Annotated in this window: 115 protein-coding genes, 2 tRNA genes and 1 other RNA gene (2 of these 118 cut by a window edge); 34 read left to right on the top strand and 84 right to left on the bottom strand. The window is 61.0% G+C overall.

What is annotated here, in order from left to right:
* Both ACP15O_RS11290 and ACP15O_RS11285 read right to left on the bottom strand, forming a co-directional pair.
* On the bottom strand, positions 1-64 hold the beginning of the coding sequence (locus ACP15O_RS11290; RefSeq protein WP_425096198.1) for a sensor N-terminal transmembrane domain-containing protein. It extends 1655 nt beyond the left edge of the window; the window shows 64 of its 1719 coding nt (coding positions 1-64); its start codon is at positions 62-64; the stop codon falls past the left edge of the window.
* A complete protein-coding gene (locus tag ACP15O_RS11285; RefSeq protein WP_425096197.1) occupies positions 64-765 on the bottom strand; it encodes a response regulator transcription factor in 702 nt (233 codons plus the stop codon). The genes ACP15O_RS11290 and ACP15O_RS11285 overlap by 1 nt, the downstream gene beginning before the upstream one ends.
* A gap of 363 nt (positions 766-1128) precedes the next feature.
* On the opposite strand from ACP15O_RS11285, the gene ACP15O_RS11280 reads away from it, so the two are divergent.
* The gene (locus ACP15O_RS11280; protein ID WP_425096195.1) at positions 1129-2727 is read left to right on the top strand and encodes a phosphoenolpyruvate carboxykinase; all 1599 of its coding nucleotides are present in this window, start codon (positions 1129-1131) and stop codon (positions 2725-2727) included.
* 96 nt (positions 2728-2823) lie between these two features.
* Here the strand turns inward: ACP15O_RS11280 and ACP15O_RS11275 are convergent, their stop codons facing one another.
* On the bottom strand, positions 2824-3537 hold the full coding sequence (locus ACP15O_RS11275) for a hypothetical protein (RefSeq protein ID WP_425096194.1): 714 nt from the start codon (positions 3535-3537) through the stop codon (positions 2824-2826).
* Positions 3538-3604: 67 nt separating this feature from the next.
* Positions 3605-4495 carry a LysR family transcriptional regulator gene (locus tag ACP15O_RS11270; protein ID WP_425096193.1) on the bottom strand — a complete coding sequence of 297 codons (891 nt, stop codon included), beginning with the start codon at positions 4493-4495 and terminating at the stop codon, positions 3605-3607.
* Positions 4496-4726: 231 nt separating this feature from the next.
* On the opposite strand from ACP15O_RS11270, the gene ACP15O_RS11265 reads away from it, so the two are divergent.
* Positions 4727-5086, top strand: coding sequence for a helix-turn-helix domain-containing protein (locus ACP15O_RS11265; protein WP_425096192.1), 360 nt, complete (start codon positions 4727-4729; stop codon positions 5084-5086).
* A 16-nt stretch (positions 5087-5102) separates the two neighbouring features.
* Here ACP15O_RS11265 and ACP15O_RS11260 read toward each other — a convergent pair whose 3' ends face one another.
* Positions 5103-5867 carry a sulfite exporter TauE/SafE family protein gene (locus tag ACP15O_RS11260; RefSeq protein WP_425096294.1) on the bottom strand — a complete coding sequence of 255 codons (765 nt, stop codon included), beginning with the start codon at positions 5865-5867 and terminating at the stop codon, positions 5103-5105.
* Positions 5868-6046: 179 nt separating this feature from the next.
* Between ACP15O_RS11260 and ACP15O_RS11255 the strand changes: the two genes are divergently transcribed.
* From ACP15O_RS11255 to ACP15O_RS11245, 3 genes are all read left to right on the top strand, one after another.
* Complete coding sequence (locus ACP15O_RS11255; RefSeq protein ID WP_425096191.1) at positions 6047-7708, top strand: acyl-CoA dehydrogenase family protein; 1662 nt, start codon at positions 6047-6049, stop codon at positions 7706-7708.
* Between the two features lie 139 nt (positions 7709-7847).
* Positions 7848-8678, top strand: coding sequence for a 3-oxoadipate:acetyl-CoA acetyltransferase (locus ACP15O_RS11250; protein WP_425096190.1), 831 nt, complete (start codon positions 7848-7850; stop codon positions 8676-8678).
* A 90-nt stretch (positions 8679-8768) separates the two neighbouring features.
* On the top strand, positions 8769-9626 hold the full coding sequence (locus ACP15O_RS11245; protein ID WP_425096189.1) for a DMT family transporter: 858 nt from the start codon (positions 8769-8771) through the stop codon (positions 9624-9626).
* Between the two features lie 65 nt (positions 9627-9691).
* Here the strand turns inward: ACP15O_RS11245 and ACP15O_RS11240 are convergent, their stop codons facing one another.
* The 11 genes from ACP15O_RS11240 to maiA form a co-directional block, all read right to left on the bottom strand.
* Positions 9692-10129 (bottom strand): DsrE family protein, encoded by a 438-nt coding sequence (locus ACP15O_RS11240; RefSeq protein WP_425096188.1) that lies wholly within the window; start codon positions 10127-10129, stop codon positions 9692-9694.
* Positions 10130-10153: 24 nt separating this feature from the next.
* Positions 10154-11128: an SLAC1 anion channel family protein gene (locus ACP15O_RS11235; protein ID WP_425096187.1), complete on the bottom strand. Its 975-nt coding sequence runs from the start codon at positions 11126-11128 to the stop codon at positions 10154-10156.
* Positions 11129-11307: 179 nt separating this feature from the next.
* Complete coding sequence (locus ACP15O_RS11230; protein WP_425096186.1) at positions 11308-12867, bottom strand: acyl-CoA dehydrogenase family protein; 1560 nt, start codon at positions 12865-12867, stop codon at positions 11308-11310.
* A gap of 93 nt (positions 12868-12960) precedes the next feature.
* On the bottom strand, positions 12961-13836 hold the full coding sequence (locus ACP15O_RS11225; protein ID WP_425096185.1) for an amidohydrolase family protein: 876 nt from the start codon (positions 13834-13836) through the stop codon (positions 12961-12963).
* A gap of 79 nt (positions 13837-13915) precedes the next feature.
* A complete protein-coding gene (locus ACP15O_RS11220; RefSeq protein ID WP_425096184.1) occupies positions 13916-15709 on the bottom strand; it encodes a feruloyl-CoA synthase in 1794 nt (597 codons plus the stop codon).
* A 14-nt stretch (positions 15710-15723) separates the two neighbouring features.
* Positions 15724-16203 carry a MarR family winged helix-turn-helix transcriptional regulator gene (locus tag ACP15O_RS11215; RefSeq protein WP_425096183.1) on the bottom strand — a complete coding sequence of 160 codons (480 nt, stop codon included), beginning with the start codon at positions 16201-16203 and terminating at the stop codon, positions 15724-15726.
* 4 nt (positions 16204-16207) lie between these two features.
* The gene (locus tag ACP15O_RS11210) at positions 16208-16978 is read right to left on the bottom strand and encodes a crotonase/enoyl-CoA hydratase family protein (RefSeq protein WP_425096182.1); all 771 of its coding nucleotides are present in this window, start codon (positions 16976-16978) and stop codon (positions 16208-16210) included.
* A gap of 151 nt (positions 16979-17129) precedes the next feature.
* Positions 17130-18452: a TRAP transporter large permease gene (locus tag ACP15O_RS11205; protein WP_425096293.1), complete on the bottom strand. Its 1323-nt coding sequence runs from the start codon at positions 18450-18452 to the stop codon at positions 17130-17132.
* 5 nt (positions 18453-18457) lie between these two features.
* On the bottom strand, positions 18458-19039 hold the full coding sequence (locus tag ACP15O_RS11200) for a TRAP transporter small permease (RefSeq protein WP_425096181.1): 582 nt from the start codon (positions 19037-19039) through the stop codon (positions 18458-18460).
* Positions 19040-19126: 87 nt separating this feature from the next.
* A complete protein-coding gene (locus ACP15O_RS11195; protein ID WP_425096180.1) occupies positions 19127-20161 on the bottom strand; it encodes a TRAP transporter substrate-binding protein in 1035 nt (344 codons plus the stop codon).
* A gap of 93 nt (positions 20162-20254) precedes the next feature.
* Positions 20255-20896, bottom strand: a complete 642-nt coding sequence (gene maiA, locus ACP15O_RS11190) for a maleylacetoacetate isomerase (RefSeq protein WP_425096179.1) — start codon at positions 20894-20896, stop codon at positions 20255-20257.
* 287 nt (positions 20897-21183) lie between these two features.
* On the opposite strand from maiA, the gene ACP15O_RS11185 reads away from it, so the two are divergent.
* Positions 21184-21615 carry a MarR family winged helix-turn-helix transcriptional regulator gene (locus ACP15O_RS11185; protein WP_425096178.1) on the top strand — a complete coding sequence of 144 codons (432 nt, stop codon included), beginning with the start codon at positions 21184-21186 and terminating at the stop codon, positions 21613-21615.
* A 53-nt stretch (positions 21616-21668) separates the two neighbouring features.
* Here the strand turns inward: ACP15O_RS11185 and ACP15O_RS11180 are convergent, their stop codons facing one another.
* The 7 genes from ACP15O_RS11180 to ACP15O_RS11150 form a co-directional block, all read right to left on the bottom strand.
* The gene (locus tag ACP15O_RS11180; RefSeq protein WP_446033514.1) at positions 21669-22649 is read right to left on the bottom strand and encodes an ABC transporter substrate-binding protein; all 981 of its coding nucleotides are present in this window, start codon (positions 22647-22649) and stop codon (positions 21669-21671) included.
* Positions 22650-22697: 48 nt separating this feature from the next.
* Entirely contained in the window at positions 22698-23537 is an 840-nt protein-coding gene (locus tag ACP15O_RS11175) for an ABC transporter permease (protein WP_425096176.1), read from the bottom strand.
* Positions 23537-24400, bottom strand: coding sequence for an ABC transporter permease (locus ACP15O_RS11170; protein WP_425096175.1), 864 nt, complete (start codon positions 24398-24400; stop codon positions 23537-23539). The genes ACP15O_RS11175 and ACP15O_RS11170 overlap by 1 nt, the downstream gene beginning before the upstream one ends.
* A 246-nt stretch (positions 24401-24646) precedes the next feature.
* Positions 24647-25429 carry an ABC transporter ATP-binding protein gene (locus ACP15O_RS11165; RefSeq protein WP_425096174.1) on the bottom strand — a complete coding sequence of 261 codons (783 nt, stop codon included), beginning with the start codon at positions 25427-25429 and terminating at the stop codon, positions 24647-24649.
* Positions 25430-25519: 90 nt separating this feature from the next.
* On the bottom strand, positions 25520-26980 hold the full coding sequence (gene hydA, locus ACP15O_RS11160; protein ID WP_420569351.1) for a dihydropyrimidinase: 1461 nt from the start codon (positions 26978-26980) through the stop codon (positions 25520-25522).
* A 36-nt stretch (positions 26981-27016) separates the two neighbouring features.
* Positions 27017-27319: a hypothetical protein gene (locus ACP15O_RS11155; protein ID WP_425096173.1), complete on the bottom strand. Its 303-nt coding sequence runs from the start codon at positions 27317-27319 to the stop codon at positions 27017-27019.
* A gap of 21 nt (positions 27320-27340) precedes the next feature.
* Positions 27341-28591 carry a Zn-dependent hydrolase gene (locus ACP15O_RS11150; RefSeq protein ID WP_425096172.1) on the bottom strand — a complete coding sequence of 417 codons (1251 nt, stop codon included), beginning with the start codon at positions 28589-28591 and terminating at the stop codon, positions 27341-27343.
* 208 nt (positions 28592-28799) lie between these two features.
* Between ACP15O_RS11150 and ACP15O_RS11145 the strand changes: the two genes are divergently transcribed.
* Positions 28800-29432: a TetR family transcriptional regulator C-terminal domain-containing protein gene (locus ACP15O_RS11145; RefSeq protein WP_425096171.1), complete on the top strand. Its 633-nt coding sequence runs from the start codon at positions 28800-28802 to the stop codon at positions 29430-29432.
* Positions 29433-29531: 99 nt separating this feature from the next.
* On the opposite strand, the gene preA is transcribed toward ACP15O_RS11145, so the two are convergent.
* Both preA and ACP15O_RS11135 read right to left on the bottom strand, forming a co-directional pair.
* Positions 29532-30839 carry an NAD-dependent dihydropyrimidine dehydrogenase subunit PreA gene (gene preA, locus ACP15O_RS11140; RefSeq protein ID WP_425096170.1) on the bottom strand — a complete coding sequence of 436 codons (1308 nt, stop codon included), beginning with the start codon at positions 30837-30839 and terminating at the stop codon, positions 29532-29534.
* Positions 30840-30857: 18 nt separating this feature from the next.
* Positions 30858-32180 carry an NAD(P)-dependent oxidoreductase gene (locus ACP15O_RS11135; RefSeq protein ID WP_425096169.1) on the bottom strand — a complete coding sequence of 441 codons (1323 nt, stop codon included), beginning with the start codon at positions 32178-32180 and terminating at the stop codon, positions 30858-30860.
* Between the two features lie 289 nt (positions 32181-32469).
* On the opposite strand from ACP15O_RS11135, the gene ACP15O_RS11130 reads away from it, so the two are divergent.
* The gene (locus tag ACP15O_RS11130; protein WP_425096168.1) at positions 32470-33024 is read left to right on the top strand and encodes a TetR/AcrR family transcriptional regulator; all 555 of its coding nucleotides are present in this window, start codon (positions 32470-32472) and stop codon (positions 33022-33024) included.
* Here ACP15O_RS11130 and recO read toward each other — a convergent pair.
* The 7 genes from recO to ACP15O_RS11095 all read right to left on the bottom strand — a co-directional run bounded on the left by recO (position 32992) and on the right by ACP15O_RS11095 (position 40523).
* The gene (gene recO, locus ACP15O_RS11125) at positions 32992-33744 is read right to left on the bottom strand and encodes a DNA repair protein RecO (RefSeq protein ID WP_425096167.1); all 753 of its coding nucleotides are present in this window, start codon (positions 33742-33744) and stop codon (positions 32992-32994) included. The genes ACP15O_RS11130 and recO overlap by 33 nt on opposite strands.
* 26 nt (positions 33745-33770) lie before the next feature.
* Positions 33771-34103, bottom strand: a complete 333-nt coding sequence (locus tag ACP15O_RS11120) for a DUF1491 family protein (protein ID WP_425096166.1) — start codon at positions 34101-34103, stop codon at positions 33771-33773.
* Positions 34100-35683, bottom strand: a complete 1584-nt coding sequence (locus ACP15O_RS11115; RefSeq protein ID WP_425096165.1) for an ABC transporter ATP-binding protein — start codon at positions 35681-35683, stop codon at positions 34100-34102. The genes ACP15O_RS11120 and ACP15O_RS11115 overlap by 4 nt, the downstream gene beginning before the upstream one ends.
* Positions 35680-36777 (bottom strand): ABC transporter permease, encoded by a 1098-nt coding sequence (locus ACP15O_RS11110; RefSeq protein WP_425096164.1) that lies wholly within the window; start codon positions 36775-36777, stop codon positions 35680-35682. Before ACP15O_RS11110 ends, ACP15O_RS11115 begins: the two co-directional genes overlap by 4 nt.
* Positions 36777-37859 carry a microcin C ABC transporter permease YejB gene (locus ACP15O_RS11105; protein WP_425096163.1) on the bottom strand — a complete coding sequence of 361 codons (1083 nt, stop codon included), beginning with the start codon at positions 37857-37859 and terminating at the stop codon, positions 36777-36779. Before ACP15O_RS11105 ends, ACP15O_RS11110 begins: the two co-directional genes overlap by 1 nt.
* 7 nt (positions 37860-37866) lie before the next feature.
* Entirely contained in the window at positions 37867-39732 is a 1866-nt protein-coding gene (locus ACP15O_RS11100; protein ID WP_425096292.1) for an extracellular solute-binding protein, read from the bottom strand.
* Positions 39733-40001: 269 nt separating this feature from the next.
* On the bottom strand, positions 40002-40523 hold the full coding sequence (locus ACP15O_RS11095; protein ID WP_425096162.1) for a c-type cytochrome: 522 nt from the start codon (positions 40521-40523) through the stop codon (positions 40002-40004).
* Positions 40524-40644: 121 nt separating this feature from the next.
* Here ACP15O_RS11095 and ACP15O_RS11090 point away from each other — a divergent pair, with 121 nt between their 5' ends.
* A complete protein-coding gene (locus ACP15O_RS11090) occupies positions 40645-41478 on the top strand; it encodes a prephenate dehydratase (RefSeq protein ID WP_425096161.1) in 834 nt (277 codons plus the stop codon).
* Positions 41479-41484: 6 nt separating this feature from the next.
* Here the strand turns inward: ACP15O_RS11090 and ACP15O_RS11085 are convergent, their stop codons facing one another.
* Entirely contained in the window at positions 41485-41955 is a 471-nt protein-coding gene (locus ACP15O_RS11085) for an SRPBCC family protein (RefSeq protein WP_425096160.1), read from the bottom strand.
* 56 nt (positions 41956-42011) lie between these two features.
* Positions 42012-42986, bottom strand: coding sequence for an NAD(+) diphosphatase (nudC, locus tag ACP15O_RS11080; RefSeq protein ID WP_425096159.1), 975 nt, complete (start codon positions 42984-42986; stop codon positions 42012-42014).
* A gap of 198 nt (positions 42987-43184) precedes the next feature.
* Here nudC and ACP15O_RS11075 point away from each other — a divergent pair, with 198 nt between their 5' ends.
* From ACP15O_RS11075 to rsgA, 3 genes are all read left to right on the top strand, one after another.
* On the top strand, positions 43185-45065 hold the full coding sequence (locus ACP15O_RS11075) for a bifunctional 2',3'-cyclic-nucleotide 2'-phosphodiesterase/3'-nucleotidase (RefSeq protein WP_425096158.1): 1881 nt from the start codon (positions 43185-43187) through the stop codon (positions 45063-45065).
* Positions 45066-45142: 77 nt separating this feature from the next.
* Positions 45143-45241: signal recognition particle sRNA small type (gene ffs, locus ACP15O_RS11070), an RNA gene on the top strand.
* A 165-nt stretch (positions 45242-45406) separates the two neighbouring features.
* On the top strand, positions 45407-46453 hold the full coding sequence (rsgA, locus tag ACP15O_RS11065; RefSeq protein ID WP_425096157.1) for a ribosome small subunit-dependent GTPase A: 1047 nt from the start codon (positions 45407-45409) through the stop codon (positions 46451-46453).
* On the opposite strand, the gene ACP15O_RS11060 is transcribed toward rsgA, so the two are convergent.
* Positions 46450-46938 carry a protein-tyrosine phosphatase family protein gene (locus tag ACP15O_RS11060; RefSeq protein WP_425096156.1) on the bottom strand — a complete coding sequence of 163 codons (489 nt, stop codon included), beginning with the start codon at positions 46936-46938 and terminating at the stop codon, positions 46450-46452. The two genes, rsgA and ACP15O_RS11060, sit on opposite strands and share 4 nt — an antisense overlap.
* Before the next feature lie 220 nt (positions 46939-47158).
* A complete protein-coding gene (ypfJ, locus tag ACP15O_RS11055; protein ID WP_425096155.1) occupies positions 47159-48001 on the bottom strand; it encodes a KPN_02809 family neutral zinc metallopeptidase in 843 nt (280 codons plus the stop codon).
* A 211-nt stretch (positions 48002-48212) separates the two neighbouring features.
* On the opposite strand from ypfJ, the gene ACP15O_RS11050 reads away from it, so the two are divergent.
* Complete coding sequence (locus ACP15O_RS11050; protein ID WP_425096291.1) at positions 48213-49976, top strand: DNA polymerase III subunit gamma/tau; 1764 nt, start codon at positions 48213-48215, stop codon at positions 49974-49976.
* 13 nt (positions 49977-49989) lie between these two features.
* Here ACP15O_RS11050 and ACP15O_RS11045 read toward each other — a convergent pair whose 3' ends face one another.
* A complete protein-coding gene (locus ACP15O_RS11045) occupies positions 49990-50292 on the bottom strand; it encodes a hypothetical protein (RefSeq protein WP_425096154.1) in 303 nt (100 codons plus the stop codon).
* A gap of 162 nt (positions 50293-50454) precedes the next feature.
* Here ACP15O_RS11045 and ACP15O_RS11040 point away from each other — a divergent pair, with 162 nt between their 5' ends.
* The gene (locus ACP15O_RS11040) at positions 50455-50799 is read left to right on the top strand and encodes a YbaB/EbfC family nucleoid-associated protein (protein ID WP_425096153.1); all 345 of its coding nucleotides are present in this window, start codon (positions 50455-50457) and stop codon (positions 50797-50799) included.
* A gap of 93 nt (positions 50800-50892) precedes the next feature.
* Positions 50893-51486, top strand: a complete 594-nt coding sequence (gene recR / locus ACP15O_RS11035; protein WP_425096152.1) for a recombination mediator RecR — start codon at positions 50893-50895, stop codon at positions 51484-51486.
* On the opposite strand, the gene ACP15O_RS11030 is transcribed toward recR, so the two are convergent.
* Together ACP15O_RS11030 and ACP15O_RS11025 are read right to left on the bottom strand one after the other, a co-directional pair.
* Complete coding sequence (locus tag ACP15O_RS11030; protein ID WP_425096151.1) at positions 51483-52649, bottom strand: type III PLP-dependent enzyme; 1167 nt, start codon at positions 52647-52649, stop codon at positions 51483-51485. The two genes, recR and ACP15O_RS11030, sit on opposite strands and share 4 nt — an antisense overlap.
* A 457-nt stretch (positions 52650-53106) precedes the next feature.
* Positions 53107-53844: a DUF1013 domain-containing protein gene (locus tag ACP15O_RS11025; RefSeq protein ID WP_425096149.1), complete on the bottom strand. Its 738-nt coding sequence runs from the start codon at positions 53842-53844 to the stop codon at positions 53107-53109.
* Between the two features lie 125 nt (positions 53845-53969).
* Between ACP15O_RS11025 and ACP15O_RS11020 the strand changes: the two genes are divergently transcribed.
* Positions 53970-54611 carry a ribonuclease T2 family protein gene (locus ACP15O_RS11020; RefSeq protein ID WP_425096148.1) on the top strand — a complete coding sequence of 214 codons (642 nt, stop codon included), beginning with the start codon at positions 53970-53972 and terminating at the stop codon, positions 54609-54611.
* Here ACP15O_RS11020 and ACP15O_RS11015 read toward each other — a convergent pair.
* The 3 genes from ACP15O_RS11015 to ACP15O_RS11005 form a co-directional block, all read right to left on the bottom strand.
* On the bottom strand, positions 54604-54942 hold the full coding sequence (locus ACP15O_RS11015) for an H-NS histone family protein (protein ID WP_425096147.1): 339 nt from the start codon (positions 54940-54942) through the stop codon (positions 54604-54606). The genes ACP15O_RS11020 and ACP15O_RS11015 overlap by 8 nt on opposite strands.
* A gap of 202 nt (positions 54943-55144) precedes the next feature.
* Positions 55145-56134: an NAD(P)H-quinone oxidoreductase gene (locus ACP15O_RS11010; RefSeq protein ID WP_425096146.1), complete on the bottom strand. Its 990-nt coding sequence runs from the start codon at positions 56132-56134 to the stop codon at positions 55145-55147.
* 10 nt (positions 56135-56144) lie between these two features.
* Complete coding sequence (locus ACP15O_RS11005) at positions 56145-56831, bottom strand: COQ9 family protein (RefSeq protein WP_425096145.1); 687 nt, start codon at positions 56829-56831, stop codon at positions 56145-56147.
* Positions 56832-56943: 112 nt separating this feature from the next.
* Between ACP15O_RS11005 and rpsU the strand changes: the two genes are divergently transcribed.
* Positions 56944-57150 (top strand): 30S ribosomal protein S21, encoded by a 207-nt coding sequence (gene rpsU / locus ACP15O_RS11000; RefSeq protein ID WP_009806335.1) that lies wholly within the window; start codon positions 56944-56946, stop codon positions 57148-57150.
* Between the two features lie 267 nt (positions 57151-57417).
* Here the strand turns inward: rpsU and adh are convergent, their stop codons facing one another.
* The 5 genes from adh to ACP15O_RS10975 all read right to left on the bottom strand — a co-directional run bounded on the left by adh (position 57418) and on the right by ACP15O_RS10975 (position 62793).
* Positions 57418-58941, bottom strand: coding sequence for an aldehyde dehydrogenase (gene adh, locus ACP15O_RS10995; protein WP_425096144.1), 1524 nt, complete (start codon positions 58939-58941; stop codon positions 57418-57420).
* Positions 58942-59086: 145 nt separating this feature from the next.
* On the bottom strand, positions 59087-60037 hold the full coding sequence (locus ACP15O_RS10990) for a GAF domain-containing protein (RefSeq protein WP_425096143.1): 951 nt from the start codon (positions 60035-60037) through the stop codon (positions 59087-59089).
* Positions 60038-60106: 69 nt separating this feature from the next.
* The gene (locus ACP15O_RS10985; protein ID WP_425096142.1) at positions 60107-60697 is read right to left on the bottom strand and encodes a flavodoxin family protein; all 591 of its coding nucleotides are present in this window, start codon (positions 60695-60697) and stop codon (positions 60107-60109) included.
* Positions 60681-62267 (bottom strand): GMC family oxidoreductase, encoded by a 1587-nt coding sequence (locus ACP15O_RS10980; protein ID WP_425096141.1) that lies wholly within the window; start codon positions 62265-62267, stop codon positions 60681-60683. Before ACP15O_RS10980 ends, ACP15O_RS10985 begins: the two co-directional genes overlap by 17 nt.
* A gap of 67 nt (positions 62268-62334) precedes the next feature.
* Positions 62335-62793 (bottom strand): Lrp/AsnC family transcriptional regulator, encoded by a 459-nt coding sequence (locus ACP15O_RS10975; RefSeq protein ID WP_425096140.1) that lies wholly within the window; start codon positions 62791-62793, stop codon positions 62335-62337.
* A gap of 135 nt (positions 62794-62928) precedes the next feature.
* Here ACP15O_RS10975 and ald point away from each other — a divergent pair, with 135 nt between their 5' ends.
* The gene (gene ald, locus ACP15O_RS10970) at positions 62929-64047 is read left to right on the top strand and encodes an alanine dehydrogenase (protein WP_425096139.1); all 1119 of its coding nucleotides are present in this window, start codon (positions 62929-62931) and stop codon (positions 64045-64047) included.
* A 186-nt stretch (positions 64048-64233) separates the two neighbouring features.
* On the opposite strand, the gene mscL is transcribed toward ald, so the two are convergent.
* A complete protein-coding gene (mscL, locus tag ACP15O_RS10965; protein WP_425096290.1) occupies positions 64234-64668 on the bottom strand; it encodes a large conductance mechanosensitive channel protein MscL in 435 nt (144 codons plus the stop codon).
* A gap of 148 nt (positions 64669-64816) precedes the next feature.
* Here mscL and ACP15O_RS10960 point away from each other — a divergent pair, with 148 nt between their 5' ends.
* A complete protein-coding gene (locus ACP15O_RS10960) occupies positions 64817-65518 on the top strand; it encodes a glutathione S-transferase family protein (RefSeq protein ID WP_425096138.1) in 702 nt (233 codons plus the stop codon).
* A gap of 24 nt (positions 65519-65542) precedes the next feature.
* On the opposite strand, the gene ACP15O_RS10955 is transcribed toward ACP15O_RS10960, so the two are convergent.
* The 7 genes from ACP15O_RS10955 to pyk all read right to left on the bottom strand — a co-directional run bounded on the left by ACP15O_RS10955 (position 65543) and on the right by pyk (position 72205).
* Positions 65543-65998 carry a YtoQ family protein gene (locus ACP15O_RS10955; RefSeq protein ID WP_425096137.1) on the bottom strand — a complete coding sequence of 152 codons (456 nt, stop codon included), beginning with the start codon at positions 65996-65998 and terminating at the stop codon, positions 65543-65545.
* 72 nt (positions 65999-66070) lie between these two features.
* Positions 66071-68470 (bottom strand): phenylalanine--tRNA ligase subunit beta, encoded by a 2400-nt coding sequence (gene pheT / locus ACP15O_RS10950; RefSeq protein WP_425096136.1) that lies wholly within the window; start codon positions 68468-68470, stop codon positions 66071-66073.
* A gap of 154 nt (positions 68471-68624) precedes the next feature.
* Positions 68625-69695, bottom strand: coding sequence for a phenylalanine--tRNA ligase subunit alpha (gene pheS / locus ACP15O_RS10945; protein WP_425096135.1), 1071 nt, complete (start codon positions 69693-69695; stop codon positions 68625-68627).
* A 111-nt stretch (positions 69696-69806) separates the two neighbouring features.
* On the bottom strand, positions 69807-70169 hold the full coding sequence (gene rplT / locus ACP15O_RS10940; RefSeq protein ID WP_425096134.1) for a 50S ribosomal protein L20: 363 nt from the start codon (positions 70167-70169) through the stop codon (positions 69807-69809).
* A gap of 15 nt (positions 70170-70184) precedes the next feature.
* Positions 70185-70385, bottom strand: a complete 201-nt coding sequence (gene rpmI, locus ACP15O_RS10935) for a 50S ribosomal protein L35 (protein ID WP_010443552.1) — start codon at positions 70383-70385, stop codon at positions 70185-70187.
* A gap of 123 nt (positions 70386-70508) precedes the next feature.
* Positions 70509-70730 carry a hypothetical protein gene (locus ACP15O_RS10930; protein ID WP_425096133.1) on the bottom strand — a complete coding sequence of 74 codons (222 nt, stop codon included), beginning with the start codon at positions 70728-70730 and terminating at the stop codon, positions 70509-70511.
* A 29-nt stretch (positions 70731-70759) separates the two neighbouring features.
* Positions 70760-72205, bottom strand: coding sequence for a pyruvate kinase (gene pyk / locus ACP15O_RS10925; protein WP_425096132.1), 1446 nt, complete (start codon positions 72203-72205; stop codon positions 70760-70762).
* Between the two features lie 137 nt (positions 72206-72342).
* Here pyk and ACP15O_RS10920 point away from each other — a divergent pair, with 137 nt between their 5' ends.
* Both ACP15O_RS10920 and ACP15O_RS10915 read left to right on the top strand, forming a co-directional pair.
* Complete coding sequence (locus ACP15O_RS10920) at positions 72343-73083, top strand: N-formylglutamate amidohydrolase (protein WP_425096131.1); 741 nt, start codon at positions 72343-72345, stop codon at positions 73081-73083.
* Between the two features lie 42 nt (positions 73084-73125).
* The gene (locus ACP15O_RS10915) at positions 73126-73440 is read left to right on the top strand and encodes a DUF1244 domain-containing protein (RefSeq protein WP_425096289.1); all 315 of its coding nucleotides are present in this window, start codon (positions 73126-73128) and stop codon (positions 73438-73440) included.
* 122 nt (positions 73441-73562) lie between these two features.
* On the opposite strand, the gene ACP15O_RS10910 is transcribed toward ACP15O_RS10915, so the two are convergent.
* From ACP15O_RS10910 to dgcN, 4 genes are all read right to left on the bottom strand, one after another.
* Positions 73563-74627 carry an NAD-dependent epimerase/dehydratase family protein gene (locus ACP15O_RS10910; protein ID WP_425096130.1) on the bottom strand — a complete coding sequence of 355 codons (1065 nt, stop codon included), beginning with the start codon at positions 74625-74627 and terminating at the stop codon, positions 73563-73565.
* Positions 74628-74690: 63 nt separating this feature from the next.
* Positions 74691-75554 (bottom strand): D-amino-acid transaminase, encoded by an 864-nt coding sequence (locus ACP15O_RS10905; protein WP_425096129.1) that lies wholly within the window; start codon positions 75552-75554, stop codon positions 74691-74693.
* Between the two features lie 153 nt (positions 75555-75707).
* Positions 75708-76673 carry an N-acetyl-D-Glu racemase DgcA gene (gene dgcA / locus ACP15O_RS10900; protein WP_425096128.1) on the bottom strand — a complete coding sequence of 322 codons (966 nt, stop codon included), beginning with the start codon at positions 76671-76673 and terminating at the stop codon, positions 75708-75710.
* Between the two features lie 78 nt (positions 76674-76751).
* Positions 76752-77753, bottom strand: coding sequence for an N-acetyltransferase DgcN (dgcN, locus tag ACP15O_RS10895; RefSeq protein WP_425096127.1), 1002 nt, complete (start codon positions 77751-77753; stop codon positions 76752-76754).
* 279 nt (positions 77754-78032) lie between these two features.
* Here dgcN and ACP15O_RS10890 point away from each other — a divergent pair, with 279 nt between their 5' ends.
* Positions 78033-78992, top strand: a complete 960-nt coding sequence (locus tag ACP15O_RS10890; RefSeq protein WP_425096126.1) for an L-malyl-CoA/beta-methylmalyl-CoA lyase — start codon at positions 78033-78035, stop codon at positions 78990-78992.
* Positions 78993-79096: 104 nt separating this feature from the next.
* Here the strand turns inward: ACP15O_RS10890 and ACP15O_RS10885 are convergent, their stop codons facing one another.
* Positions 79097-79549: an Lrp/AsnC family transcriptional regulator gene (locus ACP15O_RS10885; RefSeq protein ID WP_425096124.1), complete on the bottom strand. Its 453-nt coding sequence runs from the start codon at positions 79547-79549 to the stop codon at positions 79097-79099.
* Positions 79550-79621: 72 nt separating this feature from the next.
* Between ACP15O_RS10885 and ACP15O_RS10880 the strand changes: the two genes are divergently transcribed.
* The 3 genes from ACP15O_RS10880 to ACP15O_RS10870 all read left to right on the top strand — a co-directional run bounded on the left by ACP15O_RS10880 (position 79622) and on the right by ACP15O_RS10870 (position 81901).
* On the top strand, positions 79622-80209 hold the full coding sequence (locus ACP15O_RS10880; protein ID WP_425096123.1) for a LysE family translocator: 588 nt from the start codon (positions 79622-79624) through the stop codon (positions 80207-80209).
* Between the two features lie 9 nt (positions 80210-80218).
* Positions 80219-80836 (top strand): hypothetical protein, encoded by a 618-nt coding sequence (locus ACP15O_RS10875; protein ID WP_425096122.1) that lies wholly within the window; start codon positions 80219-80221, stop codon positions 80834-80836.
* A 102-nt stretch (positions 80837-80938) separates the two neighbouring features.
* The gene (locus ACP15O_RS10870; RefSeq protein WP_425096121.1) at positions 80939-81901 is read left to right on the top strand and encodes an acetyl-CoA carboxylase carboxyltransferase subunit alpha; all 963 of its coding nucleotides are present in this window, start codon (positions 80939-80941) and stop codon (positions 81899-81901) included.
* Here the strand turns inward: ACP15O_RS10870 and ACP15O_RS10865 are convergent.
* From ACP15O_RS10865 to ACP15O_RS10855, 3 genes are read right to left on the bottom strand one after another with little or no spacing between them, the layout of a single operon-like run.
* Positions 81898-82464: a hypothetical protein gene (locus tag ACP15O_RS10865; RefSeq protein WP_425096120.1), complete on the bottom strand. Its 567-nt coding sequence runs from the start codon at positions 82462-82464 to the stop codon at positions 81898-81900. The two genes, ACP15O_RS10870 and ACP15O_RS10865, sit on opposite strands and share 4 nt — an antisense overlap.
* Before the next feature lie 40 nt (positions 82465-82504).
* Positions 82505-83152 (bottom strand): GntR family transcriptional regulator, encoded by a 648-nt coding sequence (locus ACP15O_RS10860; RefSeq protein WP_425096288.1) that lies wholly within the window; start codon positions 83150-83152, stop codon positions 82505-82507.
* Positions 83153-83187: 35 nt separating this feature from the next.
* Positions 83188-83874, bottom strand: a complete 687-nt coding sequence (locus tag ACP15O_RS10855; RefSeq protein ID WP_425096119.1) for a M48 family metallopeptidase — start codon at positions 83872-83874, stop codon at positions 83188-83190.
* Positions 83875-83991: 117 nt separating this feature from the next.
* Between ACP15O_RS10855 and ACP15O_RS10850 the strand changes: the two genes are divergently transcribed.
* The 3 genes from ACP15O_RS10850 (at position 83992) to ACP15O_RS10840 (ending at position 85357) form a co-directional block, all read left to right on the top strand.
* Positions 83992-84315, top strand: a complete 324-nt coding sequence (locus ACP15O_RS10850; protein ID WP_425096118.1) for a TIGR02300 family protein — start codon at positions 83992-83994, stop codon at positions 84313-84315.
* Between the two features lie 102 nt (positions 84316-84417).
* Positions 84418-84493 (top strand) — tRNA-Ala (locus ACP15O_RS10845).
* A 153-nt stretch (positions 84494-84646) separates the two neighbouring features.
* Positions 84647-85357, top strand: coding sequence for an enoyl-CoA hydratase-related protein (locus tag ACP15O_RS10840; RefSeq protein ID WP_425096117.1), 711 nt, complete (start codon positions 84647-84649; stop codon positions 85355-85357).
* On the opposite strand, the gene ACP15O_RS10835 is transcribed toward ACP15O_RS10840, so the two are convergent.
* From ACP15O_RS10835 to ACP15O_RS10785, 11 genes are all read right to left on the bottom strand, one after another.
* Complete coding sequence (locus ACP15O_RS10835; protein WP_425096116.1) at positions 85354-86562, bottom strand: 3-hydroxyacyl-CoA dehydrogenase family protein; 1209 nt, start codon at positions 86560-86562, stop codon at positions 85354-85356. The two genes, ACP15O_RS10840 and ACP15O_RS10835, sit on opposite strands and share 4 nt — an antisense overlap.
* Before the next feature lie 13 nt (positions 86563-86575).
* On the bottom strand, positions 86576-87493 hold the full coding sequence (locus tag ACP15O_RS10830) for a helix-turn-helix transcriptional regulator (RefSeq protein WP_425096115.1): 918 nt from the start codon (positions 87491-87493) through the stop codon (positions 86576-86578).
* 114 nt (positions 87494-87607) lie between these two features.
* Positions 87608-88048 carry an acyl-CoA thioesterase gene (locus ACP15O_RS10825; RefSeq protein WP_425096114.1) on the bottom strand — a complete coding sequence of 147 codons (441 nt, stop codon included), beginning with the start codon at positions 88046-88048 and terminating at the stop codon, positions 87608-87610.
* Positions 88049-88050: 2 nt separating this feature from the next.
* Positions 88051-89238, bottom strand: a complete 1188-nt coding sequence (boxA, locus tag ACP15O_RS10820) for a benzoyl-CoA 2,3-epoxidase subunit BoxA (RefSeq protein WP_425096112.1) — start codon at positions 89236-89238, stop codon at positions 88051-88053.
* Positions 89239-89291: 53 nt separating this feature from the next.
* On the bottom strand, positions 89292-89456 hold the full coding sequence (locus tag ACP15O_RS10815; protein WP_425096111.1) for a hypothetical protein: 165 nt from the start codon (positions 89454-89456) through the stop codon (positions 89292-89294).
* Positions 89457-89520: 64 nt separating this feature from the next.
* Positions 89521-90972, bottom strand: a complete 1452-nt coding sequence (gene boxB / locus ACP15O_RS10810) for a benzoyl-CoA 2,3-epoxidase subunit BoxB (protein WP_425096110.1) — start codon at positions 90970-90972, stop codon at positions 89521-89523.
* 36 nt (positions 90973-91008) lie between these two features.
* Positions 91009-92664: a 2,3-epoxybenzoyl-CoA dihydrolase gene (boxC, locus tag ACP15O_RS10805; RefSeq protein WP_425096109.1), complete on the bottom strand. Its 1656-nt coding sequence runs from the start codon at positions 92662-92664 to the stop codon at positions 91009-91011.
* 148 nt (positions 92665-92812) lie between these two features.
* Positions 92813-93274, bottom strand: coding sequence for a DUF309 domain-containing protein (locus ACP15O_RS10800; RefSeq protein WP_425096108.1), 462 nt, complete (start codon positions 93272-93274; stop codon positions 92813-92815).
* Positions 93275-94090: an alpha/beta fold hydrolase gene (locus ACP15O_RS10795; protein ID WP_425096107.1), complete on the bottom strand. Its 816-nt coding sequence runs from the start codon at positions 94088-94090 to the stop codon at positions 93275-93277.
* On the bottom strand, positions 94090-95631 hold the full coding sequence (locus tag ACP15O_RS10790) for a benzoate-CoA ligase family protein (RefSeq protein ID WP_425096106.1): 1542 nt from the start codon (positions 95629-95631) through the stop codon (positions 94090-94092). The genes ACP15O_RS10795 and ACP15O_RS10790 overlap by 1 nt, the downstream gene beginning before the upstream one ends.
* A gap of 246 nt (positions 95632-95877) precedes the next feature.
* Positions 95878-96912 (bottom strand): TRAP transporter substrate-binding protein, encoded by a 1035-nt coding sequence (locus ACP15O_RS10785; protein ID WP_425096105.1) that lies wholly within the window; start codon positions 96910-96912, stop codon positions 95878-95880.
* 419 nt (positions 96913-97331) lie between these two features.
* Between ACP15O_RS10785 and ACP15O_RS10780 the strand changes: the two genes are divergently transcribed.
* Both ACP15O_RS10780 and ACP15O_RS10775 read left to right on the top strand, forming a co-directional pair.
* Positions 97332-98330 carry a response regulator gene (locus ACP15O_RS10780; protein WP_425096104.1) on the top strand — a complete coding sequence of 333 codons (999 nt, stop codon included), beginning with the start codon at positions 97332-97334 and terminating at the stop codon, positions 98328-98330.
* 2 nt (positions 98331-98332) lie between these two features.
* Positions 98333-98704: an Hpt domain-containing protein gene (locus tag ACP15O_RS10775; protein WP_425096103.1), complete on the top strand. Its 372-nt coding sequence runs from the start codon at positions 98333-98335 to the stop codon at positions 98702-98704.
* Between the two features lie 3 nt (positions 98705-98707).
* Here ACP15O_RS10775 and ACP15O_RS10770 read toward each other — a convergent pair whose 3' ends face one another.
* The 5 genes from ACP15O_RS10770 to ACP15O_RS10750 all read right to left on the bottom strand — a co-directional run bounded on the left by ACP15O_RS10770 (position 98708) and on the right by ACP15O_RS10750 (position 103133).
* A complete protein-coding gene (locus tag ACP15O_RS10770; protein ID WP_425096102.1) occupies positions 98708-99091 on the bottom strand; it encodes a response regulator in 384 nt (127 codons plus the stop codon).
* Between the two features lie 87 nt (positions 99092-99178).
* Positions 99179-100522 (bottom strand): sensor histidine kinase, encoded by a 1344-nt coding sequence (locus ACP15O_RS10765; RefSeq protein ID WP_425096101.1) that lies wholly within the window; start codon positions 100520-100522, stop codon positions 99179-99181.
* A 351-nt stretch (positions 100523-100873) separates the two neighbouring features.
* Positions 100874-100950: transfer RNA gene (locus ACP15O_RS10760), tRNA-Pro, on the bottom strand.
* Between the two features lie 124 nt (positions 100951-101074).
* Positions 101075-102181 carry a 3-isopropylmalate dehydrogenase gene (gene leuB, locus ACP15O_RS10755; protein ID WP_425096100.1) on the bottom strand — a complete coding sequence of 369 codons (1107 nt, stop codon included), beginning with the start codon at positions 102179-102181 and terminating at the stop codon, positions 101075-101077.
* A 58-nt stretch (positions 102182-102239) separates the two neighbouring features.
* Positions 102240-103133 carry a LysR family transcriptional regulator gene (locus ACP15O_RS10750; RefSeq protein ID WP_425096099.1) on the bottom strand — a complete coding sequence of 298 codons (894 nt, stop codon included), beginning with the start codon at positions 103131-103133 and terminating at the stop codon, positions 102240-102242.
* A gap of 95 nt (positions 103134-103228) precedes the next feature.
* Here ACP15O_RS10750 and ACP15O_RS10745 point away from each other — a divergent pair, with 95 nt between their 5' ends.
* Positions 103229-104092, top strand: a complete 864-nt coding sequence (locus ACP15O_RS10745) for a Rossmann-fold NAD(P)-binding domain-containing protein (RefSeq protein ID WP_425096098.1) — start codon at positions 103229-103231, stop codon at positions 104090-104092.
* Here ACP15O_RS10745 and ACP15O_RS10740 read toward each other — a convergent pair.
* The 5 genes from ACP15O_RS10740 to leuC all read right to left on the bottom strand — a co-directional run bounded on the left by ACP15O_RS10740 (position 104089) and on the right by leuC (position 108766).
* Complete coding sequence (locus ACP15O_RS10740; RefSeq protein ID WP_425096097.1) at positions 104089-105051, bottom strand: endonuclease/exonuclease/phosphatase family protein; 963 nt, start codon at positions 105049-105051, stop codon at positions 104089-104091. The genes ACP15O_RS10745 and ACP15O_RS10740 overlap by 4 nt on opposite strands.
* Before the next feature lie 2 nt (positions 105052-105053).
* Entirely contained in the window at positions 105054-105899 is an 846-nt protein-coding gene (locus ACP15O_RS10735; RefSeq protein ID WP_425096096.1) for a hypothetical protein, read from the bottom strand.
* A gap of 317 nt (positions 105900-106216) precedes the next feature.
* Entirely contained in the window at positions 106217-106822 is a 606-nt protein-coding gene (gene leuD, locus ACP15O_RS10730; RefSeq protein ID WP_425096095.1) for a 3-isopropylmalate dehydratase small subunit, read from the bottom strand.
* Between the two features lie 15 nt (positions 106823-106837).
* On the bottom strand, positions 106838-107341 hold the full coding sequence (locus ACP15O_RS10725; RefSeq protein ID WP_425096094.1) for a DMP19 family protein: 504 nt from the start codon (positions 107339-107341) through the stop codon (positions 106838-106840).
* A gap of 15 nt (positions 107342-107356) precedes the next feature.
* Entirely contained in the window at positions 107357-108766 is a 1410-nt protein-coding gene (gene leuC / locus ACP15O_RS10720; RefSeq protein WP_425096093.1) for a 3-isopropylmalate dehydratase large subunit, read from the bottom strand.
* A gap of 247 nt (positions 108767-109013) precedes the next feature.
* On the opposite strand from leuC, the gene ACP15O_RS10715 reads away from it, so the two are divergent.
* From ACP15O_RS10715 to rlmH, 3 genes are all read left to right on the top strand, one after another.
* Positions 109014-110345, top strand: coding sequence for a mechanosensitive ion channel family protein (locus ACP15O_RS10715; protein ID WP_425096287.1), 1332 nt, complete (start codon positions 109014-109016; stop codon positions 110343-110345).
* Positions 110346-110587: 242 nt separating this feature from the next.
* The gene (rsfS, locus tag ACP15O_RS10710; RefSeq protein WP_425096092.1) at positions 110588-110953 is read left to right on the top strand and encodes a ribosome silencing factor; all 366 of its coding nucleotides are present in this window, start codon (positions 110588-110590) and stop codon (positions 110951-110953) included.
* Positions 110953-111325: the 5' portion of a 23S rRNA (pseudouridine(1915)-N(3))-methyltransferase RlmH gene (gene rlmH, locus ACP15O_RS10705; protein ID WP_425096091.1), read on the top strand. The gene runs 98 nt beyond the window's last position; the window shows 373 of its 471 coding nt (coding positions 1-373); it begins with the start codon at positions 110953-110955; its stop codon lies beyond the right edge, outside the window. Before rsfS ends, rlmH begins: the two co-directional genes overlap by 1 nt.

The following is a 111325-nucleotide window of genomic DNA, read 5'->3' as shown; positions in this document are numbered from 1 at the left end:
GCACAACATCGCCGTCGCGCTTTGCGCCACTATCCCGCAAATGTATCCCCTCAGCGAGAGCCATTATTCTTCGTTATACCTGTAGCCGATACCATAGAGCGTTTCGATCGCCGAGAAATCGGAATCAACGCTACGCATTTTCTTGCGCAACCGTTTGATATGGCTATCAATTGTGCGGTCATCGACGTACACCTGATCATCATAGGCAACATCCATCAGCTGATCCCGCGACTTCACGAAACCGGGGCGCTGCGCCAGGGCCTGCAACAGCAGGAATTCGGTCACGGTCAGGGATACATCCTGCCCCTTCCAGGCCACCGCGTGACGCAGCGGATCCATGCGCAGATCTCCGCGCTCCATCACCTTAGTTTCTTCGGTGTCGCCGACGACATCACCGGCAACGGCATCCTGACGGCGCAGCAGCGCGCGGATACGTTCAACCAGAAGACGCTGGGAAAACGGTTTCTTAACATAGTCGTCCGCGCCCATACGCAGGCCCAGAACCTCGTCGATCTCATCATCCTTCGAGGTCAGGAAAATAACCGGCATCGAGGTTTTCTGACGCAGGCGCTGCAACAGGTCCATGCCGTCCATACGGGGCATTTTAATGTCCAGCACGGCCATGTCCGGCAGTTTTTTGTTGAATGCGTCGAGGGCCGACTGGCCATCATTATATGTTTCGACCTCAAACCCCTCTGCCTCCAGGGTCATGGCCACCGATGTCAGGATATTCCTGTCATCGTCCACAAGGGCGATCTTAGACATCTGTGAATTCCTTGTACTGCTCTATTATGTGATTTTTCTTTGCATTATGCCGTCCTTTGCCGCGATCAATCAATCCAAAACTGCGAATCAGCCATGATTTCGCCTCAATTCTGGGGGTGTTTTCTGAACAGATTCATAATTTTTGCATGTCTTCCCTGCTTCTGGGCGTGGCAATCGGTCAAAATCTGCCGTGATTGCGCTAACCTGCGACTGGTTGCGCTAACTGCGTTAAACCGTCCTGTTCCTTCATGGAAACGACATGTTAAGAGGCCCGCTATCGGGACTTCCCGATCCGCTACGGGAGGTGCCCGTACCGATAAAAGGAAAACGCCGCAGATTTCGCGGCTACAGGAGCTTGGCATTATGACATTTGGACGGGTAAACCCGGAATTCCGCCTGGAAGATCAAGGGATCGAAGGGCTGGGCAATGTCTTTTACAATCTTATGGAGCCCGCGCTGATCGAAGCCGCGCTCAAGAAAGGCGAGGGGAAACTGGGCAACGGCGGTGCCTTCCTGGTCTCTACCGGCAAATTTACTGGCCGGTCGCCCAAAGACAAACACGTCGTGAAAACCGACAGCGTTGTGGATACCATCTGGTGGGAAAACAACGCCGCCATGTCGCCCGAGGGCTTTGATAACCTCTATGCCGACATGCTGGAGCACATGAAGGGCAAGGACTATTACGTTCAGGACCTGGTGGGCGGCTCGGATCCGGCCTACTCGATCAACGTGCGTATGGTGACCGAGCTGGCCTGGCACAACCTGTTCATCCGCCACATGCTGCGCCGCCCTGATCGTTCGGCCCTGGACGGTTTCCTGGCGGATTTCACCGTCATCAACTGCCCCAGCTTCCAAGCAAACCCCGAGCGCCACAACTGCCGCTCGGAAACCGTGATCGCGATGAACTTCGACAAGAAGCTGATCCTGATCGGTGGCACTGAATACGCAGGTGAAAACAAGAAATCGGTCTTTACCCTGCTGAACTATCTGCTGCCCGAAAAAGGCGTGATGCCGATGCACTGCTCGGCCAACCACGCGATTGGCAACCCGGTCGATACCGCCATCTTCTTTGGCCTGTCGGGCACCGGCAAAACCACCCTGTCGGCCGATCCCTCGCGCACTCTGATCGGTGATGACGAACACGGCTGGTCGGATCGCGGCACCTTCAACTTCGAAGGCGGCTGCTATGCGAAGACGATCAACCTGTCGCCCGAGGCCGAGCCGGAAATCTACGCGACCACCTCGAAATTCGGCACCGTGATCGAAAACATGGTCTACGACGAGGAAACCTTCGAACTGGATTTCGAGGACAGCTCGCTGACCGAGAACATGCGCTGCGCCTACCCGCTGGAATACATCTCCAACGCCTCGGCCGAGGCTCAGGGCGGACATCCGAAAAACATCATCCTGCTGACCTGTGACGCCTATGGCGTTCTGCCGCCGATCTCGCGTCTGACCCCGGCGCAGGCGATGTACCACTTCCTGTCGGGCTTCACCTCGAAGACCCCCGGCACCGAGCGCGGCGTGGTTGAACCCACCCCGACTTTCTCGACCTGCTTTGGCGCGCCCTTCATGCCGCGCCGCCCCGAGGCCTACGGCAACCTGCTGCGTGAGAAGATCGCCTCCTACGGTGCGACCTGCTGGCTGGTGAACACCGGCTGGACCGGCGGCGCCTTCGGCACTGGCTCGCGGATGCCGATCAAGGCTACCCGTGCGCTGCTGACCGCCGCGCTTGACGGTTCGCTGAACGACGCTCAGTTCCGCAAAGACGAAAACTTCGGCTTCGAAGTGCCCGTTTCCGTGGCCGGTGTCGATGACACCCTGCTGGATCCGCGTCAGACCTGGGCCGACGGCGCAGCCTATGACGCCCAGGCGGCCAAGCTGGTGCAGATGTTCTCGGACAACTTCGAGCAATACCTGCCCTATATCGACGAGGACGTGAAAGCCGCCGCAATCGGCTAAGGCTTCGGATCCTGAAAGAAACAAACGCCCCGGACCCCATCCGGGGCGTTTTGCTTTGTGCGTGCTTTACAGATACTCATCCCCCCAACTCCCACATCAGGCGGCGACTGGCGTTTTTTGCTCTAGCGGAACGTGAATCACGTGGCGGATGTCCTCGATATCCATCCAGACCATATTGCAATCGACCGGCTCATTACGCCCGTCGATCTGCCAACTCAGGCAATACGGGTCGCAATGCATATAGCCCTCGCGTTCGGCCAGCCCCCGGCGCGCGATCGTGCGCAGCATGAAGCCAAACACAAAATCCGGCTGCCAGTTCAGCATCGCGGTCAGAAAGGCAAATCGTGCCAAATAATCTATCAATCCGCGCCCGCGATAGATCGGATCGTCCTTTACCCACATTTCCCCATGGTAGCAGGCGCGGCCGGTGATTCGCTTTGCACCGGGGCCCGGACGAAACCAGGACCGCTCCATATCTATGTCAACGCCGCCCGGCGGGAACTCGCCAAAACGAGAGGACATATATCGCGCTAAGGTTTGATCACACAGGTCCAGTAAACGCATCCCCTGCGTGTGCACCAGCTGGCCCTGCGCATTGTGCCCGACCACCCAAATACCTCTGGCAGCAGGTAAAAATTGCTTTTCCGGGTCAAACGGCGGGCCCAGTGGCTGCTCTGGCCGCCCCTCTTTTACGATCTTCGCGTATTGCTCAAAATCGTCGCCGACGGTCAAAAAAATCTGATTAGCCTGCAACGTCTGGACGGCTTCAGTTAACAAACGAGACCCGTCAAAAACATCATACACTGTCATTTGGTCACTCCTTTGTGTTGTAAGTCCACTCAGGATGACCAAACTTCAGGAAAGAGTCTTTTCCTTGTTAATTTGAGGCCAAGGCTGGATCGGCCGCATCCATGACCTCGTCGGCGGGCATGGTTTGGATCTTTTCATCATCGACGCCAAAAATCTGTAGATCGTAGGTCCGCTCGACCAGCGAGGCCAGGACAAAGCTGTTATCGGGGTATCGACAACCCATCAGCAGACGTTTGTAACTGATCGGATGCATCATATTCCCGTCGCCGCGGCTCATTTGGGTGTGTACGTGATCGTATCGCAGCCCATGCGTGGCCCGGACATCTTCGAACGGCTGAGAGAGCAGCTTTGCATGGGTCGAGCCCCCCGGCAACCCCGGCACGCTGCGCCCGACGGCGCTGCGCTCCCAGGCCCAGCCGTACCATGTGGCATAAGAGGATTTGCTGCCGACCTCGGTGCAGACCCAATCCTCTTCGAAGCGGCGGAACACCATCAGATAGGGGCGGACCAGCTGAAAAGCCTCGTGTTCCAGTTGCCCCTCGGCCTCGGCCCAGCATTTAAGCCCGCGCTTCAACAGCCCCGACGGCCCCGTCCACACCGCCGAGATCGGGTGCTGCTGCAAATAGAAATCCCAGTCCGCCTCTTTGATCTGCTGGGCGACATGGAACAGACCGTTGATATGGCCGGCCTCTCCCTTGAGCCAGGATTCGCCCCGTGCGAGAATATCCTCCGCCTCGCGGAGCGCCCGGCGCCCGGCTTCGCTCAACCTGTACTGGCGGTCTTCCAGCTCGAACAGAGATTCGCCTTTGATCTCTTCGAGGATGTTAATATGGCGGCGAACGGTCTGCCGGGTCGAATCCAATTCCCGTACAGCGCGAGACAAATTGAGCGTATGTGCCAAAGTCACAAAAGACTTGAGCAGCTCAAACAGCAGTCCAGCGTTCTGGCTCTTTGCCATTCAAAGCACCCCCCTCACCCGATAACGCGTTATAGCTAAGTTACTTTTTACCGCCTGATCAAGCCTGCCCCTACGGATAGGACAGCAGTTTCGACATATTTGAACATCCTATGGTAAATTAATCACCCATCAAGGGTAAATGTGCATACCTTAAGTTGCAACATATAACAGATTGATCGCAAGAAGGGATTTGCTATCTCTGAATGCGATAATAGATAGTGGAAAGTACTCATGTCACATCCTGTAGACGAACATGTCGGTAAGAAGCTAAAGAACCTGCGCGTGCTGCGTGGCCTGACCCAAACAGACGTTGCCAAGGGTTTGGACATCTCATTCCAGCAGGTCCAGAAATACGAACTGGGCCGCAACCGTATTTCGGCCAGCAAACTGTTCGAAATTTCGCGCATTCTGGACGTGCCGCCCTCGTATTTCTTTGACGGTCTGAACGAAGTCGAAGAAACCGGCGGCCCGGTGCTGGACGAAGAAACTGCACGCATTGCGAGCGTTATCTCGAAGATCACCGATGAGCGCCTGAAGACCCAGATCCGCTCGTTCATCGACGCGGTCGCAAACTACAAGCCCGCAGCCTGAACGCGTAGGGCTGAAATCACCCAATCAGCCCGCGCCGTATCAGATTTGCACCGGCCACCAGCAAAACAACCAGCGTCGCTTTCTTAAAGGCGGCCTGATCAATCCGGTCCTGCACCTGGAACCCCAGCCATGTTCCCAGCAATGCCGGCACCAGAAGCGCCACGGAGAACGGCAGTGTCTCCGGGCGCATTACCCCCGAACCGATATGCGCCCCCAACAGCGCCACCGCACCCAGGCCATAGATCACGCCCTGGATACGGATCTGATCCTGTTTGGGCGTGTTAATCGCGGTCAGGTACATCACCGTCGGCGGCCCCCAGATACCGGACAAGCCCCCCACGAAACCGGCAAAACCGCCCACGCCTGCCTCGACCATATGATGCCCGTCCGGCGGCAGAGGCGGTTTCAGCCCGAACAGTTGCATCAGGGCAAACACCACCACAGGCCCGCCAATCATCAACAGCAAGACATGTTCCGGCAAAACACGCACCAGTTGCGCGCTGGCCAGAAGGGTCACCAGCCCGCACAGCAGAAACACCCGGAACCGCTTGACCGAGGCCCAGGCCGCAGCGCGCCCCTGCCGCAGCGCCTGCCACAGGTTCGTCATCACCGTCGGCAGGATCAGCCCGGCCAGGGCCCACTCGGCCCCGACAATGCTGGACAGACCCGACACCATGACCATCGGCATGGCAAATCCGACCATGCCCTTGATCACCCCTGCCACCAGACCTACCATCATGCACAGCGCCAAAACCGGCACCGTCATATCCGCGAAAAACATCTCCATGTTGCCTGATTAGCAGCTTTGAGACGTGCTGCACTGCAAAATTTTTCGCCGCAACAATTGTACATTAGTCAATGATCAAACGTATTTTTGTTGCGCTGCATGTGCGAAATGGCTAGGACGGTGCGGACGAAAGTTAAGATATGAATCATGTCTCCAACGGACAGGAAAATGCGATGACCAACCCGATCATTCTTCCCGATCTTATGACGCTGACCGCAGCGTCGATTGCCCCCGCCCAGCAAGTGCTGGACACCGTAACCGCCAAGCTGCGCGAACTCGTGATCAAAGAGGACCGCGTCTCGGCCGCACTGCTTGAGGAAAACCAAAGCGGCGCGCACGGCCTGTCATGGCTGGCCACCTATGTCGAGGCTCTGCGCCAGATGCAGGCCTGGGCCGAGCGTATTCAGGGCGAAGGCAAATTCGGCGAAATCGAACAGCTGCTGCTGCAAATCGGCTTTGGCGAATACCTGCACCACATCGCCGGCGGCATCCCCATGAGCCAGAACGAAATGTTCCGCATGGCCGATCTGGGGCTGGGCTGGGACGCGCTGGCACCGTTCCAATGCGCCGAAGTGCAAACCCTGATGGCCAAGGGCAACACCGGCCCCGCCCGCGCGCGTCTGGTGGAACTGATGCAAGAGCAAGCCGCCAACATCACCGTCGGCGCCACCGGCCTGGAAGAAGAGCTGGAGATGATCCGCGAGCAGTTCCGCCGCTATGCCGTGGAAAAAGTCGAGCCCTTCGCCCATGAATGGCACCTGAACGACGAGCTGATCCCGATGGAAGTCATCGAAGAGCTGGCCGAAATGGGCGTCTTCGGCCTGACCATCCCCGAAGAATACGGCGGGTTCGGCCTGTCCAAGGCCTCGATGGTGGTGGTGTCCGAAGAACTGTCGCGCGGCTATATCGGCGTTGGCTCGCTGGGGACGCGCTCCGAGATCGCAGCCGAACTGGTCGAGGCCGGCGGCACCGACGAACAGAAAGAATACTGGCTGCCGAAACTGGCCAGCGCGGAAATCCTGCCCACGGCTGTTTTCACCGAACCGAACACCGGCTCGGATCTGGGCAGCCTGCGCACCCGCGCCGTCAAGGATGAAAACGGCGACTACAAAGTGACCGGCAACAAAACCTGGATCACCCACGCCGCACGGACCCACGTGATGACTCTGCTGGCCCGGACCGATCCGGAAACCACCGATCACAAAGGCCTGTCCATGTTCCTGGCCGAGAAGACGCCCGGCACCGACGAGGCCCCCTTCCCCACCGAAGGCATGACCGGCGGCGAAATCGAGGTTCTGGGCTATCGCGGCATGAAGGAATACGAGCTGGGCTTTGACAACTTCCACGTCAAAGGCGAAAACCTGCTGGGTGGCAAAGAGGGTCAGGGCTTCAAACAGCTGATGAAAACCTTCGAGGCCGCCCGGATTCAAACCGCCGCCCGCGCGATCGGTGTAGCGCAGTCCGCGCTGGACGTGGCCATCCAATATGCCGAAGACCGCAAGCAATTCGGCAAGTCGCTGATCAACTTCCCTCGCGTTGCAGATAAGCTGGCGATGATGGCCGTTGAAATCATGATCACCCGTCAGCTGACCTATTACTCGGCCTGGCAGAAAGACCATGACAAGCGTTGCGACCTTGAGGCCGGTATGGCCAAGCTGCTGGGCGCCCGCGTGGCCTGGGCCTGCGCCGACAACGGGTTGCAGATCCACGGCGGCAACGGCTTTGCCCTGGAATACAAGATCAGCCGCATTCTGTGTGACGCCCGCATCCTGAACATTTTCGAGGGTGCCGCCGAAATTCAGGCTCAGGTGATCGCCCGCCGTCTGCTGGGCTGACCCTGGCGTTCAGAACAATGATCAGAGCGGCCCTTCGGGGCCGCTCTTTTCTTTTGTGCCGTTATTTTCAAGGCCTGGACTTGCCCGTGCCAACATTTGTGTGTCAATGTCAACTACCAACGACTCTAGCGCGAAAACCATGACCAAACCTTGCATTATCTGCTGTGCCATCACGGGCAGCCTGCCGACGAAATCCGATAACCCCGCCGTTCCGATCACTGTCACCGAACAGATCGAAAGCACGCAAGAGGCCTTTGAGGCCGGGGCCACCATCTGCCACGCCCATGTGCGCAGCGATGATGAAACCCCCAGCAGCGACCCCGAGAAATTCGCTCGGCTCAAAGAGGGGCTGGAAAAACACTGCCCCGGCATGATCATCCAGTTCTCAACCGGGGGGCGTTCGGGCGCGGGCCAGACTCGCGGGAGGATGCTGCCTCTGGCACCGGATATGGCGTCGCTTTCGGTGGGCTCGAACAATTTCCCCACCCGCGTCTATGAGAACCCGCCGGATCTGGTGGACTGGCTGGCCTCGGAAATGAAAACCTACGGCATCCGCCCGGAAATCGAGGCATTTGACCTGTCCCATATCCATCAGGCCGCGCGCATGTATGCCGATGGCCGCCTGGCAGACAGCCCCTATGTGCAATTCGTGATGGGCGTGAAAAATGCCATGCCTGTGGATCGCGATGTCTTTGATTATTATATCAAAACCATGCAGCGCCTGCTGCCCGACAGCGAATGGTGCGCCGCAGGGATTGGCAAGGATCAGATCACGCTCAACGACTGGGCCGTCAGCGCGGGCGGTCATGCGCGCGCCGGGCTAGAGGATAATATCCGCCTGGATCGCAACACTCTGGCGCCGTCGAACGCGGCCCTGATCCAGCGCGTTGTGGATCTGTGCGATAAATACGAGCGCCCCGTCGCCACCGCCGCCCAAGCACGCAAAATTCTGGGGCTGCGCCCCACCTGATCCAAATGCCGGGGCGGGACACCACCGCCCTTGGCAACTCCGGGCCAGGCAGGTAGGCCTATAGGCCGATGAATGCGCTCAGGCCCGGAAATGCCCCCTTTGATCTCTGCCAAGGTGATTTTGCTGATCTGCCTCGCCACCAGTTCGATCGTGGTGGGCGATACGGCAGGGAAAGTGCTGACCTCGGCCGGGATCAGCCCGTTCTTTGTGGCCTGGACACGCTTTGCGCTGGCGGCGGCGCTGCTGCTGCCCTTCGCGGGACTGACCCGGACCGAGCTGCCTGAGCTGCTGAACTGGCGCGTCATTTTGCGGGCTGCGCTGATTGCGGGCGGGATCACATGCATCCTGACAGCCCTACGCACCGAGCCCATCGCCAATGTGTTCGGAGCCTTTTTCATCGGTCCCATCGTGTCTTATGTGCTGTCGGTTCTGCTACTGGGCGAGCGCGTCGCCGCTGCGCGTAGCGTGCTGTTGCTGATCGGCTTTGCCGGGGTTTTGCTGGTCGTGCAGCCGGGGCTGAACATGGGAACGGGCATGGTGTTCGCGCTGCTGGCCGGGACATTCTATGGCTGTTACCTGACCGCCACCCGCTGGCTGGCCGCCTTCTATCGGCCTCGGTTCCTGCTGGCGGCGCAGCTGCTAATCGGGGCCATCGTGCTGTCTCCGCTGGGGCTGACGCATCTGCCCTCGGGCGGAGCGCCGGCGATGTGGACGCTGATCCTGCTCAGCGCGCTGGCCTCGGCCTTTGGGAATTTCCTGTTGGTCGTGGTGAACCGAACCACGCCGGCGACCATCTCAGCCCCGCTGATCTATTTCCAGCTGATCGCGGCGGCGGTGCTGGGGGTTCTGGTTTTCGCGGACTGGCCAGACGTGCTTAGCCTGATCGGCCTGACCGTCATCCTGGCCTCGGGGCTGGGCGGTTTCCTGCTGGCCCGGCAGAACAAATAAAGGGGCCGCGCCAGACAGACAGAGCGCGGCCCCAGACATGAGCATCCTCGTCAGGGAAGGAGACCTCAGAAGCTCATGATCTTTGTGTTTTCATCCAGCATGGCACCAGCGATGGCGGGCGGTTTGGCCGGGGTGATCCCGTCCAGCAGGGCATCGGGCCCTACGCCTTTGTTCGGCAGATAGATCGCGCAGACCTGCACCTGCGTATTGGTTTTCGCCATGATCATCTGCATCAGACCCTGGGGGCTCATGCCCTTGGGGGCCTGTGGCGCGGTGGCCGAGGCAGGCGCGTCCTTCAGCGCCATATCCGCGGCGGGGCCACACAGCAGCACTTGTGTCTGCGCCCCGGCCTGGGCTGCATTCATCGTCAGCACCATCGCCATCAGCTGCGTCTGCGCATCCGGCGCGGTCAGCATCGTCAGCAGTTTGGGCTGTTCATCAGCCAGGGCCGGGCTGGCCAGGGTCGTTGCGGCCAGACAGGCAGCAGTCAGGATCTGTTTCATGGAAAACCTCTTGGTTGGATGGAGTTATTCGGGAACGCAAACCTCGCCCGCAGCCATGGCCCGCAGCGTGCGCACCACCAAAGCCGCAATGATCACCACCAGAACAGCCAGCAACCCCGTGCCCAAATACTGGTGCATGACGCTGCCGGTTTTCTCGGCGAAGGCAAAGCTGGCAATCGTCACGGCAGCAAACGGAAAGCTGAGCGCCCAGAAGCTCATGGCGAAGGGCAATTTGATGATACGCGGCAATTGCACCGCCACGATCAAAGTAAACAGATAAGCGCCATTCAGCAGGATACGGGCAAAGCTATCGACATCGCCCACCAGACGCACCCAGGCGACCATCCCCACGGCGGGCGGCGCGATCAGGATCACCAGCGTCGGCTGCAACCGGCCGGGCAGCGGGTCGTGGAAGATCAGCCGGTTCATCACCAGCGTCATCAGCACCACCCAGAAAATCAGCCCGACGGACATGAAATACCAGCTGATTTCAGGATGGCCCAGCGGAACCCCCGCAATCGGCACAATCACATTCCCCACCGCCGGGATGAACCATGCGGGGCTTAGCTGCCCCGTCTGAAACGAGCGCGCGCCAATCCAGCCCGACACCACCGCGATCGTCAGCGCGCCTTGCAGCAACATGCCGGCAATCCACATCGGCTGAGCAATCACGGGTGCGCGGGACAGGCTGGCAGTCGCCAGCAGCAGCAAAGAAATAGAGATCGCCGGGAAAAAGGCCATCCGCACCGGATGGTGCCATTCATGCGAAACCGCCTGCGGATACTTGGCTGCCTTCGCCAGATACCCCAGCAAGACCAGCGCAAACATCGCCATCGCCACATAATAGATGACCGTCGCGGGCGTGGCTCCGAATGCCCAGCTGTGATCGGCGGCATTCAGCGCCAGGGCCAGCCCGGACATGCCCATAATCGTGGCGAAAAAAGTGACTGGAAAATGCTCCAGCCGGTTCGACGCCTCGGTGTTAGATGTGTCTGTCATCTGCGTGTCCTTCCCTAAACGCGCAATAGTATTACATGCCGCATCTTGCATGCGAAAACGGCGCAAACTTTGACCTATGTCAAAAGATGGATTGATCACATATCTTTTATCGCCCCCCGCCCAGCACAAAAAAGACCACCCCGAAGGGTGGCCCCATTGCCCAAACAAGCGCGCTAGACTTAGCCGCAGATACGATCCGACAGAACCGCCCCCATATGCCCAGAACGATCCAGATAGGATTCGATCTGCGGGGCGGCCTGGTGCGAGGCAAACCGTGGAGCCAGGGCTCGCAGCAGCAGCCATTCGGACAATGCCATGAAATCTGCGGCCTTCTCGGCCGGATCGGCTGCACGGGCCATCGCCGCGCGCGCCTTTACCCAATGGGCGACGGCCTCGGCCGGGGCTTCGGCCTGAACAAAGGCCTGAAACTGATCCGCCGCTGCGGCCGCACGCCCCTGAATCAGGCGCGTGGCCAGCGCAAGCGCATGAACGGCATTCGCCCCCTCGTAAATCCGGCAGATCCGAGCATCCCGCCAGACCTGTTCAACCCGGTATTCCTGCAAATAACCATAGCCGCCCAGACATTGAATCCCCAGATCCGCCGCGCGCGTGCCCGCCTCGGTGCAGAAATGTTTGGCGATGGGGGTCAGGAACTCGACCAGCATCGGGTTCTCTTCTTTCTCCAGCTCGACAATCGCCAGATGGCAGATCGCGCGGCCCAGCAGGGACAGGCTGCGCATCTCGGTCAGCATGTTTTTCACATCCGCGTGCTGATCCAATGTCACGGGCTGGCCGTCAGCGCCGCGCCCCTGGACACGCTCGGCGCAATAGGCGGCGGCAATGTCATGAGCCCGCGTGGCATGGGCCACCCCCTGCAAGGACACGTCAATCCGCGCGTGGTTCATCATGGTGAACATCGCCTTCAGGCCCTCGCCCTCTTGGCCGATCAGCTCGGCATGGGCCCCGTCAAAGGCCATCTGGCAGGTCGGCGAGGCATGTAGGCCCATCTTCTCCTCGATCCGGGTGATGGTGATCGGGTTGCGGCTGCCATCGGGCAGATGCGACAGGCAGGCGAACAGCGACAGCCCCTTGACCCCGCTCTGCGCATCGCCGGTACGGGCCAGAACCAGGTGGAAAATCTCATCGGTCATGTCCTGATCGCCACCCGAGATGAAAATCTTCTCGCCGGTGATTTTCCAGGCCTCATTGTCCTGCACGGCGCGGGCACGAATGCGCCCCAAGTCCGAGCCCGCCCCCGGCTCGGTCAGGCACATGGTGGACAGCCACTCGCCCGAGGCCAGCCGCGGGATATAATCCGATTTCTGCTGCTCCGAGCCATAATCCAGCAACGTGCGCACAGCGCCCGGCACCAGCCCCGTCACCATTTGCAGCGAATGGTTCGCGCCGGTGAAAATCTCAGAGACACAGGCCAGCGCGACACCGCCCAGCCCCTGCCCGTCATATGCCTCGGGCACCGTCAGCGAGGGCCAGCCCTGTTCGGCATAGCTGGCATACAGTTCCTTGTATCCCTCGGGCATCAGAACGCGGCCATTTTCCAGCCGGCAGCCCTGGGTGTCGCCCACCTCGTCCAGCGGCGCGATCTCACCTTCGGCAAAGGCGGCAAAGGCCTGCGTGATCTCTCGGATCAGATCGCCGTCCCAATCGGGCAGCGCGGGGGCCCCGCCAACCTGTTCAAGCGTAAAGAGAATATCATCGACGGGGGCGGCAAAGGGTTTCATAGGGCAACCTTTCCGTAGCTGCAAAAGGGCATGAAGGGGACGTCCCTGCCCCGAAATCCGGGGCAAGGCACAGGTTTTGAACAGTCGGCCAGATCAGTCCATCAAGCCCAGCAGGCGGGCGCCGTTGTTCTTGATGATGTCTTCGCGCAGGTGGTCCTTGATCGCGATCTTGTCAAAATCCGCCAGCCAGCGTTCAGGGGTGATCATCGGCCAGTCCGAACCGAACAGAACCTTTTTCTTCAGCAGGCCGTTACAGTAGCGCACCAGGATTTCAGGGAAATACTTGGGCGACCAGCCGGACAGGTCGATATAGACGTTGGGCTTGTGCGTCGCGACCGAGAGCGCCTCTTCCTGCCAGGGAAACGAGGGGTGCGCCAGGATGATTTTCATGTCGGGGAAATCCACGGCCACGTCATCCATATACATCGGGTTCGAGTATTTCAGGCGCATACCGTTCCCGCCCCGCATCCCCGAGCCAACGCCCGTCTGCCCGGTGTGGAACAGGGCAATGCCACCGTTTTCGGCGATGACTTCGTACAGCTCATAGGCCATGCGGTCATTGGGATAGAAACCCTGCATCGTCGGGTGAAACTTGAACCCTTTGATGCCGAAATCATTGATCAAGCGGCGCGCTTCGCGGGCGGCCATCTTGCCCTTCCACGGGTCGATCGAGGCAAAGGGGATCAGAACGTCATCGTTTTCGGCGGCCAGCTCGGCCACCTCTTCGTTCTTATAACGGCGATAGCCGGTTTCGCGCTCGGCATCGACAGGGAAAATCACAGCCGCGATATTCTGTTGACGGTAATGCGCAGCCGTCTGCTCAATGGTCGGCGGATGAGTCCACGGCGCGCCGAAATACTTGGCCATCGTGGTCTGTAGATCGTCATAGCCATCGTCAGTGTGGCAGCCGCAGGGTTCCTCGGCATGGGTGTGGAAGTCGAGTGCACGGACTTTGGTGATATCCACCATGGTCATTTCCTTTCAACGTGGTGCCGGGGGCATCTGCGGGACGCCTCCGGCGGGAGTATTTGTCATCAGAAAGAAGCCCTTAGACGCGGATCACGTCAGGATCCTGATCGTCATAAATCCGGGCCACCAGATCGGCGCGGCGGGCCAGCACCTTACGCATGTTCAGATTGCCCTTGGCGGTGATTTCGTGATCGGCAAGCGAGGGCGGCTCGGCCACGATCAGCGCCCGGCCGATGCGGGTGGAGCTGCCGGTGGCGTTGGCGGCCAGTTCGGCCAGCTTCTCGGTCACGGCCTGCACCATTTCGGCGTCGGTGACGATCTCGCCGGGGGCCGCGTTGCGCGGCTCGGCGGGAAACAGCATCACCCCGATTTCCGAGCGGTCCTGCCCGGTGATCACCATGTCGCCGATGATCCCTTCCAATGCGGTCATGACCTGCCCGCGCAGCGCGGCGCAGCGCACCCAAGTGCCCGAGGTCAGTTTGAAATCCTCGGAAATGCGGCCATCGAAGCTGAGCCCGCGATCCACATCGTCGGGATCGACGAATTTTACCGCGTCCCCAGTGATCAGGAAGCCTTCGGAATCGAAGCTTTCCCCGGTCTTTTCTGCGTCCTCGAAATAGCCCGGCATGATGTTTGGGCCCTTGCAGCGCAGCTCATACCGGCCGTCGTCGTCGGGGATCAGCTTGATTTCGGCGCCCGGCACCGGCACGCCGATGATGCCCGAACGCGCGACCCTTTCATGCACGATCAGCGTGGCGGGAGCGGTTTCGGTCATCCCCCAGCTGGAGACCATCAAGGGCACTTTGCCCGTCACCTCGGTGGCCATTTCGCCCAGGGCCTGCCAGATTTCCTGCGGCAGCGAGGCCCCCGCATAGAAAGTGAAATCCAGCCCGGTGAAGAAGCTTTTGCGCAGTTCGGGATCGGCCTTCAGCGCCTCGACCTGGCGAGCGAACCCCACGGGCACGTTAAACGCCAGCGAGCCGGTGTGCATCTTCATGTTCTCCAGCGTGCGCGGGAACAGCTTGTCCGTCGGCTTACCGTCGTCGATGTAGATTGCGCCGCCATTGGCCAGCATCATGTTGAAATTATGCGAGCCGCCAAACACATGGTTCCAGGGCAGCCAGTCCAGAATTTTCGGAGCCCGCGCCCGCAGAACCGGAAAGGCATCGGCGATCTGGGTCTGGTTCACGCACATCATTTTATGCGTGGTGATCACCCCCTTGGGGTGCGACGTGGACCCCGAGGTAAACAGGATTTTCGCCAGCGTGTCGGGGGTTACCGCGGCATGAGCGGCATCGACATCCGCCTCGCCGCCGGCCAGGGCCTGTGCAAAGGGGATCACATCGCGCGGCGCGCCTTCGGTGTTCGAGGCCAGCACGTCATAGCCGGCCAGCGCCTCCATGCCGATGGCCTCTTTGTAGCGCGCGGCATCGTCCACGAACAGCAGGCCGGGGCGGGTTTTCTCAACGATATAGAGCAGGCGATCATGCGCGCCGGGGATCAGCGAGTACTGCTCGGCCACCGGAACGCTGGCCATCCCCACATATTGCGTGGCCAGCACCAGCAAAGCATGATCGACCGAGTTGCCGGACATCACCAGCACCGGGCCTTTTTTGTCATAGCCCTTATCCACCAGCCAGGCGCCGATCTTGCGCACGGCGGCCAACGCCTGGGCATAGGTGACCTCGCGCCAGCCGGGGCCATCCCGTTCGGCGATGAACACCGCATCCGGGGTTTTACGGGCCCAGGTGTGCAGCCATTCGCCTGTCGTTTCAGCAACATAGCCCATCGGATGCGACGAGCGCAGGATCAGCGTGCCGTCCTCGCGCTGTTCGGTCAGCACGTCATGGGGTGCGGTAATCTGGTCGGTCATATGGGTGGATCTCCTCAATCCAGGGGGTCGATACGGCCCAGCAGGTCCATCAGGTGCACGCGTTCTTCGGGGCTCAGGTGGGCCAGCCGCTCCTCCTCGGCCTTTGTCAAAGCCCGCGCGGCTGCGTCCCGCCGCTTCATTCCGGCCAATGTCGCGCGCAACGCATAAGAGCGCCGATCCGTCGGCACACGGAAACGCCCGATCAGGTTGGCCTCTTCCAGGGCGTCGATGATCAGCACGGTGTTGGACCGTTCCATGTTCAGCGCGGCGGCCAGTTGCGATTGCGTCACATCCGGGTTGTCCACGATCACGCACAGGGCGGAAAACGTGGTGATCCGCAGGCCGTAGGGCTCTAGCGTCCGGGCCGCATTCTGCTGCATGATGTTCGAGGCACGCTTGACGTTATATCCGGCATAGCTGCGCAGGTGCCGATCCAACGGACCGGCCTGCGGCTCTGCCTGTTTGGCGGGCTTTTTGGCGGGTTTGCGGACCATGGCGTTACCGGAACGTCGGGGCGCGTTTTTCCAAGAAGGCGCGCAGGCCTTCTTCGGCGTCCGGGCTGGTCTGCGTCAACGCGGCGCACAGGCTTTCGGTGAACAGGCCGTCTTGCTTCGACATGTCCTCGATCCGGGCCAGGGCGTGGATCATCACATAGTTCGACAGACCAGCGTTTTTCGCGATCTTACGGGCCAGATCCATCGCCAGATCCATCGCCTCGCCTTCCGCAACCGCGTAATGCGCCAGCCCCAGGGCCAGCCCCTCATCCGAGTTGTACTTCCGTCCGGTCAGCATCATTTCCGTCATCCGGTCAGCGCCCAGGATACGCCCCACCCGAACCGAGGCCCCGCCGCCCACGTAAATCCCGCGGCGCCCTTCGGGCAGCTGGAAAATGGTCGAGGGTTCGGCAATCCGAACGTGGGTCGAGGTGGCCAGCTCCAGCCCGCCGCCAATCACCGCGCCGAACATGGCCGACACGACAGGCAGGCCGCCATACTGGATTTTGTCCATGACACCGTGCCAGCCACGCGAATGGCGCATGGTGCCTTCGGCGTTGCGGGCGACGTGTTCGCTCAGATCCAGACCCGAACAATAATGGCCATCGGTGCCGGTCAGCACGACCACTTTGGCCTCTTGCGGCGGGTTCGAGAAAAACCCGTCCAAAGCCGCCAGCAAATCGTCGTTCATGGCGTTCCGCTTACCGGGGCGGTTCATGGTCACGACTGCGATATTGTCTTGCAGTTCGACCTTGATGATGTCGGTGTCTGTCATTGCTATCTCCACTATTAGTTATGATATATAGCTATATTGATGCGACGAGTCCAGAATTTCCTATGCTGCACCTGCAAAGGGAAAAAACGCAAAACGCCCCGGCCAATAAAACCGGGGCGTTTTGATTTACTCTTTTATTTCTGTGACTTGATCAGTGAAGCAAGCGCACCAGGAACAATGTGATACCGGGGAAGATCACCAGCAGGATCACCCGCACGATATCCGAGGCAACAAAGTACATCACCGCTTTATAGGTCTCAACCATCGGGGTCAGACGATCCATCGAGTTGATGACGAACAGGTTCATCCCCACGGGCGGCGTGATCAGCCCCACCTCGACGACGATCAGAACGATGATGCCGAACCAGATGGCCACCTCTTCGGCGGTCATGCCGAAATCCAGATTCGAGATAATCGGGAAGAAAATCGGAATCGTCAGCAGGATCATCGACAGGCTGTCCATCACGCAGCCGAACACCAGATACAGCGCCAGAATCAGCGTCAGGATCACCCAGGGGCTCAGGCCCAGGCCAACCACCCATTCAGACAGCGCCTGCGGCACCTGGCTTTGCGCCAGAAACCCATTGTAGAACCCCGCGCCCAGCACGATGAAGAAGATCATGGCCGTGCCGCGTGCGGTGGCGATGAAGCTTTCGGTCAGGGTGATCTTGGTCAGCCCGCCATTCAGAAAAGCAATCAGCCCGGTGCCGAACGCCCCCACTGCGGCGCCCTCGGTCGGGGTGAAAATCCCCATGTAGATCCCGCCAACCACGGCCAGAAACACCAGCAGCACAGGCCAGACATCGGCCAGCGCGCGGAACCGTTCGGCCATGGGCTGAGGCTGACGCACACCAGCCGAGCCAGGATGCATCCGCACATACAAAGAGATCGTGATCATATAGCCGACAGCCGCAAGAATGCCCGGAATGAACGCCGCCAGGAACAGTTTGGCGATGTTTTGCTCGGTCAGGATGGCGTAGATCACCAAAATCACCGACGGCGGGATCAGAATGCCCAGCGTACCGCCCGCAGCCAGCGTGGCGGTGGAAAAACCGCCCGAATAGCCATAGCGGCGCAGCTCGGGCAGGGCGACCTGGCTCATGGTGGCGGCCGTGGCCAGCGACGATCCGCAGATCGAGCCAAAACCCGCACAGGCCCCAACCGCGGCCATGGCAACGCCGCCACGACGATGGCCCAGGAAGGCCTCGGCGGCTTTGAACAGCGCCTGGCTCATCCCGCCCAGCGTGGCGAAATGGCCCATCAGAATGAACATCGGCACGATCGACAGCGAATAGCTGGAGAAGGTCGAGTATGTCTCGGTTTTCAGCTTGGCCAGCGCCACGTTCCAGCCGTTGTTGATCAGATACAGCCCCACCAGGCCGGTCAGGAACATCGACAGCCCGATCGGCACCCGCAGAAAGATCATCACCAGCAGGATCGGAAAGGACAGAAGCCCGATTTCAAGATTGCTCAGGTCCATCAATGGTCTGCCCCTCCGACATGAATGATTGTGCGGTCGGTAAAGAACTCGGCGATCCGCACGAAAGCCATGTACACCGCAACAAGCGCGGACACGCAGGCCGCAAACAGGCTGGCGGCATAGGCCCACCAGATCGGGAATTGCAGCAAGAAGGTGGTCTCATTGTACCGCATCTTCGATTGCATCCCCTCATAAAGACGCCAGGCGATCAGGATCAGCACGGCGGCAAACAGGATCTCGACGATCATCTGAATGAAGCGGTTCGCCTTCACCGGAAGGGCCGAGGTAAAGATATCCACCGAGGCATGGCCCCCAGTGATTTGACAAAGCGGGATGAAGGCGAAAATGGCGAAGGCAATCCCGGCCTCCACGATTTCGAAATCCCCCAAGACCGGGCCGATTCCGGTATCCAGAACGGTCTGTGCGAAATCCCCCAGAACGGCCTGAGCAAAGCCCGAGTGGAACAGGGTATTCAAAGACCGGCCCAGAACCGACACACAGGTCAGCAGCACCAGAAGGGTCAGGATGATCCCCCCCAGGATTGCCATGAACCGCGCGAGTTTGTTCATGAACTGTTGCATGTATTTCCTCGTCCTTGATGGAGCAGGGTAAAGCGACATCACGGCGGGATCATACCCGCCGTGGTCTTTTGCTTCGATGCCAGAGGCTTAGTTGGTGTGCTTTGCGGTCAGCGCCTTGGCCTGATCCAGCAGCGCCTGGCCGTCATAGCCTTTGCCGTCCATCTCAGCGACCCAGTCGGCCTCTTGGCTAGCGGCAGCGTCTTTCCAAACCTGAACCTGCTCGGGCGTCAGGGTGATGATGTTATTGCCGTTTGCAACAGCCGCAGCACGCGAAGGCGCATCCGAGGCCGCCATGGTTTTGCCGGCCCAAGCGGACACATCAGCCCCCGAATTGGCGTCGATGATCGCCTTCAGATCGTCGGACATGGCTTCGTATTTGTCACGGTTCATCGCAAAGATGAAAGTGGTGGTATACAGCGATGCGTCACCGAATTCGGTGTGGTTGCCCACCAGCTCTGGCACTTTCAGTGCGCCGGTGACTTCCCACGGAATAACGGTGGCGTCGATCACGCCTTTGGACAGGGCCTCGGGCACGGCGGGAACCGGCATACCAACGGGGGTTGCGCCCAGTTCGGTGAAGAACTTGTTGGTCACGCGGGTCGGCGCACGCAGTTTGACACCGTTCAGATCAGCCGGTGCGGTGATCGGCTTTTTCGAGTGGATCAGCCCAGGGCCGTGCACCCACAGAGCGATGACTTTGAAGGGAGCGTATTCCTTCTGCATCATGTTTGCCTCGGCATATTCGTAATATGCGCGGCTGGCCGCTTCGGCGTTGGTCATCATAAAGGGCAGCTCGAACGCTTCGCCCTGGGGGAACCGGCCGGGGGTGTAGCCCGCGACGGTCCAGACGATATCGGCAATGCCGTCTTCCAGCTGGCCGATCAGATGCGGGGGCTTCCCGCCCAGCTGCATCGAGGGGTAACGCTCGATCTTGATACGCCCTTCGGACTCGGCCTCGATCTTGTCGGCCCAGACGTCCAGGATCAGCTTTGGCACGTTGGCCTGGGCTGGCAGGAACTGGTGCATTTTCAGCGTCACTTCCTGTGCGTAAGCGGTTGCAGCCGTGCCGGCCACAAGGGCCGCAGCTGCTGCCGTACGCAGAGCAAATTTCATAAGTTTCATGGTCTTACCTCCCGTGGTTAAGATCGTAGACAGGCCCAAATACGGGCCCGCATGACTGGGGCAAGTGGCGGCTCTCCTCTGCCGCCGGCTTACCTATGTTTCGAAATCGGGCTGCTCCTTGGGGTGCGCGGCCGCGAAAGCCCGATTTGATTGACACTGTTTATAAATCGCATTGATACGCGACAGATGCGAAATATCAACATTGAAACGCTCGGCCGAGAAAACCTGCGGCACCAGACAGATGTCGGCCAGCGTCGGCTCATCGCCAAAGCAATAGGCGGCTTCGGGGTGCTTTTGCAGGATGTCCTCGCAGGCTTGCAGCCCGTCGCCCAGCCAGCGCGCCAGCCAGGCGTTCACCGCGTCCTCGTCCTGCGCCAGATCGTTGCGCAGATATTGCAGCACCCGCAGGTTTTGCAGCGGATGGATTTCGCAGGCAATGACCTGGGCAAAGGCGCGGACCTGAGCGCGCAAATCCTTGTCTGCTGGGATCAGCCGGGCCCCGCCATAGGTTTCGTCCAGCCATTCGATGATCGCCAGAGATTGATACAGCTCTTGCCCGTCATCGGTGATCAGCGCAGGCACCAGTTTTTGAGGGTTCACTGCGGCGAACTGGGGCGTTTTGTGATCGCCGCTTTTCAGGTGGATGCTTTCAAAGTCATAGTCCAGCCCCTTCAGATTGAAGGCGATGCGGCAACGATATGCCGACGAGCTGCGAAAATAGCCAAGAAAGCGCATGGGCCTCAGGTCTCCGTCAGATGTCCGGGGAAGCAGATCGGTTGTCCCGTGGGGCATTTGCCATAGGCGCGCAACCTTCGCGAAACAGCGGGTTGCGATTCCTGTCGTGCAATGGCCAATTGGGGCAACACGGGTCCTTCCTCCCTAGGATTTGTGTTGGTCCGTTATTCGATATGTATGCATATCATTATGGGTCATGTCAATTGTCGTTAACATGGAAACCAGGGTAACGCCACTCTTTACAAAACCGACCATACGGTCAGCAATAACGAAAAACCAGAGGAAAAATGGCCAAGTTTCACGAAATGCCAGGGCACCTTGCCCGCCGCGCGCACCAGGTTTCGACGGCGTTGTTTCACGAACACATGACCCGCGAAGGCATTGATATTACACCTTTTCAATTCGCCGCCCTATCCGCGATAAAGCTGCAACCCGGCCTGGATCAGGCCACCGTCGCATCCTGGACGGCCTGTGACCGGGCAACGATCGGCGGGGTCGTGGATCGGCTGGAAGAGAAGGGGTATGTCAAACGCACGGTATCCAAGAAAGACCGCCGCGCACGGGTGCTGCACCTGACTGATTCGGGGGCGGACATCCTGGCACAGGTCGAGGACATCGCCCGGATCATCCAGGATGAGATCACCATGGGGCTTAGCGAAGACGAGAAGAAAACGCTTGTGCGGCTGCTGCAACGGGTCAGTGAAAACGACCCGAAATAAGCAAAAGGCCGACCCAGAGGGGCCGGCCTTCGCCATACAAAACGCATCGGGGATCAGTTCAGCGCTTTGTCCGTGATCATGTGGGTCCAGGCGCCCTCGGGGGCTTTGGAAATCACCGGGTCCGACCCGCCCGACAGCAACGAGGCCACGGTGCGTTCGTAATCCGCCGGATCCAGCGCGCCGTTCGAGCCAGCGGTCAGCTTGGCAACTTCGCCCATCATGCGGATCTGGTGCTCTTCGGTCTGCGCGCCCGAGGCATCGTTATCCAGCACGATCATGGCCGCATCTGTGGGGTTCTCTTCGGCCCATTTCCAGCCCTTCATCGAGGCCCGGACGAATTTCACCATCTTCTCAACGAAAGCGGGATCGTTCAGGTTTTCCTCTAGCACGTACATGCCGTCCTCAAGCGTGGCGACGCCCTGATCTTCGTATTTGAAAACAACCAGATCGTCGGGCGACAGGCCCGCGTCGATGATCTGCCAGTATTCGTTATACGTCATGGTTGATACGCAGGCCGCCTGGCCTTGCAGAATCGGATCGACGTTGAACCCCTGTTTCAGCACGGTCACGCCACCTTCAGAGCCATCAGTCGCCAGGCCCAGTTTGCTCATCCAGCTAAGGAAAGGATATTCGTTCCCGAAGAACCAGACGCCCAGGGTTTTACCCGCAAAATCGGCAGGGGTTTCAACTCCCGCGTCCTTCCGGCAGGTCAGCATCATCCCCGAGGATTTGAACGGCTGCGCGATATTCACCAGCGGCAGGCCCTTTTCACGCGACGCCAGCGCCGAGGGCATCCAGTCCAGCACCACATCCGCGCCGCCCCCTGCAATCACCTGAGCAGGCGCAATATCCGGACCGCCGGGTTTGATCGTGACATCTAGGCCCTCTTCTTCATAAAACCCTTTATCCAGCGCCACATAATAACCCGCAAACTGAGCCTGCGTGACCCATTTCAGCTGCAACGTCACCTCATCCGCCGCCTGGGCCATCCCGCCCCACAGCGCCAGGGCGGCAACGCCCAGCGATTTCACCATGGTTTTCATTTCATACTCTCCTAGTTGATTATTCGTTGATTTCTGTGCTCAGCCTCGCTGTGACGGGTGCCAGAAGGTCACTGCTTTTTCCAACAGCGCGACCCCGCCGTAAAATGCGGATCCCACAATGGCGGCGACAACGATCTCGGCCCAGACCAGATCCAGCGCCAGCTGCCCCACACTTGTGGAAATCCGAAATCCCATCCCCTTGATCGGAGACCCGAAGAATTCAGCCACGATTGCCCCGATCAGCGCCAGAGTCGTGGCAATTTTCAACCCATTGAAGATGAACGGCATCGCTGCGGGCAGGCGCAGCTTCAACAGCGTTGTCCAATAGCCGGACGCATAAGTCCGCATCAGATCACGCTGCATCGAGTCCGTCGCCTGTAGCCCCTCGACCGTGTTCACCAGCATCGGGAAAAACACCATAACCACAACCACAGCGGCCTTTGACTGCCAGTCAAAGCCGAACCACATCACCAGAATAGGCGCCATCCCGATAATCGGCAGCGCAGCCACAAAATTGCCCACAGGCAGCAATCCCCGCTGCAAGAACGGGAACCGATCCACAACCACAGCCATGACAAAAGCCCCGCCGCAACCGATGACATAGCCGCTCAGCGCGCCCTTCAGCACGGTTTGCACAAAATCCTCCCACAGGATGCCGGTCGAGGCCGCAAACCGCAGCGCAATCGCGCTGGGGGCGGGCAGCAACACAGGCGATATCCCAAAACCGCGCACCACGGATTCCCAGATCAGAATGATAGTCACCCCAAAAAGGATGGGCACCGCCAGAGATGTGGCCCGGCTGCGCGGCAGACGCGACAACCAGATGTTCAGCCCCCATCCGGCCACCCAAACGATCCCCCCAAAGACAATCCAGCCCATCATGCCATCCCCATCCGCTTCAGTGTTATCCGCTGGATCACACCAATGATCGCCACCAGACAGGCCGCCAAAGCCGCCGCCATGATCAGCGCGCTCCAGATCTGAATGGTCTGCCCATAATAAGAGCCAGCCAGCAAACGCGCGCCCAGACCAGCCACAGCCCCCGTCGGCAGCTCGCCAACAATGGCCCCCACCAAAGACGCCGCCATCGCAATCTTAAGCGAAGCAAACAGATAGGGCATCGAGCTGGGCAATCGTAGCTTCCAAAACTCCTGCCCGCCACTCGCGCTCCAGGTTTTCATCTGGTCCAGCTGCATCACGCCAGGGCTGCGTAAACCCTTGACCATGCCCACAACGACCGGAAAAAACGACAGATACATGGAGATGATCGCCTTGGGCAAAAGCCCCGAGATCCCCACCGCGTTCAGCACAACAATGATCATCGGCGCAATTGCAAGAATGGGGATCGTCTGGCTGGCGATGACCCAGGGCATCACGCTCATGTCCATCACCCGGTTATAGACGATCCCAACGGCCAGCCCGATTCCCAGCACCGTTCCCAGCACAAACCCCAACATGGTCGAGCTCAGCGTGATCCCCGCATGATAAATCAGCGAGCGCTTCGAAGTCACCTTCTTCTGAACCGTGGTCTTCCATATCTCGGCCCCAACCTGATGCGGCGCAGGCAGCTTGGGCTTTTTCTGGCTCCAGGTCTCCACCACAAGCTCCGAAAAGCTCAACTCCACCTGGCCCCGCTTGGCCTGATCATAAGCCCAGGGCGCGTTCAGCGCGACAGCCACCCCATACCAAAGCGCAAAGATCACTGCCACGACCGTCACAACAGGAATAAACGCCCTCTTCATGCCCGCGCCCCCCCTGCTTCTTTGCTCCGTAAATACTCAACTGCACCACAGTGCCGCACGCGCAATTTTTTGAGTATTTTAAGAGCAAAGAAAGGAATTGGTGTTTTTCTACCTCCACGGTACAGGCTGGAGAGCCGATGACCGTGAGCGAAGAAGGGGCCCGCGTCCTTAACCCAAGCGCGGGGAGATCGCGGGGGGTGGCTTGCAACAAGCGCCCCTCGTGGCTCGGATTGGAGACAGCGCTTCTTAGTCATCATAAGCATGTCCTGCGCGCAGGCCATCACGGACGCGATGGGCGATCTCCAGAAATTCAGGCGTGTCGCGGATGTCCAGAGGACGCTCGCGTGGCAGGGGGCTTTCGATCACGTCCGTGATCCGGCCGGGGCGCGGGGACATCACCACAATTTTAGTGGATAGGTAGACCGCCTCGGGGATCGAGTGCGTCACGAAACCGATGGTCTTGTTCGTGCGAGCCCACAGGTGCAGCAATTGTTCATTCAGGTGATCGCGCACAATCTCGTCAAGCGCGCCAAAGGGTTCGTCCATCAGCAGAATATCCGCATCGAACGCCAGCGCCCGTGCGATCGAGGCACGTTGCTGCATCCCTCCGGACAGCTGCCAGGGGAATTTTTTCTCGAATCCGGCCAGTTCGACCAGTTCCAGCACGCGCTCGACGCGTGTGTCCTGATCGGCCTTATCATAGCCCATGATTTCCAGCGGAAGGCGGATATTCCCGCCGATGGTGCGCCACGGATACAGGCCCGCGTGTTGGAACACATATCCATAGGCCCGCGATTTACGTGCCTCTTCGGGCGTTACGCCATTGACCAGGATCGAGCCGGCCGTGGGCGTTTCCAGATCCGCCATCACTCGCAAGAACGTGGTTTTGCCGCAGCCCGATGGGCCGATGAAACTGACGAAATCGCCCTTTTCGATCTCCAGGTTCACGTCTTGCAGCGCGTGTACGGGCCCGTCATTCGTCTGAAAGGTCAGGTTCAGACCCTTTGCGCTGATTACAGTTTCGGTCATACGTCCCCAGTGCTCCGTTGCCGTGATGGTTTCACGGTCTGTCGTGTCGTCTTTGTCTACGCGCCGGCCAAAAGCCGGAGCGCCGGTTTCTTAGATCCCGGCCGGGATGTTCATCGGATCGCGCTGGATCATTTTTGGGCTGGTCAGTTCCTTCCACTTGGACAGCGCAACGCTGGCCGAATTGAAGGCAGGGCGCGGGATGAAACGGCCGCGTCCCGGCTGCGGCTGGCTGTTCTGGCCCCAGGCCCAGATGACCTCGCCCCGGTTCAGGGTATAGCGCGCCTGAGCGGTGACATCGAAGCCCTCGAACACGTTGTAATCCAGAACCGAATGGTGGTTGGCCTGGCTGATCGTCTTGGAAATCTTGGGGTCCCAGACCACGATATCGGCATCCGCGCCTTCGACGATCGCGCCTTTTTGCGGATAGATGTTCAGGATCTTCGCCACATTGGTCGAGGTCGCGGCGACAAACTCGTTCGGAGTCAGCCGGCCGGTTTCCACGCCTTGTGTCCACAGCACGGCCAGGCGTTCCTCCAGCCCGTTCGAGCCGTTGGGGATCAGGCAGAAGTTATCCTTGCCCATCAGTTTTTGTTCGCTGGTAAAGGCCGCGTGGTCAGTGGCGACCACCTGCAACGAGCCCGCCTGAAGACCGGCCCACAAGCTGTCCTGGTGGGATTTGTCACGGAAGGGCGGAGACATCACCCGGCGGGCCGAGTGCATCCAGTCGCCCTTGAAATATTCGCTTTCGTCCAGAGTCAGGAACTGGATCAGCGGCTCGCCATAGACGCGCATCCCTTTTTGACGGGCGCGGCGGATGGCTTCGTGCGCCTGCTCACAGCTGACATGCACGATATAGAGCGGCGTCCCGGCTGCATCGGCGATGGTAATGGCGCGGTTGGCGGCCTCGCCTTCGAATTCTGGCGGACGGGAATAGGCGTGGCCCTCGGGGCCGGTGATGCCCTTGGCCAGCATTTCCTCTTGCATGTCCGCCACCAGATCGCCGTTTTCCGCATGCACCATCGGCAGAGCGCCCAGCTCGCGGCAGCGTTTGAAACTGGCGAACATCTCGTCATCCTCGACCATCAGCGCGCCTTTGTAGGCCATGAAATGCTTGAACGAGTTCACGCCCATATCCACGGCGTCTTTCATCTCGTTGAAGACCTGCTCGTTCCAGCCGGTGATCGCCATGTGATAGCCCACATCCGAGCAGATCTGCGGCGCGGATTTGCGGTGCCATTCGTGGATCGCGTTCTTGATGCTGCCATCCTCGCCGGGCAGGCAGAAATCCACCACCATCGTGGTGCCGCCCACGGCTGCGGCCCAAGTGCCCGATTCAAAGGTTTCCGCCGCCGTGGTCCCCATAAAGGGCATTTCCAGATGCGTATGCGGATCAATCCCGCCGGGGATCACATAGGCGCCTTCCGCGTCGATATATTCGTCGCCCTTCAGATCCTCGCCGATCTGTTTGATCTTTTCACCCTCGATCAGAACATCGGCTTTCCAGGTCCGGTCGGCGGTGCAAACGGTGCCGCCTTTGATGACTTTGGTCATGTCGTTACTCCCTGTCTTGTCTGTTGGCGCGGCGGATCAGACGGACCCGAAACACCCTATCGCATCGCCGTGGACCCCGATGTCCAGCGGCCCAAAATCGGATTCCACACAGAGCGAGAAATACCCCGCCGTGGGCAGGAAAATGACGCGGTACATTCCGTTAGAGCGCGTCACATTCCAGCATTTCTGAGTAATCCCCCCGCTGAAATTCACGGTGACAAGGCGCGGCTCGACCACCGCTTTCTTAAAGTCCTCCAGCGTAGCCCGATCCAGGCGATTGGCGGGTTTGAACCCCTCGATCGCCTGCCTGACCTGCGCTTTGACGTCTTCCTGTGTCACCACGTTCGGGCCCTTCCGGGGTTATTCCACGATCTCGGCGGTTTCGACAACCGCGTGCAGCAGCACGTCTGCCCCCGCTGCCGCCCAATCCTTCGAGATCTCTTCGGCCTCGTTATGGCTCAGCCCGTCCACGCAGGGGCACATCACCATGGCAGTCGGCGCCACCTGGTTGATCCAGCACGCATCATGCCCCGCCCCCGAGATGATATCCCGATGGCTGTACCCCAGCCTTTCCGCAGCCGAGCGAATGGCCGTCACGCACCCCTCATCAAAGGCAACCGGATCGAATCCACCCACTTTCTCAAACTCTACGCCCAGGCCCATCTCATCGCAAATTTTCTGCGCGCCGATCTTCAGCCGGGCCTCCATATCCTGAATGACGGCCAGGTCGGGGCTGCGGAAATCGACGGTGAACACCACCTTGCCGGGGATCACGTTGCGCGAATTGGGGAAGACATCAATATGCCCCGCCGCGCCCACGGCATGAGGCTTGTGCGACCAGGCGATCTCATCCACCAGCTCCAGCACCCGCGCCATGCCCAGCCCGGCGTTTTTGCGCATCGGCATGGGCGTGGATCCGGTATGCGCGTCCTTGCCCGTGATCGTCACCTGCGTCCAGCTCAGACCCTGACCATGAGTGACCACGCCAATATCCTTGCCCTCGGCCTCCAGAATGGGGCCCTGTTCGATATGCAGCTCAAAGAAGGCGTGCATCTTGCGCGCGCCCACTTCCTCTTCGCCTTTCCAGCCGATCCGCGCCAGCTCGTCCCCGAATTTCAGCCCCTCGGCATCCTCGCGCGCATAGGCCCAATCCTGCGTGTGAATCCCCGCAAACACGCCCGAGGCCAGCATCGCCGGCGCAAACCGCGTGCCTTCCTCATTCGTCCAATTGGTGGCCACGATGGGGTGTTTCGTCTTGATCCCCAGATCATTCAGCGTGCGGATCAGCTCCAGCCCGGCCAGAACGCCCAGAACGCCATCATATTTCCCACCCGTCGGCTGCGTATCCAAATGGCTGCCCACATAGACCGGCAGCGCCTCGGGATCGGTCCCCGGACGCATGGCAAACATGTTGCCCATCTGATCCAGGCCCATCGAGCATCCCGCCTCCACACACCATTTCTGGAACAGAGCGCGCCCCTCGCCATCCTCGTCCGTGACGGTCTGGCGGTTGTTCCCGCCCGCCACACCCGGACCGACCCTGGCCATCTCCATCAGGCTGTCCCACAAACGATCGCCGTTGATCTTCAGGTTTTCTCCGGGCGCTGGCATTGGTTTTCCCCTCGTCTTGCTTTGCGACAGACAAGAAGGCCACCGTGGCTGGAGAGCTGGGCCCTCTTGCTGCTTTTTTACCATTTGGTAAATTGACGATTGCGAACCGCCTCTTCCATGTCAAGAAAACTCTTGGCTACCCCTCGGCGCGGGATAGTCTAAAATAGCTCCCGATGAATTATGCATCACTTTGTTGAAAGGGGTTTGTATGAGTGCCCAGAAAAGTGCGACAGCCAAGAAACCCAGCCGGATTCAGCTTAGGAATCGGGGGAAAATTCTGGATGCTGCGCTCGAGGTTTTTTCCCAACACGGCTATCGCGGCGCCACGCTGGACCAGATCGCCGAACATGCCGGCCTGTCCAAGCCGAACATCCTGTATTACTTCGACGGAAAAGAGGCGATCCACGTCACCCTGCTGAACAAGCTGATGGAAACCTGGCTGGATCCCCTGCATGAAATGGACCCGGACGGCGACCCTCTCGAAGAAATCTGCGCCTATGTACGCCGCAAAGCGCAAATGAGCCGCGAATTCCCCCGCGAAAGCCGCCTTTTCGCCAATGAAATCCTCCAAGGCGCGCCCCGCATGGGCCCCCACTTGGAATCCGACCTCAAACCGCTCTTTGACGAAAAAACCGCCGTCATCCAGGGCTGGATGGACGCCGGAAAAATCAACCCGGTCGATCCGCGCCACCTGATTTTCTCGATCTGGTCCACAACCCAGCATTATGCCGATTTCGAGGCCCAGGTCTCTGTCCTGACCCCAAACGAGGATGACATCCTCGCAAGCGCCGAAACCTATCTGGACACCCTGTTCCGCAACCTGCTCGGCCCGAAATCCTGATCAGACACCGGCCCCAAACGCCAAACGGGCGGGGATTTTCAGAATGAAAATCCCCGCCTGAACCTGCGCGCCGCAGGCGCACCTTTTAACAGCAGCCGATCACTCGGCCGCACAGCTGTTGCCCGGATTGTTCGGATGCTCCAGCCAGTTCCCATACTCCTCAGGCACCTCGGTTCCGGTCCGCGCGTCCACCTGCCCCGGAGCAACCCGCTCCATCGTGATGCAATCCTCGATCGGGCAGACATTGACGCACAGGTTACAGGCCACGCATTCGTCATCCTTCACGCTGAACACGCGGTCCTCAGACATGGCAATCGCCTGGTGGCTGGTATCCTCGCAGGCCGCATAACAGCGCCCGCATTTGATGCACGCATCTTCGTCAATCTTGGCCTTGGTGACATAGTTCAGGTTCAGATACTGCCAATCCGTCACGTTCGGCACCGCGCGCCCCACCAGTTCGCTCGTGGACGCAAATCCCTTGCGGTCCATGTAATCGCTCAACCCCGAGATCATCTCCTGCACCACCTTGAACCCATAGGTCATCGCCGCCGTGCAGACCTGCACATTGCCCGCGCCCAGCGTCATGAACTCGGCCGCATCACGCCAGGTGGTGACCCCCCCGATACCGCTGATCGGCAGGCCATGGGTCTCAGGGTTCCGCGCGATCTCGGCCACCATGTTCAGCGCGATGGGTTTGACAGCCGGCCCGCAATAGCCCCCATGCGTGCCCTTGCCATCAATCGTCGGTTCGGGCGCGAAATCGTCCAGATCAACCGAGGTGATCGAGTTGATCGTGTTGATCAGGCTCACCGCATCTGCCCCGCCACGTTTCGCGGCCTCAGCCGGTTTGCGGATGTCGGCGATATTCGGCGTCAGCTTCACGATACAGGGCATCCGACTGTGTTTCTTTACCCAGCGCGTCACCATTTCAATATATTCCGGCACCTGCCCCACGGCTGATCCCATGCCGCGTTCGGCCATCCCATGCGGGCAGCCAAAGTTCAGCTCGACCCCGTCAGCGCCGGTATCCTCGATCCGTTTCAGAATGTCGGACCAGCTATCCTCGTCGCAGGGCACCATCAGGCTGATGATCAACGCGCGGTCGGGATAGTCGCGCTTCACCGATTTAATCTCGCGCAGGTTCACCTCCAGCGGGCGATCCGTGATCAATTCGATGTTGTTCAGCCCCAGCAGACGCCGGTCCGCGCCCCAGATCGCGCCGTAACGCGGCCCGTTGACGTTCACCACCGGCGGCCCTTCGGAGCCCAGCGTTTTCCACACGACACCGCCCCAGCCTGCCTCGAACGCGCGGCGGACGTTGTATTCCTTATCCGTGGGCGGGGCCGAGGCCAGCCAGAACGGGTTTGGGGATTTGATCCCGATGAATTCGCTTGAAAGATTGGCCATTCGCTTATCTCCCTATGCTTACGCCGACAGCGCGGCGTGGATGTCTTCGGCGGCGTCGCGCCCCTCGGCCACGGCGGTCACGGTCAGGTCATCGCCGCCGCTGGCGCAATCGCCCCCGGCCCAGACGCCCGCCATGCTAGTGCGGCCCGTTTCGGTGACGGCAATCTTGCGCCCGTCCAGATCCGGCAAGTCGGAACGGCCCAGCGTCTGCCCAATCGCCTTGAACACCTGATCAGCAGCCAGGCGGAAGGTTTCGCCCGTGAGGGCCAGCTCATCGCCGGTGTATTCGAACTCGATCTCGCGCACCGCGCCATTGCCGATCACCGCCTTGGGCGAGGCATTGGTGATGATCCGCACACCTTTGGAGGCCGCCAGACCCTGTTCGAATTCGGACGCGTTCATCCGGTCCTTACCGCGCCGATACACCAGGGTGACATTCAAAGCGCCCAGCAGCCTGGCCTGCACAGCGGCGTCAATCGCCGTCATGCCGCCACCGATCACCACCACGTCCCGCCCAATCGGCACCGATCCCATATCCGAGGCCTGGCGCAGATCGGCAATGAACTCCACCGCATCCAGAACACCGTCCTTGTCCTCGCCCTCGACGTTCAGCGCGTTCACGCCCGCCAGACCGATGCCCAGGAAAACAGCGTCATAGTCAGCGGCCAGCGAGTCCAGCGTCAGGCCAGCCCCCAGGGCCTTGCCCGTGTTCACGGTGATCCCGCCGATCTGCAACAGCCAGTCCACCTCTTTGCCGGCGAATCCGTCAACGGATTTATAGGCCGCGATGCCGAACTCGTTCAGCCCGCCCGCCTTGGGGCGCGGATCGAACAGATCGACATCATGGCCATACATCGCCAGACGGTGCGCGCAGGACAGGCCCGCAGGCCCCGCGCCAACAATGGCCACACGTTTGCCTGTGGGGGCGGCCCGTTCGAAGGGGTGCACCCCGGCCGCCATCAGAGTGTCCGTCGCATAGCGCTGCAAACGGCCGATCTGCACCGGCTCGCCCTCGGCGGTTTCGCGCACGCAGGCCTCTTCGCACAGGGTTTCGGTGGGGCAGACGCGCGCGCACATGCCGCCCAGGATGTTTTGCTCAAAAATCGTCCTGGCGGCCTGGCCCGGTGTGCCGGTGGCGATCTGGCGGATAAACAAGGGAATGTCGATGCTGGTCGGACAGGCTGTCATGCAGGGCGCATCGTGACAGAAATAGCAGCGATCCGCCGCCACCAGGGCCTCGTGATCCGACAGCGCCGGGTGCAGATCGGTAAAATTCTGAACGTAATCGTCGGCCGTCAATCGCCCTGCGGCAATACCTGGCGTCAGGGTGTTTGAAGTCATCTCAACCTCCGCTGTGCTTGGTGTTCTTTTTGAGAATCAGTATTCCATGGTTTCTTTTTTTATCAACTGGTAAAAATTAAGACCCCAAAATCCTGTGAAACCTGCGCGGAGTTTGCTTATTTTTTCATCATTCACGCCGGATCAGCCCCTCATCCAGCCCGCAGCCCCGTATTTCGCAAATCGCAAACCCGCCGTGGAATCGGGCAGCCAGGACACGAATCAAGCGACAAATGCGCCGCAAGTTTTTTCTGCATTTGCGAAATGGCTGGGTTCCGCGTATCCCGAATCCATGACCAAAAAGGCCCGCCTGAACAAAACCGACTGGCTGCTTGCCGGTTTCGCCGCCCTGGCCGAGGACGGCCCCGACGCGCTGAAGGCCGAGCCTCTGGCGCGGCGTCTGGGCACCACCAAGGGGTCTTTCTACTGGCATTTCACGGACGTGCCCGCCTATCACGCCGCGATGCTGGATCTGTGGGCCGAGCAGGCCACCACGCATATCCCCGCCGAGCTGGACGCAGAGCCCACTCCTGCCGCCAAATTGCGCCGACTAAGCCAGATCATCGCCGCTCACCGCAGCGAAACCCTGGGCGGCGTTAAGCTGGACACCGCCATCCGGGCATGGTCGCGCGCGAATCCGGTGGTGGCGGACAGGCTGGCCCAGGTGGACGGTCAGCGTCTGGGCTATCTGGAAAATCTGTTGCAGGAAACGGGCATCACCAATCCGGAATGGGCGCGCATCATCTATGCCGCCGACATCGGGATGGAGGATCTGACCAGCCGCGATGGGCACGAGAATACCAGCGCAATGGGCTCATTGGTCGATCTGGTGCTGGCCCTGCGCTAAGCGTTTGTGAAACAGATCCACAAACCGCTGACGCGCCTCGGGCAGGGGTTTGTGCCCCAGCGTCGGGGCAATCCGGTTCATCAGGAAATAGCCGGTCGTTTTCATCCCATCCGCAATCTCTGCATCCGTGGCCCCGCCCTGCCCCAACATGCACAGCGGCAAAGGCAGCAGGCGATCCGCCCATTCTCCGGCACCTTGCCGCGACACCGCCCGCCCGGTCTTGGGGGACACATAGACCAGATCATCCCGGCTGCCATTCACCGCGCATTTCCGCAGATCCAGGCCGAAACCCAGCTCTTCCAGCAGGGCCATTTCCCATTTCAGATAGGCCAGAGGCCACAGCTCCACCTCGTCCAGAATGTCCAGCAGCGCCTCGGTTCGGCGATAGAGGGACAGGTGCGGCTCACGCTCAGGCAACAGGAACATCAGCATCGCCGCCACTGCATTCAGCCCGGCCAGGGACAACCGATCCGCCAATGCTGCGGCAGAGCGGCTGCGCACAGGTTCCACCGTGTAGCTGCCGATATGATCCTCAAGCCGCGCCCGCCAGGATAGATCCAGCTGCGCGCCGGGTTGCAGGATGGGGGCGATCTTGCGGCTGGTGGCGCCGCGCATCACGCCCAGATGGCGCCCGCGTTCCGGCGTAAACACATCCAGAATGGCCGAGGTTTCCCCATGCCTGCGCACGCCCAGCAATATGCCCTGATCTCGCCACTCCATGGGTCAGTATCCCTTGGGCGCGGCCGTCACGCCAGCCCCGGTTCATCCAAAAGGTGACGGCCCTGGCGGTCTTCGACCTCGATCACCCAAAGATCCGGGTCATAACTGCGCTGTTTGTGAATGGCCGCGTCCACATCTGGCTCGGCCCCCGAGGCCAGCTCGATCCAGGTGCGTTCGCCGCTCATCAGATCGAACGAGCGCTGGAACACTGCCGCGCTGCCGTCCAATGTCGCCAGTTTCACCAGCACCGCGCCGGCCGTGTCATCGCCATGCGCCACCACAAAGGCCGGGATGTCATACAGCCGCAGCCGTGTCAGATAGGCATCCACCCAGAACCGAGCCGTCAGTCGGGCGCTCATCCCAGATCCGCCGCCATCAGCAATTCACGGGTATAGGCCGTCTGCGGATTGGCAAAGACCTGCTCGGCCATGCCGGTTTCCACAACATCGCCCTGGCGCATCACGATCATCTGGTGGCTCATGGCGCGCACCACGTTCAGATCGTGACTGATGAACAGATAGGCCAGCCCGTATTTCACCTGCAACTTGCGCAGCAGATCCACGATCTGCACCTGCACGGTCATGTCCAGCGCGCTGGTGGGTTCGTCCAGCACCACCAGACGCGGCCGCAGCACCATGGCGCGGGCAATCGCGATCCGCTGCCGCTGCCCCCCCGAGAATTCATGCGGATAGCGGTGCATGGTGGCCGGGTCCAGACCGACCTCTTGCATCACTTCGGACACCACCTCTTGCGGGCTGCGCCCATCGGCGATGCCATGCACGCCCAGCCCCTCGGCGATGATCTGTTCGCAGGTCATCCTGGGGGACAGGCTGCCAAACGGATCCTGAAACACGATCTGCATGTCCTTGCGCAGGGCGCGCAGCTCTTTGGTGGACCATTTGCGAATGTCCTGCCCGTCAAAGCGGATTTCCCCCTGCGAACCGATCAGTCGCATGATCGCCAGCGCCAGTGTCGTCTTGCCCGAGCCCGATTCCCCCACAATGCCCAGCGTTTCCCCCGCGCGCACCTGGATCGTGGCCTGGTTCACCGCTTTCACATGGCCGACGGTGCGTTTGAAAAAGCCCTTCTGGATCGGGAACCACACGCGCAGCGCATCCGTGCTGACCATCTGCGGCGCATTCTGCGGCACCGGAGCGGGCTGCCCCACCGCCCGCGCCGACAAAAGCGTCTGCGTATAGGGATGCTGCGGATTGGCAAAGATCTGATCGGTGGGGCCGGTCTCGACGATCTCGCCGTCCTTCATGACGCAGACCCGATCGGCAAAGCGCCGCACGATGCCCAGATCGTGCGTGATGAACAATAGGCCCATGTTTTCGCTGGATTTCAGCTCGGCCAACAGTTCCAGAATTTGCAACTGAATGGTGACATCCAGCGCGGTTGTCGGCTCGTCCGCGATCAGAACGTCGGGTTTGTTGGCCAGGGCCATGGCGATCATCACCCGCTGCCGCTGCCCGCCCGACAGCTGATGCGGATAAGAGCCCAGGCGCGATTCAGCATCGCGAATGCCGACCTTTTCCAACAGTTCCAGAATACGCCCGCGCACGGCATCCCCGGTCAGCCCCTGATGCAGGGCGATGCTCTCGGCCAGTTGCTTTTCGATGGTGTGCAGCGGGTTCAGGCTGGTCATCGGTTCCTGAAAAATGAAACTGATGTCATTGCCCCGCACCTGACGCAGCAGCTTTTCGGACGCTCCGATCATTTCCTGCCCGTCATAGGTGACCGAGCCCTCTACCGTCGCCGCCCCGCCCAGCAAGGACACGGTGGATAGCGCCGTCACCGATTTACCCGAGCCGGACTCGCCCACCAAAGCCACGGTTTCCCCGCGATCCACGGTGAAACTGACCCCTTTGACAGCCATGTTGGTTTTGCCATCCTGACGGAAACTGACCTTCAGGTCTTTGACGCTTAGCAGGCTCATTGAAACGTCTTCCTTGGGTCAAACGCGTCGCGGACGCCTTCGAAGATGAACACCAGCAGCGACAGCATCACGGCGAACACGGTAAAGGCCGTAAAGGCCAGCCAGGGCGCTTGCAGGTTCTGTTTGGCCTGAAGCGTCATTTCCCCCAATGAGGGCGCAGACGAAGGCAGCCCGTAGCCCAGAAAATCCAGACTGGCCAGCGCGCCAATCGTCCCCGTCACGATAAAGGGCAGCATGGTCAGCGTCGCCACCATCGCGTTGGGCAGCATATGGCGGAACATGATTACGCTGTTGGACACGCCCAGGGCCTTGGCCGCGCGCACATATTCCAGGTTCCGCGCGCGCAGGAATTCAGCCCGCACCACACCCACCAGCGCCGTCCATCCAAACAGCACCATGATAAAGACCAACAGCCAGAAACTGCGCCCCAGAATCGCGAACAGGATGATGATGATATAGAGCGAGGGCATCGCGCCCCAGATTTCAATCACCCGCTGGAAAATCAGATCCAGCCAGCCGCCGAAATACCCCTGCAAAGCCCCCGCGATAATCCCGATAACCGAGGCCATGGTCGTCACCAGCAGCGTGAACAGCACCGACAGGCGGAACCCATAGATCACCCGCGCCAGCACATCGCGTTTGGTGCCATCTGTGCCCAGTAGGTTCTGCTCATTGGGGGGCAAAGGCGCGGCGCCCGTACGGTCCACCGGCGTGTCGAAACGATAGGGAATGGGCGGCCACAGCATCCAGCCCTTATCCGCCTGCAAATCGCCGGTCTGCACCTTGTCCAGAATATCCTCGGGGTCGTCGAAACAGTCCTCCAGCCCGCCGCTGACGATCAGGCAGGCGACCTCGGGGGCGCTGTATTCGGCCTCGGTTTTGAAATCGCCGCCAAATTCGGTTTCGGGATAGAACCGGAAAATCGGCGTGTAATAGTCGCCCCGATACTGCACCAGGATCGGTTTGTCATTGGCGATGAACTCGGCGAACAGGGACACGAAAAACAGCGCCGAGAAGATCACCAAAGACCAGAACGCGCGGCGGTTGCGCTTGAAATTGCTCCAGCGGCGCTGGTTCAGCGGGGACAAAGCCATCAGCCCTCCCTCCGTTCGAAATCAATGCGCGGGTCCACGATCACATACATCAGATCCGACAGAATCCCGACAACCAGCCCGATCAGCCCATAGATGAACAGCGTTCCGAACATCACCGGGTAATCGCGCGCTACGGCGGCCTCGAATCCCAGACGGCCCAGCCCATCCAGGCTGAAGATCGTTTCAATGATCAGCGAGCCGCCAAAGAACACCCCCACGAACACCGCCGGAAAGCCCGCGATCACGATCAGCATCGCGTTGCGGAAAACATGGCCATACAGCACGCGGCCCTCGCTCAACCCCTTGGCGCGGGCGGTCATCACATAGTGTTTCTTGATCTCATCCAGAAACGAGTTCTTCGTCAGCAGCGTCAGCGTGGCAAAGGCCGAAATGGTCGAGGCCACGACCGGCAGGGTGATATGCCAGAAATAATCCGCGATTTTGGCCGGCCAGGACAGATCCTGAAAATTATCGCTGGTCAGCCCCCGCAGCGGGAAAATCTGCCAATAAGAGCCCCCCGCGAACAGCACCAGCAGCAAAATCGCGAACAAAAACCCAGGGATCGCATAGGCCATGATGATCACGCCGCTGGTCCAGGTATCGAACCGGCTACCGTCATTCACCGCTTTGCGAATGCCCAGCGGAATCGAGATCACATAGGCAATCAGCGTGGACCACAGCCCCAGCGTGATCGAGACGGGCATTTTCTCCAGTACCAGATCGGTCACGCTGATGGATCGGAAATAACTCTCGCCGAAATCCAGCCGCATATAGTTCCACATCATGTTCAGGAACCGCTCAAGCGGGGGTTTGTCGAAGCCGAACTCTTTTTCCAGCTGTTCGATGAATTCCGGCGGCAGGCCACGCGCGCCGGCGTATTGCTCGTCCCCTATGGGCTGACTGCCGGCGTCGTCACCGCCGCCTGCGAAGCCTTCGAACACGTCGCCCTGGCCCTGCATCTGGGCAATCACCTGCTCAATCGGCCCGCCGGGGACGAATTGCACCAGGGCAAAGTTGATCACCATGATCCCGATCAGAGTCGGCACGATCAGCAGCAGCCTGCGTAGAATATAGGCGCCCATATGGCGGTTACCTCAGCGCGCCGGCTGCCTTCAGCGCAGCGGCCTTATCAGCGTTGTACCACCAGAAATCCAGCACACCCAGGGAATAGGTGGGCAATTCGGCAGGGTGTTCATACATGTCCCAATAGGCCACCCAGCTGGCATCGTTATACCAGACGGGGATCATGAACCGCTCGTACCGCAGCGCCCGGTCCAGCGCCATCAGGGCCACGTCCCGGTCATGCGCGCTGGTGGTTTGCAGCGAATGGTCGATGATCTTATCCACCAGCGGGCTGGCCAGACCGGCCGGATTGAACAGACTGAACGCCGCCTCGGCCGAGCCATACATCTGACGCAGCCCCGTCCCGGTGTCCAGGAAGGTCCGGTAGCCGTCAAACAGGATGTCATAGTCCCGTTCCCGGCGGCGCAGGGTGAATTGCGAGGGGTCCACCTTTTCGAATTTCGCGTCCAGCCCCAGCGCTTGCAGGTTCTGGGTAAAGGTCTCGGCGATTGCCTCCAGCGTGGCCGAGCCGCTGGACGGAATCGGGAAGGACAACGACAGCGTCTGCCCCTTGGCATTGCGGCGCAGCCCGTCATCGCCCACCGGCCAGCCGGCCTCGTCCAGCAATTTCATCGCGCGGCGGATATTGCGGCGATCGCGCAGACGGTCCGGTTTCGAGCTATGCGCCCGCACGGCAGGTTCGCTCAGCAGATCGGCGGGCACCAGATCGCCAAAGGATTTCAGCAGCGCCAGCTCATCGCCCTCGGGCGGGCCCATTGCCTCGGTCGGGGCACCCTGGACAAAGGAATGGCGCTGTTTGAACAGGCCAAATTGCAGCGATTCATTCGTCCATTCGAAGTTATACGCAAGCGAGATCGCCTCGCGGACACGTTTATCCCTGAGCGCATCGCGGCCCAGATTGAACACAAACCCTGTGGGATCGGGGGACGTGCCATCGGGCAGGGTTTCCTTTTTCACCCAGCCCTTCTGAATCGCGGGGAATGCGTATCCCGTGGCCCATTTCTTGGAGTTCCCCTCGGCGCGGAAGGTATATTCCCCCGCCTTGAAGGCCTCGAATGCGGCAGCGTCATCGCCAAAATATTCGATCCGGATCTTATCGAAATTATGGCGACCCTTGTTGATCGGCAGGTGCCAGCCCCAATAATCGGGGTTGCGTTTGTAGACGATGCGCCGGTTCACATCATAGCTGTCCAGCATATAAGGCCCCGAACCAGGGGCCGCATCCAGGCGCGGCTCGTCCAGGCGGGCGCCGGTCTGTTCATACCAGTGGCGCGGCCAGACGGGCACACCGCCCACCTGATCAATCAGGCTGCGGCGCGAAATTCCGGAGGCAAAGGTGAATTTGACGGTGTGATCGTCCAGCGCCTCAGCGCTGAGCACACGTTTTTTCACCGCCTGAGCATAGGACGGCAGCCCTTGCTCCAGCAGCAGGTTATGGCTGAACACCACGTCATGCGCCGTCACCGGAACACCATCGGAAAACCGGGCCTCGGGGCGCATGTGGAAGATCACCCAGGTCTTACCCTCATCGTATTCCAGGCTTTCGGCCAGCAAACCGTAGCTTTCGCCATAGACATCGGCGGGCGTGCTGGCGCTGGCGGCGGGTTCTTCGCCCAGCAGGCTTTCATAGACCATCCAGCTGTAGCGGCCCGCGCGGCCCTTGCGGCTGTAGGGGTTCATCGAATCAAACGTACCCGGTGCCCACAGGGCGATCTCGCCGCCTTTGGGCGCATCGGGGTTCACATAGTCGAAATGCGGATAATCGGCCGGATATTTCAGATCGCCGAAAAACGAATACCCGTGCGATTTGATCACCCGCTCTTCGCCCGCCCAGACAGGCAAGGCCAGCATCAACGCGGCCAGCGTCGCCATCAATGTCGAAAGCAAAGCCATCAGGGGAAAGGGGCGTGCCTGAGCTTGGCAACGGGGCTGGGATTTCAAATGCTTATCCTCCGCGTCGGTAGGGTCTACCGGCTGTTGTGACCTAGGCTAAGCTAATGGTGCGCGCGGATCATGTTCAAGCGGCGATTCGGCCTAATCACCGGGATTTGTGCGAATGAGACACAAGCCGCCCCAATCGAGCAGCAAAAAGGCCGCCACCCAGGCGGGGTAGCGGCCCTGAATCTCGGATCAGCCGAGGATCAATCGTCCAGGCTATCCAGATATGCGATCACATTGGCGCGGTCGGTCTCTTTTTTCAGACCGGCAAAGGACATCGCGGTACCGGGGGCGAAGGCCTTGGGCTTTTCCAGGAAAGCGTTCAGGTTATCGACGGTCCAGGTTTCAGCAACCGCAGCCATTTTCCCCGAGTAGCCAAACCCGGCCTCGGTGCCGACGGTACGATCCACAACGCCGTACAGCGACGGGCCGGTCGAGTTCACGCCGGGCTCGGTTTTATGGCAGGCTTTGCATTTGCCGAACACCTTGGCGCCTTTGCCCAGGTCAGCCGAAGCCAGCAGTTCTGCGAAATCGGGGCCTTCTTCTGCGGCCGCGCCACCTGCGTCTTCTTCGCCGGTGTCGATCACATAGGCCTGCTGCGCGTCGTCACCGTGTCCGCCGCCAGTGTGGTACAGGGCCTCGGCCGCCCAGCTGCCCAGCAGGAACACCAGAAGCGAGCCGCAGAGCGCGCCGCCGACTTTGGTAAGGGTCATCGTGTCAAACATGGTTCGCCCGTCTATTTCGTGTCTGTCGGCGCGTATGTATCCGCTTCCACTTATGCAGCGCAAGGTGTAGTTTCCGCGACCAATCGCCCTTGGGGCTGAAAAACCACAGGAATGACGGAAAATGACCAATCGCATCGCCTTTCAGGGGGAACCCGGCGCTTATTCGCATCAGGCCTGCCGCCAGGCACGACCGGATATGGAGGCCCTGCCCTGCCGCACCTTTGAGGACGCGATTGATGCCGTAAACGAGGGCCGCGCCGATCTGGCCATGCTGCCGGTGGAAAATTCGACATATGGGCGGGTGGCGGATATCCACTCGCTCTTGCCTGAATCCGGGCTGCACATCATCGAGGAACATTTCGTCCGGGTCCACATCAACCTGCTGGCCCTGCCCGGCACCCGGCTGGACCAGATCGACACCGCCATGAGCCACACCGTCCTGCTGGGCCAATGCCACGAATTCCTGCGCGAACACGGGATTCATCGTCGCGTGGGCGCCGATACTGCTGGGTCCGCCCGGCAGGTGTCGGAAATGGGGGATGCCTCGCTGGCCGCACTGGCCAGTGAGCTGGCTGGTGAAATCTACGGCCTGGACGTGCTGGCCCGCCACATCGAGGACGAGGGCAACAACACCACACGCTTCCTGCTGATGAGCCGCGAGGCCGATCACACACGCCGGGGCGATGACGGCATGATCACCAGTTTCGTCTTCGAGGTCCGCAACATCCCAGCCGCGCTTTATAAGGCGATGGGCGGCTTTGCGACGAACAGCGTGAACATGACCAAGCTAGAGAGCTACATGGTCGGCGGGTCTTTCACCGCGACGCAGTTCTATGCGGATATCGAAGGCCATCCGGACGATCCCAACGTCCAGCTGGCGCTGGACGAGCTGGACTATTTCACCACCAACACGAAAATCCTGGGCGTCTACCCCGCAGATGCGCGCCGTCACTGAACGGCATCAAGCGCTGCGTTTCGCGTGGCGCTTGCCCAGTTGCTTGGCGTAATCGCCCATCATGCCGTCAAACCGCTTGCCGATCTGCCCCTTGGCCAGCTTCATGGATTGCAGCAGCAGCCGCGCGGACAGGGTTTTAGCCTCCATGCCTACGGTCGTCACCATGCGGGTGCGACTGCGCGACATCGGAACCAGCTCGATCCCCATGACCGCCTCGATACCCTGGCCGCTGGCGCGATAGGCGGCCTTGTCGCTGGGGGCGAACTCGACCAGCTCAACCGAGACATCGCGCGATTTCCCCCGAAAACTGAACGCCACATCCCAGCGCGCGCCCAACCCCAGCTCGGCCAGGTTATCAACGCGCTGCACATCCGCGCCGCGCCGCAGGGCGGCTTTCTCGAAGCTCTGAAAATCCGACAGGCACTCGAACACAAATTCCGAAGGTGCGTCGATATCCTGTTGCGTGGTGAATTCCATACTTGCTCTCTACTCTTGTTCAGATTCAGCGCCCCAATTCGGGCGCCATTTTCACCTTATTCCAACCGATCGGCAAGCCAGTTCCGCAGCAAAAACTGAGCAATGGCACCTTTTCGCGCGGGCATAAGCTGCGGATGCTGCCCCGCAAAGGCCAGCATGATTTCCTCGCGCGAGAACCAGCGCGCATCCTCGATTTCATTGGGATCAATCTGGATGTCCCGGCTGGTGGCGTGGCCATAACACCCCATCATCAAAGACGCGGGAAACGCCCAGGGCTGGCTGGCCAGATAGCCCACCTGAGCCACCGTGACCCCCGCCTCTTCATAGACCTCGCGGCGGACGGCGGCCTCGATCGTTTCGCCCGGTTCGACAAACCCGGCCAGCAGCGAATACATCCCGTCCGGCCACCCCGGAGAGCGCCCCATCAGCACGTCGTTTCCATGCGTGATCAGCATGATCACAACCGGATCGGTGCGCGGGAAATGCTGCGCCCCGCAGTCAGGGCAACTGCGCTGCCACCCCGCCATGATCATGTCGCTCTGATGGCCGCATTTGGCGCAGAACCGATGCGAGCGGTGCCAGCTGAACACCGCGCGCGCCGTGGCGGCCAGCTCGGCATCGCGCGTATCCAGAGCAGTCATCACGGCCCGCAGTTCCGCGAACACATGGGTGTCGGGCAGATCGGGATGGGGCTGTTCGCTGCGATCCAGAAAACTGTCCAGCGCGTGCAGATCGGCCTGGGCGGGCTCCCATCCAGAAATGTCCTGCGCGAACACGGGCCCGGCCTCATCGCGGCCCAGGAAAATCGGTGCCTCCCCGGCGGCAGAAAGCACCGGATGGCTCAGGCCAACCCGGACCAGCATAGCCGAGCGATCCGGCCCCCGCAGGATCATCGGCTTGCCACGCCACAGGACGATTGCGCGCGCGGCAGGGTCGCGGGCGGCCCGCGCCATTGCCTCTGCATCCCCGCGCCATTCAGCAGCGCGATCCAGCCCGGACCCACCGAAAGTCACCGTCTCTGCCAGTTTCATCTGCGCCCCTCTGCTCTGCGATCCGCAGCTATATGACAGAAACTAAGGCGGTTTGACCACATTTGTGTCTCACTCTCCCTTAACGGTCCTAGGATGAACATAAATTGGCTCAATTATTCGCAAAATTGCCCTTTAATCTTGGGCAGATATAGATTTTCTTGGGCCGATCACTCAACCTATAGGCGACTAGATTAAAAAATGCAGGCAACCGAGCACTCTGCCGCTGATGCGCAGCCCTTCCGCGTGGAGACCCACGAAACCCATCTGCGTATTTTGCAGACAACGGACGTGCATGTGAATTTGCTGCCCTACAACTATTTCACCGACACCCCGGACCCGAATGTCGGCCTGTCCCAGCTAAGCGGGCTGATCCAGAATGCCCGGTCAGAGGCCGCCAATTCGGTCCTGCTGGAAACCGGAGACTTCCTGCAAGGCACACCGCTGGGGGATCTCTTTGCCGAGAAAAACCCCAAGGGCGGCCCCAAACATCCTGCGATCACGATGATGAACGCGCTGCGCTATGACGCAGGCACCCTGGGCAATCACGAATTCAACTATGGCCTGGAATTTCTGAACGCCGTCTTAAAGGACGCCGCATTCCCGATGGTTCTGGCGAACGCAGCCACCCAATTGGGCAACACTCCGGAACAGGATCAGACCTTTCTGCCGCCCTATGCCCTGCTGGAACGGCAGGTCACGGATCAAGCCGGGCAGGCACATACGCTGAAAATCGGGGTGATCGGATTTGTCCCGCCGCAAATCGCGATCTGGGATCACCGGCATCTGGAAGACAAGCTGTTCATGCGCGGGATCACGCGCGCCGCAAAGGCGCATGTGCCGCGTCTGCGCGCCGCCGGGGCGGATATTGTCATCGCGCTCAGCCATTCGGGCATCGCCAAAACCGAGGATCACGAGTTTCTGGAAAACGCCAGCATCCATCTGGCCTCGGTCGAGGGGATTGATGTGGTGCTCTGCGGGCATCAGCACGGACGCTTCCCCGGACCGCAGTTTTCCGGAATCGAGGATGTCGATATTACCAAAGGCACCCTGCATGGCAAACCGGCGGTGATGGCCGGTTTCTGGGGCTCGGATCTGGGGGTGATCGACCTGGCGCTCAGCCGCGACGCCAGCGGCAAATGGCAAATCGCGCGCCACAGATCCTATCTGGCGCCCATTCCGCCCGAATCCGAACCGGATCTGCCACAAACCCTGGAGCGGGACCATTCCGAGACCCTCTCGCATATCCGCACCGCTGTGGCGACGACCGCGCAGCCGCTGCATTCCTATTTCACCTTTGCCGGCTTTGACCTGGCCACCCGCGCCGTGGCCATGGCCCAGCTGGATTTCGCCCGGCAGAAACTGGAGCCCCAAGACCTGCCGCTGCTGTCTGCGGCCTCGCCTTTTCGGGCCGGGGGGCACGCCGGCCCCGAGAACTATACCGATGTTCCCGCCGGCCCGCTGACGCTGCGGGGGCTGGCCGATCTGTATCTGTTCCCCAATACTTTGTCCGTTCTGCGTGTCACCGGGGCCCAATTGCGCAACTGGCTTGAACGCTCGGCGGGTAAGTTCCTGCAAATCCGCCCCGGTTTGCTGGATCAGCCGCTGCTTCGGCCCCGATTTCCCAGCTATCACTGCGATTTCATCCTGGGGCTGGACTATGAGATCGACCTGACCCAGCCGTCCCGTTTCGCGCTGGATGGCAGCCTGGCCGAGCCCACCGCACAGCGCATCGTGAACCTGCGCCATAACGGGCTGCCCCTGCAAGACGATCAGGAATTTCTGCTTGTGGCCAACAGCTATCGCGCGGGCGGGGGCGGTGCCTTTGACGGGACGGGGGCGGAAAATCAGGTGCTGGCAACCCCTGCGGAAATCCGGTCCATCCTGACAGATTGGATTCGTCGCCAGGGCACGCTGGAATTAGAGCCCACACTGAACTGGCGGTTCAGCCCCAGCCCCGGCACCAGCGTTTTGCTGCGATCCGCGCCGCGGGCGCAAAAACATCTGGCCGACATCCCTGTAGAGCTGACCCATACCGGCCAGTTCGAAGACGGGTTCGCGCTCTATCGTCTGTTGCTTTGACACCCGCGTGACGCGGGGATGACATTGCCATGACCGGCCCGCTTGCGAATCCGGATCGGGGGGCTTATATCGCTGAGTGAGAGGTTGGCGCGGGCAAGCTCCTCGCCAACCCGGTCAGATCCGGAAGGAAGCAGCCGTAACGAGTCCCGCTTGGGTCGTTGTCCAGCCTCTCACCTATGCCAACGTAACACCACCCAGGAGGGATTTTGATGATTGTCGTTTGTGTCGCCCTTCGGGTAGCTGCGTCCTAAGGCCAGAGCCATCTTTGCACTGCCCGAAACCGCTTTCCCCCGCCGATGCCACGGCGCGGGGCAATTTCACGCGTTTTGCAAGGCAGACCAATGACACAAGACATGAAATCCCTTGGCTGGAGCCAGCATTTTACCGGCCAGCTGTCCCTTGAGGACTTTGAAACCTATACCCCCGTTCGCATCTCAGAGGTGCGCCGCCGCGATGTTGTCGCGCTGGATGCAAGCCTGAACCGCCACGAACTGGCCCTGACGGGCGAGCTGATCGCCAGCGAATTTGCCGTGGGCGATTTTGCCCTGACCGATGGCGAACGGATCATCCGCCTGCTGGACCGGCGCACGCTGATTTCGCGCAAGGCGGCCGGGATCGCCTCGGAAACGCAGCTGATCGCGGCGAATATCGACACGCTGTTCATCACCACCTCGTGCAATGACGACTTTAACGAGGCCCGGCTGGAACGCTATCTGGCCATCGCAATCGAGGCCGGGATCGACCCGGTGATTGTGATCACCAAGGCCGACAAACCGCAAGACGGCGATGCGGAAACCTATGCCGACCGCGCCCGCAGCCTGTATCGGGACGCGCAGGTTCTGGCGATCAACGCCAAGGATTCCGGCGATATCGACCGGCTGCAAACCTGGTGCGGACCAGGGCAGAGCGTTGCCCTGGTCGGCTCTTCCGGCGTGGGCAAATCCACCATCGCGCGCGGGCTGACCGGGCAGGATCTGGCCGTCGGTGACATCCGCGAGGACGACGCCAAAGGCCGCCACACCACCACCGCCCGCTCTATGTATCGGATGCTGGCGGGCGGCTGGCTGGTGGACACGCCGGGGATGCGGGAATTGGCCTTGCACGATGCCTCGGGCGGGATCGACACGCTGTTCGGTGACGTGACCGATCTGGCGCTGGGGTGCAAATTCTCGGATTGCCAGCACGAGACCGAACCCGGCTGCGCCGTCCGTGCCGCGATTGACGCGGGCGAGCTGGACCCGGATCGCCTGACCCGCTGGCGCAAACTGAAAAGCGAGGACGCGCATAACTCGGAAACCATTGCCGAGGCACGCCAGCGTGGGCGCAAATTCAGCAAGATGGTCAAATCCACGATGAAGGCCAAACGCGCCCGCCGCGGCGAACGCTAACCCCGCCCGTCAAAGGCCCATTGGCGCTGCGCCTCGGTTTCCACGGCGCAGGGCCGCACCCGCCGCAGGTGCGCCAGCGCGGCGGCGGGTTTTTCGCCGCTTTCGATCATCAGCCGCAGCGCCACCATGCCAGAGCGCCCGCACCCACCCCGGCAATGCACCAGAACACGCCCGCCGCCGTGCAGCGCCTGCCGCGCCAATTGGCTGACCTGCGGCCATGCGTCCTCGAATCCGGCGTCCGGCGTGCCGAAATCCGCAATCGGCAGATGCACCCAGCGCGTACCGCTATCCAGCATGTCCTGCCCCAGACTCGCCGCCCCCGCCGCCACCATTTCCACCATCGAGGTCAGCGAAATCAACATCGCCGGTTGCCATTCACGCAGATGCTCCAGATCGGCGGCATACTCTCCGCTGCCGCCCGGAATGGGCGACAGAGCCAGGATTCCCTTTCCCGATTGCAGCGCGTGAATGATGAAATGCGGCATGTTCCTGGTCAGATCTCCTCGCATCGGGGCAAATTCAGGCGTTTGACCCAGCGCACCATTTTCCAGAACGGTAGAAAGCAGAGCAGCACGACACGCCGCAGCCAGCAACGCAAAGCCGAATAGACTGCCGAGCGGCCCAAGCCCTTTGCCTGCATCAAATCCGCGAAACGTGCATGTTCCGCCTGAATGTCACTTGTTAACATCATACTGCCTCTGCGGCTTACAGATTCTCCGTGCTCCACGTATCGCAGGCCGAGATCTGCCCCCGCTTATAACCGATCCCGAACCAGCGCGCACGTTGTTCAGACGTCCCATGCGTGAATGTATGTGGCTGCGGCACCCGTCCTGCGCGTTTTTGCAGGTGATCATCGCCAATCATCCGGGCCGCATTCAGCGCCTCTTGCAGATCGCCGGGCTCCAGCAGCCCATCCACATTTCGAGCCCAGACACCGGACAGACAGTCGGCCTGCAACTCCAGCCGGACAGTCAAGGCATTAGCCCGCGCCTGGCTGACCTGCCTGCGGGCCGAGTTCACCTGCCCCAGAATACCCATTTCATTCTGCACATGATGCGCCACCTCATGGGCGATCACATAGGCCGCCGCGAAATCGCCCCTGGCCCCCAGCTGCCGCGACAAGGTGGCAAAAAAGGCCGTGTCCAGATAGGCTTTCTCATCCGCGGGGCAATAAAACGGGCCCGTTGCACCACTGGCACCGCCGCAAGGGCTTTGGGCCAGACCGGAATAAAGCACCAAAACCGGAGGCTGATATTCGGTGTTCAGCTGCTTGGGGAAAATGTCGGCCCAGACCGTCTCGGTCGTCGCCAGCACCCGAGCCGAGAATTCAGCCGCCCGCTGCTCTTCGGCGCTCAGCTCGCGCGTGGCGCTGGATTGCTGGCCCGCCTGCCCGTCCAACAAAGGCGTTACGTCAATGCCCGCGAAATAGCCGATCGCCAACACGATCAGCAAACCCACACCCCCAATGCCAGCCTTGCCGCCCGCACCACCAGCGCTGCGGCGGCGATCCTCAATATTGCGACTGGCCCGAATACCCTTCAAACGCATAATTCTTGTCTCCTGAAATCTTGCCTGAACCCTAACGTCCGCCGCAAGGCCTGAACATGGCAAAACCGGCGCAGTTTTCCCCCTCTCCGCACATGCCACATCGGCCGCGCGGCGCGGATGGAACCGGGCCGGGGGCAATCGGGTAGACGCGCCGCCTTGTCCTGCCTTGTCCCGCCGCCGCTCCCCGCATAGGTTAATCGCAAGCGCACGAATCCGAAGGCACGACATGAGCGACACCCCCACCCCCGGCTATCAGGTCCTCGCCCGTAAATACCGCCCCGAGACCTTCGCCGATCTCGTCGGCCAGGGGGCCATGGTCCGCACGCTGAAAAACGCGTTCGAGGCCGACCGGATCGCGCAGGCCTTTATCATGACCGGCATTCGCGGCACCGGCAAAACCACCACCGCCCGGATCATCGCCAAGGGGATGAACTGCATCGGCCCTGATGGGAATGGCGGCCCGACCACCGAACCCTGCGGACAGTGCGAACATTGCACCGCCATCATGGAGGGCCGCCACGTCGATGTGATGGAGATGGACGCCGCCAGCCGCACCGGCGTCAATGACATCCGCGAAATCATCGAAAGCGTCCATTACCGCGCCGCCAGCGCGCGCTATAAGATCTACATCATCGATGAGGTGCACATGCTGTCCACCAGCGCCTTCAACGCGCTGCTGAAAACGCTGGAAGAGCCCCCCGCCCACGTCAAATTCATCTTTGCCACCACCGAAATTCGCAAGGTTCCCGTGACCGTCCTGTCCCGTTGTCAGCGCTTCGATCTGCGCCGGATCGAGCCGGAGGACCAGATCGGCCTGCTGCGCAAGATCGCCACCGCCGAAGGCGCGCAGATCACCGATGACGCCCTGGCACTGATCACCCGCGCCGCCGAAGGCTCGGCCCGCGATGCGACCTCGCTGCTGGATCAGGCGATCAGCCACGGCGCGGGCGAAACCACCGCCGATCAGGTGCGCGCCATGCTGGGCCTGGCCGATCGCGGCCGGGTGATGGACCTGTTCGATCTGATCATGAAAGGCAATGCCGCCGGCGCCCTGACCGAGCTGGGCGCCCAATATGCCGATGGGGCCGATCCGATGGCCATTCTGCGCGATCTGGCGGAAATCACCCATTGGATCTCCGTTGTCCAGATCACCCCCGACGCGGCTGAGGATCCCACAGTCTCGCCCGATGAGCGCGCTCGCGGGCTGGAAATGGCCGGCACGTTGCAAATGCGGGTGCTGACGCGGATGTGGCAAATGCTGCTCAAGGCGCTGGACGAAGTCGGCCACGCCCCCAATACCATGATGGCCGCCGAAATGGCGATCATCCGCCTGACCCATGTCGCCGAACTGCCCACCCCCGAGGATCTGGTCCGCCGCCTGAAAGACGCAACGCCTCCGCCGCCGCTGCCCGGTGGTGGAATGCCCGCGCAGCACGCCCCCTCAGGGCCGGCAACGCAAGCCTACACGCCGGGCCCCTCGGGCTCTGGCGGGGGGGGCGGGCCGGTGATGGCGCTGGCACAGGACGCCGAACAGGCTCTGGCCCGCTATCCCAGCTTTGACCACGTGGTCGAGCTGATCCGGGTGAACCGGGATGCAAAACTGCTGGTGGATGTGGAAACCGGGCTACGGCTGGCGGCCTATCGCCCTGGCCGGATTGAATTTCAGCCCTCGGACATGGCCCCGCCGGATCTGGCCGCACGCCTGGGCAGCGCCCTGCAACGCTGGACAGGGAACCGCTGGGTGGTCAGCGTCGTCGCCGAAGCCGGAACCGAAACCATCGCCGAAGTGCGGGACGCCGCCGACCTGGCCGTCAAACGCCAGGCCGCCGATCATCCGATGGTCCAAGCCGTCCTGACGGCGTTTCCGAATGCAAAAATCACCAATGTGCGCAGCCATCAAGACCTGACGGCCAAGGCACAGGCCGATGCCCTGGCCGAGGTAGATGACGAATGGGATCCCTTCGAAGAAGACTGATCCCACTGCGGGCTCACTTCTCCATTTCCGCTATTTTCTGCATCATTTCCTCAAAGCTGGCCGCGTCATAGCCACGCGTTTTGGTGCCGGTCTTTGCATTCTGGCAATTCGGCGGATCGCCCACTTTCGAGCGGCAAACCTGCTTGTACTTATACGCCTGAAACCGCGGAGAGCTTTTGCAGACGTTATATTCCGTGTTCAGACAGGTATAATCTTTCTGCTTAATCTTCAGAATGCAGCAGCGGTACTCGCCCTCGGCCGCCGCCATCCCGGCCGCCCCGATGGCAAGCGCCCCCCCTAAAGCCAAAGCTTTCATTTCAAACTCCTCTCAAACAATACCCGAACGCTAACAAATCCGTCCCTTTCCTGCCAATGCACATTTTCGTTGGCTTCCGCAGCCCTTGCGCGGGCTTTCTCTTGTTTCGGCAGGCACCGCCCCGTATCTAAGGCACAAGGTTCAAACACAAAGGAAATCCCCATGCTGAAAGGGCTAGGAAACCTTGGCGACATGGCCAAGATGATGAAAACGGCCAAGGAAATGCAGGAAAAAATGGCCACGTTACAAGAGGAAATGGCCACCATGACCGTCACCGGGGAATCCGGCGCCGGGCTGGTCAAGGCCACCTGCACCCTGAAATCGGAACTGACCGCGCTGGACATCGACCCCTCGATCTTCCAACCCGACGAAAAAGAGGTAGTCGAAGATCTGATCCTGGCCGCCATCAAGGACGCGCAGTCCAAAGCCGCCGAAAAGGCGCAGGCCGAGATGGCCAAACTGACCGAAGGCCTGGGCCTGCCCGCCGACATGAAACTGCCCTTCTGATCCACGGTCCAGAATACAGCCCGCAAAGGGGCGCTCCACCGCCCCTTTCATCTTGCCCCAAATACTCAATCCCACCGATCCACAGGCCCCCGCGTGAGCAGTAACACAGACATCGACACTCTGATCGAGATGATGGCGAAATTGCCGGGGCTGGGTCCACGCTCGGCCCGGCGCGCGGTGCTGCATATGATCCGCAAACGCGGCCTGTTGCTGGCGCCTCTGGCCGATCAGATGCAGACCGTCGCCGCCACGGCCCGCGAGTGTCTGAATTGCGGAAATATCGGCACCGGGGATGTCTGTGACATCTGCGCCTCGGACGCGCGGGCCAATGGCATCTTATGCGTGGTCGAAGACGTCTCCGATCTGTGGGCAATGGAGCGCGCAGGCGTGTTCAAGGGGCGCTATCACGTTCTGGGCGGCACGCTGTCCGCGCTGGATGCCGTCGGCCCCGAAGATCTGCGCATCCCCCGCCTGGTGGACCGCGTGAAAACCGAAGGTATATCCGAGGTCATCCTGGCGCTGAACGCCACCGTCGATGGCCAGACCACCGCCCATTACATCGCGGACGAGCTAGAGGGGCTGGCCACGCTCAGTTCGCTGGCGCAGGGCGTTCCGATCGGAGGCGAGCTGGACTATCTGGACGACGGCACGATCACCGCCGCCCTGAACGCGCGCAAACGGTTTTAGATCACCACCACATCCAGCGGCGGGAACCCGTTGAACCCGACCGAGGCATAGCTGGACGTATACGCCCCGCAGGCCCGAATGATCACCCGATCCCCGGCGCGCAACCCGACAGGCAGTTGCACGGGGCGGTTTTCATACAGCACATCAGCCGAATCGCAGGACGGACCGGCCAGAATACAGGGGGCCATATCCTCGTGATCACGGTCGGTGATGAATTGATAGCGGATCGCCTCTTCCATCGTTTCCGCCAGTCCTGAAAATTTACCAATATCCAGATAGACCCAGCGGTGCAGATCGTCGGGGGATTTGCGCGACACCAGCAGTACCTCGGCAGCGATCATGCCGGCCTCGGCCACCATGCCGCGGCCAGGTTCCGCCATCACGGTTTCGGCACCGTCAAAACGTGCTTCGACCATTTCCATCACCTTGGCGGCATAGGGCTGGGCGGGCTGCACTGACTCGTCATAGCTGGCGGGGAACCCACCCCCGATATTCAGCAGCGTCAGAGGCAACCCAGAGGCGCGCGCCCGGTCCCACACCTGGGCCACGCGGTCCAGCGTTTCGGCCCACATTTCGGGGCGTTTCGTCTGGCTGCCAACGTGGAAGGACAGGCCGGCAGGCTCCAGCCCCAGATCGCGGGCATAGGCCAGCAGGCTGGGGGCCATCTCGGGCGCGCAGCCGAATTTGCGGGACAGGGGCCAGTCTGCCTCGGTCGCGCCGACCAGCAGACGAATATAGACCCGCGCACCGGGGGCGTTTTCGGCGATCTTCTCCAGCTCTTCTTCGGCATCTGCCGCGAACAGGGTGATCCCCGCCTGATAGGCAAAGGCAATGTCGCTGGGCCGTTTGATCGTGTTCCCGAACGAGACATGATCGGGATGCGCGCCCAGACCCAAGCACAGCTCGATCTCGGCGCGCGAGGCGGCATCGAAACGCGAGCCCTCGGCGATCAGCACCTCCAGCACTTCGCGCGCGGGGTTGGCCTTTACGGCATAGTGGATGTCCGCGCGGCCCAGACCGGCAGCCAAAGCGCGGTATTGCTGCGCCACGGCAAGACGATCCAGAACCAGCGTCGGCCGGTCGAACGCGGCCTCGCGGATGTAGGTTTCGATACGGTTTTGGGGTGCGTCCAGGCTCACCTGGGGCATTACGTAGGCATTCATGGCCATCTCCAATAGACCCGGCCATATATGACCGCTCACTTCCAAGGGAGACGTTACCGTCGCTACGTAAACACGGGGGCTGGCCCGGCCAGAGGCGCGTGCGTTGGCGTCTGTGAGCTGGGCATTTAGGGCCGCTTGCCCCACCAATCAAGAAAAAAATCAGCGCCGATGCAGAATTTTTGAACCCGGCCTGAATGTGTGAAAATATGATCAAAATCAGAGGGTTGCGCGCCAGAGCACGCAGACCCCACGGCCAGGTTTTATGCCATATTTTTCAATGCCATACGCGCACAGACCCAAAGCCAGATCCACAGGCAAACCGATTTCTATCAAATCAGGGCGTTCAGCACCACATGGCGGGCAATGATTGCCCCTGATGCCGCGATCCGCCATCTGCCAGAATCGAAAAGGCCCAGGGGTATTCCCTGGGCCTTGTCCTCGCGTCCCGATCCAAGGATCAGGGCTGTTCGTCATCCGTGCCGCTGGGCAGGTTAAAGAAGCTGTCCGCGTCCAGGATTTCCTCTTCTTTTTCCTCGTCCTCATCCTTCAGGCTGAACGTCTCCAGGCCTTCGATGGCGGTGGGGATTTTGGGCTCGGCGTCCATGGTCAGGCTCTGCTCGGTGGACAGCAGCTTGCGGCGCTCGTCATCGGACATGGCCTGGCCCTCGGCGGCCTTCTTGGCGGCGGCCTTCTGAACGGCGGCGTCCAGTTCGGTCTGCTTGCACAGGCCCAGAGCAACCGGATCAATCGGCTGCATGTTGGCGATGTTCCAGTGGGTGCGCTCGCGGATCGACTGAATCGTCGGCTTGGTGGTGCCCACCAGCTTGGCGATCTGGCCGTCGGTCAGCTCGGGGTGGAATTTCACCAGCCACAGGATCGAGTTCGGACGGTCCTGACGTTTCGACAGCGGGGTATAGCGCGGGCCACGGCGTTTTTCCTCGCCTTGGGCGGCGGCGTTGAACTTCAGCTTCAGCTTGTGCAGCGGGCTTTTTTCAGCGGCGGCGATTTCTTCGTCGGTCAGCTGGTTGTTGGCGACCGGATCAAATCCCTTCACACCGGGGGCCACGTCGCCATCGGCGATGCCCTGGATCTCCAGCTCGTGCATTCCGACGAAATCGGCAATCTGCTTGAAGCTGATCGTGGTGTTGTCGATCAGCCAAACGGCGGTTGCTTTCGCCATAATCGGTTTGGCCATGTCATCTCTCCTTGACGCAAATCTTCCCCGTTGCCTGAAAACAGGCGGCCCATGATCGGGCGGGTTTCCATTGTAGGGGAACTTGAGGCCTATATAGTGCCGAAAAAGACAGAAGGAAAGAGTTTATGCGATTTGCCCTGTTGGCCCTGCTGGCCGCGCTGAGCTTCGCCGCCCCTGCCCGTGCGGATGGGGAAAAATCTGGAGAGTTTGATTACTACGTCCTGGCGCTGAGCTGGTCGCCCAGTTGGTGTGCCATCGAAGGGGACGCGCGCAATTCCCCGCAATGCGACCCGCGTCACGATTACGGCTGGGTGCTGCATGGGCTGTGGCCGCAGTATCATCGCGGCTGGCCTGCGTTCTGCCGCACAACCGAACCGCACCCCACCCGCCGCATGTCCAACGAGATGGAGGACATCATGGGCAGTTCCGGCCTGGCCTGGTATCAGTGGAAAAAGCATGGCACCTGCTCGGGGCTGACGGCGGCGCAATATTACGCCCTGTCGCGCCGCGCCTATGAAAGCGTGAACCGCCCGCAGATTTTCCGCAAACTGGATCGGTCGGTGAAACTGCCCGCCTCGGTCGTGGAAGAGGCGTTTTTGAAGGCCAACCCGGACTGGGAGCCCGACATGCTGACCATCACCTGCCGCGACGGACGCATCCAAGAGGCCCGCCTGTGCCTGTCCAAAGACCTGCGCCCCGTGCCTTGCGGCCGGGACGCTGTCAAAGATTGCCGCATGAAAGACGCGCTATTCGATCCGATCAGATAGCCAGGTCTTCGGGGGATTTACCCGCCTGAACAGCCGCAACAAACCATTCGGGCCGGCGGCCTTTGCCGGTCCAGGTTTGCGCGGGGTTTTCAGGATTGGCGAATTTGGGAATCCCGGCGGGTTTCGCTTTCCGCCCGGCACTGGCCCCGGTCAGCTCTGCCAGAGAGAACCCCATTTCCTTGGCTTTGGCTTCAAGCGCGGCCAGGGCCTCTTGGCGCTGCCGTTCTTCGAAAGAGGCAATAGCCTTTGCGACTTTCTTTTCCAGCGCCTTCAAATCCGCCAAAGAAAGAGCATTCAGATCTGCGGCGGTAATTTCCAAAAGTGCGGACATAATTTTCCTCGTGTTTTCAGAGTGGTGCAATTTCTATGGAGTATCGCAATCTTACTTTCAATTCAATTCCGTGGAAATTCTGGAAATACGAACACCATAAGAAGGGTAAGTAGAGCGACACTCTACCTAAAATAGCAAACTCTGACCGCTCACATAAAAAAGGGGCCCCCGGCCCCTTTTTCACCCCAATGCTGCCGGGGCTTCACCCGCCAAAGACAGTCAGAACGATCTTGCCGATATGCCCGCTGCTTTCCATCCGGGCATGGGCCTGGCTGGCATCTGCAAGCGCAAATTCGCTGTCCATCACTGGGGCGATCTTGCCAGCATTCAGCAGCGGCCAGACGTTCTCATGCAGGCTGTCGGCGATCTTGGCCTTGGCCAGGTCGCTTTGCGGGCGCAGAGTGGACCCGGTGATCGTCAGCCTCCGCGTCATGACCTGCGCAAAGTTCATCTCGACCTTGGGGCCCTGTAGGAACGCGATCTGCACCAGCCGCCCGTCATCAGCCAGCGCCCGGATATTGCGCGGGATATACAGGCCGCCCACCATATCCAGGATCAGGTTCGCGCCGCCCTCGGATTTCATCACATCGACGAAATCTTCGTCCTTATAGATAATCGTCCGCTCGGCCCCCAGCGCGGCGCAGGCGGCGGCTTTTTCCTGATTGCCGACGGTCACGAACACCCGCGCGCCGAATTCACGGGCCAGTTGGATCGCCGTCGTGCCAATCCCGGACGAGCCGCCGTGGATCAAGAACCGCTCTCCTGCTTTTAGGCCACCGCGCTGGAACACGTTGGACCAGACGGTGAAATAGGTCTCGGGCAGGCAGGCGGCCTCTTTCAGCCCCATACCGTCCGGCACCGGCAGGCAATGCGCTGCCGGGGTGGCCACGTATTCGGCATAGCCGCCGCCGGGCAGCAGCCCGCAGACCGGATCGCCAACCGACCAGCCGCTCACGCCGGCGCCGATCGCCTCGATATGCCCCGAGGCTTCAAGCCCCGGCAGATCGCTGGCCGTGGGCGGCGGCGCATAGGCCCCGGCGCGTTGCAGCGCATCGGGGCGGTTCACACCGGCATAGGCGACCTTGATCACCACCTGGCCCGCCGCGGGCTGCGGCACCGGGCGTTCGCAGAGTTTCAGCACGTCCGGTCCACCCGGTTCGGTGATTTCCACCGCCCGCATCATCTGGGTCATTGTTGTCTCCTTAGGTTTTGCCCTGCATCTGGCCGGGCAGGTCATTGCGCGCGGCTTTGGGGGCTTTGATCGTGTTCAGAACGGCCAGAGGCCCCGCGAACAGGGGGCTCAGGGCCTTGTTTTCGCGTATGCCGGCCTTGAACTTCTCGAAACGCATAACATCGTCGATCCGCCGCTCCAAGAAATCCCATGTCGCCTGTTCACCTGGCGAATCGTCTCCCAGCCAGAACAGCACGGTTGCGCCATAGACCCCGCTCAGCGTCATGCGCTTGGTGTACCAGTTCACATCCTCCGAACTGTCCCCAAGCGTATTCCAGATCAGATCGCAGGTGTTCCAGATCAGCCGGGCCCCTTCTGGCGCGTGCTGCGGCAGGGCGAACAAAGTCGAGCCGCGCCGCACGGCCTCTTTGTCATCGGCCGCTTCGATCCGGAACCGGATCAGGGCGGCCACCTTCTGGGAATAGCGCAGGCCAGACAGGTCCGCGGCCTTATAGCGCTCGGTCATCAGCCGATCCCCGCGCTGATGATAGGCCACCGCCAGATCCACCGCACCGCGCGGACAGACCGCCCGCGCCACCGTCGGGTTAACCCCCGAATCCGCCACGGCCGCCTCAAAGGTTTCCGTGCTCCAGCCATCAAAGGCCACGTGGCTTAGCGCGGCGTCCAGCAGGGTTTCCTTCGCATCCGGTGCAGTCATGGCGGGCTCCTTTTCATGCTTGGCCACACCCTAGACAAATAGGGCAGCCTTTGCTATATGGCCACTTCCTGCAATTCCTTGCAACTCAACTTAGAAAGGTGGTGAAAACCACATGCAGGTTAGCGTTCGCGACAATAACGTCGATCAGGCCCTTCGGGCCCTGAAGAAGAAGCTACAGCGCGAAGGTGTGTTCCGCGAAATGAAGCTGAAGCAGCATTTCGAGAAACCCTCTGTCAAAAAAGCGCGTGAGAAAGCTGAAGCGATCCGCCGTGCCCGTAAACTGGCACGCAAGAAAGCACAGCGCGAAGGTCTTCTGTAAGATCTCTCTCGGTAGCTTTGGATGCTGAAGACGACCCCCGAGGTATTCCACGGGGGTTTGTCGTTTTTGGCTCAATGCCAAAAAGTACGACCCAAAATAAAACGCGCCCGGCCGGACAGCTGGGCGCGTTTTTCGTTTTGGTTTCTAATTCCAACCCCAAAGTCCGCACCGTCATCGGGAGAGGAGCGAGGAGGACAACGCCGCGCACCCCAGGGCCGGAACCAGATCAAAGGGGCCCTCTGGGAAGGCCCCTTTTCTACGCTGAACTTAGAAGAAGCCCAGTTTGTTGGGATTGTAGCTGACCAGCATGTTTTTGGTCTGCTGGTAGTGGTCCAGCATCATCTTGTGGGTCTCGCGACCGATGCCCGACTGTTTGTAACCACCAAAGGCCGCGTGGGCCGGATAGGCGTGGTAGTTGTTCACCCAGACACGGCCTGCCTCGATGCCGCGGCCAAAGCGATAGGCACGGGTGCCGTCACGCGTCCAGACACCGGCGCCCAGGCCGTACATGGTGTCATTGGCGATCTGCATGGCCTCTTCTTCGTCTTTGAAGGTGGTGACGGACACAACCGGGCCAAAGATCTCTTCCTGGAAGACACGCATCTTGTTGTGGCCTTTCAGGATGGTCGGCTGGATGTAGTAGCCGTTCGAGATGTCACCGTTAAAGCGGGCAGCGTCGCCACCGGCCAGAACCTCGGCCCCTTCTTCGACACCGATTTGCAGGTAGGACAGGATTTTTTCCTGCTGTTCCTGGCTGGCTTGGGCACCGACCATGGTGCTCATGTCGCGCGGATCGCCTTGTTTGATGGCTTTCACGCGGGCGATGCAGCGCTCGATGAACTCTTCGTAGATGTCTTCCTGGATCAGGGCGCGCGACGGGCAGGTGCAGACCTCACCCTGGTTGAAGGCGAACAGAACAAAACCTTCGACGGCTTTGTCCAGAAACGCATCGTCCTGAGCCATCACATCCGAGAAGAAGATGTTCGGCGATTTGCCGCCCAGCTCCAGCGTCACCGGGATCAGGTTTTCAGTCGCGGCCTTCATGATGATGCGGCCGGTTTCAGTGGAGCCGGTAAAGGCGATCTTGGCAATGCGCGGGCTGGTGGCCAGCGGGCCGCCAACGTCCGGGCCCATGCCGTTCACCACGTTCAGAACGCCGGCGGGCAGCAGATCTGCAATCACTTCCATCAGAACCATGATCGCGGCGGGGGTCTGCTCGGCCGGTTTCAGCACGATGCAGTTACCAGCAGCCAGGGCGGGCGCCAGTTTCCACGCGGCCATCAGAACCGAGAAGTTCCACGGGATGATCTGGCCGACGACGCCCAGCGGTTCATGGAAATGATAGGCCACGGTGTCGTGGTCGATCTCGGACATGGTGCCTTCTTGGCCGCGCAGAACGCCGGCAAAGTAGCGGAAATGGTCTGCCGACAGCGGGATGTCTGCGGCGGTGGTTTCGCGGATCGGCTTACCGTTGTCCCAGGTCTCGGCGGTGGCGATCAGCTCCAGGTTTTCTTCGATACGGTCTGCGATTTTCAGCAGGATATTCGAGCGCTCGGCCGGCGAGGTTTTGCCCCAGGCGTCTTTGGCTGCGTGTGCGGCATCCAGCGCCAGTTCCACGTCCGCCGCGTCCGAACGGGCCACTTCACAGACAACACCGCCGGTGATGGGGGTGATGTTTTCGAAGTATTTGCCGTTCACGGGCGCAACGAACTTGCCGCCGATGAAGTTGTCATAGCGCGCCTTGAAGGGCGATGCGTACTGCACGTCGCTGGCTTGAGTCATATCGTTCATTTTGGAATCTCCTCCTCAGTAGCCGGGCATACCCGGCGAATGGACAGAGGTTTCCGTGATTCCGCGCTTCAAACAGCCCCCCAAAGACGGGCGGTATGGGCGATGTGTCTCAGTACTGAGACAATTGAAACCGAAAAGCGTGGCGTCAATCCAGCCCCAGACGTTTCATCCGGCGATACAGCGTAGCGCGGCCAATCCCCAGTGCGCGCGCCGCCGCCGAGGCATTCCCCCCGGCCCGCGCCAGCGCCCGGCGCAACGCGGCGCGTTCGGCCTGCTCCAGCCCGCGGCGGTCCTGAGCCGTGCCCAGAACGTCCACCGCCGGCATCGGATTATCAAAGCTATGCCCCTGCAAACCCAGTTTGCGCCGGGCCGCGCGAGTGGCGCCGATCACCAGATCATCGCCGTCTACGGCCAGCAGGGTTGTCTCGTCCGGGCGATCCGCGCCAACATCCACGAAACGCGCCCCGGCAAAGGAAGCGTGGAAATGGGCTGTCTCAATCTGCCGCGCGGCCTGCGCCACGACACCGGCGATCAGACGGGTGTAACCCTCGGTCTGATCCGCCCGGCACGAGGACACATCCAGCGCCGCCAGCACCTCGCCCCTGGCACCGTAAATGGGCGCATCCATGCAGCTCATGGCGGTGTTGCGGCTGTGGAAATGTTCATCGCGGTGGATGATGACCTGACGGTTTTCCGCCAGACAGGTGCCAATTCCGTTGGTGCCCTCGGCCTGTTCGCTCCAGATTGCGCCGGACCACAGGCCCCAGCTTTGGAACACGGCCCTGTCGGAATCCGAGCACCTCTCTTGCAGCACCACGCCCTCGGCGTCTGTCAGCAGCACGCAGCAGCCGGTGCTGCCGACCATGCGGAACAGCTGATCAATCTGCGGGACGGCCAGTTCCAGAAAATCGCCCATTGCGTCGCGGCGTTTCAGAACCTCGGTCATCTCGACTCGTTCGGGAGCGCGCTTGTTGCGCGGATCCAGCCCATAAGTGACCGCCGAACGCCGCCACGACGCTGCCAGCCGAGACGTCGCCGCCGCACGGGGCGAATGCGCTTCCTCCAGCACTCTGTCAGCGTGATGCAACTGCGTCATGCAGGTTCCTCCGGGCTCCTCACCTGGGTGCTTAGCACGTCAGAGCCCAGAAAACAAAGGCGATCGGGCCTATACCGACCAACGTCGTACCGCGCGGGCAATGCGCTTGCCAAAGCGGCGCGCGGTTTCAATGTCGCCCTCGGATATCAGCTGTTCCTTGTCGCGCACGGTGGTGGCAGCCAGCCCCAGCCAGACGCCGCTCTGATTGATGCCGGGCTGATCGGCATCGACCGGCGCGCCGATCTGATCCTGCCCAACCCAGATCATGCCGTGCTGCATCGCAAAGGTGTTCAATTGCTGTAGCGCCACCAGCTTATCCCCGCCGGGAAAGGTGGCCACGGAGAACCCGCCCGCGATCTTATCTGCCCACAGCTGGTTCGACCAGATATCGCTGCTGGCATCCATGAAGCCTTTGAACTCGGCCGCGACGCTGCCCATGTAGGTGGGTGCGCCGAACAGGATGGCGTCGGCGGCCTCCATCGCCTGCCAGTCCATCTGGGTCATCTGCATGACGTCGATCAGCCGCGCGGCGCAGTCTTCGGTGCCCAACGCGTCCGCAATGGTCTGCGCCATCTTGCGGGTGTGCCCCCGCCCCGAGAAATAGGTTATCGCAACATTCGCCATATGCACCGATTGCCACGCCTTAGCGGGCAGATGCAAGGATCATGTCACTGGCCTTCTCGGCGATCATGATGGTGGGCGAATTGGTATTCCCCGAGGTGATCGTCGGCATAACAGAGCAATCCACAACCCGCAGCCCACCGACCCCGCGCATCCGCAGTTGCGGATCCAACGGCGCGGCCTGATCTGCGCCCATGCGCACTGTGCCCGCAGGGTGGAAAATCGTGGTGCCAATATCCCCGGCGGCCTTGGCCAGATCGGCATCGCTGTCACCGGGAATGCCCGGTTTCATCTCTTGCGGAGCATATTTGGCCATGGCGGGCTGCGCGGCGATCCGGCGCGCCAGACGGATGGAATCCGCCGCGACTTTGCGGTCGCTCTCGGTGGACAGATAATTCGGCGCGATCCGCGGTTTGGCCTTGGGATCGGGGCTGCTGATTTCGACCACCCCGCGGCTTTCGGGGCGCAGATTGCAGACGCTGGCCGTCATTGCCGGAAAATCATCCAGAGGCCGCCCGAAGGCCTCTAAGGACAGGGGTTGGACGTGGAATTCCAGATCCGGCGTTTCCAGATCGGGGCGCGATTTGGCAAAGGCCCCCAGTTGCGAGGGCGCCATCGACATGGGCCCCGTCCGTTTCAGCAGATACTCCAGCCCGATCATGGCCTTGCCCAACAGGCTGTTGGCCATGGTGTTCAGCGTCTTGCCCCCCGACAGACGCCAGGCGCAGCGCAGTTGCAAGTGATCCTGAAGGTTGGCACCAATCCCCGGCGCTTCGTGCTGCACGGCGATCCCGTGTTTTTGCAGCAGCGCGCCCGGCCCGATCCCCGACAATTGCAGGATCTGAGGCGAGCCGATGGCCCCAGCGGACAAGATCACCTCGCCGCTTGCCCGCGCGGTTTTCACCTGACCGTTCTGTTCATATTCCACACCCACGCAGCGCCCGTTCTCTAGCAGCAGGCGGCGGGTATGGGCATGGGTTTCCACCTTCAGCCCCGTACCCCGGACGGTGCGCAAGAACGCCTTGGCCGTGTTCATCCGCCAGCCATTGCGCTGGTTGACGCGGAAATATCCGACGCCTTCGTTATTGCCCTGATTGAAATCGGTGGTCTTGGGCAGGCCTTCCTGTGCGGCGGCCTCCATCCAGTCGTCCAGCACGTCCCAGTGCAGGCGCTGATTGTCCACGCGCCATTCACCGCCCGCACCGTGCATATCCGAGGCCCCGTCCACGTAATCCTCGGATTTCAGGAAATAGGGCAGCACATCGTCCCAGCCCCAGCCGGTGTTCCCCATTTGCCGCCAGCCATCGTAATCGGCCGCCTGCCCGCGCAAATACAGCATCCCATTGATCGAGGAACAACCCCCCAGCACCTTACCGCGCGGATAGAGCAACTCGCGCCCGTTCAGCCCCGGATCGGGCTCGGTTTTGAACATCCAATCGGTGCGCGGATTGTTGATGCAGTAAAGATAGCCCATCGGGATATGGACCCAGTGGTAATTGTCGCGCCCCCCGGCTTCGAGCAGCAGCACCTTTTTATCGGCATCGGCCAAGCGCTTGGCCAGAACGCAGCCCGCGCTGCCTGCCCCGACGATGATGTAATCCCACGGCATGGGCCCCTCCTCTGTTCCCTCAGAGACAGGAGTAGACCCAATTGTCAGACATTTGCAAGCCCGGATGCTAAACGGGCAGCGCCGTGGTCTTGAACACGGTGCGCAACGCAAAAGAGCTTTGCATTTGCGCCACCCCCGGCAGTCGGGTCAGATGCTGGCGGTGAATGCGCGCGAAATCCTCGGTGTTTTCGGCCACGACCTTCAGGATATAATCCGCCGTGCCCGCCATCAGATGACATTCCAGAACATCCGGAATGCGCGCCACGGCCTTTTCAAACGCGTCCAGTGTTTCATCCGCCTGGCCCTGTAGGGTGATCTCGACGAACACCGTGGTCGGCAGCTTCATTTTCCGGGCATCCAGCAGCGCCACATAGTCCCGAACATAGCCGTCTGATTCCAGCCTCTGAACCCGGCGATGACAGGCCGAGGGCGACAGATTCACCGCCTCGCTCAGGTCCGCATTGGAAATACGCCCCTTGCGTTGCAGCACTTTCAGAATACGGCGATCTGTTTCATCCAACGACATTGGCGCAAATTCCTTCGCAAGATTCCCAATTTCCGCGCAGAATATTCACAATTAGAGGCAAAGATCGACCGATTTTTCAAAACCCTTGCGGGGAATCTGCGACATTTTGATCAAAAGCTCAGGGAGAATGCAAAAATGAAAATCGGATGCCCCACCGAAATCAAACCACAAGAATTCCGCGTCGGCATGACCCCCGTCGCCACCCAAGAGGCCACCGCCAACGGCCATCAGGTGTTCATCCAGAAGGGCGCGGGGGCCGGGGCCGGCTTCTCGGATGCCGACTATGCGGCCGCCGGGGCCACGCTTCTGGACACCCCGGCCGAGATTTTCGCAACCGCCGACATGATCGTGAAGGTCAAAGAGCCCCAGGCCGTTGAGCGCAAGATGCTGCGCGAGGGGCAGCTGCTGTTCACCTATCTGCACCTGGCCCCCGACCCCGCGCAAACCCATGATCTGCTGGCCTCGGGCTGCACCGCGATCGCCTATGAAACCGTGACCGACCGCAGCGGCGGCCTGCCGCTGCTGGCCCCCATGTCCGAGGTCGCGGGCAAGCTGGCCCCGCAGGTCGGGGCGTGGACCCTGCAAAAGGCCAATGGCGGACGCGGCGTGCTGATGGGCGGCGTCCCCGGAGTGGCCCCGGCTCAGGTTGTCGTGATCGGTGGCGGCGTGGTTGGCACTCATGCTGCCCGCGTGGCCGCCGGAATGGGCGCGGATGTCACCGTTCTGGACATGTCCCTGCCCCGCCTGCGCTATCTGGACGATGCCTTTCGCGGCGAGTTCCGCACCGGCTATGCCTCGAAGGGCTACACCGCCGAGAAAGTCGCACAGGCCGACATGGTCATCGGTGCCGTGCTGATCCCCGGTGCCGCCGCGCCGAAACTGGTCAGCCGCGCTCAGCTGTCCACGATGAAACCCGGAGCCGCCATCGTGGATGTCGCCATTGATCAGGGCGGGTGCTTTGAAACGTCGAAGCCCACCACGCACGAAAACCCGATCTACGAGGTCGATGGCGTGATGCATTATTGCGTGGCCAACATGCCGGGCGCTGTTGCGCGCACCTCGACCATCGCGTTGGGGAATGCAACCATGCCCTTCCTGATGGCGCTGGCCAACAAAGGCTGGAAACAGGCCTGCGCCGACGATCCGCACCTGCTGAACGGGCTGAACGTCCATGCCGGGCAGCTGACATATGCGGCTGTGGGCGCGGCTCTGAATCTGGATTTCATCCCCGCCCAGGATGCTTTGAAAATCTGAAATCCGTTCTGTTTATGAGTGACAGAACAGATGCTGGGGCCGCCGATCCACGTCAGGCGGCGCCTTGATCCCGCACCGAGAGGTGCACCTCCGCTTGGCCCGGTGCACGGCGACACACCGTTGCACCGGGTCTTTTTGCGCAAACCCCGCCGATTGAGCCCAGCGGGGTTTGGCTTTGCAGAGGGCTTATTTCTTCAGTGCGTCGCGGATTTCCAGCAGAACGTCCAGCTCGCTGGGGCCTGCGGGGGCCTCTTCGACCGGGGCGGCCTCTTCTTTGGCGGTGGCGGCGTCTTTGATGCGGTTCACCTGGCGCACCAGCATGAACACCACGAATGCGATGATCAGGAAGTTCAGCACCGCCATTCCGAAGGCCCCATAGGCAAAGATCGAGGCCCCGGCCTCGCGCGCGGCCTCAAGGCTGGCCCCTTCGGGCACATCGCCGCCCAGCACCGCGTAGTTGTTGGTGAAATCCACCCCGCCGGTAAACAGACCGATGATCGGGTTGATCAGATCGGCCACCATGGATTTAACGATCGCCGTAAAGGCCGCGCCGACGATGATCCCGACAGCCATGTCCATCACATTGCCCTTGGCAATGAAGTCTTTGAATTCCTGTAGCATTAGTCCCATTCCCTTAGTCGTTTTATGCACACTGCGGGCACTTTTTGCGCGTTTCCCCACAGTCAGTACTGGGATTTTCCACATAAACCGGCCTTTTGCATTGGGAATTTTCCGCTAATTTCCCCATCAGCAACCAAAAGGAACGCTCATGACCTTTCCCGAAGACTTTCCGATCACGTCACGCTGGGCTGCCCAGGACCCTTCGGTTCTACAGCTGTATTCCTTCCCCACGCCGAACGGGATCAAGGTCTCGATCATGCTGGAAGAGATCGGCCTGCCCTACGAGGCCCACACCGTGACCCTGGCTGACAAGGATGTGAAATCTCCCGAATTCCTGTCGCTGAACCCGAATAACAAAATCCCCGCGATCATTGATCCCGATGGCCCAGGCGGGCAGCCGCTGGGCCTGTGGGAATCCGGTGCGATCCTGATTTATCTGGCCGAAAAATCCGGCCAGTTGCTGCCCGAAAACCCGGCCGAGCGCTACAAGGTTATCCAGTGGGTGATGTTCCAGATGGGCGGCCTTGGGCCGATGCTGGGGCAGCTGGGCTTCTTTTTTGCCTTTGCGGGCAAGGACATCGAAGACCCTCGCCCGGTTGAACGCTATCTTAACGAGGCCAAGCGCCTGCTTTCTGTGATCGAGAAACAGCTGGATGGCCAGGACTGGATCTGCGGCGATTACTCGATTGCCGATATTGCGATTGCCCCGTGGCTGCGCGCGCTGGATTTCTATGAAGCGAAAGAGGCCGTCGCCTGGGATAGCTTCCCCAACACGGTCGCTTATCTGGATCGGTTCATGGCGCGCCCCGCCGCGCAGAAGGGCCTGAACATCCCCCCACGCGACGCATAATGCGGCGGCGGCATCTGGGCTCTGTCAGGTGCCGCCGGGCAAATCTCCCGTCAGTACATAGCGCAAAATCCGGACCACCTGAGCCGGCTCCTGGGTGACGGCCAGCGCGGCGGCGTCCACCTCTTTGAGCGCATGTTGATGCGCATCCCCGTGCAGCACGATCAGCGACTTGCCCAAGGCCGCCGCATAGCCCGCATCGAACGCCGCGTTCCACTGTTTGTACTTCTCGCCGAAACGCACCACGACAACATCCGCCTGCGCGATCAGACGGCGGGTGCGGATGGCGTTCAGCTTGGCGCCTTTGTGGTCGTGCCAGAATTTGTTCGGCTCGGCCCCCATGATGGCCACGCCGCAATCGTCGCTGGCATCGTGATCCGTCACCGGCGCGCTGAACGTCACGTCCAGCCCGGCCGAGCCCTCGATGATCTGTTCGCGCCAGTCAGTGTGGATTTCCCCGGACAGATAGACGTTCAAAGTCATGCGGTTCCCTTTCTTCGTATCCAGCAAAAAGGGGCCGTGCTGGCCCCTTTCGTTTCGCATATTCCCGCCGCCTTAGCCGCGCAGCTCGCCGCCGGTGGCTTTGCTGACCTTCTCAACGATCTTGGCCGCGACGGCCTCGATGTCTTTTTCCTTCAGCGTCTTGTCCGTCGGTTGCAGGCGCACGGTGATGGCGATGGATTTCTTACCCTCACCGAGCGAGCCACCGATGAACTGATCGAACACGCGCACTTCATCAATCAGCGCCTTATCGGCCCCGGCGGCGGCATTTACCAGGTTCAGCGCCTCAACCGTGTCATCCACAACAAAGGCGAAATCGCGCTCGACCGCTTGCAGATCGCTGATCTGCATCGCCGGGCGGGTTGCGGATTTCTTCTTGGGTTGCGGCACCTCATCGGGCCAGATCGTGAAGGCAACGGCAGGGCCTTTGACGCCCATTTCGGCCAGCACCTTGGGGTGCAGCTCGCCAAAGACGGCCAGCACCTTTTTCGGGCCCAGACAGATTTTCCCCGAGCGCCCCGGATGCCACCAGCCCTGCACACCGCGCAAAATCTGCACCTTGGCGGGGGCCCCGATGGCGGACAGGACGGCCTCGGCATCGGCCTTAGCGTCATAGACATCCACCGGGCGCGAGGCCCCATGCACATCCTTCGGCCCCGTGCGACCGACCAGCAGGCCGGTCACCAGATTGTGCTGCTCGCGCGGCTCGCCGCCATGGAAGGCAGGGCCGACCTCGAACAGGGCCATATCCATGAAACCGCGCGCCTGATTGCGAGCAGCGGCCTGCAACAGACCGGGCAGCAGAGCGGGGCGCAGGTGGCTCATCTCGCTGGAAATCGGGTTTTCCAGCATGGTTTCATCCGTGCCGCCGCCAAACAGCGCCGCCGATTTCTGATCAATGAACGAGTAGGTGACGCATTCATTGTACCCCAGCGCGGCCGTGGTCCGACGGGCGATCTGTTCGCGTTTTTGCGCAGTGGACAGGATCATTTCGGGCACGCCCGCATCAACGCGCGGCAAAGGCTGGCTTTGCAGCTTGGTCAGCGACACGACGCGCGCAACCTCTTCGACCAGATCGGCCTCGCCCATCACGTCGGGGCGCCAGCTGGGCACGTGAGCCTGATTGCCCTCCAGACGGAAGCCCAGCTTGGTCAGGATCTGACGCTGTTCGGATTCCGGAATTTCCATGCCCACCAGCGACTGAATGCGCGCGGCGTCCAGTTTATAGGCGCGGCTGACATCCGGCACAGCGCCGGCAACCACCACATCCGAGGCCTCGCCGCCGCACAGGTCCAGGATCATCTGGGTCGCGTCATCCAGCGCCTGCATGTTGTATTCAGGGTCGATCCCGCGCTCGTTGCGATAGCGCGCATCGGTGTTGATTTTCAGCGCGCGGCCGGTCATCGCGATTTGGATACGGTCCCAATATGCGGCCTCAAGGAACACATTCACCGTGTCCTCGGTGCAGCCCGAATGCAGCCCGCCCATGATGCCGCTGATGGATTCCACGCCAGTGTCATCCGAGATCACCACCTGGCCTTCGCCGAAGGTGTAGTCCTTCTCGTCCAGGCCCATCATCGTCTCACCGCCCTTGGTGCGGTGGACGCGCAGGTTGCCCTGCACCTTATCCGCATCGAACACATGCAGCGGGCGGTTGCGATCATAGGTGAAGAAGTTCGTCACATCCACCAAGGCCGAGATCGGACGCAACCCAATCGCGGTCAGACGATCCTGCAACCATTGCGGGCTGGGGCCGTTTTTCACCCCCTTGATCAAGCGACCGGCGAACACCTCGCAGCCGTTTTCGGCGGTGTCTTCGTCGATGGTGACGGTGATCGGGCACGGGTACTGGCCTTCGATATGGGCGGTCTTGGCGGGCTTCATCGTGCCCAGACCGCGCGCCGCCAGATCCAGCGCAATGCCGCGCACTCCCAGGGCATCAGGGCGGTTCGGCGTGATCGCAATGTCGATCACCGGGTCCACCTTGGCGGGGTCGTTTTCGGCCAGCCAATCGGTGAATTTCTGGCCCACCTCGCCCGAGGGCAGCTCGATAATGCCGTTATGTTCGTCCGACAGCTCCAGCTCGCGCTCGGACGCCATCATGCCGTGGCTTTCGACGCCGCGGATGTTGCCGACGCTGAGCGTGACATCAATACCGGGGACGTAATCGCCGGGTTTGCACAGAACCACGGTGATTCCTTCACGTGCGTTGGGCGCGCCGCAGACGATCTGCTTTTCGCCGTCATCCGTGTCCACCTTGCAGACGCGCAGACGGTCGGCATCGGGGTGCTGCTCGGCGTGTTTGACCTTGGCCAGCGTGAAACTGGCCAGTTTCGAGGCCGGGTCGATGACCTCTTCGACCTCAAGACCCAGATCGGTCAGGGCATAGAGGATGTCATCCAAAGAGGCCTCGGTCTCGAGGTGCTCTTTCAGCCAGGAGAGGGTGAATTTCATTGGTCGGTCTCCTTGTGGAGAGAATTCAGAATAGCGTTCAAGGCAATGTCACAAGCAGAGCGCCCGAACCGGGGTGGGTGCGGAACGCGCCCGCCCATGGGGGCGGGTCGGGCGCGGCGCGCGGCTGGTGCCACGCGCGAGCTTGTCGACATCATCACCGCGACAGCCCCCCATGCAGGGTCGGCACGTCCAGGCTGGCAAACCCGTAATGGCGCAGCCAGCGCAGGTCTGAGTCAAAGAAGGCGCGCAGGTCGGGGATGCCGTATTTCAGCATGGCCAGACGGTCGATCCCGATGCCGAAGGCAAAGCCCTGGTACACCTCGGGGTCGATGCCACCGGCGGCCAGCACCTTGGGGTGCACCATGCCGCTGCCCAGAACCTCCAGCCAGTCATCGCCTTCGCCCACCTTGACCGAGCCATTGTCCCAGCGGCACTGAATGTCCACCTCGGCCGAGGGTTCGGTGAACGGGAAATGCGAGGCGCGGAAGCGGGTTTTCACATCCGTCCCGAAGAAGGCCGAGAAGAACTCTTCCAGCACCCATTTCAGGTTCGCCATCGAGATGTTCTTATCCAGCGCCAGGCCTTCGACCTGGTGGAACATGGGCGTGTGGGTCTGGTCATAATCGCAGCGATAGACGCCACCCGGACAGATGATCCGAATGGGCGCGCCCTGCGCCTCCATCGAGCGGATCTGCACCGGGCTGGTATGGGTGCGCAGCACATGCGGCGGACGATTGTCGCCTTCCGCGCGGTGCATATAGAACGTGTCCATTTCCGCCCGCGCGGGGTGGTGGCCGGGGATGTTCAGCGCGTCGAAGTTATACCAATCGGTTTCCACGCGCGGGCCTTCGGCGACGGCGAAGCCCATGTCGGCGAAGATCGCGGTGACTTCCTCGGTGACTTGGCTGACGGGGTGGATGGTGCCCTGGCGCTGCGGACGGCCCGGCAGGGTCACATCCAGCCATTCGGTTTTCAGGCGTTCCTCCAGCGCGGCATCGGCCAGCGCGGATTTCTTCGCGGCCAGCGCGCTGTTGATCTCATCCTTGAGCGCGTTCAGCCTGGGGCCCATGACCTGCCGCTCTTCGGGGGTCATTTTACCCAGTTCACGCATTTTCAGGGCAACCTCGCCCTTTTTGCCAACGGCCTGAAGGCGGATGTCCTCCAGCGCGTTTTCATCACCGGCGCCCGAGATCGCGCCCAGATACTTGTCTCTCAGATCGTCCATCCGACCCTCCGTTTCCGTTGGACCCCTGTTACCAGCACCGGCCCAAAACGCAAGAAGCCGCGAGACCCCAAAAGGTCCGCGGCTTCAAACTTGTGTCACCCAAGGTTGGGTTTACGCGAGCGCGGCCTTCGCCTTTTCGACGATGGCACCAAAAGCGGCGGGCTCGTGTACGGCCAGATCGGCCAGAACTTTACGGTCCACTTCGACGCCGGCCAGGTTCAGGCCGTTGATGAAGCGCGAGTAGGTCAGAGCCTCGTCATGCGAGCGCACAGCTGCGTTGATCCGCTGGATCCACAGGGCGCGGAAATTCCGCTTGCGGTTCTTACGGTCACGGGTTGCGTACTGGTTCGCCTTGTCGACGGCCTGACGGGCCACCTTGAAGGTGTTTTTGCGACGGCCGTAATAGCCTTTTGCGGCCTTGACGACTTTCTTGTGACGGGCGTGGGTCGTGGTACCACCTTTAACGCGGGACATTGTCTAAATCTCCTCTTAGCGGTCGTAGGGCATGTAGCCCTTGACGATCTTGGCGTCGGGGGCGGACAGCGTGGTGTTGCCGCGTGCGTCGCGAATGAATTTCTTGGTGCGTTTGATCATGCCGTGGCGTTTGCCGGCCTGACCTGCCAGAACTTTACCCGTGGCAGTCACCTTAAAGCGCTTTTTGGCGCTCGACTTGGTCTTCATCTTGGGCATTTCCGTCTCCTTGTCTTTCAAAGTCTTTCAAACGGTTTGAACACGACTCGGCATGCCTCTTCGGCCGGTCGTGCAGACAGGGGGGTGCTATACTGGGGTCCGTTCCGTCTGGCAAGCCGATTCTTAGACGAATTTGCCGATGACGCGGATGATCAGTTCGGGGATTTCGTCAAAGCGGTAACCGCCCACCTGCTGCGAATGCGCCCACACCATCATTCCGCCCCCCAGAATCGCCACAACCGAGGCCACGCGGGGCACGTGCCCGTCGCTCCAGGCCGACACCATGGACGGGACCGAGAATATGGCGATGAAAAGCCCCATCACAAAGACTGTATCGGGATCCATGGGCGCTCCTTGGTTAACGTCAGGTCAGATTAACCTGGGTCGGTTGCATAAATCAAACGCTCCTCGCAGGGGGCGACGCGCAGAATATTAGTGGTGCCGGGCTGGTTGAAAGGCACGCCGGCGACCACCAGAATCTGATCCGCTTCGGTGGCAAAACCCTGTTCCCGCGCTGCCCGCGCCGCGTTGACAACCGCCTGTTTGAAGCGCTCGACCTCATCGGTCATCACGCAGTTGGTGCCCCAGCTCAGCGTCAGCCGATGCGCCGTTTCCCGCACCGAGGTCATCGCGATGATCGGCACGCGCGGACGTTCGCGCGCCGTCAGCAGGGCCGTCGTGCCCGACTGGGTGTAACAGCAGATCGCCTTGATTTCGGTGGTTTCCGCGATCTCGCGCGCGGCGGCCACGATGCCTTCGGCCACGGTGCTGCGATCCGCATGGCGCGAGGCCTCGATGATGGCGGTATAGGTGGGGTCGTTTTCCACCTCGACGGCGACGTCATTCATCGTGGTCACGGCCTCGATCGGGTAGTGCCCGGCGGCCGATTCCGCGCTGAGCATGATCGCATCCGTGCCCTCATAGATCGCGGTTGCAACATCTGACACCTCGGCCCGCGTGGGCATCGGGCTTTCGATCATGCTTTCCAGCATCTGCGTGGCCACGATCACCGGCTTGCCCACGGCGCGGCATTTGCGGATCAGGCGTTTCTGGATGGGCGGCACATTGCTGACCGGCAGTTCCACCCCCAGATCGCCACGCGCCACCATCACCCCATCGCTGACCTCTAGGATGTCATCGAAACATTTCACCGCCGCGGGTTTTTCAATCTTCGACAGGATCGCCGCGCGCCCGGCGGCCAGCGCGCGCGCTTCGGCCACGTCCTCGGGGCGCTGCACAAAGCTCAGCGCCAGCCAGTCCACACCCAGCGCGCAGACGAACTCCAGATCCGAGCGATCCTTGGCCGACAGCGCCGCCAGGGGCAGCACCACATCGGGCACATTCACGCCCTTGCGATTCGAGATCACACCGCCAGTGACGACAGTACATTCGGCAAAATCCGGCCCGCAATCGGCGACTTTCAGACGGATTTTCCCGTCATTGACCAGCAGGCTGGCGCCCACCTCCAGCGCGGCGAAAATCTCAGGATGAGGCAGGCAGACACGATCCGCCGTCCCCTCGGCCGGGTCCAGATCCAGGCGGAAGGACGCGCCCTCGGTCAGGTTCTCTTCGCTATTGGCAAAGACCCCGACCCGCAGCTTGGGCCCCTGCAAATCGGCCAGAATACCGATAGGACTGTTCAAATCCTGCTCAACCTGGCGGATGATCGCGTGACGCTCGGCGATTTCTGCGTGACTGCCGTGGCTCATGTTCAGGCGAAAGACATCCGCGCCGGCCTCGTGCAATTTGCGGATCATGTCGTAATCATCCGATGCGGGCCCCAGCGTGGCCACGATTTTCACATTGCGATGCCGTCTCATTCTGTCATCCATATTGCTTTGGCGCACAAAAGCGCAAAATTCCGTGTTACCGCTAACCATATCCGCACAGGACACAAGCGGCAATTCCATTCCCTGCCATTTTGCCCTACAGCGTCAGCAAAGGACGTGAAAGTTTAATGACCTACGAACCATATGAAATTCTAGGCGCAGATCGGCCCGCACGCTGGCTGATCACCTGCGATCATGCGGCCAATACGGTGCCGCCCTTCGTCAACGATGGCCAGCTGGGCCTGGCAGCAGGCGATATGAACCGCCACATCGCCTATGACGTGGGCGCCGCCGGCGTCACCCGCGCCCTGGCCGCCGAGCTGAACGCCCCCGCGATCCTGTCCAATTTCTCGCGCTTGGTGATTGATCCGAACCGGGGCGAGGACGACCCCACCCTCTTGATGCGCCTCTATGACGGCACGATCATCCCCGCCAACCGCCACGCCGACCAGGCCGAGCTGGAGCGCCGCCTGAACCGCTGCTACCGCCCCTATCACACGGCGCTGGCAAAACTGGCGGCGCGGCAGGAAAACACCGTGATCGTGTCCATGCACAGCTTTACCCGGCAGCTTCAGGGTCGTGCCCCACGCCCCTGGCATATTGGCATTCTCTATGCGGCAGACGCGCGGTTCTCGGTCCCGCTGATCCGGCGGCTGGAACAGGAACCAGACCTGTGCGTCGGCGAAAACGAACCCTATGGCGGCCACCTTCCCGGCGACGCCATCGCCCGCCACGCCATCGCCTATGAACGCCAGAACACCCTGATCGAGCTGCGCAATGACCTGATCGAAACCCAGGAGCAGCAGATCGCCTGGGCCAAGCGGCTGGCCCCCATCCTGACCGCCACCCTAAAAGATTGCAGCAGCTGACACCTACCCATCATCAACACCCCGGAGGAGCCCATGACCCAGATCGACGATCAAACCCGCCTCGAAATCGAAGCCGCCGCCTTTCGCACCCTGCGCGCACATCTGATGGAAAAACGCACCGACGTGCAGAACATCGACTTGATGAATCTGGCCGGATTCTGCCGCAACTGCCTGTCGCGCTGGTACCAAGAGGCCGCCAACGAACGCGGCATCGCCCTGACCAAAGAAGAGGCCCGCGAAATCTATTACGGTATGCCCTATGACGACTGGAAAACCCAATTCCAGACCGAGGCAGCCCCCGAAAAGCAAACCGCCTTCAAGACCGCCTTCGCGCAAAACGTCGGCGAGAGGAAATAACCCTCCCCTTCCGCACGCAGCCAGGACAGGGCAGGACAGGACATGGGGCGCACCTACAACAGACTTCACCGCCCCGCCTGCCCCCAGGCTTCTTTTTGATCCAAATACTCCCGCCGGAGGCGTCACCGCCACACCACACGCGCCTCAATCATCTGACGAAACATCGCTGCCGCAGCCTCGGGCACCGGACGATACGTCATGCCCAGCGCGCGCTTCGATTTGCCATTGTCCCCCCGCCACGAATGGCCAAAACAGCGGGCCACCGTCTTGCGAGTGATCCGACGGCTAACCATCGGTCCGACCAGCCATAACAAGGCCTTGGGCAAGACCCGCTCAGGGGCCGGACAATCGGGGAATTCGGCCTTCAAAGCCCGCGCGATGTCCAGAAAACGATACACATCCTCGAACACCATGTGGCGCCCCTCGGCATCGGGCTCGAACCCGGCGCGCAGATGCGCCTGCGCCACATCGCGCACATCCACCATCCCGATCTCATAGGCCGGCACGCCTGATCTGAACGTCCCGTCCCCAAGCTGACGGATCAGATCAAAGGACTCGGACCCATGCGGCCCAGCCACGCCCGGCCCGACCACCAGACCGGGGTTGACCACCACCAGATCCCAACGCCCCTGCGCATTCGCCATCTCCCATGCGGCCCCCTCGGCCAGGGTTTTGGAATAGGCATAGGGCTGATGCGCCCGGCTGGACGAGGTGTTCCAGTAGGCCTCGGTCAGGACGCCGCCGGGAATGTCCCGCAAATCGGCCTGATCGCCAAACATGGCCGCAACCGAGCCGGTCAGCACCACCCGGCGCACGGTTGGGCTGCGATTGACGCTGCCCAGCACATTCCGCGTGCCCTTCAAAGCCGGGTCAATCAGATCGCGCTGCGGATCCTGACTATCCGACCGGAACGGCGAGGCCGTGTGAAACACCACCGCGCAGCCCTGCATCGCCACATCATAGGATCCGTCCAGCAACAGATCCGCACGAAACAGGCTTAGCGTGCCGGGCAGACGCTCTGCCATCCTGATCAACGCAGCGGCCTGCGCGCCCTGTGGGTCACGCACGGGGGCGTGGACAGTCAGACCTTGTTCCAGCAAGCGTTTCACCAGCCACCCGGCCACATAGCCCGTGGCCCCCGTCACCATCACCGGGCTTATCTTAGACCTATCCGTCGCTATCTGCATCTGCCTTCCCCAAACGGAAAACGGCGCCCCGATGGGACGCCGCCAAAGACCGTCAGCCGCGGATCAAATCCCGGCCTTGATGCTTTCATCCAGGTAAATCTCGCGCAGACGCGGGGCCACCTTGCCCACTGTGCCGCCGCCAATCGCCACGCCGTCGATTTCCACCACCGGCATCACAAAGGCCGAGGCCGAAGTGAAAAACGCCTCATCCGCGTTCTGCGCCTCTTCGATGGTAAAGGGCCGCTCTTCGACCTCCATCTGTGCCTCGCGGGCGAATTTCAGCACGGCGGCGCGGGTGATCCCATGCAGAATGTCCGTGCCCAGGTTCCGCGTGATGATCTTACCGTCCTTGACGATATACGTGTTGTTGCTGGTGCCCTCGGTGACAAAGCCATCCTCGACCAGCCACGCGTCATCGCAGCCCGCCTTCTTGGCCATCATTTTCCCCATCGAGGGATACAGCAGCTGCACCGTCTTGATGTCACGGCGGCCCCAGCGGATGTCCTCGATCGAGATCACCTTGACGCCCTGCTTGGCCACGGGGTTGTCGGCCAGACCGGGCTTGTTCTGGGTGAACAGCACCACACCGGGACGGGTGGTTTCGGGATCAGGAAAGGCGAAATCACGATCGCCAGCCGAGCCGCGCGTGACTTGCAGATACACCATACCCTCTTCGATGCCGTTTTCAGCGACCAGCTTGCGGTGGATCTCAAGCAGATCGTCGAATTCGGGGGGCTTGGGCAGGTCCAGCTCGTTCAGCGAGCGCTCCAGCCGTTTGGCATGGCCGTCAAAATCGATCAGCTTACCGCCCAGAACGCTGGTCACCTCATAGACGCCATCCGCCATCAGAAACGCCCGGTCAAAGATCGAGATTTTCGCCTCGTCCTCGGGCAAATACTCTCCGTTCACATAAACAGTGCGGGTCATGGGCGTCTCCTTTGCTGGGCCGGGCTGTCACCGACATTTCGTTTCTTGTGCTACCCAAAACTTATCGCAGCCCCGGATGCAAGCGATTGGGCACAGGCAACGCGTAAAATCAGCCATGAATGCGTGCCAATGGGCTGTGCGGACCACAAAGCATCACCCCCATAGCGCGGCACTCGGAGGATGCACCCCCGCCGCATCAAAGCGCAACGCATTGTCCCGGTCTTCGGCCAACAGCAAAGGCCCGTCCAGATCTGTGATCATCGCCCCCTGCGCCACCAACGTCGCCGGAGCCATCGCCAAGGACGAGCCCACCATACAGCCAACCATCACCTGATACCCCTCGCGCAGCGCCTGATCGCGCAGCGCCAGAGCCTCAGTCAGACCGCCGGCCTTATCCAGCTTGATGTTCACCACATCGTACTTCCCCTTCAGCGCGGGCAGGCTGGCGCGATCATGACAGCTTTCATCGGCACAGACCGGCACCGGCCGTGCCATCCCGATCAGCGCATCGTCCTGACCGGCAGGCAAGGGCTGCTCCACCAAAGCCACCCCCAAACGCACCAGATGCGGCGCCAGATCGGCATAAACCTCCGCACTCCAGCCCTCGTTTGCATCCACGATGATCCGCGCATCCGGCGCTCCCGCCCGAACCGCCTCCAGCCGGGGCATGTCATCCGGCGTTCCCAGCTTGATCTTCAACAACGGGCGAAACGCGTTCTTCTGCGCCTGCGCGCGCATTTCATCGGGCGCAGCCAGCGACAGAGTATAAGCCGTCACCTCAGCCCCCGGAGCCGGCAACCCCGCCAGGCTCCACACCCGCTTGCCCGCCGCCTTCGCCTCCCAGTCCCACAGCGCACAGTCCACCGCATTCCGCGCCGCGCCAGCAGGCAACAAATCCTGCAAGCCCGTCCGGGACACCTCACTCGGCAACCCCAGAATCTCTTGCGTCACCGTTTCCAAAGTCTCGCCATAACGCGCATAGGGCACACATTCCCCCCAGCCGCTCACCCCGTCACGCTCCACCCGCACGGTCAACACCTGCGCCTCGGTCCGGCTGCCGCGCGAAATGGTAAACACCTGCGCCAGAGGAAACACATCCCGCTCCACGGTAATCGTCATCCGCCCCGCCCCGCTTCTTTCTGATCTCAAATACTCACTGCACCGGCCCACCCAAACCGCGGGCCGTCCGTCATTTCATCAGATCGCCGCCAAAGCGTCCACCAGCTTACCCGCGCCGAAACGGAACGGATCGGTCGCCGGCAGGCCCAGATCGGCCTCCACCCCGGCGAGATAGTCCAGCGCCTCCGCTTCGCTCATATGCTGCGTGTTGATCGCATAGCCCACAACCTGCGCATCCGGATTCGCCACCCGCGCCAGAGACAAAGCCATATCCCGCACCGCCTCAAGACTGGGCAGGCTGTATCCGGGCAAACCGCGCATATGCGCGCGGGTCGGCTCGTGACAGACCACCAGCGCGTCCGGCTGTCCGCCATGAATCAGCGCCATGGTCACACCTGAATAGGACACATGGAACAGGCTGCCCTGGCCCTCGATGATGTCCCAGTGATCCGGGTCATTATCCGGCGTGATATACTCGATGGATCCGGCCATGAAATCGGCAATCACCGCATCCAGAGGCACCCCGTCACCTGTAATCAGAATCCCCGTCTGCCCTGTGGCGCGAAAATCGGCCTTCATCCCGCGCGCGCGCATTTCCTTTTCCAGACACAGCGCGGTGTACATCTTCCCGACCGAGCAATCCGTCCCCACGGCCAGTACGCGTTTGCCCGTCCGCTTGACGCCATTGGCGATCGGATAGTCCACCTCGGGCACCCGCACATCATGCAGCGCGCGGCCGCAGGCCTCGGCCACGGCGACCAGATCGGGCTCGTCCTTCAGCAGATTATGCAGGCCGCTGGCCAGATCGAAGCCCTCTTCCAGCGCGGTCACCAGCACCTTTTTCCACGCGGGGCTGATCACCCCACCCCGGTTGGCCACGCCGATCACCAGCGTTTTCGCCCCGGCGGCCCTGGCCTGTTGCAGGGACATGTCGGTCAGGCCCATGTCCGCCTTGCAGCCCTCCATCCGGAACTGGCCGACAGCGAATTCCGGGCGCCAGTCCTTGATGCCCTGCGCCACTTTGGCGGCCAGCTGATCGGGCGCGTCGCCCAGGAACAGAAGATACGGAGTCTCAATCATGTCACGGCCCTTTGCGGATATTTGTCACCGCCAAGTGTTCCGGTTTCAGACGGGCAAGTGTTTGCAAATGCAGAAGCGGATTCGCCACAAGCGCAAGATTCTTCGAATTTGCCCCCGAAATTTCGAAGAAATCCCCTCTGCCCCATGGGCACCATACCCCGCACACGCCGCAGCGCGGCATGATGTGCCGCAGTCGCAAAATAAGCTTGCGAATATTCGCGCAATTTAATAACCCTCACCACCAGAATTACGTAATTTCCTTACCCGAAAGGTCTGCACATGAGCTTCCGCCTTCAGCCCACGCCGATTGCCCGCCCGAACCGCTGCCAGCTGTTTGGACCGGGCTCGAACACCAAATTGTTTGCAAAGATGGCCGCCTCGGCGGCGGACGTGATCAACCTGGATCTCGAAGATTCGGTTGCGCCCTCTGACAAAGACGCCGCCCGCGCCAATATCATTCAGGCGATCAGCGAATATGACTGGGGCAACAAAACCCTGTCGGTGCGCATTAACTCTTTGGACACACCCTATTGGTACAAGGACGTCGTGGATCTGCTGGAACAGGCAGGTGAACGCCTGGATCAGATCATGATCCCCAAGGTCGGCTGCGCCGAGGACATCTATGCCGTGGACGCGCTGGTCACCGCGATCGAGGCCGCAAAGGGCCGCACCAAGAAGATCAACTTCGAGGTGATCATCGAATCGGCTGCCGGCATCGCTCATGTCGAGGAAATCGCCGCCGCCTCGCCGCGTCTGGTGGCCATGTCGCTGGGCGCTGCGGATTTCGCGGCCTCGATGGGGATGCAGACCACCGGCATCGGCGGCACGCAGGAAAACTACTACATGCTGCGCGACGGCGTGAAGCACTGGTCCGATCCGTGGCACTGGGCGCAGGCCGCCATCGTTGCCGCCTGCCGCACCCATGGCGTTCTGCCGGTGGACGGGCCCTTTGGCGATTTCTCGGATGATGAGGGCTATATCGCGCAGGCGAAACGCTCGGCCACGCTGGGCATGGTGGGCAAATGGGCGATCCACCCCAAGCAGATCGCGCTGGCCAACCAGGTGTTCACCCCGTCGGAGGAAGACGTCACCGAAGCGCGCGAGATTCTGGCCGCGATGGAGCAAGCCAAGGCCAATGGCGAAGGCGCGACGGTTTACAAGGGGCGTTTGGTGGACATCGCCTCGATCAAACAGGCTGAGGTGATCGTCGCCCAGGCCGAGCTGATCGCAAACAGCTAAGACCGAGCGCCATAAGAATTGGGAAAGGGGGCCTGAGCGGCCCCCTTTTTTTTCTTGCCGCCGCCGTAGCGCCCATTTGAGTATTTGAAGAGCAAAGAAGCGGGTCAGGCGCGGTCGTCCTTGGGGGAGCCCATCACGACAAAAGAGGTGATCGCCGCCACCTGAGGCAAAGTGCCCAGAACGTCAGTGTGGAACCGTTTGTAGGCCACCAGATCGGCGGCCTCGATGCGCAGAAGGTATTCGCGCTCGCCGGTGATGTTGTGACATTCACGGACCTCGGGGGCCAGTGCGATGGAGCGTTCGAAGCTTTCCTGTGCGTCTTTGGTGTGCCTGCTGAGCCCCACCGTGACATAGGCCACGAACCCCACCCCCATGGCCTGCGGGTTCAGCACGGCACGGTAGCCCGAAATCACCCCGGCGCGCTCGAGCTCTTGTACCCGGCGCAGGCAGGCCGATGGCGACAGGCCGACGCGCTCGGCCAGTTCAAGGTTACTGATCCGCCCATCCCGAGACAGGTGGCGCAATATTTCCTGATTTTTATGGTCTATCTTCGTCATTTGTTGTGAATTTTGCCTGATGATCGTCAAGTTTTCAATTTCAATGCGTCAGTTCCGCAATATTCAAGTGCAATGAGTTATGACATACTGACCGCGCTTGCGGGATTTGCCTTTGTGACTTCGATCACGCCCGGACCGAACAACCTGATGCTGATGGCGTCGGGGGCGAATTACGGATTTCGCCGCTCCATTCCGCATATGCTGGGGATCGGGATCGGGTTTACGGTGATGGTGATCGTCGTGGGCCTGGGGCTGATGCAGGTTTTCGATGCTCTGCCGCTGAGCTATGTGATTCTGAAATACGCGGGCATGGCCTATCTGTTGTGGCTGGCCTGGAAGATCGCCACGTCAGAGATGCCCGACACACGTGCCGCTCAGGGACGCCCGATGAGATTCATTGAGGCTGCATTGTTTCAGTGGGTCAACCCCAAGGCCTGGCAGATGGCGCTGACCGCGATCACGCTTTATGCGCCCGAGCGGACGTTTGTGTCGATCCTGCTGGTGGGCGGGGTTTTTGGCATGATCAACCTGCCCAGCGTCAGCACCTGGACTGTTCTGGGGCAGCAGATGCGGCGCATCCTGTCCAGCCACCGTCGGCTGATCGCATTCAATTGGACGATGGCGCTACTTCTTGTGGCGACTCTGGTTCCGGTCATGTAACGTGGGGGAATGCACCTGACTTGTTTGCATACGGCTCATGTCCATTGCGCCACGTTTGACGGCCTGAGGGACCGGATCACTCCGGGCACCGAGATTGAGCACATCGTTCGCAAGGATTGGCTGGAACGGGCGCAATCCGGCATTGATTCTGACCTGGAAGCAGAAATCACCGCCGAGATTGAGGCCATCGAAACCCCGGTGATTTGCACCTGTACCACCCTTGGCAAAGTGGCCGAAGAAGCAGGGGCCATCCGCATCGACCGGCCGATGATGCAGCGGGCGGCCGAAACCGCCGGAGATGTGCTGCTGGCCTATGCGCTCAAATCTACCGAGACCCCCAGCAACGATCTGCTGCGCGAGGAAATGGAGAAGGCGCGCAGCCCCTATCAGATCGCGCCCCTGTTGCTGGACCGGCACTGGCCTTTGTTCGAATCCGGGCGGCCTCATGCTTTTGCCCGCGGGATCGCGATGGATATTCGTGCCGCCCTGACGCAGCGCAGTGGGATACGCGCGGTTGTGCTGGCCCAGGCCTCGATGGCGGGGGCGGCGATGTTGCTGTCGGATCTGAACGTGCCGGTGCTGGCCTCGCCGGTACTGGCGCTCAAGGCTGGGCTGTCGCAGCTATAGGCCGCACGCCTCTGGCCCGAATTGCAGCCCTGAAATCATGCTGTGTTGCATCCGGACGCTGGGGAAGCCATATATCACCCCAACCACGGTGGAGAACGATGCATGACCAACTACCTCGACTTTGAACGCCCGCTGGCAGAAATCGAAGGCAAGGCCGAAGAGCTGCGGGCCATGGCCCGCCAGAACGAGGAAATGGACATCGAGGACCAGGCCGCCGCGCTGGACAAAAAAGCCGACGAGCTGCTGCGGGATCTGTACAAGAACCTGACCCCCTGGCGCAAATGTCAGGTGGCCCGTCACCCCGAACGTCCGCATTGCAAGGACTATATCGACGCGCTGTTCACCGAATACACTCCCCTGGCCGGGGACCGGAACTTTGCCGACGATCACGCCGTCATGGGCGGGCTGGCCCGGTTCGAGGACACCCCCGTCATGGTGATCGGCCATGAAAAGGGCAATGACACCAAATCCCGGATCGAACGGAATTTCGGCATGGCCCGCCCCGAGGGCTATCGCAAGGCCGTCCGCCTGATGGAGATGGCCGATAAATTCGGCCTGCCGGTGATCACCCTGGTGGACACTGCCGGGGCCTATCCGGGCAAGGGCGCAGAAGAGCGCGGCCAATCCGAGGCCATCGCCCGCAGCACCGAAAAATGCCTGCAAATCGGCGTGCCTCTGGTCAGCGTGATCATTGGCGAGGGCGGCTCGGGTGGGGCTGTGGCCTTTGCCACGGCGAACCGCGTGGCGATGCTGGAACATTCGGTTTATTCCGTGATCTCGCCCGAAGGCTGCGCCTCGATCCTGTGGAAAGACGCCGACAAAATGCGCGAAGCCGCCGAGGCCCTGCGCCTGACTGCGCAGGATCTGAAAAACCTGGGCGTCTGCGATCGCATCATCCCCGAACCCATGGGTGGCGCGCATCGCGATCGCCCCCGGATCATTGCCGATGTGGGCAAGCAGATCGCGCAGATGCTGGCCGAGCTGAACGGAAAATCCGGCAAGAAACTGATTGCGGATCGCCGCACCAAATTCCTGGAACTGGGCAAGAAGGGCCTGGCGGCCTAACTGTGGATGATCGCCTCGATCCCCAACGAGGCGATCAGACGGTAGTAGCCAAACAGCACCGCGACAAAGAACACGATCAGGATCAGTTCGTGTTTGAAGTGATGCGCGTGGAAAAACGCGCGGTCGCGGTGGTGCAGCACATCCATCAGCTCGTCTCCGAAACGGATGGACAGGAAAGTCCCGGCCACAGACAGCACAACGATCCCCCAATAGGGCCAGGGCGTCAGGACAATCTGGTGCAGCAGCCGCGTCAGCAGCGTCGTCTCATAATACTGCGGCGCCCAGAACAGCACTGCGGCGTTCAGCCCGATGGCGATGGCCCAGACGGCCAGCTCGGACAGGACCATGCGAATGCCAAACAGCAGGCGAAGCGGGAAATCCAGCAGGAACCCGGCATCGGCAACGGGCGTGCACAGGACGAAAAAGCTCCAGGTCAGGCCAGCCGCGATGCCCCCGGTTGCGAAATCGTATTTCAGCCCCAGATACAGGAAATACCCCACCAGCAAAGCGCAGAGCGCGGCGAATTTCAAAATGACTTGGGTCTTGGGATGCGAGTCGGTCATGTCGCTGATCTTGCGCCGTTTTTGCCGGGACGCAAGGGGCCTAGCTGGCCAGCATCTTCAAACCCTGCGTGACATCCGAGCGCACCGCCAGGCGCAGCCCCGGTTCGTCCCCGGCCTTCAATGCGGCGATGATCAGCCGGTGGTATTGCGGCGGCTCTTTGCGGCGCAGACGGCCGTACAACGCGCGCATCGTCGGCCCCAGTTGCAGCCACACCGTTTCCGCCATGGCCAGCATCGCAGGGGCCTGCGCCCGCAGATAAAGTGTCCGGTGAAATTCCAGATTCGTGCGGATATAGCCGACAGCATCCTGATTGGTGACCATCTCGGACACGGTGTTGTTGATGCTTTGTAGCCGGTCGATCAGCGCCATATGCGCCCGCGGCAGGGCGCGGCTGGCCAGTTCGACCTCTAGCAAGGCGCGCAGAACCGCCAGTTCCTCGATCCGTTCATTGCTTAGCTCTGGGGTGGACACCCGCCCCGAGCTGGACATCTGCAACGCCCCCTCGGCCACCAGCCGGTTCACCGCCTCGCGCGCAGGAGTCATCGACACGTCGAATTCGCGGCCCACCCCGCGCAGGGTCAGCGCCTCCCCCGGAGCGATCTCTCCATGCAGAATCCGGCCGCGCAAACCGCGATACACGCGTTCATGCGCCGATGTATTCGGATCTGGGCGGGTCGAAACGAGCATAGCCACTTGTGATCACAAATCGGGGTGCCGTCAATCTAGAACCGATAGCGATGCAAATAACTGCCCTGATCGCGCAGCCATTTTCGCGCGGTCTCATGCGGGCCATGAATGCGCGCCACCGTGTCCCAGAAGGCCTGCGAGTGGTTCATCTCCGCCAGATGGGCCACCTCATGCGCGGCGACATAAGACAGGATTTCGGGCGGAGCCATGATCAACCGCCACGAATACATCAGCCGCCCCTGCGACGAACACGATCCCCAGCGCGACCGCGTATCGCGAATCGTCAGACCTGTGTAATCGCGCCCCAAACGCGCCGCAAAATGATCCGAGGCCGCCGCCAGCCGATCACGCGCCAGCTCGCGCAGCCAGCCCTGCACACGCGGGGCGGCGCGCTCGGCCTGACCCGGCAGGCCCAGGCGGTCCTCTTGCAGCACGACCCGCCGCCCCGGCACCATTTCCAGCCGCCGCATTTGCCCCTCGACCGGGATTTCCACGCCGGGGGCAACCGGGATCAGATCGGGCTGCCGGCCCAGGTGGCCGCGAATCCAGTCAGCCTTTTCATGCGCGAATTCCAGCGCCTCGGCCTCCTGCACACCATGGGGCAGCGTCATCACCACACGCCCGTCCAGCCCCGACACGCGCAAAGATATCCGCCGCGCCCGCGCGGATCTGCGCAAATGCACCGAAATCGGGGGGTTGCCGGGCAGGACATGATGTCCCATATCGCCTCCTGTCTGCGAATCCTGTTGTAAGCCGCGAAAGCCTTTGACACACAGGGCCTGTTATGGCAGTTGGCGCGGATCGTCGACAAGACCACATGGATCAAGAGGGGATTACCCATGCCTAAGGAAGAATGGGGCACCAAACGCGTCTGCCCAACCACCGGCAAGCGGTTTTATGACCTGAACAAAAACCCGATCGTCAGCCCCTATACCGGCGAGATCGTTGAAACCGACTCGACCAAGAGCCGCATGATCGCCGCAGATGCCGAAGATGCGGCCACCAAGAAAATGCGCGAAGCCGAATCCGACAGCGAAGCCGATGTTCTGGACGACGACGTCGATGTCGAGCTGGACGACGATCTGCTGGATGATGAAGACGATGATAACGTCTCGCTGGACGAGCTGGCAGACGTTGCATCCGACGACAACGACGACTCGTAATCGCGCCATCATAAAAAGTTTCCAGGGGCGGAATTTTCCGCTTGATCCCGCCCCCGGCTTCCCATAGATAGCGGCGCACGGGCCAAGATGGCCCACAGGTTTGGGGCCTTAGCTCAGCTGGGAGAGCGCCTGCATGGCATGCAGGAGGTCAGCGGTTCGATCCCGCTAGGCTCCACCAAATCCTCTATAAAATTGTCGTTTAACCTGCCCTAGGGCAGAAGACCCGCGCCCCGTGCAACAGGTCTCTGAGCCGGGAAATCCCACGCATCGACAGCGCGTTTGACAGACGCTGCCCAAAACGATTTCCTGCGTCAAAAGCCGGAGATCGCCCATGCAACGCTTTGAAACGATACGCTACGATCTGAAGGATCGGGTCGCCGTTATTACGCTGAACCGACCCGAGGTTTTGAATGCCTTGTCGCGCCGGATGCGCAGCGAACTGGCGGCGGCCATACGGCAGGGGCACGCGGATCCGGACTGCCGCGCCATCGTGCTTACGGGCGCAGGCCAGCGCGCTTTTTGCGTTGGTATGGACATGAAAGCGCCCCCCGCCCCCGCAGGCACCCCCGCGCCCGATTGCCCCATGCAGGCGCTGGCGGCCTGTGACTGCCCTGTCATCGCGGCGATCAACGGTTTTGCCATCACCGGCGGGCTGGAGCTGGCACTGGGGTGCGATCTGATTCTGGCTGCGGACACCGCCAGCTTTACCGACACCCACGCACGGATCGGCGCTCTGCCCGGCTGGGGGCTGTCGCAACGGCTGTCGCGCCGGATCGGGCTGCCCCGCGCCCAGCAGATGCACCTGACCGCCGCACGTATTGACGCACAGACAGCTCTGAACTGGGGCCTGGCCCAGCAAGTGACTCCTCTGCCCGATCTGCTGCCTGCCGCGACCTCTCTGGCCCAAGAGATGGCCCAGCACGATCCGGCAATCATCGCCGAGCTGAAGCGGCTGGCCCGTCAGGGCCATGAAATGCCGCTACAGGACGCCCTAACGCTGGAGGCACAGGCCGCAGCCGCATGGAGAGACCGGCCAGCCTAGCCCTCTGCCGCGAAACAGGGGGCCGGGCGCCACATTGCAGGGTCTTCTTGTTGTAAAACGCGCAGCGCCCGCAGAATGTTCTGTGCGCCCAACTGATCGGCAAATGTCGCGATGCCCCCGCAATCTGCCGGAACCCCCAGAACCCGCACGCTGATCAGATCCAGATCTGCGGGGGCGACACCGTTTTCGACCATCCAGCCTGCCTCGTTCATCAGCGCCAGCAGAATCCGCAGCCTCAGAGTGTCTGCGTCAAATACACGGGTAGCGACGCCGGCAAAATACGCCTCTTCACGGCACAGATCCTCGACCAGCGGATCAATCACTTTGCCGCCCCCCCCAGGATAGCGATACCAGCCGACGCCCGCCTTTTTGCCCAGACGCCCCTCTTGCACCGCGCGGTCGGCGATCAGGCTGTAGCGCCGCGCCGGATCGGGCTGGCGGCGCTGTCGCAGCGCATAGGCCACATCGGTGCCGATCAGATCCTGCGCCTCATAGGGGCCCATGGCAAATCCGAACAGCTCCAGCGCCTCGTCGATGTCCCAGGGTGTTGCGCCCTCCAGCAGCAACAGGTCGGCCACATCCAGCATGTGCATTTGCAGCCGCTGCGACACGAACCCCAATGCCGGAGCCCTGAGCACGCAACGCCCCAGCCGCGCCGCCAGAGCATTGGCCGATGCAACCGCGTATTCCGTGGCCTCGTCCGCCCCCGCCAGTTCCAAAATCCCCGCCCCGTGATTGGCCCCCAGCAGGCGCGCAGGATGGGTGGTTTGCGCACGCAGCGCAGACAGATCCGCCCCCGCCAGATTAACCATAAACAAGTCCGCCTGCGGTGCCTTGGCGGTGATCTTCTGCAACAGCGCGGCCTTTTCATCCAAAGGTCCGGCCCCACAATCGACGATGACCGCGCATTCCGTCAGATCGTCCAGCCGGGCGGTCAGGCGGACATTCTTGGGGATGCGCCCTTGCATGTTGCGGGTCAGGAAGAACGTGGCGCGCTCCAGGCTGGCGGCGTCCTCTTCCAGGAAAACGGCGTCCAGCCCGCTCTGCGCCACCTGAACGGCCAGCCCCAGGCCCGCAGCCCCGCCGACCACACCGATTTTTCCGGACAGTTCCAGCGCCCCGGCAGGCCGCCCAAGCCCCGCCACATGCGCCCGGTTCCGCGCACGCGTCACATCGTCCAAATCAGAGATCAGAGGGATTTTCACGCGGTCCCGCCCGTCATCCCAGGAACTTGTTGTCCTTTATCAGCGCCAGCAGCTCGGCCAAGGACTGATCCAGCGCCTTGCCCGACGTGTCCAGACTGACCTGCGCCTTTTCATACAGCGCCTCGCGGCTGGTCAGGATCGCCTTCAGCTCTTTCATCGCTTCGGGATTGTCGGCCATCGGGCGAGTGTCGCCCTGCGCCTGAACGCGCTCCATATGTTCCAGGGGCGAGGCCTTGACCCAAATGGTATGGAAGCGATTCAACAGCGTCGTATAGGTGTCCGGCGCGGCCACGATCCCGCCCGCAACGGCCAGGATCATCGTGTCATGCGTCTGCACCACGCGGGTGACGGCCTGCGCCTCTAGCTTACGGTATCCTTCCTGACCATAAAGCGCCATGACCTCATTCACGGGCATTCCGGATTGTTCTTCGATTTCGCGGTTCAGCTCGACAAAGGGGATATTCAGCGCCTGCCCGGCCCGCTGGCCCAGCGTGGATTTCCCAGCGCCGCGCAGACCGATCAGACAAATCCGCTGCGCCCGCATTTCCTGCGCGCTTTCGGGGCGCAGCAGGTGCATCACCCGCTGGCGCGTTTCCGTGTTGGCCGAGCGGTACAGATCCGACACATGCAGCGCCTCGGAATTCCAGGGGTCGTCCTCGGTCATCAGCCATTCGATACGGTGATCCAATGCGATGGCCACCCGCTGCAACAGCCCGATCGAGATATTACCCTCTCCGGCCTCAAGCTGCGCCAGATAACGCGGAGAGACCCCCGAGATTTCAGACAGAACCCGGCGCGGGATGCCCTTGCGTTCCCGCGCTTTGCGAACCCGCTCTCCTACGCGGGTGATCAGGGTGCGAACCTCGTCCTCGCCCAAAGAGCGGGATTCACTGGGGGTAGATTCCCCCCGGAAGTTCGTAATTTCACCCATATTGCCCTTGCCTTATGCGGAATAGCGCAAAAAGCCCAAAATCTATGCACTATAGTTCACACGATAGCGCGTATTCCGGACCTTGTGCAAATTATTTCGACAAGCCGCAAGGGGTTACACCGTTGTCACGTCCACCAGCAGCGGCGTCACAATGTCAACGATCTCGGCCGGGGGCTTCTGTTTGCGAAATTCCGAGGCCACGGTAAAGACGCACACGAACTTGCCGGTAAAGCACACCACATCGTCCTGGCGGGCAATCACCCGAAACGCGATCGAGGTCTCGCCCAGCTTTACCGGATCCACCTGGCACATCAGCCGATGGCGCGGCGTGACCGGCGCAGAGAAGTCCAAACTCATGTGCACGAAAGGCGTGCCGACATCGCGGTCCAGTTCCATCTGGAACCAGCCATCTCCGCCCAGGTGCGTTTCCCACCAGGCGTTGATGGCATCCAGCGCGAACCACGGCAGCCGCGCGGTATAAGCGATCCTGGCCGGATCGCAATCGCCCCAGGTGACGCGGATTTCATGGACAAAATGAGGGGATTTCTCAGGCATGTTCAGTATGTCTCAACGTGGTATCTGCCTTCTTCGCGCATCGTGTCACGCAGGGCAACCCACTGTGTCCCGATGCTTTCCGCAATATTGGTAAAGGCCTTCTCCACGCCTTCCTCCATCCCGCGCAATCCACAGATGTAGATATGCGTATTTGGATCGGACAGCATCTCGGCGACGGCATCCTCTTCGGCGGCAAGGCGATCCTGAACGTATTCCTTGGGCTGGTCCGGCAGCCGGCTGAAAACCATATGAGTTTTCAGCAAAGCGTCAGAAACTTTCTTTAATGGGCCAAAGTACGGCAGGGAATCCGGGGATCGTGCACCAAAGAACATGGTCATGCCGCCCGATTTGCTGCCTACCGTGCGCTGCCGGCGCATGGTAAACGCCCGCATCGGCGCCGAGCCCGTGCCAGTACAGATCATCAACAGACGCGCCTGCGGATCGTCGGGCATCAGGAAGGTCGCGCCAAACGGGCCGGTCACATTCACCTTATCGCCCGACTTCAGGTCGCAGACGTAATTCGAACACAGCCCCTTATCCTCGCGCTTCACGGTCAGGGATACGTTGCCAAAATTCGGGCGCTCTCCGTCGCGGGGGCTGGACACCGAATACAGCCGCGGCAGATGCGGGTTTCCGCCTGCGTCCTGGCCCGGCGGCAGGATGCCGATGCTTTGTCCTTCAAGCACGGGGAACGTGTCGTCGAAGCTGAGAATGATATGGCGGATGTCGCTGTCCGAGCCCTGCTCGGTCAGCCGGTAATTGCCCTGCACGGTGGCCACAATGGGATTGGCCAGATTGTACATATTCACCGTAGGCTTGGCCGCCGATTTGGGTGCGGTGGCTTTGCCGCCTGCTCCGGCATGAGCCTCGGCCAGCAGGGCGGCCATGCTTTCGTCCAGCGCCTCGATGCCGCCAGCGGCTTCGTTCTGAGTGATTTCCTGCTGCGCGGGCAGCTCCATCCAGCCGAATTGTTCGTCCACCGAATAGGGCGCGTTCACCACGCGCCATTCGTCAATCGAGCCCGTCGGACAGACCGGAATACAGGACATGCAGTAATCGCATTTATCCGCGTCAACGACGACGTTGTTGTCATCATGAACGATGGCTTCGACCGGGCAGGTCATCTCGCATGTGTAGCAGCGGATGCAAATCTCTGGGTCGATCAGATGTTGTTTGATCGGCTTGTTCATAGGCTTGGCTTCCAAGTTCGCGCGGTTGGAGTTTCAGGGCTGCCGGGACAGAATCACGAGCGTTTCAGGACCACTTCGGGAAAGGTCATGACTTCGATCAGGGCCTGGCACAGCCCCTGGCAATTGGTGCATCCCACACAATTTCCGCCCAGTTCGGACACAGCGATCCCCACCTCTGAGGTCTTGGGGGCCTTGGCGATTTGACGGTCTACTCCCATTTTCTCCTCCCTTTGCAACAAGTCACAGGCCGGGGCGGGTGCATCGCCCCGGCCGCTTTTTCGATTACGCCATGTGGAGTTTGACGTATTCGAAATCACCGGGTTTGTTGTCGATCCCCACCTTGGGCGGGCTGATCCAGCTGGCGTATTTGCCGGGCTCGTAGATCGGCGTCATCAGCGACTGGATGAAATCGCCATCCGCATGGGTCGGCAGCCAGTCGTTGACCTTGGCATCGTATTCGGCACCCGACAGCAGGTTCCCTTCGGGGTCAAAGTTGTGGCCCGCGAAGACGCCGATCTGCCGGTGGAAGCTCTCATGCGGGAGCTTCATTTCGAACTCGATCCCCGCCTTTTCGATGATCTTGTTCCAGCGGCCCACGCCACCTGCGGCATCGCGGCTATAGTCATCGCGCAGGCGCATGTTGATTGCGGTCAGGGCGGGCACCTCTTTCTGAACGACTTTGCCATCCTCCAGATCCCACACGGTGTAGGTGTCGTTGGTCAGCTTGTGATCGTCGTCGATGCGGTTCTCCATGTAGCGGCCCTTGACCCCCGCATTGAAGGCATTCGCCGCGTTGGTAGACACTTCCTGGCCGAACAGATCCAGGCTGAGCGTGTAATGCAGGTTCAGCTTTTTCTGGATGGTCGGCAGGTCGATAACCCCCAGATCGCGGATCTTGTTGATGTCATAGGGATCGGTGATACCGTTTTCGTTCATCACTTCGCAGGTGCGCTGAATGGTGCGGCCCACGCCGGTTTCACCCACGAACATGTGGTGGGCTTCCTCGGTCAGCATGAAACGGCAGGTGCGCGACAGCGGGTCAAAGCCCGACTGCGCCAGCGATTCCAGCTGCATTTTACCGTCACGGTCGGTGAAATAGGTGAACATGAAGAAGGACAGCCAGTCCGGAGTTTCCTCGTTAAAGGCGCCCAGCATACGGGGGGCCTCTTCGGATCCGGACGAGCGGCGCAGCAGGTCATCGGCCTCTTCCCGGCCATCCTTGCCGAAGTATTTCTGCAACAGATAGACCATCGCCCACAGGTGGCGGCCTTCCTCGACGTTCACCTGGAACAGGTTGCGCATGTCATACAGCGACGGCGCGGTCAGACCCAGGAACCGCTGCTGTTCAACCGAGGCCGGCTCGGTATCGCCCTGAATGACGATCAGGCGCTTCAGCATATTGCGATATTCGCCGGGAACCTCTTGCCACGCGGGCTCGCCTGCGTGTTCACCGCACGGGATGCGGCGGTCTTCGACCTGCGGAGCCAGCAGAACACCCCAGCGGTATTCGGGCATTTTCACATAGTCGAACTTAGCCCAGCCCTTGGGGTCCACCGACACGGCGGTCCGCAGGTACACCAGCGACTGCTGAAAATTGTCGGGGATCAGGTCAGACCACCAGTTGATATAGCCGGGGTGCCATTTTTCCAGCGCCTTCAGAACGCGTTTATCCGAGCTAAGCCCCACGTTGTTGGGGATCTGCGTGTCATAGCTGACATTGATAAGATCAAGCATTTCTCTCTCCCTTTCGGGGACGACAAGGTCGCCCTTTTACACTCGTTGCATGTTGTATTCGCCGCGCACGCCAGTGCCGTAGCGCTGCAATGCGCCATCCGCGCCCACCGCATTCGGCCGTTGGAAAATCCAGTTCTGCCAGGCGGTCAGCCGGCCGAAGATGCGGGTTTCCATGGTTTCCGGCCCGGCAAAGCGCAGGTTTGCCTCCATTCCGGTCATCGCATCGGGGCTGAAGCTGGCGCGTTCCTCCATGAAAATGCGGATTTCATCATCCCAGTCGATGTCATCCAGAATATAGGTGACCAGACCCAGAGCATCGGCCTCTTCGGCCTCGATTTCCGCGCCGATCCGGGTTTTCAGCGTCTCGACGGCCTCAGGAGCGCCCAGGAAACGCGTGTCCAGGCGGCTAAGGTCATTGCCCATCGGATAGGTGCCAAAGTTGCTGTTTGACAGTACGATCTTGGCCATCGGGCGATTGTCGCCTTCGAACTCGTCTTCCATCATATAGGTCCGGTCCACGGCGAACAGCAGCTCGGCCAGCACCCCCACGAAACACGAGCCATGCTCGACCAGAGCCACCAGCGAACGCGAGGTCACATCAATCCGTTTCAGGACACGTTTCCAATATTGGATGATCTCATTGGCCAGCCAGTGATCGGCATTGTCCAGCAGCAGGGCTTCGTTCGCCAGCACGGCCTGAGCATCGCCCTGGGTGCGGATGGTCCACAGGCCCAGCTCTTTTTCATTGTTGCGCAGGTGCAGGATCGCATCGTCCAGCTCGCGCGCCAGGCGCAGCAGATAGGACTGATCGCCCAGGGCGACCAGCGCGTCAATCGAGCCAGGCGCGCCACCATCCGGACCATTCAGCGTGATGGTCACCTTACGGCCCGCGCGGTCCAGCTCGACCTCGACCAGAGAGTAGCTGATCGCATCCTCGGAAATACTGCGCTGAATCGGGTTCAGCGCGATGCCCTGAGTGGCCTTGGTGGGCGCAGCCCCCGCGAATTCACGGGCCCGTTCGTCAACCACCGCATCGAATTTCGAGTTCGGAACGACTTCGTCCACCAGACGCCAATCCTGAGCGCGCTTGCCGCGCACGCCTTCCTCCATCGCGCAGAACACATCGGCCAGATCGCGGCGGACCTTGCGTTTGTCCGTCACGCGGGTCAGGCCGCCAGTGCCGGGCAGAACCGCCAGCAGAGGCACCTCGGGCAGCGCCACCGCGCTGGAGCTGTCGTCCGTCAGAATGATGTGGTTGCAGGCCAGAGCCAGTTCGTATCCGCCCCCCGCGCACGAACCCTTGACGGCCGCGACGTATTTCTGACCCGAGTCCGCCTCGGCGGCCTCAAACGTGTTGCGGGTCTCGTTGGTGAACTTACAGAAGTTGACCTTGTGCGCGTGTTCGGCACCGCCCAGCATGCGGATGTTGGCCCCGGCGCAGAACACTTTGTCCTTGGCCGACTTCATCACCACAACCTTGACCTCGGGGTGCTCAAAGCGCATGCGCTGCACCACGTCGGCCAGTTCAATATCGACGCCCAGATCATACGAGTTCAGCTTCAGCTGATAGCCGTCAAACAGCCCCCCGTTTTCGTCAACGTCCATATAGAGGTTGGCAACTTCACCGTCATATTCCACCTTCCAGTGGCGGTACTGTGACGGGTCCGTCTGAAAGTCGATCACTTTGGTCATCGTCGCGTCTCCTGAATCTTCTCGTTGAATGCACTATAGTTCCGCATAGGTGTCTTTGAAAGGAATTTATGCGCTATAGTGACAAATTTTTGGGCTCACATTCGCAGATTCTGCACCGAACCACCCACTTCCAGCGCAGCTTTTTGCATTATTTTGCATTTTCTTGCCAATTCGGCATATCACGGTGCGCCTGATTCTCTAGCGCCTGCACCGTCTCTTGCAGGTCGGACAGGCTCTGCCCCATGACCCGAGCCACCCGGATGGAATTCAGATGAGCGCGCGTTTTCTCGCAGATGCGCAGAACCGCCTGCGGGCGCCCCATCTCGCGCTTCAGGCAGGCATTGGCCAACTGTATCAAGGCCTGCACCAACTCGCGCTCATCCGAGCCCGGCGCAAGCGCCACCCAGACCGGCTCCAGCACCTCGTGGGCCTCCCAGAAAAAGCCCTCCTCTAAATAAGAAAGGCCCGCAATCCATGCGGGCGTTTCCATCAGACGTTCCGGAATGCCATCCGCCCCCACGCTCTTGCGCAGCGCCTCGAACAGGCTCTCTGGATGACGCGGCGTGCGACCGGGCACATAGGCGTAATCGGGGTAAATCAGAGCCGGCATTCAGACCCCCTCGGGCACGGCCGCCTCGATCCGCCACAGGCGCGCGGTAAACTCGGCCACCGCCGCCAGAACCCGGTCCGGCTGATCCAAATGCGGAGAATGCCCGCAGCCTTCCAGAACGGATACCTCGACCGGCGCATAGGACCGCGTGGCGATCTCATCTATCTGCGCAAGGGTGCCGTATTCGTCCTGCCGCCCCTGAATGGCCAGGGACGGAATCCGCAGATAATCCGTCACATCGCCGACATTCCAGGCCTTGAAGTCCGGATGCAGCCAGGAATCGTTCCAACCGCGAAAGGCATTTTCAACATCCCGGTGATACCTGGCCAGACGCGGCTTTAGATCACCGGAATCATAGGCCTCTTTTGCCTTTGCAATCGCGGCCAGCCCCATGGGTTCGGTGAAATAATGCGGCGCCATGACGATCAGGCCGCGCACCCGCGCATCCTCGACCGAGCCGCAATAGATGCTGGCAATCGTCGCCCCGTCCGAATGCCCCATCAGCAGCCCCGAGCGAAACCCGATCGCCCCAAGCACCTGAGGCAAAACCCGCACGGCCTCATCCGTCATATAATCGAGGGACCAGGGCAGAGGCTTGCCGTCCGATTGCCCATAGCCCGCGCGCGAATAGGCCAGAACCCCCATGCCCGTTGCCTCGGCCAGGCGCTGCGGGAAATCCCGCCACAGCGCAACGCAGCCCAGCCCCTCGTGCAGCAGAACGATGGTCGGAGCCCGATCAGGCGCGGGGCCCCAGCAAGCATATTCCAAACGCGTATCCCCAGCGGTCAAAAACCCGCCCCCTGCCGCCCAGTCCATCACGCGCCCTCGCGCAGCTTAAAGCGCTGAATCTTACCCGTCGCGGTTTTGGGCAGATCCTGCACGATTTCCACCCAGCGGGGGTATTTCCACTTGCCGATCTTCTGCTTGACGAACTCTTTCAGGTCTTCCAGCGCGCTGGCATCCTGCCCCTCCTTCAGCACAACATAGGCTTTGGGCTTTTCCAGCCCCTCCTCGTCATGCCAGGCGACAACCGCGGCCTCCAGCACACCGGGGTAGGCGACAAGCGCCTGCTCGATCTCGAACGGAGACACCCAGATACCGGACACTTTGAACATATCGTCGGTACGCCCACAGTAGACAAAGCGCCCATCGGCCGTGCGTTCGTATTTATCGCCCGTGCGCGTCCAATGCCCTTCGAACGTGGCTCGGGACTTGCCGCGATTGTTCCAATACCCATCCGCAGCCGACGGGCCGCGCACCAGCAATTCGCCCACACCGCCCGAGCCGACCTCTTGGTCGTCCTCATCCACCAGCCGCACATCATACCCCGGCACCGGCGTCCCCGAAGTGCCATAGACAACATCCCCCGCGCGGTTCGACAGAAAGATATGCAGCATCTCGGTCGAGCCCACACCATCCAGAATATCCACGCCCCACTGCGCCTTCCACTTCTTGCCAATCTCTTCGGGCAGGGCTTCGCCAGCAGAGATACAAGCCCGCAGCTGGACCTCGGGCAGGGGTTTTCCGTCCTCCCAGTGATGCACCATCGCAGCGTAAAGCGTTGGCACACCGCAGAAAACGCTGGGCTTCAGGCGATTCAGAATATCGCCCACCGTTTCCGGCGTGGGCCGCCCCGAGAACAGGATCGTCGTCGCGCCAACCGACATTGGAAACGTCATCCCATTGCCCAGACCATAGGCAAAGAACAGTTTCGCAACCGAATAGACAACATCCCCGGCCTGAACGCCCAACACCTGCGCGCCATAGGTCTGCGCCGTCGCGCACAGGCTGCCATGGACGTGCTTGACCCCTTTAGGCTGCCCGGTAGACCCCGAAGAATAGAGCCAGAACGCAATCTCATCCTCGGACGTTTCAACCGTTGGCGCGGGCTGGGCGCCAGCCAGGAAATCGGCATAGGTTTGCGCGCCCGTCGGGGCCTCATCGGCAATCACCACCACGCGGCGCAAGAAGGGGTTTTCCTCAAGGATCGGCGCGACAACGGGGTACAGCGCCTCGGACACAAACAAGGCCGTCGCCCGACTGTCCCGCAGGATCACGTCATAAACACTGTCAGACAGCAGGGTATTGAGCGGAATCGGCACCACTCCTGCCTTGAGCGCCCCCCAAAACAGGATCGGCAGCTCGATCTGATCCAGCACCAACAGAGCGACGCGCTCTTCCCGGTGAATGCCCGCACGCTCAAGAGCCGTGACCACGCAGGACGTCTGCCGAGCCAGATCGGCATAGGTCAGGCTGCGCTGCGACCCATCGGCCTCTTGGAACGCGGTTTTCGTGCCGCGCCCCTCGTCTAGATGTCGATCCACGAAATAGTTGGCGGCGTTTTTGCAATCCGACATGCGGTTCCTCCCATTGCGCTGCGAGGGCACCCGCACCCTCGCCACCCCATGAACGCGCACCCAGAGCGTCGGGCCCTCCTCCCGCTCGCTAAGGGAATCAATATGTCGCGCACTCATGCTCCTTGGGTCTCATAGTGCATTATTTCGCATCTTTTGCAACAGCATCATGCGCAATAGTGCATTTTAACGCACAAAAAAGGGGTCGTAGCGCGATGCACCACGACCCCTTCCACGGGAGCGTCCCGATCACTCAGTATATTTGGCGATCAGAGCGCGGGCTTCGTCGATCAGAGCCTGACCGTCGATTCCTTTCTTGTTCATATCGGCGACCCATTCGTCGTAAATGGGCTGCGCCAGGGCGCGCCATTCTTCGGTGGCCGCTTCATCCAGCGTGATGATGTTGTTCCCCAGGGCAACGGCCTTGGCACGCGCCGGACCGTCCGAATCCTCTTGGGTGCCCCCGGCAAAGACCGAGAATTCCTCGCCCGAGTTGGCGTCAATCACCGCTTTCAGGTCATCGGGCAGGCTTTCGTACTTGTCCTTGTTCATGGCCAGCACGAAGGTCAGCGTATACAGCGCCGAGCCGGAAAATTCAGTGTGGTTGCCCACCAGTTCAGGCACTTTCAGCGCCGAGGTGACCTCCCACGGGATGGTGGTGCCGTCGATCACACCCTTGGACAGCCCTTCGGCCACGGCAGGCACGGGCATCCCAACCGGCGTGGCACCCAGCTTGGTCAGCAAAGAGTTCACCGAACGCGAGCCGCCGCGGATTTTCATCCCCTCCAGATCCGCAGGCGTGTTCACCGGATCCTTGGTATGGATCATCCCCGGCCCATGCACCCATGCGCCCAGGATATGCACATGCGAGAATTCGCCGTCCTTCATATGGGTTTCGAACATCTGCCAATACGCGCGCGAGGTGGCGCGGGCGTCCGTCATCATAAAGGGCAGCTCGAACACCTCGGTCGAGGGGTAGCGCCCCGGCGTATAGCCCACAACGGTCCAGACAATATCGGCAACGCCGTCGATCGCCTGGTCCATCAGCTCTGGCGGCTTGCCACCCAGCTGCATCGAGGGGTAGCGCTCGACTTTGATCCGGCCGTTCGAGTCAGCCTCGACCTTATCGGCCCAGACATCCAACACCAGCTTGGGCACATTGGCCTGAGCCGGCAGGAATTGGTGCAACTTCAGCGTCACCTCTTGCGCCAGCGCCGGTGCAGCGGTCAGCGCCGCGATAGCCACGCCGCTTAGCGCGCCCAGAATGGTTCTGCGGTTCGTCATGTATCTCCTCCCAATCGCCATTTAGGCATTATAATGCCCAAGACTAGGCACATGATGCACCATATTGCTAGAAAAATCTGCATTCCCCCGAAAAATCCTGTCAAATTCACGAAATCCATGGGGATGAGGCGCATCGGTGCCAGTCGTCCTAAGCGTGACAACCGCGACTCAGCCCCCTCGATTCGGGCAGGGGCGTTTAGATATTGGGCGAAAATGCGGCAGGTCGACCCCAGGACTATCCCCCACCCCGAAACAATGCGCCCGCCACAAATACAACCGTTTCCGCAGGCCCGAAAATCGCGCCGCAACCTATCACTGTATTGCCGCCTGCCCTGCCCAAATTCGCCACATTTTGAATCAAACATGACCTTAAGCGTAAAGCCTGCGATCCCGCTTGCAGGAAGATTTGGGTGATAGAGATGAAGATACTCGCCGTTGATGACGACCCGATGGTTCTGGACCTGCTAAAGGGCTCTTTGCCCCCGGCCGGATACCCCGATGTCACCACCGCCAACTCGGCAGCGGAAGCGATGGAGATTGTCCAGAATGCCGATCGCCCGTTTGACTGTTTTCTTCTGGATATCCAGATGCCGCAAATGTCCGGAATCGAGCTGTGCGACTGGATCCGCTACATCCCCGATTATGCGGACGTGCCGATCCTGATGGTCACCGCGATGTCGGATAAGGTGTTCATCAATCAGGCCTTTGCCGCCGGCGCTTCGGATTATGTGACCAAACCGTTCGATCCGCTGGAGCTGACCACCCGGATGCGCGTGGCCGAACGCCTGAATCAGAAAAGCCAGGACGCCCGCCACAACGGAGAAATGGTGCAGGCGCTGCTGAATGACAATTTCCGCGGGCCCAAGTTCAACTTTGACACGCCCTTCACCATCCGCGACGTGGCCGGGGTGATCGACCGCGTGGCGCTGGAAAACTTTCTGCTGCAACTGGGCCGTGGCGGCATGTTCGCCACCAATGTCTTTGCCTTCCAGATCGTGAATGCGCGCACCCTGTATGACAGCTGCTCGCCCGAGGAATATTTCTATACGATCACCGACGTGGCCGAGGCGATCTCGGACAGCCTGACCTATGGCGAAAGCTTTGTCGCCCATGCCGGGCGCGGCGCGTTCGTCTGCGTGTGCCATGGCAGCGATCAGATTGATGCCGACGAACTGCTGATGAATGTTCAGCAAGCCATCGACAAAATGGAGCTGGTCTATGACGACTGGCGCGAAATGGATGTTCAGGTATCGGTCAGCCCGGCCCAACGGATGGGCCTGCGCTCGGGACGTGCGGCAATCGAGGCCCTGGATAGCGCCATCGACAAAGCCCGCCGCGCGGCCTCGGAAGCCGTGCATACCAGCGAATTTGCCGGCTGGAAACGTGACCTGATCAAAGCCTTCGCCTGGGCGGGCTGATCATGGTTGCCGAAGCGATGCAAGCCGCACGCGAAGCGGCACATGCCGAAATGTTCGCTGCCAAGCTGGCCGAGATGCGCCCGCGCTTTGCCGCTGCACTGACAGAACGTCTGGACCATATGGAGGCGCTGCGCGACAGCCCCACCCTGCAAAGCGCGCCAGCGGATGCGATGGAGATTTTCCGTCACTACGCGCATAAAACCGCTGGCATGGCGGCCACGATGGGGTTTCCGGAACTGGGCGAGCTGTGCTTTGCCGCCGAGGTCGCCCTAACCCGCCAGACCCAAAAGCAAGCCAGCCTGGAAGAAGCACTGGAAGCCGTGGACGATATGCTGGGCGAAATGGCCCTGATCGTACACGACCCTCAGGGCTGACGCTTAGCCCAGCCCATCCCAGATTTCACGGATTTCCTGCGCCAGTTTCATGGCATCAAAGGGTTTCGTGATCACGGCATTCGCCCCCTTCGACAGCAGCTCAGCGTGTTCCCAATCCTGCGCCCGCGCGGTCATGAAAATCGCCGGGATCGCGGCCAGACCGGGCAAGGCCCGCAGCGCATTCAGCGTCTCAACCCCGTCCATGTCCGGCATCGACATGTCCAGCAGAAACAGATCGGGCATTACCTCGGACACCCGCGCCAGCGCCTCGGTGCCGCTTGCGCATTGCACCACGGGCAATCCGCCAATCGTTTCCAATGCGATCAGCGCGATCTCCCGAATGTCCGGATCGTCTTCGACGTGAAGAATTTTGGGAAGGACTGTCATGACGTCCCCCTTTGCCGCGTTTCGTTTCTGCCCGTCACCTGCCAGAAACACGCACACCAAAGGGAAAATGCCCCGGATACGCGCCGGTCAGGCGGCGGCCTCACTCTCTTGGACCAGCTTGGGAAGCTCAAAGAAGAAGGCTGTTCCCTCTCCTAATGTGGTTTCAAAGCCGATACTGCCGCTATGCGCCTCGACGATGCGTTTGGCAATACTCAACCCTAGGCCCGTGCTTGCGACCTTACGTTGCACCTGGGGGCCCTGTAAATAAGGCTCAAAGACATCGTGGCGATTGGCCTCGGGAATTCCGGGGCCGGAATCGACCACCGAAACGCGCAGATCGGTACCGGCATCCTCGATGCTGATCAGCACCTCCTGGTCCGGGCTGGAGAATTTGATCGCGTTGGACAGCAGATTGGCCATCACCTGCATCAGCCGGGCGCGATCGGCCTGAACGACTGAATCATTGACCTTCTGCACCACGCGCACAGACACATCGAACTGACGCGCATAGCCCAGGATGTCCTGCGCGGCCTCGCGGGCCAGATCCCCCAAATCCAGCCGGTCCAGATCGCAGCGCAGCTTACCGGCGTCCATCTTTTCCAGATCCAGAATATCGTTCGTCAGACGCAGCAAACGATCCACATTGCGCTGCGCGACCCCCAGCGTGGCCGCAGCGCCCCCCGACAGCTCGCCCATTTTACCCGAGGCAATCAGCTCGACCGCCCCCTTGATCGAGGTCAGCGGCGTGCGCATTTCATGGCTAAGCGTGGCCACATAATCCGCCTGGGCCTGCGCCTCTTCGGCGCGCGCGGACAGATCGCGCAGGATGGCCATGAAATACTCGTCCTCGCCATCCTCGCGGATCAGTTTAAGCGTCAGTTCCGTGGGCACATCGGCCGCCATCAGTTCAAAGACGATCGAATCCAGGCTGCTACGGCGCAGGTTCCGCGCGGCCTCAAGAATGACCTGGCGGTTCTTCTGCGGCAAAATTTCAGGAAAACGAGGCCTTTTGGACAGCTTCGCCATGGCCGCCCGTTTCTCGGCCTTGGCATTCATGAACGACACTTCGAAACTGTCCGGATCGAAGACGTACACCTCGTCCAGCAGCGCGGTAAAGGCACCTTGCAGCAGCTTGGTGGATTGCGGCGCCGTCGGCCTGGGGTTTTCCTGCGCAACCGGCGCAGGCCCCGCCAACATGCGCACCGTATTGCGCAAACGCCCCAGACCCGTGGGCCGCTTCGGATCGGCTGCGGACTTGGGCCCCGCATCTGGATGCACAAACGAGCGCGGCTGCACGAAAGCACGCACCGAGAAAATGGCAACGAACAGAAGCAAAAGACCGTTTGCAGGTGTGATATTGATCGGCAAGGTCGAGGAGGCGCTCACCATCCCATACAGTTTTTCAACACTCAAACTCTCTACAAACGCCATTTGTTACGTCCCTTCGTGATCGGGCCTTCACCCCATCAGCACATGAATCAAACCCGATTTTTAACGGTGCCAAACTGCCGCCCGAGATTGTCTCTTTTTGGGTTCGAAATCGGCTATTTTATGGCAAAGGCATCGAAAATTATGCCTAATCGCGTCAAACATGCCTGATTGGTTAATGTTTAAGTATTATGATTTATTAACAGACTATTAACGCCCCCAAAGCGCCCCGAATGCTGCCCGTCCGGGGCCTGGATGCCTGCCCGTCAGAATGCGGCAGACATGTGTCAGCAATGCCATCAAAGCCCCCACAAATTCGGGGGGCGACAGCCAAGCATCGTCTGAATGTGAAAATGGTCGGAGTGAGAGGATTCGAACCTCCGGCCCCTGCCTCCCGAAGACAGTGCTCTACCAGGCTGAGCTACACTCCGACTGGCGCGCGTGGTACGCTGTTCCGGGCCTATTGGCAAGCCCCCCGGTCAAGATTTTCGACAAACCCGCAAAATGCAAAAGCCCGGCGCTGGCCGGGCTTTTCAGACGTTTCAGGAACCTGGATTACAGGCTGGCGTCCAGCGCGCCGATGATCGCATCGCCCATTTCGCTGGTGCTGATCGGAGTGCCGCCCTCGGGGCCCAGCAAATCGCCGGTGCGCGCACCCTGGGCCAGAACGGTTTCGATCGCGGCTTCCAGGCGGTCGGCCTCGGCGCCTTGGTCGTACGAGTAGCGCAGCGCCATCGCGAAGGACAGGATACAGGCGATCGGGTTGGCCTTGCCCTGACCGGCAATATCGGGGGCCGAGCCATGCACGGGTTCGTACATCGCCTTGGGGCGGCCGTTCGCCATCGGCGCGCCCAGCGACGCGGATGGCAGCATCCCCAGCGAGCCAGTCAGCATCGCGGCCGCATCGGACAGCAGATCACCGAACAGGTTATCGGTGACGATCACGTCGAATTGCTTGGGCCAGCGGCACAGCTGCATCGCACCGGCGTCGGCATACATGTGTGACAGTTCCACGTCGGGGTATTCGGCCTGGTGCACCTCGGTGACGACGTCGCGCCACAGGATGCCCGATTCCATCACGTTGGCCTTCTCCATCGAGCAGACCTTGTTGCCGCGCTTGCGGGCCAGTTCGAATGCCGAACGGGCGACACGGGCAATTTCCGATTCCGTGTAGCGCTGGGTGTTGATGCCCACACGCTCGTTGCCCTCTTCAATGATGCCGCGCGGCTCGCCAAAATAGATGCCCGAGGTCAGCTCGCGTACGATCATGATGTCCAGACCGGCCACCACATCCTTTTTCAGCGACGAGAAATCAGCCAGCGCGTCAAAGCACTGCGCCGGGCGCAGGTTCGAGTACAGATCCATTTCCTTGCGCAGACGCAGCAGGCCGCGCTCGGGCTTCACGCTGAAATCCAGATTGTCGTATTTGGGGCCACCCACGGCGCCCAGCAGAACGGCGTCAACCGACTGGGCCAGTTCCATGGTTTCGTCGGTCAACGGCGTGCCATGCGCATCATAGCTGGCGCCCCCCACCAGCCCCTCTTGGACGTCGATGGTCAGGTCACGCTTGGCGCCGAACCAGTCGATCACCTTGCGCACTTCGGCCATGACTTCGGGGCCGATGCCGTCACCCGGCAGAATAAGAAGCGAGGGGTTGGTCATTGTTGCTGTCCTTCGTAGAAATCCGTTGGACTTCGCCTATCTCTTGCGGGCCGAAGGGTCAAGAAACGAAGGGCAAAAGCCCCTTTTCCAAGGCATCCCAGACCACCGAAACACGCGGAGTGCGCCGCGTGGCCTGCGGGGCGGCCAGCCAGACGGGCAGCGCGGGGATCGGCAGGCCCAGATCCAGCGGCTCGACCTCGGGGGCGTTGTCGATCAGAACCTTCTGGCTGAAACCGATCCCACAGCCCGCGCGCAGCAGTTCCCAATAGGCGTTCTGATCATCGCACCGGATCGTAAACCAATCGCGCGTGGCAGCGATGCCCAACGCGTGCATCCCATGCAGGATCAGCGGGCTCTGATCATAGCCCAGCAGCGTGTGCCGGTTCAGATCGTCCAGATGGCGCGGGCGTCCGTGGCGTTCCAGATAAGACCTGGCCGCGCAAACGCTGATCTGGATGTCCCCCAGATGCAAGGCCACAATATCCAGTTGCTCAGGCCGGTACATGCGCACGGCCACGTCTGCCTCGCGGAACAGCAGGTTTTCGGTGTCATCCGTGGCAATCAGATCAATGCCGATCATGGGATAATCCTGCCGAAGCTGCGCGATGATAGGCGGCAACAGATGCTGCGAGACAATCTCGGATGCCGTCACACGCACCCTGCCCGGCAAATCGCTTTCACGTCCCGCGACGGTCAATTCGATCTGCTTCATCGCCGCGCGCATCTGCCGGGCCGCGGCCAGAATGGCCCGCCCTTCGTCCGTCAGATCCAGCCCCCGCGCATGGCGCGCAAACAGGGTGCTGTCCAGGTTTTGCTCAAGCTGGCGGATCTGACGCCCCAAGGTCGGCTGGCTTTGCCCCGTCAAACGCGCCGCCGCCGACAGAGAGCCCCCTTCGGCCACCGCCAGAAAGGATTGCATCAGGGACCAGTCGGGATCGGTCTTCACAGCCATTCAATATTGAATACCTAACCGTCACTTTTCCGCAATACCCATTCATCATCGTCATATCTAAACTGACCCCAACACCCCAAAACCGGAGCAAACCCATGCCGAACACAGTGCTGATCCTTGGCCCCACGGGGCGCTTTGGGCGTCATACGGCCGATGCCTTTGCCGCCCGAGGCTGGCTCGTGCGTCGCTTTGATCGCAAGACCGACCGCCTGACCACCGCCGCCAAAGGCGTGGACGTGATTATTGCCGGCTGGAACCCGCCCTATCAAGAGTGGGCCGCGCAACTGCCTGCACTGCACGCGCAAATTCGCCGGGCCGCGCTGGACAATGACGCTACGGTGATTTTGCCCGGAAATGTCTATGTTTTCGGCCCCAAAGCCCCTGGCCCATGGGCGGCCGACACCCCGCATCTGGCCACCAACCCCCTGGGCCGCATTCGCCAAAACCTAGAAAGCGCCTATCGCCGCGACGGGGTTAAAACCATCCTTTTGCGGGCCGGCGATTTTCTGGACACTCAGCCGTCGGGCAACTGGTTTGATCGGATGATGGCAAAATCTCTGCCCAGAGGCAGGCTCAGCTACCCCGGACATACGGACCGCGATCACGCCTGGGCCTATCTGCCGGATGTCGCGCGTGCCGCGGTTGAACTGGCCGACATGCGCGCGCGGCTTGCTCGGTTCGAGGACATTCCCTTTCCCGGCTTCACCTGGACAGGCGATCAGATGGCGCAGGTGCTGACGCGCGTCATGGGCCGCCCCATTCAGGCGCGGCGCATGTCCTGGCTGCCTCTGCTGATGGCGTGGCCGTTCATGCGGATGATCAGACATCTGTTCGAGATGCGCTACCTGTGGAACCTGCCACACAGTCTGGATGGCAGCCGGTTTTCACAGTTGCTCCCCGATTTTCCGATGACCCCGGCGGACAAGGCGCTGGCCGCAGCCACCGCGCATCTGCGCTAGGGCAAGCTGCCTGCCCAGCCCAGATCGGCCCAAGTCAGCCGGTGGCGGCTGGCCTCAGGGGCTGCGGGTGCCATTCCGGCATCATGTACCGTCAGTTCACGTGCAGGCAGCACATAATCCACCCGCATCCAGCCCAAGCCCAGCCCACGCCAATCCACCGTGGGCTGGCCCGCCAGCGGATCCGTCAGGCGCGGATGCGACAGCAGCGCGTTGATCGCCATCTTCAACCCCTCGCCCTTGTCCGGATCGTTATTGGCATCCCCCAACAGAACAAACGGCCCCGTCAGATCATCCAGCAGATGGGCCCAGAACAGCAGCTGATCCTTGTTGCGCAGCCCGTTACGATCCTCGGGGCCATCAAACACAGGCGGCGTGGCGTGGAATCCCAGCAGATCCAACGGCCCATCCGGCCCCGAAATCCGCACCCGCCAATGCCCGACCGAGGCCAGGCGCAGCCCCTGCCCGCCGACTCCCCAGGCCCGCCCCAGAGCGCGCCGGTCAATCCACGGCAGCTCGGACCAGAGCAAACCCGAATAGTCCTCGGCCTCGGCAATCGGATAGCGCGACAGCAGAACCATCCCGCCCTGCCCCGCGAACCGCCCGTATCCATGCGCATCCGCTGGCCCCTCGGCCCGGCCATCCCCGTTCAGATCATAGCCCGTGGGCACCCCGGTATTGGGCGGAAAAGCAAAGACATGTTGCAGGAAATGCCCCTGCTCTGTCACCCGGTCCCGCAGCGCGCGGGCCGCCAGCAATTGCGCATCATAGTCCACCCCCTGCAACAAAATCGCATCGGGCCGGGCCGCCGCAATCACAGAGGCCACCGCCATCACCTGCTTCTCGGATCGCAAGACATCGCGCAACAGCAGCCCAGGCCCCTTGCGCGTCAGTTCGGTATTGAAAGTGGCAATCCGCAGCGGCTCGGCCCAAAGAGGCGCGGCCAGCAGGCACAGCAGCACAATCAGGCCGTTTGCAAGCCCTGCTCTTCGGTTTCGGCGGCCTCGGCGTAAGCGCGACGGCGCTTTTCCTCGATCATGTCGGCGACGCGCCCAATGGCGATCCCCCGCATAATCATCGAAGCCGGCACCAATGCCCATGCTGTCATCGTCCATATCAGCGTCTGCGAATGCGCCAGTGAAATCGGGTCAACCAGAGTTGACATCAGCTTCACAATGGCCGGGATCAAGAATGGCAGAAGAAACCCTAACGCAATGTTAATGCGCGCATCCCGATAGAGCCGCGGCAGCACATCGCCCATCGTCGGATCGAACATCGGCAGGTTCACCCAGACATTGAACGCCCCGTTACGGGCAGGCCAGCCCAGAAACCGCACATGCACAATGAAAAGGAACATCATCACCAGCGACACGAAATAGGCCAGCCCCGCCGCGATTCGCACATCCGCGATCACCTCTTTGGGGGCGTTGACGGGCATCATCAGCACTACCAGACGGACCGGGGAATACGGGAAATCAATGGTATTGCCCAACAGCCGCCCGATCGCCGTCAGCCCCTGGCTAAGCTCAGACGGATGCACCTTACCGCGCGCGATGATCGTCAGAACCAGCACCAGAAACAGAACCGCCCCAAAGCGCAGCCGGTTAAAAGGCGGGGCATAGCGGAACTCGACCACGCTGGGGAATTCGCTGTTATATTCCAGAAAAGTCAGGATCGCGGCCACCAGCGTCAGGATCAGCACCAGCGCCGTGGAATCGGAAAATGTTCCGGGCAGAAACACGGATGGCATAGCCACCAGAATAGCCACCAAAAACGCGCGAAACGCCGCGCCTGCAAATCGCTCGATCACTGCCCGATCCCTTCAAACTGGCCGAGCGCGATACGATGCCGCGCCCTGTGTCCAACTTGATCCCGCCTGCTTTGGCGGTATGCCTCATTCTTGCCCAAATGTTGCCTTCTTTCCCCAAGCGAGACAAGCGATAGACCAGTAAAAACCAAAAATTGGGGCGAAAACGTGGCAAATGTGGTGCCAGAATACATCAAGCACGCGGGCGAACTCTCAATAATTTGGCGTTAACGCAATATCTTGTGGGGCATAGTTCATGTGCCACAAATAGCAAAGACCGCCCGAAAGGGCGGCCTCTCTGTCATCCGGGGCGGTTTGGGTTACACCCAGGGGCGCTCGGCGCTCATGGCGCTCTCATACGAGGAGATCGCCTCGGCCTTCTCCAGTGTCAGGCCGATGTCGTCCAGGCCGTTCAGAAGGCAGTGTTTCTTGAACGCGTCCACCTCAAAGGGGATCACCTGACCGTCCGAGGTGGTGATTTCCTGGGCTTCCAGATCCACTGTCATCCGGGCGTTGGCGCCACGTTCGGCGTCTTCCATCAGGATGTCCACCTGCTCTTGCGGCAGGACGATGGGCAGGATGCCGTTCTTGAAGCAGTTGTTAAAGAAGATGTCCGCGAACGAGGTCGAAATCACGCATTTGATGCCGAAATCCTTGATCGCCCAGGGCGCGTGTTCGCGCGACGAGCCGCAGCCGAAGTTATCGCCCGCCACCAGAATTTCAGTGTCGCGATATTGCGGCTTGTTCAGCACAAAGTCAGGCAACTCATTGCCCTGACGGTCATAGCGCATCTCGTCGAACAGGTTCACGCCCAGACCCGAGCGCTTGATCGTCTTCAGGAACACCTTGGGGATGATCATGTCGGTGTCGATATTCACCAGCGGCATGGGCGCGGCGATCCCGGTCAGTTTTTCGAATTTATCCATTAGGGAAATCCAATCCTATGTTTCCGCCCTTAGAAGAGCGTCGTGATTAATGACAGCAAACGATACGATCGCGTCGGCGACGGGTGCATCGGCCTGATAGAAGAAGTCATCTTCGAGCTGCTCAAAGTGATCGAGCAGCCCGGCGAATTCCTCTGATTCTCCGACAAGGCGGCGAGTTGCCTCTGCAATTTGCGCCTCGGTCGCGTCTGAGGGCAGAGACATCGCCGACAATGCCCGGACCAACATCTGGTTAAGACCCGTCAGCCCCAGAACCCCCGTGGCCTGAACGCCTTTCGCTGCCCACGCAGTCTGAAGTTCGAAATAGCTGAACAAGCCACTCGACTGGATACAGCTATCCAACTGATAGGCCGAGAGAACATACTGCTCGGCCTCCGACAACGCGGACAATCCTTCGTTCGCTTCTAGATCATGCAGAGCGCAACAGTATTCAACCCAACTGTCCGGATGCGACTTCAGCGCATCCAGGCAGGCATTGGTTTTTTCCGTAGCGTTCAACATTCTGGCACGTAACGGTTACATCAGCTCGCGGACGTCGGTCAGGTGGCCGGTGATGGCGGCAGCCGCGGCCATCGCGGGAGACACCAGATGGGTGCGGCCCTTATAGCCCTGACGCCCCTCGAAGTTGCGGTTCGAGGTCGAGGCGCAACGCTCGCCCTCGGACAGCTGATCGGGGTTCATTGCCAGACACATGGAACAGCCCGCCAGACGCCATTCGAACCCGGCCTCTTTGAAGATGTCGGCCAGGCCTTCTTCTTCGGCCTGCGCACGCACCAGACCCGAGCCAGGCACGACCATGGCGCGCATCCCGTCCTTGATCTTTTTGCCTTTCAGGATCTCGGCGGCGGCGCGCAGGTCTTCGATCCGGCCGTTGGTGCAGGACCCGATGAACACGGTGTCGATCTGGATGTCGGTCAGTTTCTGGCCGGCCTCCAGCCCCATGTATTCGATGGCGCGCTTGGCGGCCTCGACCTTGCCGCCCTTGAAATCCTCGGGCGCGGGCACGGTGGCGGAAATCGGCAGCACGTCCTCGGGCGAGGTGCCCCAGGTCACGACGGGCTCGATCTCTTCGCCTTTCAGGGTGACGACCTTATCGAAATGCGCGCCTTCGTCGGTGAACAGCGTTTTCCAATAGGCCAGGGCAGCGTCCCAATCGGCACCTTTGGGCGCGTGGGGGCGGCCTTTGACATAGGCAAAGGTGGTTTCATCCGGCGCGATCAGGCCGGCGCGCGCGCCGCCTTCGATGGCCATGTTGCAGACGGTCATGCGGCCTTCCATCGACAGATCGCGGATCGCCTCGCCGCAATATTCGATGACATAGCCGGTGCCGCCGCCCGTGCCGGTTTCACCGATCACGGCCAGGGTGATGTCCTTGGCGGTCACACCGGGCTTCAGCTTGCCGGTGATTTCGACCTTCATATTCTTGGACTTCTTCTGGATCAGGGTCTGAGTGGCCAGAACGTGCTCCACCTCAGACGTGCCGATGCCATGCGCTAGCGAGCCAAAAGCCCCGTGCGTCGCGGTGTGGCTGTCGCCGCACACAACGGTCATGCCCGGCAGGGTCCAGCCCTGCTCGGGGCCGACAATGTGCACGATGCCCTGACGGACGTCCGACACCGGATAGTAGTGGATGCCGAATTCCTTGGCGTTGGTGTCCAGCGCGGCCACCTGCACGCGGCTGTCCTCGGTCATCAGCTCGGGGTTTTCGCGGCCCTGCGTGGTGGGCACGTTATGGTCCGGCACGGCGATGGTTTTGTCCGGCGCGTGCACCTTGCGGCCGGCCATGCGCAGGCCTTCGAAGGCCTGAGGGCTGGTGACTTCGTGCACCAGGTGGCGGTCGATATACAGCAGGCAGGTGCCGTCTTCGGATTCATGGGCGACGTGGGCGTCCCAGATTTTATCATAGAGTGTCTTCGGGGCGGTCATGGTCCTCTCCCGTGGATTGTCTTCAGGTATGTTCAGGGTGTGACAGGGATGGGCGCGCCTTATAGGCGGGCCAGAACAGTGTGCGTCGCACCAAAAAACCGCCAGGGCAGGCGCGCGCGATCATCCATGTCAAAAATCCGTGTCATGCAGGGGCAGATACTCTGCCTGAGGGATTCTATCAAGGGGGCGCATATCGCGCCGTCGCTTGGGGCTTGCCCCCGTGCGGCCCTGCGTGCACGATACCGGAATGGAGGAAACCGAGCAGACCCCACCACAAACATCCGCAGAGCTGGTCATTGATCTGCTGTCCCAAGCCGAGCAATTCGTCACCGGCCTGTTGCGGACCTGGAACGCCTATCAGGTGCTGATTGCCCTGGGGTTGCTGCTGCTTGCGCATCTGGCGGCCAAAATTCTGGCGCCCCGGTTCCAGAACTGGATGCGCACCCGCGAAGGCTGGCCAATGTGGCGGATGCGGTTTCTGGTGCTTATCCACCGAAGAATGCGGCTGATCGTTTTCGTGGGGACGATCTGGCCGACGGTATGGCTGATGCGAGAGCTCACCTGGCCGTCCCGCTCGTATCTGCTGAGCATCATCGCGCAGCTGGCGCTGGCCTGGCTGGTGATCGCCATCGTCACCCGGCTGATCAGTAACAGCTTTCTGCGCGGACTGGTGCGCTATGCCGGCTGGATCTGGGTCACCCTGTCGATCCTGAACCTGACCCACGCAAGCCAGAACCTGCTGGACAGTGTTGCCTTTCACCTGGGGGAAACCCGTCTGTCGCTGTGGCTGATCGTGCAGGCCATTCTGCTGCTGGCGGTGCTGATGGCGGCGGCGCGGTTCCTGTCTGGCTCGGCTTCGACCACGATCCGGAAAAACCAGGACATCAGCCCCTCTATGCAGGTGCTGGCGATCAAATTCCTGCAAGTCGTCCTGTATGGCGCGGCTTTCTTTCTCGGACTGCGGGTCGTTGGCGTGGACCTGACCGGGCTGGCGGTTCTGTCCGGCGCGATTGGTGTGGGCCTGGGCTTTGGCCTGCAAAAAGTGGTGTCGAACCTGGTGTCGGGGATCATCATCCTGCTGGACAAATCCATCAAGCCCGGCGACGTGATTTCCCTGGGCGAGACCTTTGGCTGGATCAACTCGCTGGGGGCGCGCTACGTCAGTGTCGTGACACGGGACGGCAAGGAATACCTGATCCCCAATGAGGATCTGATCACCGGGCAGGTGGTGAACTGGTCCCACTCGAACGCCTATGTCCGGCTGGATATCCACTTTGGCACCGCCTATCACGATGACCCTCACAAGGTGCGTCAAATCGCGATCGAGGCAGCCCAGTCAGTGGATCGGGTGCTGAGCTTCAAACCCCCGGTCTGCCATATCGTGGGCTTCGGAGATTCCAGCGTGGATTATATCCTGCGGTTCTGGATCGAGGATCCCACGGGCGGGCTGACCAATATCCGGGGCAATGTCTATCTGGCGCTGTGGGATGCGTTTCAGGCGCATGAAATCTCGATCCCGTTCCCGCAGCGCGAAGTCACCGTCCTGCCCGGATCGAAGCTGCAAACCCAATCCGATTGAGCGCCTTCGGCGCGCTTGATACCTCGGTCAGGGCCTGTGGCCCTGCCCTCGCGGCCCCTGTCTCGCACTTAGCGTAACACAGCGGGCGATATCGCCTCTTGAAGGATCCGTTGAGATTTCACATATGCGGTGCTAGCCTGAAACTGTCCAGCGCCGGGACTTGGGCGGCGCAAAACCCTTAGGAGGACAATGTCCTGTCAATCGACCTTAGCGCAGCATCGACTGCACAAACGGGGGCTGTAATGCCCGCATCCCCCAACAGCACAACCAGCGAACGCCTGCTGGCGCTTATCCTCAGCTCTCTGGATGACGACAAAGCCGAAGACATCGTGCAGATCGACCTGCGCGGCAAATCTTCGATCGGCGACTATATGGTCGTCTGCTCGGGGCGTTCGTCCCGCCAGGTCGCAGCCATTTCGGAAAAGCTGGTCGAACGCGTCAAACAGGAATTCGGCCGCACCAGCCGCATGGAAGGCAAAGAAGCCGGCGATTGGGTTCTGATCGACACCGGCGACGTTATCGTCCACGTCTTCCGCCCCGAAGTCCGCGAATTCTACCAGATCGAGAAAATGTGGATGCCCGCCGGCACCCCAAGCTCCGAGGGCTGATGCGCATTCATATCTGCGCGGTCGGACGCCTGCGCAAAGGCCCCGAACGCGAGCTGATCGACGACTACCTGACCCGGTTCGACCGAACCGGGCGCACTCTTGGGCTTGGCCCCGCCAAAATCCACGAGGTCGATGACCGCAAAAGCGGCGGTATGCGCAGCCAGGCCCCCCTGCTGGAACGCGCCATCCCCAAAGGGGCGGCCATCTGCACCCTGGATGAACGCGGCGCACTTCTCAGCTCCCCTGAGTTTGCCAGCAAACTGGCCAGCTTCCGCGACACCGGCCGCAGCGATCTGGCCTTTCTGATCGGCGGCGCCGACGGGCTCGATCCGACCCTGCGCGCGCAGGCCGATTTCAGCCTCTCCTTCGGCA

The organism is Youngimonas ophiurae (nom. illeg.), from assembly GCF_049803795.1.
In the GTDB taxonomy this organism is placed as follows: domain Bacteria; phylum Pseudomonadota; class Alphaproteobacteria; order Rhodobacterales; family Rhodobacteraceae; genus Thalassobius.
This window is presented reverse-complemented; position numbering and strand designations above follow the sequence as displayed.

Excerpts from the sequence above, each read along its gene's own strand:
- ACP15O_RS10840 (WP_425096117.1), top strand. The coding sequence starts at position 84,647 with ATGCAACGCTTTGAAACGATACGCTACGATCTGAAGGATCGGGTCGCC.
- pyk (WP_425096132.1), bottom strand. The coding sequence starts at position 72,205 with ATGAGACGGCATCGCAATGTGAAAATCGTGGCCACGCTGGGGCCCGCA.
- ACP15O_RS11105 (WP_425096163.1), bottom strand. The coding sequence starts at position 37,859 with ATGGGCGCCTATATTCTACGCAGGCTGCTGCTGATCGTGCCGACTCTG.
- ACP15O_RS11255 (WP_425096191.1), top strand. The coding sequence starts at position 6,047 with ATGACCAACCCGATCATTCTTCCCGATCTTATGACGCTGACCGCAGCG.
- nudC (WP_425096159.1), bottom strand. The coding sequence starts at position 42,986 with ATGAAACTGGCAGAGACGGTGACTTTCGGTGGGTCCGGGCTGGATCGC.
- ACP15O_RS10890 (WP_425096126.1), top strand. The coding sequence starts at position 78,033 with ATGAGCTTCCGCCTTCAGCCCACGCCGATTGCCCGCCCGAACCGCTGC.
- ACP15O_RS10775 (WP_425096103.1), top strand. The coding sequence starts at position 98,333 with ATGGTTGCCGAAGCGATGCAAGCCGCACGCGAAGCGGCACATGCCGAA.
- preA (WP_425096170.1), bottom strand. The coding sequence starts at position 30,839 with ATGGCCAATCTTTCAAGCGAATTCATCGGGATCAAATCCCCAAACCCG.
- ACP15O_RS11110 (WP_425096164.1), bottom strand. The coding sequence starts at position 36,777 with ATGGCTTTGTCCCCGCTGAACCAGCGCCGCTGGAGCAATTTCAAGCGC.
- ACP15O_RS11040 (WP_425096153.1), top strand. The coding sequence starts at position 50,455 with ATGCTGAAAGGGCTAGGAAACCTTGGCGACATGGCCAAGATGATGAAA.
- hydA (WP_420569351.1), bottom strand. The coding sequence starts at position 26,980 with ATGACCAAAGTCATCAAAGGCGGCACCGTTTGCACCGCCGACCGGACC.
- leuC (WP_425096093.1), bottom strand. The coding sequence starts at position 108,766 with ATGACCGCCCCGAAGACACTCTATGATAAAATCTGGGACGCCCACGTC.
- ACP15O_RS10920 (WP_425096131.1), top strand. The coding sequence starts at position 72,343 with ATGACCTACGAACCATATGAAATTCTAGGCGCAGATCGGCCCGCACGC.
- ACP15O_RS11005 (WP_425096145.1), bottom strand. The coding sequence starts at position 56,831 with ATGACTGCACCGGATGCGAAGGAAACCCTGCTGGACGCCGCGCTAAGC.
- boxC (WP_425096109.1), bottom strand. The coding sequence starts at position 92,664 with ATGACCAAAGTGATCGACTTTCAGACGGACCCGTCACAGTACCGCCAC.
- ACP15O_RS11120 (WP_425096166.1), bottom strand. The coding sequence starts at position 34,103 with ATGAGCGCCCGACTGACGGCTCGGTTCTGGGTGGATGCCTATCTGACA.
- ACP15O_RS10880 (WP_425096123.1), top strand. The coding sequence starts at position 79,622 with ATGAGTTATGACATACTGACCGCGCTTGCGGGATTTGCCTTTGTGACT.
- ACP15O_RS11230 (WP_425096186.1), bottom strand. The coding sequence starts at position 12,867 with ATGAAACCCTTTGCCGCCCCCGTCGATGATATTCTCTTTACGCTTGAA.
- ACP15O_RS10855 (WP_425096119.1), bottom strand. The coding sequence starts at position 83,874 with ATGGGACATCATGTCCTGCCCGGCAACCCCCCGATTTCGGTGCATTTG.
- ACP15O_RS10930 (WP_425096133.1), bottom strand. The coding sequence starts at position 70,730 with ATGGATCCCGATACAGTCTTTGTGATGGGGCTTTTCATCGCCATATTC.
- ACP15O_RS10910 (WP_425096130.1), bottom strand. The coding sequence starts at position 74,627 with ATGCAGATAGCGACGGATAGGTCTAAGATAAGCCCGGTGATGGTGACG.
- ACP15O_RS10885 (WP_425096124.1), bottom strand. The coding sequence starts at position 79,549 with ATGACGAAGATAGACCATAAAAATCAGGAAATATTGCGCCACCTGTCT.
- ACP15O_RS10780 (WP_425096104.1), top strand. The coding sequence starts at position 97,332 with ATGAAGATACTCGCCGTTGATGACGACCCGATGGTTCTGGACCTGCTA.
- ACP15O_RS11095 (WP_425096162.1), bottom strand. The coding sequence starts at position 40,523 with ATGTTTGACACGATGACCCTTACCAAAGTCGGCGGCGCGCTCTGCGGC.
- ACP15O_RS11115 (WP_425096165.1), bottom strand. The coding sequence starts at position 35,683 with ATGAGCCTGCTAAGCGTCAAAGACCTGAAGGTCAGTTTCCGTCAGGAT.
- ACP15O_RS11015 (WP_425096147.1), bottom strand. The coding sequence starts at position 54,942 with ATGTCCGCACTTTTGGAAATTACCGCCGCAGATCTGAATGCTCTTTCT.
- ACP15O_RS11185 (WP_425096178.1), top strand. The coding sequence starts at position 21,184 with ATGGCCAAGTTTCACGAAATGCCAGGGCACCTTGCCCGCCGCGCGCAC.
- ACP15O_RS10795 (WP_425096107.1), bottom strand. The coding sequence starts at position 94,090 with ATGGACTGGGCGGCAGGGGGCGGGTTTTTGACCGCTGGGGATACGCGT.
- ACP15O_RS10865 (WP_425096120.1), bottom strand. The coding sequence starts at position 82,464 with ATGACCGACTCGCATCCCAAGACCCAAGTCATTTTGAAATTCGCCGCG.
- ACP15O_RS10870 (WP_425096121.1), top strand. The coding sequence starts at position 80,939 with ATGACCAACTACCTCGACTTTGAACGCCCGCTGGCAGAAATCGAAGGC.
- ACP15O_RS10850 (WP_425096118.1), top strand. The coding sequence starts at position 83,992 with ATGCCTAAGGAAGAATGGGGCACCAAACGCGTCTGCCCAACCACCGGC.
- ACP15O_RS11010 (WP_425096146.1), bottom strand. The coding sequence starts at position 56,134 with ATGACCCAGATGATGCGGGCGGTGGAAATCACCGAACCGGGTGGACCG.
- rsfS (WP_425096092.1), top strand. The coding sequence starts at position 110,588 with ATGCCCGCATCCCCCAACAGCACAACCAGCGAACGCCTGCTGGCGCTT.
- ACP15O_RS10785 (WP_425096105.1), bottom strand. The coding sequence starts at position 96,912 with ATGACGAACCGCAGAACCATTCTGGGCGCGCTAAGCGGCGTGGCTATC.
- ACP15O_RS11135 (WP_425096169.1), bottom strand. The coding sequence starts at position 32,180 with ATGACTTCAAACACCCTGACGCCAGGTATTGCCGCAGGGCGATTGACG.
- ACP15O_RS10990 (WP_425096143.1), bottom strand. The coding sequence starts at position 60,037 with ATGACGCAGTTGCATCACGCTGACAGAGTGCTGGAGGAAGCGCATTCG.
- ACP15O_RS11075 (WP_425096158.1), top strand. The coding sequence starts at position 43,185 with ATGCAGGCAACCGAGCACTCTGCCGCTGATGCGCAGCCCTTCCGCGTG.
- ACP15O_RS10815 (WP_425096111.1), bottom strand. The coding sequence starts at position 89,456 with ATGGGAGTAGACCGTCAAATCGCCAAGGCCCCCAAGACCTCAGAGGTG.
- ACP15O_RS11200 (WP_425096181.1), bottom strand. The coding sequence starts at position 19,039 with ATGCAACAGTTCATGAACAAACTCGCGCGGTTCATGGCAATCCTGGGG.
- rpmI (WP_010443552.1), bottom strand. The coding sequence starts at position 70,385 with ATGCCCAAGATGAAGACCAAGTCGAGCGCCAAAAAGCGCTTTAAGGTG.
- ACP15O_RS10800 (WP_425096108.1), bottom strand. The coding sequence starts at position 93,274 with ATGCCGGCTCTGATTTACCCCGATTACGCCTATGTGCCCGGTCGCACG.
- ACP15O_RS11270 (WP_425096193.1), bottom strand. The coding sequence starts at position 4,495 with ATGGCAAAGAGCCAGAACGCTGGACTGCTGTTTGAGCTGCTCAAGTCT.
- ACP15O_RS11215 (WP_425096183.1), bottom strand. The coding sequence starts at position 16,203 with ATGGTCCGCAAACCCGCCAAAAAGCCCGCCAAACAGGCAGAGCCGCAG.
- ACP15O_RS11045 (WP_425096154.1), bottom strand. The coding sequence starts at position 50,292 with ATGAAAGCTTTGGCTTTAGGGGGGGCGCTTGCCATCGGGGCGGCCGGG.
- ACP15O_RS10825 (WP_425096114.1), bottom strand. The coding sequence starts at position 88,048 with ATGCCTGAGAAATCCCCTCATTTTGTCCATGAAATCCGCGTCACCTGG.
- ACP15O_RS10725 (WP_425096094.1), bottom strand. The coding sequence starts at position 107,341 with ATGTTGAACGCTACGGAAAAAACCAATGCCTGCCTGGATGCGCTGAAG.
- ACP15O_RS11275 (WP_425096194.1), bottom strand. The coding sequence starts at position 3,537 with ATGACAGTGTATGATGTTTTTGACGGGTCTCGTTTGTTAACTGAAGCC.
- leuD (WP_425096095.1), bottom strand. The coding sequence starts at position 106,822 with ATGGATAAATTCGAAAAACTGACCGGGATCGCCGCGCCCATGCCGCTG.
- ACP15O_RS10980 (WP_425096141.1), bottom strand. The coding sequence starts at position 62,267 with ATGCCGTGGGATTACATCATCGTCGGGGCAGGCAGCGCGGGCTGCGTT.
- ACP15O_RS11235 (WP_425096187.1), bottom strand. The coding sequence starts at position 11,128 with ATGACAGACACATCTAACACCGAGGCGTCGAACCGGCTGGAGCATTTT.
- dgcA (WP_425096128.1), bottom strand. The coding sequence starts at position 76,673 with ATGACGATTACCGTGGAGCGGGATGTGTTTCCTCTGGCGCAGGTGTTT.
- ACP15O_RS11210 (WP_425096182.1), bottom strand. The coding sequence starts at position 16,978 with ATGACAGACACCGACATCATCAAGGTCGAACTGCAAGACAATATCGCA.
- boxA (WP_425096112.1), bottom strand. The coding sequence starts at position 89,238 with ATGAACAAGCCGATCAAACAACATCTGATCGACCCAGAGATTTGCATC.
- ACP15O_RS11180 (WP_446033514.1), bottom strand. The coding sequence starts at position 22,649 with ATGGTGAAATCGCTGGGCGTTGCCGCCCTGGCGCTGTGGGGCGGGATG.
- maiA (WP_425096179.1), bottom strand. The coding sequence starts at position 20,896 with ATGCGCTTTCTTGGCTATTTTCGCAGCTCGTCGGCATATCGTTGCCGC.
- mscL (WP_425096290.1), bottom strand. The coding sequence starts at position 64,668 with ATGCTACAGGAATTCAAAGACTTCATTGCCAAGGGCAATGTGATGGAC.
- ACP15O_RS11225 (WP_425096185.1), bottom strand. The coding sequence starts at position 13,836 with ATGGTGGATATCACCAAAGTCCGTGCACTCGACTTCCACACCCATGCC.
- ACP15O_RS11170 (WP_425096175.1), bottom strand. The coding sequence starts at position 24,400 with ATGAAGAGGGCGTTTATTCCTGTTGTGACGGTCGTGGCAGTGATCTTT.
- ACP15O_RS11130 (WP_425096168.1), top strand. The coding sequence starts at position 32,470 with ATGACCAAAAAGGCCCGCCTGAACAAAACCGACTGGCTGCTTGCCGGT.
- ACP15O_RS11240 (WP_425096188.1), bottom strand. The coding sequence starts at position 10,129 with ATGAAACAGATCCTGACTGCTGCCTGTCTGGCCGCAACGACCCTGGCC.
- ACP15O_RS10790 (WP_425096106.1), bottom strand. The coding sequence starts at position 95,631 with ATGTCGGATTGCAAAAACGCCGCCAACTATTTCGTGGATCGACATCTA.
- rplT (WP_425096134.1), bottom strand. The coding sequence starts at position 70,169 with ATGTCCCGCGTTAAAGGTGGTACCACGACCCACGCCCGTCACAAGAAA.
- rpsU (WP_009806335.1), top strand. The coding sequence starts at position 56,944 with ATGCAGGTTAGCGTTCGCGACAATAACGTCGATCAGGCCCTTCGGGCC.
- ACP15O_RS11100 (WP_425096292.1), bottom strand. The coding sequence starts at position 39,732 with ATGGCGACGCTGGCCGCGTTGATGCTGGCCTTGCCTGTCTGGGCGGGC.
- ald (WP_425096139.1), top strand. The coding sequence starts at position 62,929 with ATGAAAATCGGATGCCCCACCGAAATCAAACCACAAGAATTCCGCGTC.
- rsgA (WP_425096157.1), top strand. The coding sequence starts at position 45,407 with ATGACACAAGACATGAAATCCCTTGGCTGGAGCCAGCATTTTACCGGC.
- ypfJ (WP_425096155.1), bottom strand. The coding sequence starts at position 48,001 with ATGCGTTTGAAGGGTATTCGGGCCAGTCGCAATATTGAGGATCGCCGC.
- ACP15O_RS10905 (WP_425096129.1), bottom strand. The coding sequence starts at position 75,554 with ATGACCCGCACTGTTTATGTGAACGGAGAGTATTTGCCCGAGGACGAG.
- boxB (WP_425096110.1), bottom strand. The coding sequence starts at position 90,972 with ATGCTTGATCTTATCAATGTCAGCTATGACACGCAGATCCCCAACAAC.
- ACP15O_RS11220 (WP_425096184.1), bottom strand. The coding sequence starts at position 15,709 with ATGACCGACCAGATTACCGCACCCCATGACGTGCTGACCGAACAGCGC.
- ACP15O_RS10955 (WP_425096137.1), bottom strand. The coding sequence starts at position 65,998 with ATGACTTTGAACGTCTATCTGTCCGGGGAAATCCACACTGACTGGCGC.
- ACP15O_RS11285 (WP_425096197.1), bottom strand. The coding sequence starts at position 765 with ATGTCTAAGATCGCCCTTGTGGACGATGACAGGAATATCCTGACATCG.
- ACP15O_RS11060 (WP_425096156.1), bottom strand. The coding sequence starts at position 46,938 with ATGCCGCATTTCATCATTCACGCGCTGCAATCGGGAAAGGGAATCCTG.
- ACP15O_RS10830 (WP_425096115.1), bottom strand. The coding sequence starts at position 87,493 with ATGGGTGAAATTACGAACTTCCGGGGGGAATCTACCCCCAGTGAATCC.
- ACP15O_RS11280 (WP_425096195.1), top strand. The coding sequence starts at position 1,129 with ATGACATTTGGACGGGTAAACCCGGAATTCCGCCTGGAAGATCAAGGG.
- ACP15O_RS11250 (WP_425096190.1), top strand. The coding sequence starts at position 7,848 with ATGACCAAACCTTGCATTATCTGCTGTGCCATCACGGGCAGCCTGCCG.
- ACP15O_RS11265 (WP_425096192.1), top strand. The coding sequence starts at position 4,727 with ATGTCACATCCTGTAGACGAACATGTCGGTAAGAAGCTAAAGAACCTG.
- ACP15O_RS10715 (WP_425096287.1), top strand. The coding sequence starts at position 109,014 with ATGGAGGAAACCGAGCAGACCCCACCACAAACATCCGCAGAGCTGGTC.
- ACP15O_RS11020 (WP_425096148.1), top strand. The coding sequence starts at position 53,970 with ATGCGATTTGCCCTGTTGGCCCTGCTGGCCGCGCTGAGCTTCGCCGCC.
- ACP15O_RS10975 (WP_425096140.1), bottom strand. The coding sequence starts at position 62,793 with ATGTCGTTGGATGAAACAGATCGCCGTATTCTGAAAGTGCTGCAACGC.
- adh (WP_425096144.1), bottom strand. The coding sequence starts at position 58,941 with ATGAACGATATGACTCAAGCCAGCGACGTGCAGTACGCATCGCCCTTC.
- ACP15O_RS10875 (WP_425096122.1), top strand. The coding sequence starts at position 80,219 with ATGCACCTGACTTGTTTGCATACGGCTCATGTCCATTGCGCCACGTTT.
- ACP15O_RS10745 (WP_425096098.1), top strand. The coding sequence starts at position 103,229 with ATGCCGAACACAGTGCTGATCCTTGGCCCCACGGGGCGCTTTGGGCGT.
- ACP15O_RS11245 (WP_425096189.1), top strand. The coding sequence starts at position 8,769 with ATGCCCCCTTTGATCTCTGCCAAGGTGATTTTGCTGATCTGCCTCGCC.
- ACP15O_RS10770 (WP_425096102.1), bottom strand. The coding sequence starts at position 99,091 with ATGACAGTCCTTCCCAAAATTCTTCACGTCGAAGACGATCCGGACATT.
- ACP15O_RS10960 (WP_425096138.1), top strand. The coding sequence starts at position 64,817 with ATGACCTTTCCCGAAGACTTTCCGATCACGTCACGCTGGGCTGCCCAG.
- recO (WP_425096167.1), bottom strand. The coding sequence starts at position 33,744 with ATGGAGTGGCGAGATCAGGGCATATTGCTGGGCGTGCGCAGGCATGGG.
- leuB (WP_425096100.1), bottom strand. The coding sequence starts at position 102,181 with ATGACCAACCCCTCGCTTCTTATTCTGCCGGGTGACGGCATCGGCCCC.
- ACP15O_RS11195 (WP_425096180.1), bottom strand. The coding sequence starts at position 20,161 with ATGAAACTTATGAAATTTGCTCTGCGTACGGCAGCAGCTGCGGCCCTT.
- ACP15O_RS10750 (WP_425096099.1), bottom strand. The coding sequence starts at position 103,133 with ATGGCTGTGAAGACCGATCCCGACTGGTCCCTGATGCAATCCTTTCTG.
- ACP15O_RS11090 (WP_425096161.1), top strand. The coding sequence starts at position 40,645 with ATGACCAATCGCATCGCCTTTCAGGGGGAACCCGGCGCTTATTCGCAT.
- pheS (WP_425096135.1), bottom strand. The coding sequence starts at position 69,695 with ATGGACGATCTGAGAGACAAGTATCTGGGCGCGATCTCGGGCGCCGGT.
- dgcN (WP_425096127.1), bottom strand. The coding sequence starts at position 77,753 with ATGATTGAGACTCCGTATCTTCTGTTCCTGGGCGACGCGCCCGATCAG.
- ACP15O_RS11150 (WP_425096172.1), bottom strand. The coding sequence starts at position 28,591 with ATGCCAGCGCCCGGAGAAAACCTGAAGATCAACGGCGATCGTTTGTGG.
- pheT (WP_425096136.1), bottom strand. The coding sequence starts at position 68,470 with ATGAAATTCACCCTCTCCTGGCTGAAAGAGCACCTCGAGACCGAGGCC.
- ACP15O_RS11165 (WP_425096174.1), bottom strand. The coding sequence starts at position 25,429 with ATGACCGAAACTGTAATCAGCGCAAAGGGTCTGAACCTGACCTTTCAG.
- ACP15O_RS11030 (WP_425096151.1), bottom strand. The coding sequence starts at position 52,649 with ATGAATGCCTACGTAATGCCCCAGGTGAGCCTGGACGCACCCCAAAAC.
- ACP15O_RS11175 (WP_425096176.1), bottom strand. The coding sequence starts at position 23,537 with ATGGGCTGGATTGTCTTTGGGGGGATCGTTTGGGTGGCCGGATGGGGG.
- ACP15O_RS10860 (WP_425096288.1), bottom strand. The coding sequence starts at position 83,152 with ATGCTCGTTTCGACCCGCCCAGATCCGAATACATCGGCGCATGAACGC.
- ACP15O_RS10765 (WP_425096101.1), bottom strand. The coding sequence starts at position 100,522 with ATGGCGTTTGTAGAGAGTTTGAGTGTTGAAAAACTGTATGGGATGGTG.
- ACP15O_RS11260 (WP_425096294.1), bottom strand. The coding sequence starts at position 5,867 with ATGTTTTTCGCGGATATGACGGTGCCGGTTTTGGCGCTGTGCATGATG.
- ACP15O_RS11145 (WP_425096171.1), top strand. The coding sequence starts at position 28,800 with ATGAGTGCCCAGAAAAGTGCGACAGCCAAGAAACCCAGCCGGATTCAG.
- ACP15O_RS11025 (WP_425096149.1), bottom strand. The coding sequence starts at position 53,844 with ATGGCCAAACCGATTATGGCGAAAGCAACCGCCGTTTGGCTGATCGAC.
- ACP15O_RS11085 (WP_425096160.1), bottom strand. The coding sequence starts at position 41,955 with ATGGAATTCACCACGCAACAGGATATCGACGCACCTTCGGAATTTGTG.